The organism is Roseivirga echinicomitans, from assembly GCF_001592935.1.
Taxonomy (GTDB): domain Bacteria; phylum Bacteroidota; class Bacteroidia; order Cytophagales; family Cyclobacteriaceae; genus Roseivirga; species Roseivirga echinicomitans.
The window spans coordinates 1-114954 of sequence record NZ_LRDB01000023.1; the positions used below are offsets into that span (position 1 = coordinate 1).

A 114954-nucleotide genomic window follows, 5' to 3' on the forward strand; every position below is an offset into this window, starting at 1 on the left:
AACCTCAATTATTAACAACACGTACACGCTTCCATAATGGAACGGAACTACACGCCTCCCCGTACATAATTGACTTTACTACTGGCTGAAGTAAACTCGTTAATTCTACAAAAGCAGACTCAGAGAGGGGGAGGTCACCACATCCTTTGACTACTACGGGACGGTTTTCGAGTTCTTTCAGGTCAATTTGAGAGAGTGCTTCTTTGAAAAGAGCATACTCAAGCACATCAAGCCCTCCAAATACCACCTTGTTCGCATAAGGCTGAAGTCTTGTCGTTAATAGCATATAGGCCCAAGTGGGTACGATTGCATCTTCGGAACAAAACAAAGCAATGTTCTTCCCTTCATATAGAGACCAGTCGTGCTCTTTAACAAAATCTCTAAAATCCATCTCCTTTAAAATCAGGCCTTGATAAAGGTGTTGAGCAATATCATACCTCACTCTATCCCCTTTATGATAGTAATCTTCAAGGTCGATGGTGACTATTGAACTATTCGCAACGCGATTAACAATTTCTTTTTCTTCCATTATAAAACCTTTTTAGGTTTGGTCGCGACAAAATCTTTTAAGTAGAATGGCTCGAAGTAAGCCACGTCTTCAAAATCACCTTTGAGAAATGCTTGGTTTGCTAACAGCCCCACACTCCATGCAGAAGGAGTTATGTTATCAATAAAAACCGCATTCGCCTCTCCATTTTTTAAAGCCATGAATTTATCAGCGCCATTTCCGAAGAACAACACTTGTTTTTGATTCAACGTTTCATCAAAAGAGTTTTCTTCTAAGATTTTAGCAGAAGTCTTCTCCAGCTCATTGAGTTCTCCATCATACAAAGCTGTATATACCTCCATCCTCCTCGCGTCAATCATTGGGCAAAGCAAGGCTTGGCTGTGGTTTTGTTGATTCACTTCATTGGCCATGACCAGCAATGTATTGACAGCGATTAGTGGTTTATCTAAAGCATAACAAAGTCCTTTGGCTGTTGAAACTCCAATTCTTAATCCGGTATACGAGCCTGGGCCTTTGGACACCGCTACAGCATCCAACTCCGTCATTTCCATTCCGACTTGCTTCATTATTTGCTCAATGACCACTGTTAACAAAGTGGAATGGGACTTTTCCAGAAACAATTTCTGACTCGCCAATGAGTTCCCATCAACAGTTAACGCTACTGAACACACAGTTGTGGACGTTTCTATGCTTAATATTTTCGGCACGGATTCTTAAATAAAGTGACTATAAGGTGCTTTTCAAGAGAGTAGTTGAATCAACTTATCGATAATTACTACTCCTAAAAACGACACAAAGATATAACTGATGGTTCGATTGGAAAGCTTTCTAGCAATTCTTACTCCATAGGGAGAACCGATCACCACACCCAAAGACAGCACAAGCACCAAAGGCCAAACCACATAACCAATATTTTGTCCTGTAATATTAGTCGTTGGTTCGGCTAATAGATTAGAAATTGACATTACCATAGAGGTAATGAATATTACACCAAGGGAGATTGACTTGGCCTTTCTCATACTTTGCTTAAAGCGCAAATTAAGAATGGGGATAATTACCACTCCTCCACCAAGCCCCGAAAGTGCCGATATACTTCCAGCCAAAGTACCAACCACCCCAAGTTGCCCTTTTGTGACTTGCTTCTCTTTACTCTTTATATCAGAACTACGGTTGCTCTTAAGTGTACGGAAAACCACAAACGACATTAATAGAATAATAACCACATTGAATTTATCGCGCTGATACCAATCAGTTTGAACAACAAACTGCAAAACCAAAAGAGAGATGACTGTCCCGAAAAATCCGACTATTAAAACCTCTTTCCAGAAGAATTCCTTTTTCACAATTAAAGCCACGTTTCCAGATAGCGCTGCAAACATGGTTCCGACTAAAGAATTGGCGATAGTAAACTGAACAATCTCAGTGTCTGGGTACCCCATATTCACCAAAACATACGGTAATATGAGAATATACATCACCCCTCCGCCTACTCCTATAAGACCCGCCAAAAAGCCACCTAGCAATCCCATTAAAAACAGGAGTATAAATTCAATCATTCAATGGGAGAATTAAGAGGTGGTATTATCTAAGCCTAGTTTCCTGCTAAGGTTTTCTCATACAAACTTTGGTTCGAAAGTAACTCAAGAGCCTTACTAAGCTCTTGGTCATTTTCAAAAGAAGCGAGAAGGCGACCTTCTTCCAAGTAGGTTCTCATCACAAACTCTTCTTTTAGCAATTGCTTGATCTCTGCTTTCGCCTGCTCTATATCATTTGCTCTACTATGAGCAAGTTTAGCCTCCAAAGCTGAAAGCTCAGTGCTTATATTTTTTAGTCCTCCCGTTTCTTCAGCTACTTCTTTCAGCTTACTGAGCTGAATTTCCAAAGGACTAGAATAATCAAATGTTTGACTAACGGCCCAACTTTTAAAGTCATTGAAAATTTGATCTGTTATTTGAAAATCCTTGATGTTAGAAATCGAATCAATTTTGGCAGCATACTCATTCCCAAACTTAAGCAAGAGGCTTTCGGAAAGAATACCCAAAGTAACTGGAGCATAGTTCTTTTTCGGCACTAAAAAGTCGGGGTCGATTCCTCCACCATCGTACACTGGTCTCCCATTTTTTGTCTTGAAGAGTGTCTTCAGTGAGTCAGCTACTTTACCTACACTTCCATCTTCATTCCGATGTGTATAATCAAGTGCCTGAATACACCTACCACTTGGCGTGTAATATTTGGCAATAGTAACTTTCATTTGAGAGTTATATGAAAGTGGTAATGTCTGCTGAACAAGGCCTTTACCATAAGATTTTTGACCAATCACTACCCCCCTATCGTAATCTTGCATTACTCCAGCAACAATTTCGGAGGCCGAAGCACTCATACTTGAGGTTAAAACTACCAATGGAATTTCTTCATCTGTTGATGTATTGAGTGTTTTATAAGTAGCGTTGGTTTCTTCGAGTTTTCCTTTTGTGGTTACTATCAATTCCCCCTTAGGAACAAATATGTTGGAAATATTTACCGCCTCACTTAGCAGACCTCCTGGGTTTCCTCGCAAGTCTAAGATGATTTTGGTGGCGCCTTGTTTTTTCAATTCTCTTAAAGCAGATTTCACTTCTTTAGATGCATCTGGCGTAAAACCTGTCTGTTTTATCAGGCCAACGTCACTACTCACCATTCCAAAATAAGGAACGTTAGGTAGATCAATTTTCTCCAGCGCTACAGAGAAACTCAGTTTGCCTACATTTTCGCGAAGCACTTCAATCGCTACTTTCTTCGAAGCTTGTCCTTTGATGTATTCACTGGCTCGATCAAACTGGCCTTTTACATCTAAGCCATCAATCGTTATAATTTCATCGCCACGTTTCAGGCCTGCTTTATCTGCAGAAAAGCCCTTATCTGGCATAACGATCATCACTTTCCCATCCAGCAAAGCTACCTGAGCACCTATACCACCATATTCACCTGTGTTCTCGGTGCGCACATCTTCAATTTCGTCTTCAGAATAGTAATTCGTGTAGGGATCTAATTTGGACAACATGCCGTCAATTCCGTTTCTCATGAAAGTATTCGGATTGATGTCATCCACGTATTTGGCGTTCACCTCTTTGAACATGGTAGCAAAAATGTCGAGGTTTTTAAGAATCTCGAAATACTTATCATTCTGGGGTGCAGTAAACGACCACAGACCGAAAACCATGACTACTGAGAGTGCCAGATATCGTTTCTTAAACTTGACCTTTGCCATACATTGTTTGTTGATTTGCATTACAACGGAGGAATGCGACTCTTGTTTATTCTAATTATTCATTCGGCTGAATGCCTCAATATATGGCTTAGTGACTAGAAAGCATAAAAAAACCCAAGCGAATGGCTAAGGTTTTATGTGGGTATAAATCTTGATCGATTAAGCGTGAAGAGCTTTGCTTGCTTTATCTACGCCATTTTTCGTTTTTTCCGCAGCTGTTTCAAGTGATGAGTTATATTTCCCTTTTGCTGTTTCCATAGTTTCGCTGTACTTCTCTTTGGCTAGATCCATTTTTTCAGATATAGCTTCATTCGCTGTAGATACTAACTCCTTAGTTCCTTTTGCGATTTTCTTACGTGTTTTCTTACCACTATCTGGCGCCATCAAAACACCTGTGATAAGTCCTGCTGCTGCTCCTGCTACTACTCCCGTTATTATTTTTGCTGTATTGTTCATGTTCTAAAAATTTAAGTTAAGTGTAATTGATTTCACTTAACTATATAGAGAATAACGTACCAAGACTAGAAAAGCACATTAAAGCCGTCCAATCACCATATTTCATTAATCAAGAAGAATTAAGTGTGTATATACCTCTACACCACTGGGGAGATTATCAAACTAAATGTCGATTTTAGCAAGTTGAGCAATCAATTTCTTCATTCTGAAATCGATCATTTTGGAGTCGTGAATTTCCTTGCCTGTATAGACTAGGCCAATCAGTAATGTAGGAGTTGTCTGATCTTCGGTCTGTAAAAGGAGATGTTTGTTCAAACGATAGGCTTCTTTTACCCTGCGTTTAATCAAGTTCCTATCAACAGCATTCTTGAATCTCCGCTTTGCTACAGAGACCAAAAATTGATTAACAGGTTTTTCGGGGGAATAAGGTAAGTACATTACCTTAAAGGGGTACAAATAAAAAGAGGAGCCTTTTTCAAAAAGCTCCTGAATTAGTTTTTTGCTATGCAATCTTTCCTCTTTCGGGAAGTTGTATGTCAATTGGGTAGTTTCTATGACTTGGAGGTTCTAAATGAACAAAACCTCAACCTAGGAGAAGATTACTTCTTGCCCTTTTTCTCGTCAGAAACAGTCAGCTTATGTCTGCCTTTAGCTCTTCTACTTGCTAAAACGCGTCTACCATTAGCCGATTCCATTCTTGCTCTGAAGCCGTGCTTGTTCTTTCTTTTTCTCTGCGAAGGTTGGAATGTTCTTTTCATTATATTTTAAATTCTTTTGATCTGTTCCAAAAAGGAATGCAAAGATAGGTAGCTTTTTTTGATTTGCCAACGTCAGTTTTAAATTGTTTGACATTAACGCTAATTCGCTTCACAGGGGGCAAAAGTAGCGATTCCATTCTTATTCACACAGCTTTGATAAAGTAAATCTATGTTCAAATTGATATTATATCTAGGTGCTTTATCTTTCGGTCATGCAATATTCAATCTCCTACACCAACCCTAATCGGCATATCATTGACATCACACTCAGTCTGAGTGATGTTAATAGTGAAGAACTGAACCTATTCTTACCCTCATGGCGACCTGGGCGCTACACCATTCAAAACTTCGCGAAGCATATTCTTAACCTGCAAGCTTATGATGAAAATGGTGTTGAGTTAGGCTGCGAGAAAGCAACGAAAGACCAATGGTGTGTTGCAGCAGGCTCTTCTAAAACGATTGAAGTGAAATACAGCTATTATGCATTTCAGATGGATGCGGGTAATTCATGGCTTGACGATGAGCAACTTTACCTGAACTTTATCAATTGCTTGATTTACGCTGAAGGACGATTGAATGAAAAGTGTAAAGTAGAAATTCATGTCCCAACAGATTACCAATTTGCCACGGGTTTGACTCAAACAGGGGTTCATGAATTTGAGACAGACAGTTTCTATCATTTAGTGGACAGCCCTCTGGTGGCAGCCAAAAAAATTAGAAAAATTGAATACCAGATTTCTACGACTACATTCTATTTATGGATAATTGGAGATTTGCCAAGAACCGATAATGAAGTGATTCGAGACTTCCGCAAGTTCACCGAACTTCAAATTGAAGTAATGGGTGAATTCCCTTCACCAGACTACCATTTCATTTATCAGTGTTTGCCATATAAGCACTACCATGGAGTTGAGCACTGGAACTCTACCGTAATTACGATTGGCCCTGCGGAAGAATTAAAAGACCGCCCCCTCTATAAAGAATTTTTGGGCGTGAGCAGCCATGAGCTCTTTCATACATGGAATGTGATTAGGCTTCGACCTAAAGAAATGACGACTTACAATTTTCAACATGAGAATTACCATGAAACGGGCTTTGTCACTGAAGGCGTGACTACCTACTATGGTGACCTATTTTTAAAACGAAGTGGCGTTTTCAGTCTCGAAGAATACCTTGGAGAACTGAACAAACTACTGGAAAGACATTACCTCAACGAAGGCAGAAACAACATGTCTGTAGCAAGCTCATCTTTCGACTTATGGCTAGACGGTTATGAGAAAGGCGTGCCAGGAAGAAAAGTATCTATATATAATGAAGGTGCTTTATTGGCTTTGATTTTAGATTTAAAAATTCGATTGCGCTCAGGACACCAAAGGAGTTTGGATGATGTAATGCGCTTGATGTGGCAAAGGTTTGGGAAGAACCAAGTTGGATACACTTACCAAGATTACCAAAATGTATGTGAGGAAGTATACGAATCCTCTCTTCAGGATTACTTTGAGAATTACGTTTCTGGCACCTCTCCTCTTGAAAATGAATTGAAGGAATTGTTTCCTCAGTTTGGATTGAGATTCAATGTAAAACCTTCTGAAAAGCTTGGGGAGAAAACCTACGGACTGAAACTCATAGAACAAGACGGCCGATATTTCATCGATGCCATTGCGGCAAATTCTCCAGCAGAGCAGGTGCTGAGTTTGAAAGATGAAGTTTTGAATTGCAGTCCCGATCTATTCAAAAGTAAAAACGATATAGGGATTGAAGTCAACCGCTTTGGAAGAAAACTGAAGGCTGAACTTAGCCCCAATGGCGGGAATTATTTCTCCATTTATCAAGTAGAAGAAATCAAAGGTAATAGCGAACTAACGCGATGGCTGGGGGAATAAGCAAAGCACACCGTTGGTAAAGGATTGATTGCTATGCTTCTGGGTTGAATCTATCTTTCAGTTATAAAAAATCTCCATGAAAAAAACCTACTCCGCATTACTCTTTAGTTTATTCATTGTAGCGCTTGGGGCTTGCTCCCAAAAGGAAACAACTACATCTGAAACCACATACTCTGGTGGAAAACTCTTTATTATTGGTGGTGGTTCAAGGCCTGCTTCCCTTATAAATAGCATGATTGACGAATCTGGAATTCGTGAAGCTGGTTATGCTTTGGTTTTACCCATGGCTACTACATTACCCGACCGTGCTATAGAATCAGGGAAAAAGCAATTTACAGACAATGGAATTTTAGCCGTTGGCGCCATTAACTTTATTGAAGGCGAAACACCTACTAAAGCTCAATTAGATTCAGTTCGGAACGCAAAACTGATTTACATTCCCGGAGGAAGCCAAAACCGTTTTATGGATGTAGTAGCAGGTACCGAAATTGAAAAAGCCATTTGGGAAAGCTTTAACAAGGGAAACATGATTGCAGGCACCAGTGCTGGTGCGGCCGTGATGAGCGAAAAAATGATTACGGGTACGCAACTTCTTCGTCCTGACGATAGCGGATTCAAAGTAATAGAGCAGGGAAATACGGATTTGGCTGATGGGCTCGGCTTTATTAAAAATGCTATTATAGATCAGCACTTTGTAGTACGCAGTCGCTTTAATCGCTTACTCAGCCTGACTATGGAAAACCCGAATCTTAAATGTATTGGCATTGATGAATCCACAGCCATTGTGGTTTCGGGAGACAAAGTAAAAGTAGTTGGCTTATCTCAAGTATTGGTTTTTGATGCACAAGGCAAAGCCCCAAACTTACAAGGCGTAAAGCTGGGCGCAAAGGATATCAATTTGAGCATCTATTTAGACGGAGACGAGTTTAGCCTGAACTAGTTTTCTTAGGCCCAAACTCTCTTTTTAGCCACTTTGTAAAGCAGACCAAAAATCTATTGTTAGTTTTGGGCATGAGTGCCGACTATTACAAAACCATTTCGAAAACTTCAGAAGCGCTTTATAAAGAAAAAGGCAGCAAATTCTTGGCCTTTGCTTTTCCCGTTCGGAACGAAGAAGAAGTGAAGGAAAACTTAGAAGCCCTCCGTAAACAGTATTACGATGCGCGACACCATTGCTATGCCTATATATATGGTGTAAATGGAGAACATTACCGCGCCAATGACGATGGAGAACCAAACCATTCGGCTGGAGACCCCATTCTCGGACAAATAAAATCGAAGGAACTTACCAATACCTTGGTTGTAGTCGTTCGTTACTTTGGCGGTACAAAATTGGGGGTTGGTGGCTTGATCAGCGCTTATAAAATAGCTACTGCCGAAGCACTCGATCTAAATGAAATCATCGAAAAACCCATCACCCAAAGTTTCACCCTTGATTTTCCTTATGAAGAAATGAACGAGGTGCAACGCTTGGTTAAAGAGCTGGATTTAGAAATCACCAACCAGACCTTTGAAATCGCCTGTAGTATGGAAGTGGACGTACTTTTAAGCAAGGTTGAAATTTTCGAAAGCAAGGTCAAACTACTTCAAGATCTGAGTCATGACATTAAATTGACCTCAAACAATTAAAAACTCCTTCCCTCGATACCGCTTACAGCTTTTCGCTAAGCACATTAAAGTCAATCTCTTATATTAAGTTTTAAGTTCGTTTTAAGCCTATTTTTTCATTTGCTTAACTCCGAACGCAACAACCTTAGACTTTAAAATTTAGCGAATGGCATCCTTCTTCAATCGATTACGGTCAGTAAATCAATTACCAAAAGGCTCAAACCTATCTCAAACCCAACTCTTTATTAAAGGCGCTTTCTACGGATTACTCCTACTTTCACTGTCGTTCATGGTTATTGGAGGACTATTTTTCAGAAATGGAATATCGCCTTACCTGCAAATTCCAGTCTATATCATTGCTGGTGTTTTAGGATTCTATCTTTTTCGATGGGTGGGTTCAGCTTTACACTTAGTGGTAAAAGGTATTCCGACCATTGCCGTTTCTTTGATTTTAGCAACCCTACTTACTTTTCACTTGGCCGATTACATGCGTTTTAGCTGGCCCGGAGCCTTGGTGCAAAATTCATTGATCATTGCCATTTTCGCCATGGTGCTTTTGGCGGGTTCGTTAATGAACCTCACCCGAGGCACTAGAAATAAAGGACTTTATAGCCTATTCGCCATTATTGCACTAGCCATCATTGCCTACCCTGTCTATTTATTGATGGACGAAGGATCGACCCCCCACCCTATAGACTTTGAGCAAACTAATGCTCCGTTACTTTCAGAAATGGAAATTAACAACCCTGGAGAAAAGGGAAATTTCGATTTCGATTACTTCACTTACGGAAATGGAACCGATGAGCGCAGACCAGAATATGCCGAAGAAGTAAAATATAAAACAGAAACGGTTGATGCTTCGCTCGTTATTCCAGAGTGGACAGGCAAGAAAGCGAAATGGAGAGAGCGTTATTGGGGTTTTGGAATGAAGGAATTCCCCATCAATGGCCGCACATGGATGCCGAAAAAGGATGGAAAATTGCCACTGGTTTTAATCGTTCACGGAAACCATGGCATGGAACATTACTCAGACCCTGGTTATGCTTACTTGGGTGAACTATTGGCGAGCAAAGGTTTTATTACGGTTTCGGTAGATGAGAATTTCATCAATGGTACCTGGTCGGGTGATTTTGGAGGAAAAGAAATGCCTGCTAGGGCTTGGTTGCTTTTAAAGCACCTCAGTCAATGGAGAGACTGGAACGGTGACGAATCTTCTGACTTTTTCGAAAAAATCGACATGGACAACATCGTACTCATGGGCCATTCACGCGGTGGAGAGGCTGTTTCGATTGCTGCGGCCTACAACAAACTGAACCAGTTTCCTGATAACGCTTTGGTTGAATTTGATTTCAATTTTGGTATTCAAGGCATTGTTGCCATTGCGCCCACCGATGCCCGCTACTTTAGAAGGTTGGATTTAGAAAACATCAACTTCCTTTCCATTCAAGGGGCTTATGATGCAGATGAAGCTAGTTTCTTTGGGCTTCGCCAATACCAACGCATCAGTTATACGGACTCCGTTCATCGCATAAAGGCAGGTTTATATGCCAATCAGGCCAACCACGGACAGTTCAATTCCATTTGGGGAAGACATGATTTTGGAGGCACATCAAGCTGGTTTATGAATACGGCTCCACTCATTACGGGTGAAGAGCAACGCCAAATCGCTAAAACCTATATTGGTGCATTCACAGAATATGTTTTCAATCAAAAAACAGAATACGCCCCTATATTTAACAATAGTGCTACCGCGAAAGATTGGTTGCCCGAAGTCGTTTATGTCAACAATTTTCAGGCTTCCGAAAACCAAATCCTAGTAGAATATGAAGAAGACATTGTTGTTACTACTACCAAAAATGATGTAGCCACTATTTCTGCTCAAAACTTAGACGTTTGGTACGAGCAAGATTTGAAAATGCGAGACAATGGTTTGCAGGGCACCAATGCCGCCATCATTGGTTGGAATAACGACTCTTCTACGGTTGAAAAGAGCTATACGCTGAGTTTCAACGAACCAGTGTCACTTGACTCCACTTCCACTTTGCTCTTCTCATTCGCCAGGGCCGATGACAGCAAAATCAAAATGGAAGATAATGATGAGCTGAATTTCACCATCGAGCTTTTCAGCCAAAATGGAGATATAGTTTCTACTACCCTTTCGGAACATAAAAAAATAGCGCCAAAAATTAAGATCAAGTACATGAAGTTCAAGGCGATGAACGGCAGCTTTGGGAACAACTGGGAGTTGGCCATGGAAACTTTCGAAATTCCTTTCTCAGACTTCTCCGACCTTGGTAACTTTGAATGGACTGGCTTAAGGTTGGTTTTCGATCAATCATCCAAAGGCGTAATTGCGGTGGATAATATTGGATACCGAGATTAATGAGAGAATGAATTAGGGGAAGAATGAATTAATGGGTTAAGGAATCAACTATTAATATTAAGGAATTAATGAATCAAGGGATTCATGAGGTAATGAGCTAGGGGATAATGAAAGAATGAAAGAACAAATTCGAAATTACATTCCTATCCTATTTCTTCATTCCTTTTCTCATTCTAACATTAATTCATTGTTTCCTTCTTTCATTAATTCACTCCCTCATTACCTCCTTAATTTACTCGCTTCTCAACGACTTTACGGGATTTGCCAAAGCCGCTCTTCTGGCCTGGTTCATGACTACAGCCAAAGCAAAAATCAATGCTACAGCACCAGTTACTGCAAAGATCCACCAGTCAATTGAAGTTCGGACAGCGTAGCGCTGCAAATAACTATCGAGCAAGAAATAAGCAACAGGGGCCGATACTACGAATGCAATAAGCACGAGCTTGGCGAAATCTATGGACATCAGTCCAACGAGATTACTCACCGAAGCACCTAGCACTTTCCTGATTCCTATTTCTTTAATACGTTGTTCCGCAGTATAAGAAGCCAAGCCAAAGAGGCCAAGACCTGTTATGAAGATCGTTAGTCCAGCGAAAAGCATCGAAAGCTCTCTAGTGAGATTGATTTCAGTGTACTTCCTTTCAAAATCCACATCGACAAAACGTGATTCAAAAGGGTAAGCTGGATTGTGCTTTTCAAAAATCTCTTGCACCGTGTTCATGGTTCCGCTCAAATCATTCGTGGCACTCAACCGAACTGTGATGGCGCTAATCCATTCTGGATCCATTACCATAAACAAGGGCCTCACTTCATCATAAGGCGAGCCCATCAATACGTTATCAATTACACCGATCAAGGTTCTTTTACCTCCCCATAAATCGAATTGCGTACCAATAGGGTCTTCCAACTCCATGAGTTCTAGTGCTGCTTTATTAATTACGATGGCGCTTGAGTCTGAAACAAATTCCTTTGAGAAATCTCTTCCATAGAGCATTTCGGCACCGATAGTTTTGGCATAATCATATTCTGTGGCAATGGTTACAAAAATCACTTTTTGACTTTCCGGTTTTCCTGGCCAACTTAAAAAATTGTTCGAGTTAATACTTGTTACATCACTGTTCGACCTGGTGATCGATTCCACAACCCCAGAGGCCAACAAATCATTTTTCAGTACATCATAATTTTCTGCCAGTGCATCGGTGTAGGGCACTGTAATAAGTCCTTCTTGACTATAGCCCAAATCTCTATTCTTGGCCAAGTCAATCTGCTTGACAATTACAATGGTGCTAATGACCAAAATTACAGCAAAGCCAAACTGAAGCATCACCAGCACTTTACGTGGTGTATTGGCATTCTTCCCAATATTCACCTTACCCTTTAGGGTTTTAACTGGGTTGAAAGAAGACAAATACAAGGAAGGATAACTTCCTGAAATCACGCCAGTAAGGAATATTATGGCCAATGCAAAAAGCCAAAATTCTGATGAGCTATAATCAATAGAGAGTTTCAGGTCGACCAAATTATTATAGGCTGGCAATACCAACTGGACTAGGAAAAGGGCCAAAACGAAGGAGATCAATGAAATAACAAGTGACTCTCCGTAGAACTGTAAAATCAATTGTGAGCGGGTTGAACCTAAGCTTTTTCGAACCCCAACTTCTTTCGCCCTTCTTTCGGAACGGGCCGTGGCCAAATTCATAAAATTAATGCAAGCAATAATGATGATGAACATCGCAATCACCGTAAACAAAGTCACGTATTCATGCATTCCTCCAGATTCCTTACCGTTCTCGAAGTTAGTGTGTAACCTCCAGCGTAACATTGGATGAAGAAAGAACGCACGAGGCATATCGTCTTGCCCATTTTCGATAAGCATATCTTTTATGCTTGCCTCCGCTTTATCTTCAGAAGCTGGATCGGTTAATTCCACAAATACCTGAAAGGAATAATTACCCCAATTACTTTTATTGTCCCTGACCCATTCCTCTGTCGCCTCTCTGTGCTTCCATGGAATAACATAATCGAATTGAAAGGAAGAGTTTTGAGGTATATTCTTGAAGACACCCGTCACCTTAAGTGTACTGGCATCGTCTAATCGAACCAATTCACCAATCGGGTCTGCGCCCCTAAAAAGTAAGTCCGATAATTTCTCTGAGATTACTATAGAAGCAGGTTCATCTAAAACCTCGCTTCGATCGCCTATCACCATTGGGAATTCGAACATATCCAGAAACTCATTACTGGCGAAGTAGCCACGTTGCATTAAACGGGTTTCACCCACCGTTAAAAGTCTGTTTCCACCCCAGCCTGAGACTGCCGAATTAACAATATTCGCATCAGCATTTTTCATGGCCTCATAACTAGGCAGTGGCACCGAATTCCAACTGTTAATGGTTCCGTTATAATCGGCATTGACCCAAACCTGATACAGACGGTCTGCTTTTGGAATGAATTTATTGAATGAAGTTTGATTCTGCACCCATAATAAAATGAGAATACTGCAAGCAATACCGATTGACAGCCCTGAGATATTGATGACTGAATAAAGGCTATTCCTGCGCAAACTGCGCAGGGTAACCTTAATGAAGTTTTTGAGCATTTGACCCTTGTTTTGAGATGATGTTTGTATAAAGACTTAAAAAGTAAGTGAGCGTTACACTTGATCTTTACTTTTTTGAAAATCACCCAACCAAGGCGATTAAAACTAGTTTTGAACCAACAATCCGAAAAAACCAGATTGTCGGTTCAAAATAACTTGATGTTAGTCCCTTACTACGGCTCTTCCTGAACCTGAGCTGATTTTAACCAATATGCTTTTGTTTCCTACTTTTGCTTCTTTCACATAACGCCTTCCTTTTTCTGAAGTTCTATCAAAGCTGAAGGGCGCTTGAATGCTGTTTTTAGAAGAAGCCTCCATAATGAATTCACCTGAAATTTGGCTGCCATTGAAATCTAGTGTAGCATTTCCTGAGCCTGTCCCAAGGTTTAAATCATAATCCAAAGCCGATGAAAGCTCCACTTCTACATTGCCAGAACCCGTGCTAAAAAGAGAAGCTCCTTTGATGGCGGCACCTTCTACAATCACATTTCCACTACCCGAACTCATTTTAAATACTCCTGTAACATCTCTTAATCGAACATTTCCAGAACCTGTGGTCATGTCAGAATCACCTTCAGACCTGTCCACTCTAATGTTTCCTGAACCTGTATGTCCATTGTGGGTACCTTTGATATTCGAAAAATCAAGGTTTCCAGAACCCGTATTTGAACTTACCGTCCCCTCCAAATCTTTAATGTATATATTGCCCGAACCAGACTTGGCGATTACGTTAATGCTCACTCCCGACACCTCAATGTTTCCAGAGCCAGTTTTGAAATTCAGGTCAATTCCGTTGGGAACTTCCAAAGTCCATCTCGAATAACCTCTATTCCAACGGCTTCTTTCAAACTTCTCTTCAACTCTTAAAGTAGATCCGTTTCGTTGGAAAATGGGTTTATAAATATCTTCATCAAAAGTGTATTCCACAGTAACTGTAACTTCGCTATTGTTGCTTCTTTTGATCGTTCCGTTACCAGAAGCAGTCGAAAGATTGATATTTTCAATTCCAGAAAAAGTTTTGGTGATGCGTTCTTGGCTATAAACCGTAGTGGTGAGTACTAAGGCTATGAAAGCCAAAAGCGTAATTTTAAGTGTTTTCATTGTTTATGTGGTTTTGAGTTTTCCGAAAGACTACTTACTGGGGGACTGGGTTGCACAAGATTCGGAAATGAATCAAAAAATATTAAGAAGTACTTACTTCTAACTAATCATAAAGAAACTCAAAGGCACTTTTGTAACCACCAATGCTTTGCACATAATCAATCACAGCATTGTAAAAAGTGTCTTTACCTAAGGTGGCCGAGTCGCCTACCACCACCAACTTTGATTTGGCTCGGGTCATGGCAACGTTCATCCTGCGGTACTCCTTTAAAAACCCGATTTCGTTTTTATCATTAGAACGAACCAAACTGATGAAAATCACATCGCGCTCTTGACCTTGAAAAGCATCAACGGTATTGACCGAAATATCTTCTTTAAACGGATCGAGTAACTCTTCGGCATGAAGTAAATCGCGCAACAATTCAATTTGTGCCTTATAAGGAGCGATGATTCCGACACGCTGGCCTTCAGTGATTGATTTACTCAAAAGCTGAATAATGAGTTTCGCCTCCTCATCATTGTAAGTACTGAGCGTTTCCTTTTTTACTTTTTCCGAAAAACCACAGCCAGCGGTATCGATAAACTCGAACCTCGCTCCTTCCAACTCTTTATCTCGAAGTAAGATTTCCGGTGCCACTTCCAGTCTCCCTTCATAAAAATAGTCGCTGGAGAACTTCATGATGTGCGGATGCATTCTGTATTGGGTTTCCAGCATTACATCACTCTTAGTAAGTTCAATGGCTTTTTTAAAGAGCGTTTCTTCCAAACCATCTCTTCCAGCCTGAAGCGACTTTAAAGTAGGAGGCAATTGCAAATGATCGCCCGCCATAATTACGCGGTACGACTTCAGAATTGGAATCCAACAGGCTGGCTCCAGTGCTTGACTTGCTTCATCGATAAATACGGATTTAAAAACCCGATCGCGCACCAGTGGATGCGTAGCCCCCACTAGGGTACAAGCCACCACTTCTGCCCTACCCATCAAGTCCTCCGTAATTTGCGATTCAATTCTATCGGCATCTTGGCGAAGTAGCCTCGACTCTTTCAGCAGCAAATCACGCTGAAGCTTTTCTTCTCGTCTAAACTGACGCTTAAACTTTGTGCCTAATTTTCGATATTCACCCGATTTCTTCCTGACTTCTCTCAGTTCTTTGAAATAACTGTGTTTGGAAATTTTCACATCCAAACTATTCTCGATTACTTCTGGAGTTAAGCGGGCGGGGTGCCCTAATCGTAGCACATCCAAGCCAAGGCTATCGAGTTTTTCTACAATCAAATCTACCGCTGCGTTGCTCTGCGCGCAGACCAACACTTGCTTTTCGGTTTTCACCACTTCTTTAATGGCATTGACCAAAGTGGTCGTTTTCCCAGTGCCTGGAGGGCCGTGAATAATGGCCACATCGCGTGCATGAAAAATGTTGGTGAGGGCTTCGTTTTGCTTTGCATTCAGGTTTACAGACTGATATTCGAAGCCCGTTTTGAATTCTGCAGGTTTGGCACCATACATTACTTCACGCAAATCGGCTATTCTACCTTTATCTGCTTTCAGCACCAGTTCTAAAGCACGGTTCATTTCGCGGTACGAACCTTCATCGAACAATAAGTTGACCCCAATTTTGCCCTCTTTTAGCCAATCGGGAAGGTCACTTACGTTCAGGGCCACGCGCATTTTTTCCCTGCGTAAAAAACTGATTACCCCTGAAACAGCTTCGGCTTCATTTCCATGTCCTGAAAAAACACTTACTACAGCGCCCACCTGAAAAGAATGGTTTTGATCTAAATGTGTAGTGCGATCAAGTTCTAAAGTATAGCGTTCTCCTGTACCGATGTAGCGATTCATCAATTGAACAGGATACCAGGTCACACCTTGTCTTCTGCGTTCTTCTAAAGAAGTATTAAGCATTTTTCGCTCGTATTGAGCGTAATCTTCCTCTTTTTCAACCTTCAATAATTGAATTAAATGTTGAATGGATTTTTGGGCTTCAGTCAAAAGGCTGTTGTTTGTTTGGGCTGGTAAAGTTAGCTTATTTAACCGCAGAGGGCACAAAGCATCGCAAAGTTTAAATTAGAATCGTCACTGCGAACGCTTACGCCTTAGCTTCAGCGTTGGCGCAGAAGCAGGCCATGCGTTAGCAATGGGCTGTAACGAAGCAGTCTCTTATCTTTAAGTGAGATTGCTTCACTTAAACTTATTCGCTTCCATAAACATTGGCGGGTTCGCAACGCTTGCGCAGAAGCTTCAGCGAAGGAGCAATGACGGAAACGAGGGGATTTACTTCAAAAGACGAAACTACTAGCTTCTTGTTCTTTCCAAAGTAACTTTTGACTTGGCACAGATACCGCCAAAGGGTGGGTTGTGCTTGGCTACACTCACTTTAACTTCTGAAACAGAAGCAAAGCGTTCGAAGACACCATCAATAATTTCCTGTCCTAGCTTTTCTAAAAGCTTGGCGGGGGTGGCCATGCTGCTTTTTACAATCTCGTAAAGCTGAACGTAGTCTACTGTGCCCGATAAATCATCTTTTTTGGCGGCTTGATCAAAGTTAGTAGTCACTTCAAGATCAACGGTAAAACGGTTTCCGATTTTGCGCTCTTCCTCATAAAAACCATGATAGGCATAGAATTCCATGCCCTCTAAGGCGACTTTATCGGTATTCATATTAATCTACTCTATCGAAAAACGATCCTTTTTTATCTTCAGAAGGAGCCTCTTCTTTTTGAGATTCTTTTTCTTTTCTAAGATCAGCGCCAAGAAACCCTTCTGCTGACTCGTTAACTTCCTCCTGCTCTTCCTGTTCTTCTTCATCAGCCACATCGGCCAAATCTAGGTTAGACAAGTTTTCTTCAATTGGCTCCTCCTCTATTTCTTCCACCACGGGTGCAGCGGCTACTTTTTCTGGAGCTTTAGTCGCCATTTCTTCATTGGCTGGCTTTTCTTCGCCATTAGTTTCGTTTACCTCACGGCTAAATTTCTTCGCCTCTTTTAAAATTGGCTTAATATCCGCAGGAAATTCTTCGTGCCTTTTAATCTTATCCAAAATATCAGAAGTCAACATTTTCAACTCCGACATCATTGAGCTTTTATTGGCACTTAGGCTCTTGAACACTTGCTCCAACTGACGGATTTCATCCTCCATGTCTTCTACAATTTCACTTGCCCTGTTCTCTGCATCTTCAATAATATTTTTGGCCCTACTTTTGGCTTCGCTCATTATTGCATCGGCTTTCATTTCAGTTTCTTTCATATGAAGGTCTGCCGTTTTGGTAGCATGCTCAATCATATTGGCGCCTGTATCTTCTGCAGTTTTCAAGGTTTTGAAAAGAGAGTTTTCTACTTCACGAAGTTTTTGCACTTCTTTTTCAGCAGACTCTAGTTTATACTTCAGCTCCTTAGTTTGGTCTTGGAGTTTCTCCCACTCAACCGACAGTGATGTCATAAAAGCGGTTACTTCGTCCTTATCGTAACCTCGAAAATTCTTTTCGAAAACCTTTTGCCTAATTTCTAAGGGTGTAATGTTCATTGCTCGGAAAAATTAAAATTTGATGTCCCAGATGGAAATACTTCGGTCGTCACTGGCCGAAATTAATAGGTCGTTATGCGTTGTCCAAAGCAGCTTATTTACGCTAGTGCCATGACCAGCGTGGCGTGCCTTGTCGATAACTTTAAGGAGTTGATAAGTCGATGCATCCCAGACCTTTATAGACTTATCCATGCTACAAGTTACAAAATGTTTGCTATCGGGACTAAATTCGATATGGTTTATTGCATACATATGGGCTGCAACGGACTCCTTAAGCGTATAACCGTCAATAACATCCCAGATTTTCAACTTCGCATCCCTACTTCCACTAAGTAAGAAACGCTCATCGGGGCTGTATCGTACGGAGAAAACTGAATTATTATGGGCGTCAATTTCATGCACCCTTGCCCAATCCTTTAAGGAATAGATCCTGATTTTATTGTCGCTATAACCTACAGCCAAATGGCCATTTAATTGGGAAACAGACAAAGTTCGCGCACTCATTTCTGAATCGCGAATTACATGCAATGTTTCCAAAGTCTTAATGTCCAGAATATGCACTTCCCCCATTCCTTGGGCCACAATGATTCTATCCTTGATTACTTTAATATCGAAGATTTGCGAATTAGAAAGCTTGATAGAGCCTAATTCCTTTTTATTCTCCCAATCAATAATGTGCAAGCCATCCATGTTCTGACCGATAATCAGCGCATTTCTTTCTGGGTAATAACAGAGGGCGTATATCGAACTGGGTACTTTGGCAATCATTCTGCCCGTTTCCATGTCATTCAGGTCCCAAAGCGCTACCACACCATCGGCACCAGCAGAGAAAAACTGATGTGGTTCGGGGCCACGCTCCAGCACGTAGACACAGTCTTGGTGTCCGCCTACGGTATTCAGTTTTTTGACGCTTACTTGTGTCATAGGTTTTTAAAACAATTATCTTTCGATCTGATACAAAACTAAGTATTCAACCTGCTCAACCAATTAATAATTCATGCCTTTATTTCTAAAAGCCGATATCAACCCAAAAGTTTGCTTTGCGATATGGAAAACTGAGGAGTCGGAAGAGGAATTAATGCGATTGTATCAACCCAGCGCTACCGAAATCACGGTATTGTCGGGTTTTAAAATAGAAATCAAAAGAAGAGAGTGGCTTTCATCTCGCTTGGCTTTGAAGACGCTTTTCCCAGATCAAGACTACGAGGTGAACAAAGACACCTTTGGCAAACCGCACATTAGCTTGGAAGGCGTTGGGATTTCAATCTCCCACACCAAGAATTTTGGCGCTGCGGCCTACAGCCTAACGGGCCCCATTGGTATTGACATTGAACACGACCGTGATCAAATTAAGCGCATTGCCCATAAATTCCTCCACCTTACTGAAAAGCCCTGGGCTGAAAACCAAGTAGACAAGCTGACCCAAATTTGGTGCGCCAAAGAGGCTTTATATAAACTCCATGGCAGAACGCAACTCATTTTTGCAGACCAATTGGTGGTAGGTCAACCCAATCCCAAACAACAGGCCAATGGCCAAATTATAGAAAGTGGTATTAGTTCAGTGTTTAATGTTCAATGGTTAAAAGAAGCCGACTTGAATTGCTGCTTGGCCTATTGAGAGGCTTACCAAACATCTAATCGCTATAGATAATAGCATAATATTCCTTACATTAGTCATTCTGAACTCGTTTCAGAACCCGTCAATTCAAAAGCATAAAGCCACATGAAAAGCCAAAGCACCACAAACCTCAAAAGCACGCTCGCCATCCCTTTGGCAATGGTGATTATCTTAATTCCATTCTCATTTTTAATAGGTTGGAACATGGCCAGCATGGTTGTTTTTTGGTTTGTATTGATTCCTTTAGTGAGCCATTTAATCCCGAGAAAAATTTTCAAAAGCACTAACCCCATGAAGGAATCCATTATTGGGCTTACCATTTTTTATGCCCTTATGACCTTTATGATTTATGAGCACACCGACTTTTTGCAGCTGATGCTGATCAGTTTTGTGGTCAATCTATTGGTTCTCTTTTTTATTCAGCTTGATAAAAAGGTGAATCGGGAGGTTGTAGAACACATGTAATTAAGTTACAATAAGGGTAAGAGTCCTAATGCGTTTAGTCTACTATTCCCAAACCCAATGAAATCGTGTGTACAATGGAATCTGAAATCAAATATACGGAACACCTTGATGGATCTAAATGTAACAGAATCAAACAACTAGGACGTAAATCTGAAATCGCAAAACACTGGAGAGAAAGTATTTTCAAACTTGGTTTATTTATGGATTGGGGGGAGCCTAGTTGTTGGGCATGCGGTATCTTTGATAACAAACACGATATTCAAGACTCAACTTTGGCTATGGACGAAATTTTTAAAGTTTGGGATAAACAAAACTATCTTGAAAGGTGTCATGTAATTCCTAAATCATTAGGTGGCTGTAGTTGCAGTGGTAATATTGTTCTGCTTTGTAAACGTTGTCATAAAGACAATCCCGACACAAATGACTTATTAACATTCAAATTATGGATTCAAAACCGTAAAAGTCATGCCGTCAGAAGAGTGGCAGAATTAACAAGTCTTTTCGAAGAGTTTGGTCTTAAAATCAATGATCTTGATTTTTTCCTATTGTCCTCCTGCCAAGAATTCAAAAACCACCTCATTAATAACCTCATACCCGTTAGAGGTAAATTCACTGATGCGACAAAACTTGCGGCTTTGCTCGAATGGAAAAGAGGAAAAACTGAAGAGGAACTATTGAATAAACTACCTAAATACGTTCAAGAAGAGATTAACGCTATGAGATAAAAAGACAATCACCTGTCGCAGGCTCTCCGAACTCGTAACATCATATGAACACAAGGACGCTGTCCGCTTTACTAAAAGCCATTCCCTGTATCGTCCTGAAATAGGTTGACTCAATTTAGTGGTTTAAATGATTTATAGTTTTCCCATTTTCTCTGTAAGTGGCCGGAAAGTGTGACTTTATATGGTACGCATAGAGTTGACCGCCCTTAAACAAAAAACGCGCGATGATTTCCACACCGCGCGTCTTTAATTTATTGATGGCTTTTTAATTCTTTCTTCCCGGTGTCCAAGGCGCACCTGCTTTTTCAAGTGCTACCTCATAAGCCTCTAAGGTTTTATAGAAAGCCTCCACTTGACCTTTGAACTGATTGAATCCAGTTTCGGCTAAGCCAAAGTCTCTCTTTTGCGTAGTGGTTGGCAGTTGTGTGGTTCCAGCACTTCCGCCCATGGCAGTCCCTAAACGCGACCTTATGGATGGCGATGTTGCTTCATTATAGGCAGCAGGAGTTCGGTCTCCATTGAGGCCTTTCTGCAAATTGGCCAAGTCTTTACCCAAAGCTTCCCATTGCTCAAACAATGCTGGTGAAGCACCAGGGGTTTTGAGCAGCGCTGCTTTCATAAATCTTAATTTTTCACTGGCTTCGCTCAATCTTCTGCCCGCGTTGCCCATTTGTCTCGATAGTTCATTGCCCTTTCTTTGGAAAGCGGCTACTTCTTCATAATTCACTCCCTGAGCAACATTTGGAGCAGCCTTCACCATAAATTCTTGCGGAGCACCTTGCGATTGCAATTGGCCATTGTTCAACACATAAAGTTCAACGCTGTACTTACCCGGAGCCACCATTGGGCCTTGTGGTGTCCCTGCCCAAGGTGGTTGAAAAGTGGGACGGCTCAAACTAATAGGATCAGAAGCGGGGAGTCTTAAATCCCAATTGGTACGGTGCACTCCTTTTTGAGAAGCCCCTTCTAACCATCTAACAGTCTCTCCTTTGGCATCGCGCACGAGCAATAAAACGGTTGCACTAGTCTCTTGCGCTTCAAGCCCCAATTGATCCCACCCGGGGAAAGGGATATTTGCGCCTTTGGCTTTCAAGTCATTTTCCGTAGCGGTTCTTTTACTCTTGGCTGTTTGCGGTAAGTCGTTCAGGTAATAAGTGATTAAAGCACCGAAAGCAGGGTTCTCCGTTTTAAAACTTGTTGAGCCTTGTGATGGCATTCCGTTGGCCTGCATTGGCGTATTTGGCAAATACCACCATGCATCGCGCACAGGGAAGAGTGCATTAGATTTAGCGGCAAGTACCTTATTCATCGACCTTAGTGGTGTATAATCATCGAGCACATAAATACCCCTTCCGAAGGTCGCCCCTACAATGTCATTGTCTCTTTCATGTAATTCAATGTCACGGAAAGCGATGGTGGGCACGCCCGAACTCAATTTGATCCAATTGACGCCCATATTTGGCGAAAAGTAGATGCCGTTTTCAGCGCCTATAATTAACAGGTTTTCATCTACGTAATCTTGCTTGATGGACCATAGCACAGTATTGGCAGGTAAATCACCCGCAATTGATTGCCATGAACCTCCACGGTTTTTACTCATGAAAAGGTAAGTGCTAAAGTCACCTTGTTTGTGGGCATCTGCAATGGCAAAAACGGTATTTGAATTATGCCTAGAGGCTTCAATATCATTAATGAAAGACAAGGCAGGTACTTTTGGTAAACTTTCCGCTTTCTTCCATGTCTGACCATCATTTTCACTTACATGAATCAGCCCGTCATCAGAACCAGTGTACAACAGACCTTTGGTTATTGGTGATTCTGCAATGGAAGTCAGTGTAGAGAATAAAGACATGGCGCCATTATCATAAAATGCGTCTACACTCGACACCCTGTCCATCATTTCTAATTCATATCGAATGGTATTAGTGGTAAGGTCTGGGCTAATGGCTTTCCAAGAATCGCCTCTGTCCTCACTTTTCCAAACCCGTTGCGAACCAAAATAAAGGGTTTTACTATTGTAAGCACTCACCTGAATTGGGCTGTCCCAGTTAAATCTTTCTGGTGCCTCGCCCGGAGCAGGTGTTGGTTTTATGCTTATGACCTCTTCGGTTTTTCGGTTCAATCTGTTCAACTCTCCCCCTTGAATTTCCATGTACACCGTATTTGGATCTTCAGGATCAAACATTGCATCGTAACCATCGGCTCCTAAAGGAACGTACCAATCTTGGTTGCGAACGCCTTCGGTATTGGTGGTTCTAGAAGGGCCTAAAAGGGTACCCAAGTCCTGCGCTCCTGCTACGATGTTATAAAATGGCAAGGCATTATCGAGGCCTATTTTATAAAATTGAGCAATCGGTAAATTAGGGAAAAAGCGCCAAGTGGTGCCTTCATCAAAAGTCTCGTAGAGGCCACCATCATTACCTGAAATTAAATGATTGCCATCGGCAGGATCGATCCATAAAGCATGGTTATCACTGTGTTTTTCGCGTCCTGTACCCAAGTTATCGAAGCTTTTACCGCCATCACGTGACACTTGGTAGAATACATCCATCTGGTAAATGAGGTTCTCGTCTACGGGCGACACTTCAATTTCCTGATAATAATGTGGCCCAGTTCCTCCCGATATATAACTGTTTTGCTTGGCCCAACTTTCACCTTTGTCGCTTGATTTATAAAATCCCTTATTCGAATTATCTCCCTCGATTGTGGCATATACCAAATTGGGGTTGGCAGGAGTAACTCCCAAGCCTATTTTACCCAGATCTCCTTTCGGTAAACCTGTCGATAGCTTTCTCCAAGTATCACCATTATCGGTTGACTTATAAATTCCTGATTGTGGCCCGCCCGCCAAGAGCGACCATGTTTTTCTTCTACGTTGGTAAGCCGCGGCATAAAGTACATCGGGATTGGTGGGGTCGAATTCAACATCCGTCACCCCCGTATTTTCATCTATTTGAAGTGTGACCGTCCATGTTTTACCACCGTCTTTCGACTTGTATAAACCACGTTCACCGCCCGCTGACCATAATGGGCCTTCGGCAGCTACAAAAACCACATCGCTATTCCTTGGGTCGACTAAAATTTTACCAATGTGCTCGGATTTCTTGAGCCCCATAGACTCCCATGTTTCACCCGAATCTCTACTGCGATAAACGCCATCGCCCCAGCCTACATGGCGTCCGCTTACGTTTTCACCAGTGCCCACCCATATTGTATTGGTATTGGTGGGGTCAATGGTAACCGTACCTATTGAATAAGAAGCCTGACGATCAAAAACCGGCTTCCAGGTAATTCCTCTATTATTAGTTCTCCAAACTCCACCTGAGCCCACTGCCACAAACCAGTTATTACCATTGCTAGGGTTTACTGCGATGTCAGAAACGCGCCCACCCATTACGGCTGGGCCAACACTTCGAAGTTTTAGGCCGTTGGCAGCTTTTTGTAAGTCTGCTGAGGAAGATTGTGCCTCTAGATTTGATACTGAAAACAAACAGATAATGGACAGCAGGTAAACTGCCCTCGTTCTGAACTTATACATAGTAGGTTTTTTAAGGTTGAAAAAACTAGGTACAGCAATTTAACAATTGTATTGTAAAGCGGTCAACCACTTGTCAATCTAAAACTTAGGTCCATTAGCAGATTAGATGATCAGTTCCTGAAGTATGGCGTGAATATCAAATCACTCTGCTTGGTTAAATTTTAATCAGTATTTTGAAGGTTCAAATCACATCAACCATGAAAACACTACTCAGTTCACTTCTTCTTTTAGTTTGCAGTCTCACTTACAGCCAAGAAGCCATGCGCAGGTGGCGAAAACTGAATCAAGTCAGGAACGACAAGTTCGATTTGGTTTTACCAGAGGCCATGAGGGAAAACCAAATCGACATGTGGATTATTATGAACCGTGAAGGCAACCTCGATCCGCTTTATACAGATATGGGCGAAGGTTATGTCGGTTCATTCGGTGGCTATTACATTTTCACCGACCGCGGTGGAGACCGAATCGAACGGGCATCGCTGGGAATTGATGGCTACTTATTAAAGCAAGGAGGTGCTTATGATTATTTCGGATCAGTTAATGAATTAAAAGAGTTCGTTTCTACCCGTGACCCTAAAAGAATCGGACTTAATATTTCCAAAAATATCGGTGGTGCGGATGGGCTCACCCATTCTGGCTATTTAGAGTTGACAGAAATTCTAGGAAAAAAATACGCGGATCGTTTTGTGTCAGCAGAAAAGCTGGTGTCTGATTTCCGATCAAGACGCGTAGCGAGTGAAATCGCCATTTATGGCGAAGCGGGCGAACTCTCCTATACCATTGCAGAAAGAGCCTTATCCAATGAAGTAATCACTCCCGGAGTTACCACTTTGGAAGATGTTGCTTGGTGGATGAAGGAGCAGCAATTCAAGCATAATTTAGGTTCTTCTTTTGGAATGCCTTCCGTATATATCACAGGGCCAAATGGTGTAGAAGCCACCTCATCCGATCGAATAATTCAAAGAGGTGATGTACTTATGATTGACTGGGGAGTGGGGCTTATGAATATGTATACTGACATGAAGCGGATGGCCTATGTTTTGAAAGAAGGAGAAACCAAAGTTCCCGCTGGTATTTTGAATGCCTTCGACCAAAGTATCAAAGTCCGTGAGATTATCCAGAAAACGATTAAGCCTGGCGTAACGGCTAAACAAGCAGAGACCGCTGTTTATGCAGCTTTGACCAAGGCTGGTTTTAATCAAATGAAAGGCTTTAATGAATATACCGATTTGGACATGACCGATGTGATTATTGGTTCTCATTCAGTCGGTAACTGGGGGCATGGTATAGGCCCATCTATCGCTTATTGGAATCCAGTAAGAATAGAATATGAACTGAAGCCTTCAAACCTTATCTCTATCGAGTTTTTCGCTTATACCAAAATACCAGAATGGGGAGGAAAGAAATTGAGAGTGCCTATAGAAGATGATGCGCTCATCACTTCCCGTGGAATAGAATGGCTCTACCCTGTAAACCCGAGGGTTTTGGTAATTAAATAACACGAAGAATACAAGGAATACAGAACCGTCCCTTAGTCCAAATCAATTGCCTTACCCGCTAGAATATCAATAAGGGACTTTATTTCTTCCAACTTTTCGGTGTTTCCCAGTTTTTCGTGGGCGATGGAAAGGTTACGCAATACACGAACAACTATATCAATATTCGTGCAAGGCTCGTAATATTGATCTTTTGGTGTTAGTTTTAAGTTGGCCACATAATCGTCAACTTCCTTTCTAGAAAAAATCAGCCCACGGTTGAAGGCATTTACATAAAATTGGGTTTCTCCCTGCTTATATGTGAGTACGAAGAGATTTGGTAAATTCACTCCGTATATGGGCAGCTTCAGTTTTTGGGCAACCAAAGCGTAAACGATGCAAAGTGAAACTGGATTTCCTTTTTTGGTTTGAAGCACCACGCTGATCATTGAGTTTCCAGGAGAATGGAAGTTCTTGGTATTCGCCCCAAACTTGAGTTTATTGAAAATAACGGAGTTCAATACCTTCACCTGATCAACAGGATGAGCATCCGTTTTGAACTCTAACCATGCCTCGTAATAAATTTGCTCTAATTGCTTCTTGAGGTCCGCGTATTCTAAATCTGGATACTGATAGGTGTTCACCAGCCACATTCCTTCTAGTAAATCTTCACCCTCTTTTTCTTTCCAGGCCTCGAGTTTTTCTCTCAATAACTGAAACTGAAGAGAATGCACCAGTTCTTCTATTCTCTTTTGTACGGTAGGGTTAAAACTCCCCTCCCATTCAAATTCCAAATAGGGAATAATGTGCGTGCCAAGTGACTTGATCTTACCTTCTACATGATCAACCACTTCAGCGTCATCATCTTCCAGCAGAGAAATCAATGCTTTTAATTCTTTATTACTCAGGTTTTCTGTTTCGTTCATTATCAGGTTTGAATGATCCCTACATTGAATTGTTCACGAATTGGTGCTTGATTGGCTGCTTGAATGCCTTTAGCAATCACCTTTCTGGTGTCCAAAGGATCGATGATGCCATCTACCCAAATTCTAGAAGCAGCATAATATGGACTCAATTGCTCATTGTAGCTGTCCGTGATTTCTTCCAACAGTTTTTTCTCTGCTTCTGGTTCAATTATTTTGCCCTGCTTTTTTAAAGAAGCCACTTTAATCTGAAGCAATGTTTTGGCTGCTGCTGCCCCACTCATTACCGCCATTTGGGCCGTTGGCCAAGCATAAATCAATCGTGGATCATAGGCTTTTCCGCACATGGCATAGTTACCTGCTCCGTAAGAGTTACCAATTAGGATCGTGAATTTTGGCACTACGGAATTGGCCATTGCATTTACCATTTTGGCTCCATCCTTAATAATACCACCATGCTCTGCTCGGCTGCCCACCATAAACCCACTCACGTCTTGTAAAAAGACCAATGGAATTTTACGCTGGTTGCAGTTCATGATAAAGCGTGCTGATTTATCAGCTGAATCGGAATAGATCACTCCGCCCATCTGCATTTCGCCTTTTTTAGACTTTACGATTAATCGCTGATTCGCCACAATTCCCACAGCCCAACCATCGATTCGGGCATAACAGCAAACAATAGATTTTCCATAGCCTTCTTTGTATTCGTCAAACTCAGAGTCATCGACTATGCGTTTGATGATTTCTTTGATCTCATAAGGCTTCACCCTACTGTCTGGCATAATGCCATACATTTCTTCTGGATTTTCCTTTGGCACCTTAGGTTCCTTTCTATCAAAACCTGCTTTTTCGAAGTCTCCAATTTTATCGAAAACGCTTCGGATATAATCTAGGCAAGCTTGGTCGTTCGGGAATTTGTTATCGGTTACGCCTGATATTTCAGATTGCGTAGTTGCGCCCCCCAATGTTTCATTATCTATACTTTCGCCAATAGCGGCTTTCACTAAATAAGAGCCCGCTAAAAATATGGATCCTGTTTTGTCTACAATAGCAGCTTCATCACTCATAATTGGCAGATAAGCACCGCCTGCCACGCAGCTGCCCATAATGGCCGCTACTTGAATAATACCCATAGAGGACATTTTAGCATTATTCCTGAACTGTCTTCCGAAGTGCTCTTTGTCAGGGAAAATCTCGTCCTGCATAGGAAGATACACGCCAGCACTGTCGACCAAATAAATCACCGGCAATCGATTTTCCATGGCTATTTCTTGGGCACGAAGGTTTTTCTTGGCGGTAATTGGAAACCAGGCTCCTGCTTTCACCGTGGCATCGTTGGCTACAATCATACAATCGCGCCCACTCACTTGGCCAATACCAGTCACCACCCCTCCAGATGGGCAACCGCCTTCATCTGCATACATGCCATCGCCAGCAAAGGCTGCTACTTCTAAAAAGTCACTTCCTTCATCAATCAGGTATTCGATTCTTTCGCGCGCAGTGAGTTTGCCTTTCTTATGCTGAGATTCAATCTTTTTTTCGCCTCCACCCAATTTTACTTCTTTGAGTTTTTCATCGAGTCTATACACCAATTGGCGCATGGTGTCATCGTTTTTATTGAATTCAATATCCATATGCAAGTGTTAGCCCGATAAGACCGGGAGTATGTATTATTACCTTTGATCTAAAGTAAACCCAAGATTGATGATATCAAAAAGAAGTTAATCGCTCAGGACTTTATTTTTTCTTCTTGTCTGCAGGAGGTCTGTTCTTTCTTCCAAAGATTGAAAAATGAACATAGCGTTTAGGGTTCTCTCTTAGGTCTATGAACAAACTATCTAAATCAGTCATAGAGCTATTCAGTGCATTGTACAATGAGTCATTGGTCATCAGCTTCCCTAGCGTACCTTCATTAGAGTTTAGTTTACTCATGAACTCTTGAGTTCCTAATAAGACTGAGTCCATACGCATCAAGCGAGACTCAATATCAATGGCATTCATTTTTTCACCTAGTTTGGTATACTCAGCAAGCAGAGGTGTTATTCCCCCCATTGCTGCTACCATGGAATCGGTGACGTAATCTATTCTAAGCTTAATTTGCTCCATGGCGATATTTACCGAGTCGGTCATATATACCAGTTTATCACTAAAATACTTGAAATTGTCTATCGCCAAGGCGATGGTATCGGCCCTTGAGGCAAATGGCTCCAATACATCGTTTATCTTTTTCACTACTGAATTCAGACTATTGGCTGCGGAAAGACCTTCTTCAGTAATCATTTCAGCAATACCTCTGTCCATTTCGCCTCCTAAAAAGTCTCCATCCTGAAGCAGCCTCTCTCCATCTGGGTTTAAGATTAACTGAACCTCTAAGGCGCCCAAAATATCAGGCTTGGCCAATCTTGCCACGGTGCCTTCCTTCATTTTTATGGTATTGTCTATGGCGAGTGTCACCAATATTTCGTTGTAGGTATCAGAGCTAAATTTGCGCTCAAGTACAGTCCCAACATTCAATCCGTTAAGTATTACTCTGTCGCCTTTACTTAGGCCACTAATATTGCTATACGTAACGTAATAGGTGTTTAGCGGAGAAAAAACATCAAGTCCCCTTAAATAGTTGAAACCTATATAGAGTGAGCCCAACATGAGCACCGCAAATAAACCGACCTTAAATTCTCTTCCTTTTGCCACTATCTATTTTGTTGATTCCAAATAGTCAATATAATCTCTAATTCCTCTAAAAATTGCTGAGGCTAAATATTCTTGTACCTCGGCTGAACCGAGTTCCCTTTCCTCCTTTGGGTTTGTAAGATAGCCAAGTTCTATCAAAACACTAGGCATAGAAGTATTCCATAATACCCAAATACTTGACTGTTTCACCCCCCTGCTCTTCCTTCCTGCCCTTTTAGAAAACTGATTTTCAACATTTTGCGCTAAGAGAATACTGTTTTCTTGATATGCTTCCTGCATAATAGAAAAAGCAATATTTACTTCAGGTGAGGTAGGATCAAAGCCTTGGTACTTCTCTTTATAGTCTTCTTCCAACAAGATTACAGAGTTTTCTCTTTTGGCTACTTCAAAATTCCCACCTTCATTCTTTACTCCCATTACGTAAGTTTCAGTTCCATACACCCCTTCATTACCCGCAGGCATTGCATTGGCGTGGATAGAAACGAATAAATCAGCATCTGCGTCATTGGCCATGATGGCACGAACTTTGGGATGGCTGTAATCATCAGTTTTTCTAGTATAGATAACCTCAACGTTTTCTAAAAGTTCATTTAAATACGCACCCACTTTCATGGATACGGCCAGTACAACATCTTTTTCGAGTAAGTTTTTTCCTCGTGTACCGGAATCTTTTCCGCCATGCCCTGGATCAATCACTACTTTAAATTTAGGCTTAGCAGTTTGAGATAACCCTTGATATGGAGCAAAAACTATTAAAGCCAATGATAAAACAAGGAAAGCAACTCTATTATTTTTTACTTTGGTTCGCATAGAAATGGTTATTAGAATACCTTTACACAAAAATCTGAATTTTTTCCATAAAGCGAAAAATCCTTTGGTCTCTGTTAAAAACATATCTTTCATATTAGTTTTACTACTGACGGCATTTGGCCTGAGGGCCCAAGAAGGAAGTTTAAAGAATGATCCAGTACAGATCGACCCCGCTCCGCTCGGCACCAGTCCAACAACAACCAGACCAGTTGGCACAGACACCCTCAAAATCAACAATAATGGCATAGAAACTACAATTTTATACTATGCCGAAGATTCGATCATTACCAAAACTGCTACGAATGTAACGTACTTATATGGAAATGCTTACATCGAGTATGGTGATATTAAACTAGATGCTGCACAAATTATTATTGACCGAAATCAGAATGAGCTTATTGCCAAAGGAGTACAAGACTCCACAGGCAGCTGGGTTGGCCTACCTGTTTTTCAAGACAAGGCTGGAGTGTATGAAACTAGAGGTATTCGCTATAATTTCGCCACCAACCGTGCAAAAATAACAGGGGTAGTTACTCAACAAGACGAGGGCTACGTTTCTGGAGAAGAAATCAAGAAAAACCAAGACGGAAGTGCTTATATCAAAGGGGGTAAGTTTATTCCTTGTGCCGATCTTTTAGCCACTACTTTCATTAGGGCAGAAAAAATCAAGGTGATTCCAGGGGATAAGATCATTACTGGGCCAGCACAATTATACATTGGTGACATCCCTACTATTTTCGCCTTACCTTTTGCCTTTTTTCCAGATGTTAAAAGTGATGCACAATCTGGTATTCTGTTTCCAAAGTATGGTGAAGAAAGGGTGCGAGGAATTTTCTTGCGTGAAGGCGGTTATTTCTTTGGTAACAATGAGTACATAAGAACAGCCGTTACTGGTGATTATTACTCCAAGGGTAGCTTCGGATTAAATGTGCGTTCCACTTATAAAAAGCGTTATAAATATAGCGGTAGTATAGACCTTAAATACAATAAGAGTTATACTCCAGAAATAGATGAAAACCCTCTAAATTCAAATGATTTCTGGGTTTCCATTTCTCATAGACCTGAGACCAGGGGTAAAACACGTTTTTCAGCGAGCATCAATGCAGGAACGAGTTCATACAATAACAACAACATTTCCACTGAAAATTTTCAGAATTCCATCCGTTCAGAATTCCGTTCCAACGTATCACTATCGGGAAGTTTCGCTAATAACAAGTTCAATTATGGTTTAAGCGCACGCCACTCACAGAACATTCAAACGAACATTCTTGATGTATCCTTGCCCGAGTTTACATTGAGCATGACCAGGGTAATGCCATTTTCATTTGCCGAACAAGAAGCCCTAAAAAGACTTTCTTTTTCATGGGCATTCAGTACATCGAATAAGATCACAAACTTGGTGAGGCCCAATACTGCTGGATTCGATATTGCTAACAGCACCAATGAGGCCGACACCATTGCTGTTACATTTGCCAAGCTCCCTGAGTTGTTTGCAAACGCTCAAAACGGTGCAAGGCATTCAATTCCTATTTCCACTTCCTTCCCTTTATTGGAAAATTTTAATGTTTCTCCTTCTATCAATTTTCAGGAATTATGGTATTTAAAAGAGTTGGATTACACTTATTTAGAGGATGAAAATGCAGTCCGAATAGATACATTAAGCGGATTTTCTAGGGCTACTACATATGGTGCAAGCGTTAGCGTTTCTACTCAATTGTATGGCTCTAAAAACTTTAAGCCCAGCAGCAGGGTTGAATCAATACGCCACATCGTGTCTCCTTCACTAGACTTCAGTTATCGCCCTGATTTCGGTCAGGAAAAGTATGGCTATTATAAAAACATACAAGTAGACACAACCTCAACGGGGGAACCCGTTTATCGTTTTTTATCTAAATACAATGGCTTTGTCTATGGAAGTCCAAGCTTAGGAGAATCAGCAGCCATTGGCTTCATTGTAAATAACAAGGTGGAAATGAAGGTAAGGAGCGACACGGCTAAATCGGAAAAGGTATCAATCTTTGAAAACTTGTCTTTTTCTACCAGCTATAATTTCTTGGCCGACTCCTTCAACCTTTCAGACTTTAATGTAAGCGCTAGAACAAGCCTGTTCAAGAAAAAAATTGATGTAAGTGCAGCGATTACTCTAGACCCCTACACTTACCTGACTACCAACGATGGCGAAGGAGATGTGATTAGAAGAGTGGACGTAGTAGCGCTGACACAAGGAAATGGTATTGGAAGGGTAAAAAGTGGACGCTTTTCCCTCAGCACCAACCTTAACTCAAAAGCATCCACCAATAGGCCATCATCTTCAATGGGCGGTAGTGCTGGCGGTTTAGCTTCGATTGAAGGAGGAGGATTTGGTGATATTGGAAATGGAACCGACAATGGTTATGGCACCATGAACAACGGAGAATCAAACAATCAGCAGCGGGTACCTCAGTATTTTGACGACCCCAATGCATACATCGATATTTCGGTGCCTTGGAACGTAAGTTTCAGCTATAATTACTCCTTTAATCAGTACCTGAGTAATAATGAATTTAATACTACCACGAGGCAATCCGTTAAAATGAGCGGAAACTTGTCCCTCTCTGAAAAATGGCAGCTCACCTTTAATACGGGTTACGATTTACAGCTAAAAGAATTCACCCAAAGCTCATTGGGTGTTTACCGCGACCTAGGCTGCTGGGAATTAAGTGGCAACTGGATTCCATTTGGGCGATTTACCTCCTACTCTATCGACATTCAAATCAAAGCTTCGGCCCTTAAAGATTTGAAACTAAGCCGCAGAAGAAGCTTCTTCGATAATTGATTTTTTTAAGATGTTAGATCTTAGATAATAGACCTTAGACCAAAGTCAAACAGCCTTTCAGTCCTTGTTGGTGTTCTTCACCAACAAGCCACCTTAATTAATCACTGAAAGGATTTTTTTTGATAAATTACAGGAGATATGTACGCCTGAGATGTAGCGAATAGATAACGTTATGCTTCATTATGGCAAACTGTTAACCAATGATAAATTTTTTCAGAAAAGACAGACTACAAATGCTCTCTAAAAACAAATTCAGCAAATATCTGCTTTATGCAATTGGAGAGATTGTACTCGTTGTGATTGGGATTTTAATTGCAATTCAGATTAATAATTGGAAGCAATTAAATGTCGAAAACAAATTAGAGCGAAAATACCTCAACAATCTAATCACTGAATTAAAGCAAGATTCTATTGGTCTAAAGAACAATTATCTAAAACTCGAAAGACAAGCAAGAACCAAAAGTCTTTTCTTGGATATGGTTAAGGGAAAAATTCAAACCGATTCCATTATAGAATACTTTGAATACCAATGGCAACCGATACAACCCTATGTTCCAATAAAATCTACTTACATAGAAATGAGTGCTAATTCTCATTTAAGAATCATAAGAGACGATATGATTCGAGAGCGAATTATCAAATTCTATAACAGTTATGAGGCATTGGAAAAAGAAGAAGACTTTTTAACGCAAACCTCTACAGAAAATGTGTTAAACATGATCTCAGAAAGGCTTCCCGATATGTCAAATTACAGTATCGATGATATCATGTCCTTAAGACACGACACTCATTTACTGAATACGATTCAGCTCAATGGCGCTTATACCAGGAGAGATAATTACAAAAAAACGATAACCGACTGTTCAACCTTGATTGCGCATATTAAAGAATATCAATCCACATTGAATTAAAGAAGCTTCCGCCCTTATTGTTGTTCTTCACTAACTAGCCACCAATCGTTAGTCACTGAAAGGAAGTTTTTAATAAATTACATCAGATAAATGTGGTGAATTTGTAGCGTTGCGTAACACAGTGGAAAATAAAACCAATGCTGATTACCTTAAAAAGCGTTCATTAATTATTATACAGTATTGTGATGAGAAGTTTTTTTAATACAGCATCCTTTTCAAGCCTATCCCCTCCACTGCCCAATCAGGTTAAGGAAGAAAAAATACTTTATTGGCTCACCATTACTGTTTCGCTGTTAGCAGTGCTAGAGTTTGGTCAAGATTATATCAAGTCCGTGTTGAATAACAGTGATTTCTCTTTAATGCAGTCATTATCATACAAGCTATTTTGGTTTGTATTTATACCTTTTACCCTCTTGCTTCTGCACTTGCAGAATAAATTCAACTTAAATACAGGTAAAAGGAAGACTCTACTGAAAAAGTCCTTTCTAATTATCTGTATCACCTTATCACACTTATTAGTTTTCTCTTTACTTCTCTATATTATTTCATTTACAATAAATGGCGAACCTTGGCCTTTAACTTTATTGTTAACTCAAAAGCTATCAACCCGACTCTATTTAGGACTCTCGTTCTACATTATCTTCTCTTTCATTTACTATCACTTTAGTCAAAAGGCCATAAAAAGCAAAGACCAAAAGAGTAACCTAAATACTTTTCGAATTAAAAATGGCAGCAAATCAACGTTCGTAGAAACTCAAAAAATAAATTTCATTGTTTCTGATGGCCCATATTTAGAAGTCAATACCCTAGAAAATAAACATGTCATACTTGACAGTCTGAAGAATATCATCGAATCACTACCTGAAAACTTCAAGCGTATTCATAAGTCAACCATCGTGAATACTAACCAAATAGAAATGTCAAAATCACGAGGCAATGGTGACCACGATTTAGTATTAAAATGTGGAAAGACAGTTCGCCTTAGTCGTAATTATGCTCAATCTTTAAAAGGCATTCTACATTAACTATCAGGTTATGCGGTAAACTCCTCAGGTTATAAATTACCGCCCTCGTAGTCCCTTCCTAGTCCCTACATTTAGGCTCACACAAATCAAGCGCTAAGTGCACGCTCTTTTTCACAAGAAGTGTTCGGACAGTAAAATTCATTAGACATCATGGTTGAAAAGTATTTAACACCCCTTCTCCAATCTTCAAAAGATAAGGTATCTGGATTGGGTTTTCTTATGCTCAGAATAGGCACCTCCACATTAATGGTTTACCTGCATGGTTGGCCAAAACTCAAGAATTACTGGGAGGACCAAAACAGCCTCCCAGAGCTCATTGGGCTAGGCTCTGAGAGTGGTTTACTACTCGCTATTTTTGCTGAGGTAATTTGTTCATTTCTTCTGGCCCTTGGTCTTTTGACTCGAATCGCGGTGATTCCGCTGTCATTCACCATGGTTGTTGCCGCTTTTATCTTTAATGCAGATCAAGCATTCATCGTCAAAGAGAAAGCCATATTATACTTGATTGTATATCTCTTCTTTTTAGTTGCAGGGGCAGGAAAATACTCGATGGATCACCTACTCGCGCAAAAAATAAACTCAAAAAAACAGTAATTAAAGAACAACTATTATGAGACAATTTTTAATCATCCTTTCCTTGCTGACGCTCTTAAACAAAACCAGCTTAGCACAAGACAAACAAGTTGGAGGACGCTGTCAAGATTGTGAAGCACTAATGGACTATCACCTTTTTTCTATTCAGCCCAAAGCATCAGATACGTTGCCTGGCTTTCTGGAAAATACGCCTAAGATTAAAATATCAGGAAAAGTATTTGAAGCAGACGGAAAGACTCCAGCTAGTAACGTAATTCTATACATATATCATGTTGACAGAAATGGAATCTATCAACCTAGTGATAATCCAGTAGGATGGGAAAAGCTTCACGGACAGTATAGAGGCTGGCTAAAAACGAATAGCAACGGGGAGTACTCATTTTTTACCTTTAGACCTGCCCACTACCCTGAAGTTGAAGAACCTGAACATATTCATATCTATGTTAAAGAACCAAATACTACCCCATATTACATAGATAGTATTCTTTTTGAGAGCGACCCTATACTCACAGCAAAAATCAAGAAAGCTAAGAAAAATCGCGGTGGTTCAGGAATTGTCCGACTCGAAATAAAAAACGGCATTTGGACTGCCAATAGGAACATAATTTTAGGACTGAATATTCCCGATTATAAATAAAGCATTAGGCAACAGACGATAGCTAGACAGATTCATCAAACAACTAAAACCCCCATTGCTTTACAGTCCATTTTTTCTAGAAGTTTTTGATAAATTACATAAGATATATACGCGAGAGATGTGGTGGGTATATAACGTTGAGCATAATGTAAAATGGCCAAACCAATAAGTCAACTAACATATAAGATTGTCGCGTTTCTTGAAATCCAACAAGTCGACACCAATGAGAGTATTGATTGGGCAATTGAAATGATGGAACTTGGATACGAAAGTCCGACTTTATACATGCTTGCAAGTTTCAACAAGCCGACAAATTATTCCGAAGTTATTAACTACGTTACAGACACGGTAGAAGAACTCGGACTTGAAATGAAAAGTGGTGATATTGCAACTTTGAGCTACACAAGCTATTATGTTCATCAAATCGCCAAAGGGCAAAGAGTAAGAGAAAACTTGACTGAACTTTACAAGTTTTGTCAAATGAGAGACTATGAAGGCCTTGTTTATGACTTCTATCTACTTTATTGGGCTTGGGTCGCCCTTGACTATGAAGACCATACATACAATCACTATTGGGACGGAGCCAGAAGAGAAAACATTAAAACGATTGTAATGGACGTAGCGAAAAAGTGGCTTAAAAAAAACAAAGAACACTATGCACAACATTAGCTATGGCAAATATTCCCGCCCTTGATGTTCTTCACCAACAAGCCACCATTAGTGAGTCATTGTAAAGAAGTTTTGAAAAATTACATGAGGTAAAAAAAAGATATAAGTGTGGTAAGAATTTAGCCTTGTGCAAAGCACTGAATAAATATGGATGAGTTTCTAAAATCTAAATATGATAATCTAATATTATCAGATCAAAAGAAGGATGAGTCAAGAAATACGTTTTTTAAGACACTTTCAACTCTTTCAGCAGCATTACTTGGATTGCTAGTTGGGCTCAAGCCTTCATTAATAAGTGATCAAAATGCCAAAACAGCATTTATCATTTGTCTAATTTCAATAGCTACATGCATTATATTTTCGATTGGAACAATGTATTACGAAGTATTAAGTTCAATCAAAATATTCAATACTAGGAAACAGGAACTCTCTAACTACGTGAAGAAAAATGAAGAATATTCTATCACACTATTTCATAGAAAACATTGGATATTTTGGCTTTTTGAACTACTTGCTTTATTATCGATGATAGTGTATTTAGCCTTTTTAATAATTTATGTTTACCACATAGAATATTAAGCACTCTGTACAACATCGGCTATTCCGTCCTTGTTGGTGTTCTTCACCAACAAGCCACCAATAGTTAGTCACTGAAACTAATTTTTTTTGATAAATTACATTGGATATACGCCATAAATGTGGTGGATACATAACGTTGTGGAAAACTGCAGCAATACACCAATAAGACCGAATAGATATATGAGTGCAACAATAACATGGGCGATAAAAGATAGAAATTACGTCCATGTCTCAACATTCGAGCCAAATGTTGGCCTTAATTGTGGTTGCGTCTGTCCAGAGTGTAAGGAACATCTAGGGTCAAGAATTTATTCCAAGAACTCAAATAGAGAAAGCTGTTACTTTCATAAAAATGAAGAATCAACTTGTACAGGAGGGCAAGGAGAATCTGAATTGCATTTGTTGGCCAAAAAGATATTTGAAAAGAATAACTGGCTTATGACCCCTCCTTTTGAGACAACTGGAAAGTTAAAATTTGACTACAAGAAAGTAGAATTCGAAAACATAATTGGTAATATAAGGCCAGACATTATTTTAACGAGCGAAACTGGGAATCAACTTTTGGTCGAAATTGGTGTAACCTCCTTTATTAAAGGAAATCATAAGAAGATTAGTGAAATTGAACGGCTGAGAATACCAACAGTCGAGATTGACTTAAAAGAATTGCATATCGAAAACCCCATTATTGATAGCTCAATAGAGTCTGAATTACGGTCCCATTTAATAGAGTCAATAGATAAGAAGAAATGGATTTGGAACATCCCAAGCATCGTTAATGACGCTTCCGAAGGGCAATCAATGAATTCCGAACTGAAGGATCTCTTAATTTTAATTATGACATTTATTGGCTTGAGAGCACTAATTGTTCGGTGGAAAAGAAGAAACTCCTCGCAAAAAAAACATAGGCCTACTAATAGGAGAAAAAGAAGGAAAACGGTTTATGGAAAGTCCACCAAGTATTAATAAATTTAAAGCAAGGCATAGCTATGAGCGAGAGGAAAAGTTAGTGCTTTGTAATCCTGTCTCATGATAGATAGTCGTTATGCACTATTTTTTTTTGACTGTGTATGGATAAGAAAAAAGATGACATAATTGAATTGTACAATGTTGGTTGTGCTATGTTGGTGTTTTCTTTTGACACCACCGACCTTACAACAAAGGACATCATACTAAGAAATTTTCTTGCTAAATCGATAAGTCAACTCAGGACAATACAGTTGTTAAACAACTCAGGACAACTATTGGACTGTTACATAATTTATCGTTCTATGGTTGATCGACTAGGTCATCTTTATTACTTGCAGAGGACAAATTCATTTGGAGATTTTGAAGCCTGGAGTTTCCTGAGACAGATAGATGCTAATAACAACTCATTAAGTGACGTTAATTTTAAAGACACATTCCCTAAAGAATTTTTCTTACCCACACAGGACGATAAAGTGAGATACAAACAAATTCAAAAGAAAGAGACAAAATGGAAGCGTCCTGACATAGAGGAAGAATTTAAGACCAAAGGTTTCTATTTCTTATACAAATTTGGTTATGACTACGCAAGTACGCATGTTCATCCCATGGCGAATGATGGTTTAGTAGAATATTACAGGATGATTCATAATCCACCTATTGAGGTTGAAAAATATCTTAACCATCAGACACAGTTGATAACTCGAAAGTCAACTCTAATTTCGTCTTTGACAGTTAATGAATGTTTAAATTCCTCTTCACTAGAATGGAGAGCATTAGTCTTTTCGTTTTTAGAGTCATTCAGACAAGCAATCAATGACCAAGACAATGAATTTGAATTTAATTTCTTCAAAATGAAAAAGTTTATTGATGACAATGAGCCCTTGGCAAAGTAGATTACTGGAAATGAAAAATAAGTTCACAAACTATAGCCAGACGAACACATCAAAAAAGCCATCCTGCTTTCGCAAAATGGCTTTTTGTATTTTTAGATTGGGTTAACTGTTAGTTCAACCAGCCTTCGATTTCTTCTAAGCTAGCCGCTGCAACGTCTTGAAGCTTGAGCTTCTTTCTCATGCCCCCCATATCGTTGAGCAGTTTAGAAGCCGTTTGTTCTTTGAGCTGTGCAATGGTATTGATGTTCAGTTTTCTCAGAATTTGAACCAGTTCTAATCGAACGCCTTCTTTTACAAACTCATCATCCGTAGCCATTTTGGCTTTCTTCTCTGGTTTCATTTGAGGGAAGAACAACACATCCTGAATAGACTTTGAGTTAGTCATAATCATCGACAAACGATCGATACCAATGCCTAAACCAGCGGTTGGCGGCATGCCGTATTCCAAGGCACGAAGAAAATCTTCATCCAAGGTCATGGCTTCGTCATCTCCTCTTTTACCCAGCTCCAGCTGCTCTTCAAAACGCTCTCTTTGATCGATTGGATCGTTCAACTCAGAGAATGCATTACAGATTTCCTTTCCGTTACAAATCGCTTCGAAACGCTCCACCAAACCTTCTTTAGTGCGGTGCTTTTTCGCCAATGGAGACATTTCCACCGGATAATCCGTGATGTAGGTCGGCTGAATCAGTTTGCCTTCACAGTGCTCACCAAAAATTTCATCAATGAGTTTTCCTTTCCCCATCGATTCATCATTCGGCACTTTTAGTTTCTTGGCTGTTTCTCTCAATTCAGCCTCGTCCATTTCAGAAATATCAACGCCTGTAAAATGCTCAATGGCTTCAAACATGGTGTAACGTTTCCAAGGACGTTGGAAATCAATTACGTTTTCACCCACCTGAACTTTAGTCGTTCCGTGTAAGTCAATGGCCACTTTCTCTACCATTTCCTCCACCAAATTCATCATCCAATTGTAATCCTTGTAAGCCACATAAAGCTCTACTTGGGTAAATTCTGGATTATGGAAACGTGACATTCCTTCGTTTCTGAAATCTTTAGAGAATTCGAAAACGCCATCGAAGCCACCTACAATTAATCTTTTTAGGTACAATTCATTGGCAATTCGCATATAGAGCGTCATGTCCAAAGTATTGTGATGTGTTTTGAAAGGCCTTGCTGCTGCCCCACCATACAAAGGCTGAAGGATTGGCGTCTCCACCTCTAAGTAACCTCTGTCGGCCAAGAACTGACGCATTGAGTTCACCATGTGCGTTCTTTTAATGAAAGCCTCTCTTACATGAGGGTTCACCACCAAATCCACATAACGCTGTCTATAACGCTGCTCCGGATCGGTAAAGGCATCGTGTACTTTGCCTTCTGCATCGGTTTTTGGTAATGGAAGAGGCTTTAAAGATTTAGTAAGCACGGTCATTTCTGTTACGTGCACAGAAGTTTCGCCTACCTGTGTTTTGAACACATAGCCTTTGATTCCAACAATGTCGCCAATGCTTAATATCTTTTTGAAAACGGTATTGTAAAGGGTTTTGTCTTCGCCTTCGCAAATATCATCTCTTCTTACATAGACCTGAATACGGCCTTGAGTATCTTGAATTTCGGCAAAAGATGCGGAGCCCATAATTCTACGGCTCATCATTCTACCGGCAATGGTCACTTCCTTATAGCCTTCAGGATTCTTATCAAAACCTTCCTTAATTCCCTTAGAATAGTGAGTTACCTCATAGGTTTCTGAAGGATATGGATTGATACCGAGCTTTTGAAGTTCCTCTCGCTCTTGTCTTCTGACAATTTCCTGTTCGCTTAAAATCTGCATTGCTTTATTTTTTTCGAGGCGCAATTTAGTCATTCAATGACATTTATTAAACAATTAAAAGAGGTCTCTATATACTATTGAAAAAATTTACTCCTAAATAATTAGGAGTTGTCCGAGATCTTTAAGACTTTTCCGAAAGAATTAGGAGTTATGAAAGACTTAACAAAAGCTGAAGAGCAAATAATGCAGATCGTTTGGGAGCATGATAAGATGTTCATCAAAGATATTGTAGACCAAATGCCTGACCCAAAACCAGCCTATAATACGGTGGGTACTTTCTTGAAAATTTTGGAAACCAAAGGTTTTGTGAATAGAGAGAAAGTGGGAAATACGTTTTCTTATTCCGCTACGGTGAAAAAGAAAGCCTATACCAAAAAGTCGATGAACGGACTTTTGAGCAACTATTTTGAAGGTTCGGCCGAAAAGCTGTTTTCATTTATGATGCAGGAGAAAAAGCTAAGCCCTGAACAAGTGGAAGATTTGATGCAAAAACTGGAAGACCATGAATAGTTATTTAATAGAATCTTCAATTTGCCTAGCAAGCTTTTATGGCTTCTATTGGCTCTTCCTTCGTGGAGAAAAATTACTTTCTGTGAATAGGTTTTACCTGTTATTCACGGTTTTGGCTTCAATGCTTATTCCTTTACTCAATTTTCAAAGTCAGTTTGCTTTCGGTGCTGTCCTCGAAACGCTTAATACGGGCGCTGCCACTCCAATTCAGGGAAGCACCGCAGAAGCATTAACACAGTCGGCACCGCTGATTTCCTTAAGCACAATTTACCTCATTGGTGTGGCCGTCTCTATCGGCATCTTATTCTTCAAGCTAGTACTTGTAAAACGAAAAGTGGGCAAATGGCCTTCGTTACAAAACAATAAGATTGAAGTGATTGAAACCGAAGGCAATGATGCTTATAGCTTTTTCAATACCATTTTTATAGGCAAGGAATTGAACAAAAACGAAAGTTTAAAACAGCAAATCATCACACATGAGCTTGCTCATATTGAAGGAAGGCATTCGTTGGATTTACTGCTTTTTGAAGTACTCAAATGCGTTTATTGGTTCAATCCATTTAGTTACTTCTATGCTAAATCCATCCGTCTTCAACATGAATACATAGCCGATCATTCGGTATTGAAGCGTATTCCCCCAAAACATTACGAAAGGTCATTATTGCAATTCGCCCTGGCCAAAGTGAACAGCAGCTTGATCTCCAGCTTTAGCGAGCACCCTATTCAGAAAAGATTAAAAATGATTCAAAAATTAAACTCAAATGTCATGAACAAATTAAAACCATTACTCGCCCTGCCTATTTTAGGCCTCTTATTTATTGCTTACGCTTGCACCGATGTGGTCGAACCAGTATTGGTAGATGAAATCGAAGAAGTTGTACTCGATCTGGATGTTAAAACTGAACCTTACTTAATAGAGTACCTTGATTCAACACGTACTTCAGATAATGAAATCATTTTCGAAAATGAAATTGAAGTGCCTTTAGAGGTTGTAGAAATAAGGTCAAGATTAATACAACTTCATGAAATCGGTAAAAAGCAACAGACTGTCGATGGTTATGAAGTAGTTGAAAGACTCAATGTTCCCATTGAGATCACTGAAATTACTGAACAGCCAATGAAGGTTAAAGGAGTTAGAAGAAGTAATAATTAACATCAAAATACACGCATTAAAAAGCCTGACCTAGTTCAACTAAGTCAGGCTTTTTGCTTTCTTTTTGGATTCCCTTTTTAGAACTTATCCTGATGAGCAAATTCCTTTTTGGCTTCTTTTCTACGTTGCATTTCCTTTTTAATCAAGGTCAGTTCACGGCTGCTTTGACCTTTTACAGAAGTATTCTCATTTGCCCTGCGCATCAAGTAAGGAATAGTGGCTTTAATAGGCCCATAGGGCACATACTTAATTACGTTATAACCTGCATTAGCAAGATTAAAAGAAATATGATCGCTCATGCCATACAACTGACCAAAGTAAACCCTCCTATCGTCTCTCGGTAAACCATACTTTTCAAGATAAAGTGTTACCAAATAATTACTTTTCTCGTTATGCGAACCTGCGAAAAGCCCAATGTCTTCAATGTATTGAATACAATACTCAGTGGCTGCATCAAAGTCTCTGTCGGTAGCTTCTTTGCTCGGTTGAATTGGGTTTTCATAGCCCATCTCTTGAGCTCTTTCAGCCTCTTTTTCCATGTATGCGCCACGCACCAACTTCGCACCTAGTCTATAGTTGTTTTCTTTTGCATCGGCATGCAGCTCCTTCAAATGTCCTAACATGCTATGGGCATACATCTGAAAGGTATAGAACACTAAGGCTTTTTCCGTATTGTACTTGGCCATCATGTCCCTTGTGATATCCGTTACTGGTTTTTGAATCCAAGTTTCCTCCGCATCAATCAAAACAGAAACGTCTTTTCGTTTGGCTTCAGCACAAATCATATCTACTCTGGCCTTTACCCGCTCATAAGCTGCCACTTCCTTTTCAGAAAGTTTTTCTCCTGCATGAATTTTGGTCAGTAAATCGAAATGAGCCAAGCCTGTAATCTTAAAAGCAGAAAACCGAATGAACTCATATTAGCTCGCTCGGTCTATAGTTCTCATTATTTCTTGTGCACTTCCATCAAATCCTTCTTCGGTCTTTTCCCCTTCAACAGAATAATCGAAGATGGCGCCAATTCCAAAAGCCGCCAATTCGTTGGTTGCGCGCTGGCATCCATCCAAGGTTTCACCTCCACAAAACAAGTTGAAAATAGTCTTTCTAATGATTCCCTTTACAGGTAAACCCAAGTTTAAGGACCACTTGGTAAGGGCCATTCCTACTTTTACCAATCCTGGAGATTGCATAGTAGAGAAAATAAAATGCGCTTGCTTTAGTGCTTCGTCAGTTCGAGCCGCAAAGGCATTTGTAAGGTTGTCAAAATCAACAAACTTTTTTAGTTCCATAGCGATATTCAAAGTCCGCAAATATAGTAACAAACCAATAGTCTCCTACCTTTGTTGTACTTGAGTTGCAAACGAAATATACATGACTAATCCCCCATTACACAGACGGTTAGACAGCGACAAAAAGCCCATCATTATCGCAGGGCCTTGTAGCATTGAAAGCCAAAGTCAATTTTTAAAAACACTGAAGGGTTTAGACCTTTCTAAAGTTGATTACATAAGAGGTGGGATCTGGAAGCCTAGAACTCGGCCAGGTTCTTTCGAAGGCATGGGCGAAGTCGCTTTTGAATGGGTGAAGGAAGTGCAAAAGGAACTCGGTTTTAAATTTGCCACCGAAGTAGCCTCCACTGAACATGTAGACATTGCTTTAAAAAATGGCGCTGGATTATTGTGGATTGGTGCCAGAACTACTGTCAACCCTTTCAATGTGCAAGAAATTGCCGAGGCTCTTCGAGGCGTAGACCTTCCCGTTTTTGTAAAGAACCCTATTAATCCAGATTTATCACTTTGGAAAGGGGCTTTGGAAAGGCTGTTAAAATGTGATGTCAAAAACCTCGGTGCTATTCATCGTGGCTTTCAAACATTTCAGCAAAGCAAATACCGCAATACTCCGCTGTGGCAAATCCCGATGGAATTGAAAAGTGAATTCCCTGACTTGCCTCTGCTCTGCGACCCAAGCCATATTGGTGGAAAAAGAAGTCTAATTGCTGAATTGTCGCAACGGGCTATGGACTTAGACTTTGATGGTTTGATGGTTGAAACACACATCGACCCTGACAATGCGCTCAGTGATAATGCGCAACAATTAACGCCCGATGCTTTTGGTCTTCTTCTGGATAGTTTGATTTTTCGAAATCATACGTCCAAAAACGAAGACTTCAACAATCAGCTAGACATCATTCGTGAGCAAATAGATCAAGCGGACAGGGAAATACTGGAAGCCATTGCCACCCGTTTAAGCTTGGTTGAAAAGATTGGAACCTATAAAAAAGACAACAACGTGGCTATTTTTCAGATCAGTCGCTGGAAAGAGATTTTGCACTCCCGACCAGAATGGGCAAAATCTTTAAACTTAGACCCCGAATTTATTCGCGAACTTTACCGACATATTCATCAGCAATCCGTAAGGATACAGACATCCGTATTTAATAAAGAACAAGACAAACAACCTAATGACTGAACTAGGACTACTCGGCCCTGAAAACACTTATCATGATATGGCTAGGCAAAAATTTTTGCCCAATGTTAGCCATGTACTTTTCCATTCATTCGATGACGTTTTTAAAGCGCTCAAAGAAAAACGAATTAAAAAGGCATTGATCGCCATCAAAAACAACACCTCTGGTTTGGTTGGAGATAATTTAGAGCGCATCAAAACCTCAGGGCATCGTATTCTGGAGCAGTTTGAGCTTCCAATTCATCTTTGCCTAGGGAGCTTTAAAGCTGCTAACATTGAGAGTATAAAAAAGATCTATTCTCACCCAATGGCAATCAAAGAGACCAAAAAGTTCTTCGTCAAATACAGCCATATTACTTTCATTTCAAGCACCAGCACGGTAAGTGCTATTCATGAATTGAAGAATAACCGTGAGAAAAATTCGGGAGTAATTGCCAGCAAAGAGGCCATAGAAGCCAACGACCTCATGTTACTTTCGGAGAATATCGAAGACAACTCGACCAACAGCACAACTTTCGCTTTGGTGGAAAACGCTTAAAAAAAATAATTTCACTTTATATTTTTCTTTAAAAAAGAGATACCTAAGTTTATCGCATGTTAGCAGCAAGGACATCATTTTATTACTTTTTTTACTTTAGAACTCAACGAGATCGAGCCTGCGCTATCATATAAATGAAATTGTAAAAATATTTTATTAGCCCGGTTCGAAAGAGTCGGGCTTTTTTTTTGACCAAACGTAATTATGAACATCATCGACATTAAAGATTGGGGGCTCGGATTATCAGAGCATGTGCTCATTGCCGGCCCTTGCAGCGCAGAAAGCCCGCAGCAAATCGAAACCATTGCAAAAGGTTTAAAGGAAAGTCCTGTTGAATTATTTAGAGCGGGTGTATGGAAACCCAGAACTAGACCCGGCTCTTTTGAAGGCGTTGGCGTGGAAGCTCTGGAGTGGCTACAAATTGCCAAAGACATTTTGGATGTACCTGTGACAGTAGAAGTAGCAAAAACAGAACATGTAGAAGCCGCACTAAAAGCTGGCGTTGATGTGCTTTGGATTGGTGCTAGAACAACGGTAAACCCATTTTCGGTACAAGAAATTTGCGAAGCCTTAAGAGGCACCGACATTCCCGTAATGGTGAAGAACCCCATCAACCCAGACCTTCAACTTTGGTTGGGCGCTTTTGAAAGACTTAATAAAGTAGGTATAAAAAAAGTGGCCGGCATTCACCGTGGTTTTTCTGATCCTTACGAAAAAAGATACCGCAACAAGCCAGAGTGGTCATTACCCATTCACTTAAAACGAATGATCCCCGGTCTTTCTGTAATTTGTGATCCAAGTCATATTTGTGGCGCACGCGAAATTATTGGAGCCGTAAGTCAAAGGGCCATTAACTTTGGTTTGGATGGTTTGATGATTGAAACTCACCACGACCCAGACAATGCCTGGAGTGATGCCAAACAGCAGATCACACCTCAAGCGCTTAAAATCATTTATGAAAGCCTGATCTTTAGAGAAAACGTAGACGAGCATCCAGAAATGCTAAATGAGCTGGATCAATTCAGACAAAAAATTGATTTACTTGATACGCAACTACTAGAGCTTTTTGCCGAAAGATTCAAAGTAATAGAGCAAGTAGGTGACTATAAGCGCGAACATAATTTAGCCGTTTACCAGCCTAGCCGTTGGGAAGAAGTGATGGAAAGCAGAATTCAGGACGGCTTGCGTAAAAATTTGACAGAGAAGTTTATGAAAAGCCTTTTATTTGCCATTCACGAAGAGTCCGTGAAAAAGCAAGAAGCACAACTGAAAGAAACCCGTCCATTGACAAACGCATGAGCCACATTGTAATTGACCACATAGAAACCAGCCTCAAGGCGGTATTAAAGGAAACTGACTTTACGCAACTAGCGGTTTTAGTCGATGAGAATACGCATGCGCATTGTTATCCTTTGGTACAGGCCTTTTTGCCTGAGCATTTGCTCATACAAATCACTTCGGGCGAAGAGAACAAAAATCTTCGCACTTGCGAACACATTTGGGAGCAATTCACCACAAACAACTTTGACAGAAAAGCATTGCTGATCAATTTGGGTGGTGGCGTCATTGGCGATATGGGTGGTTTCTGTGCGGTGACTTACAAACGCGGTATTCGATTTATGAACATTCCTACTACCCTATTGGCGGCTGTAGATGCCAATGTAGGCGGGAAGTTAGGAATCGATTTTATGGGCTTTAAAAACCATTTAGGTTTCTTCCAAGAGCCAGAAAGTGTTTTGATCGACCCTGTGTTTCTAAAAACCTTAGCGCCAAGAGAATTAAGATCGGGTTTTGCAGAAGTAATTAAGCACGGACTGATAGCCGATACTGATTATTTTGAGCAAACCACTGCCCATGGTTTAAACATTGAAAACTGGGAAGCGGTGATTGCCCATTCGGTAGAAATCAAAAATGAAGTAGTAAAAGCCGACCCAAAAGAAGCCGGGCTCAGGAAGATTTTAAACTTTGGGCATACCATAGGGCACGCCATTGAAAGCTTCTATTTAAATACAGACAAAAAGCTTTTGCATGGAGAGGCAATTGCGGCTGGAATGATATGTGAAGCCTACTTGTCAAAAAAACTGCTGGGTTTTTCTGATGAAAATCTATTGCAGATTTCTGACACCATTCTCGAAATTTATCCTGAAATTAACATCGCAAAAGAGGACTTTTCTGGAATCATAAAACTGATGTACCAAGACAAAAAGAATCTCAATAACCTCCTCAACCACTCCCTTCTGATGGACATCGGAAAGGCCACCTACGATATCGCAGTAGACGAAAAAGATGTAATTGATTCTCTTTTTTACTTCACTAAACTGAAACACTGACCTTGGAAACCATTCACCTTAAACACTCACCCCAACTCAAAGCAGTAGAAATCCCGCTTCCTGCTTCTAAAAGTGAGAGCAATAGGGCTTTAATTATCAACGCGCTTTCTGGTAACCTATCAGCACTACAGAACCTATCGGAGGCCAGGGATACTCAAACGATGATTCGTTTATTGGCCAGTTCGGAAGAAACTTTAGATGTTTTGGACGCTGGAACCACGATGCGATTTCTTACAGCACTTTCAGCCGTGGGAGAAACACCGAGGATTCTTACTGGCACGGCAAGAATGCAACAACGTCCAATCAAGATTTTGGGTGATGCGCTTAAAAGCCTTGGTGCCAAAGTGAAATATTTAGGAGAAGAGGGTTTCCCTCCACTCAAGGTAAAGCCCATTGTTGATCAAAAGACCAACAGTATTAAAATGCAAGGCGATGTCAGCAGTCAGTTTATATCGGCTGTATTAATGATTGCCCCTTGTTTACCCCAAGGGCTTAATTTAGAGTTAAAAGGGAAAATCGGCTCTCGCCCTTATATCCAAATGACTTTGGACATGATGAGGCTTTTTGGAATTCACTCCAACTGGACCAACCAAACCATTGAAATTAAGCCTCAGCAATACAATGATTATCCCTATGTAGTGGAGTCCGATTGGTCGGGTGCGAGCTACTGGTATAGTTTTGTCGCTTTAGCGGATGATGCCAAAATCAAATTGAAAGGGCTCAGACAAAAGTCGCTTCAGGGCGACATTGCCATTGTGCACATGATGAATCAGCTTGGCGTGATGAGCACTTTTGAAGCCGATGGTGTGGTACTTCAGAAAATCCCTCATTCCAACGAGGTGAATTTTGACTTTAGCGATTGCCCAGATTTGGCCCAAACCATAGCCGTTGTTTGTGCGGCAAAGAAAATACAATGCACCATGACAGGTTTAGAAAGCCTTGTGATCAAAGAAACCAACAGGGTGAAAGCCCTAAAAAAGGAGCTGAAAAAATTCAAAGTCAAGTTAAAAGAAGTAGCACCAGAGGTGTTTGAACTTAGGTCTAAATTCGAATTGAGTGATACCCCCATAGAAATCGAGACCTATGACGACCACAGAATGGCCATGGCTTTTGCTCCACTTTGTACCTTGCAGGGCATCATCATCAAAGATCCCAGTGTGGTCAATAAATCATACCCAGGTTTTTGGAAAGACATTGAACTGGCAACAGGTCAGTAAGAATGTCATTTAAATTACTTTTGATCAATTGAACTAACTGGCTTTCAACACGGTTGGTCTTACTATATTTCAGCGGTTACCATGGCAAAGAAGAAAAAACTCGACAATATCACTGTAGGTGAAGTTTTTAAAAGAATCATTTGGCCCAAAAGAGGGCTTTTACTTTTTGGACTGGTCTTAATTTTACTTAGAAGTGCAGCCAGTTTGGTGCTTCCGAAAGCAACTCAATACTTGATTGATGATGTTGTGGTAAACAAAGACATGGAAATGCTGAAAATGGTTATTCTTGTCACCATAGCGGCCATCATTACCCAAGCCATTACTTCCTTCGCCCTTACCCGTATCCTCAGTGTTCAAGCGCAAAAGCTCATTGCGGAATTGCGTGTTCAAGTGCAAAAGAAAATTTTATCACTCCCCCTTAATTTCTTCGATAGCACCAAGTCTGGAGCATTAGTTTCAAGGATTATGACCGATGTGGAAGGCGTAAGAAACTTAGTAGGAACTGGTTTTGTACAGCTTATTGGCGGTAGTATTACTGCAGTTGCCGTACTCGTCATACTCTTGGGCATGAACGCTAAACTTACCGCATTTGTGGTCGTTCCTGTGATCATTTTCGGTTTAGTGGCCATGAAAGCATTTGCCTATTTAAGGCCAATCTTCAGAAAAAGAGGCCAACTCAATGCTGAAGTTACCGGGCGATTAACGGAAACTTTAAGTGGCGTGCGTGTAATCAAAGGCTTTGGTGCTGAGTTACAAGAAACGGAGAGTTTCGAAACTGGTGTAAAATCATTGTATGAAAATGTAAAACAGACGCTTACAGCAACTGCCGTAGTCACCAGCTCTGCCACTTTCCTTTTAGCGGGTGTTGCAAGTACAGGTATTCTAGGAATTGGAGGCTACTATATCATTCAAGGCACCATGACCACGGGTGAACTCTTTGCATTTATTGGCTTACTCGCTTTACTCATTGCCCCAATTGTTCAAATGTCAAATATTGGTAGCCAGATTACAGAAGCATTTGCCGGACTAGATCGTACGGAAGAGATTATGTTGATGAAAGCGGAAGACGATGACGAAAACCGAACCGTTAAGCTTAAAGAAACAGACGCCAATATCAAATTCGAAAATGTATCATTCGCTTATGAAGAAGATACAGACGTATTGAAAAACATAAGCTTCGATGCACCTTCTGGAAGCGTTACTGCTTTGGTTGGAACTTCTGGCTCAGGTAAATCTACAATTGCAGGTTTAGCCGCTTCTTTCCTTAACCCACGTGAAGGGAAAATCACGATTGACGGCATCGACCTTTCCTCCATTTTATTAAAAAGCTACCGAAGAAAGTTAGGTGTAGTACTTCAAGATGACTTCCTTTTTGAAGGGACAATCCGCGAAAACATCCTTTTCCCTAGGCCAGATTCTTCTGAGGAAGATTTACAGAACGCAGTGAAAGCAGCGTATGTAAATGAATTTACCGATCGATTTGAAAAAGGATTGGAAACCATAATTGGCGAAAGAGGTGTGAAACTTTCTGGTGGCCAACGACAGAGAATTGCCATTGCCAGAGCCGTTTTGGCCGATCCAAAAATCCTTATTCTTGACGAAGCCACTTCCAACCTCGATACAGAAAGTGAATCTTTCATCCAAGAAAGTTTATCGAGCTTAATGAAAGGTAGAACTACTTTTGTAATTGCTCACCGTTTAAGTACCATTCGCAAAGCAGATCAAATTCTCGTGATTGAGAATGGTGAAATTGTTGAAAGAGGTACACACGATGAGTTGATTGTTAAAGAAGGTAGATATTATCAGCTGTACACTTATCAAGCAAGAATCTAACTTGTGCCGAAGAAATTGATGGCGCTTCCTCTTTTTATTTCAGGTCTGCGAAATAAGCAGGGGCTTGCATTAACCTACTTCCGTACCAACTGAACATTTCACCATCTACGAGTTGAACGTCACAATTGGGTAGCACGGTCTTTAGTTCGGCAATGTGCTTTTCCTTAAAAGGGTAAGGTTCCGAAGAGAGAAGAATAGCTTCGGGATTTATGTCTTGGATAGCCTCTAGTGTAAGTTCTGGGTAACGTGTTTCTGAAAGCACATTTTCAAAGCCAGCGAAATCCATCATTTCATCAATAAATGTTGCTCTGCCTGCCCCCATGTACGGCTTCTTCCAAATAAGATACAGCGCTTTTTTTCTCGACTTATAGGGAAGCGAAGCAAAACCCTCCTTCACCTTTTCTACAATAGAAATTGATTTGGCTCTTTCCTCTACCAAATTACCGATGGCCAAAATCATATCGAAAGCCTGATCTAGCCCAAGAATATCGCTCATCCAAACCGGGTATTTCTTGGCCAGTTCCTCTATGCCTTCAATGTAATTTTCCTCTTTATTCCCGATAATTAGGTCAGGTTTGAGCTCATCAATTACATCGAACTTAAACTGCTTGGTACCGCCAACAAAGGTTTTGGATTCGTGCCATTGACTTGGGTGAATACAAAACTTGGTGACCCCAATTACGCGGTCACCAAGTCCTAAATCATATAATAATTCTGTTTGGGAAGGCACTAAAGAAACAATGCGCTGAGGCAAACTAGGTACCTCTACCTTCCGCCCCATTTGATCCAACACCACTCTTATACTCCCTTCCAAACCAATTATTTTAAATAGCTGAAATCATGATCGGCTGGTAAATGAAGTATAAACTGATACATCAGTTCAATTACCTTCTCTATATCGCTTTCATGTGCAGTTTCTACGGTAGTGTGCATGTACTTCAAAGCCAAAGAAATTAAAGCTGAAGGCACACCTTCGTTTGAATAGGCAAAAGCATCGGTATCGGTGCCCGTTGATCTTGAGCTCGCATGACGCTGGAATTCGATCTTATTCTTTTCTGCTACATCAATCAGCATTTTCAATACGTTGTTATGCACCGCAGGGCCGTAAGCCAATACAGGGCCTAAACCGCATTTCTGATCACCTTGTATTTGCTTTTCATACATTGGCGAAGCAGTATCGTGACATACATCTGTAATGATGGCTACATCGGGCTTGATTCTAGCGGCAATCATCTCCGCACCACGCAAACCAATTTCTTCTTGTACCGAATTGACCACATAAAGACCAAATGGAAGTTTCTTGCCTTCTTCGTGAAGCCTTCTGGCCACTTCGGCAATCATAAAACCACCAATACGGTTATCGAGCGCACGACCACACCAAAATTTCTTATTGAGTTTAAAAACCTCATCGTCAAAAGTAATTACGGTTCCCACATGAACGCCCATATCAAGCACTTCCTGCTTCGACTCCGCTCCCACATCGATGAAGATATTTCTCAGTGAAGGTGATTTTTCAGATGCTTTATCGCGCACGTGAATGGCTGGCCAGCCGAAGACACCTTTTACAATTCCCTTTTCGGTGTGAATGTTCACCCTTTTTGAAGGCGCTATTTGGTGATCAGAACCCCCATTTCGAACTACATAAATGTAGCCGTTGTCATCAATGTAGTTGACGAACCAGCTGATCTCATCAGCATGTGCTTCAATCACTACTTTAAACTTTGCATCAGGATTGATTACCCCTACTGCCGTTCCGTATTTGTCCGTGAAATAGCTATCCGTATACGGCTTGATATAGTCTAACCAGATTTGTTGACCTGAAGCTTCAAAACCTGTTGGTGAAGCATTATTCAAATATTTGGTAAGGAATTCCTGACTCTTCTTATTCATAATTTTCGGTATTCTAAATGCTAAAAAACTGGCCAAAAGCCAGTTCTATAATTCAATTCGGTACGGATAAAACCCTTGTTACAAAGGAATGTTCCCGTGTTTCTTTTTCGGTAGCGTAGCCACCTTGTTCTCCAACATGGTAAAGGCCCTAATAAGTTTCTTACGGGTATCTTGAGGCAAGATTACTTCATCCACATAACCTCTTCGTGCAGCCCGATAAGGGTTGGCAAATTTCTCAGTATATTCCTCTACTTTCTCCGCTAACTTCGCTTCAGGGTCATCAGCAGCCGCAATTTCTCTTTTGAAAATGATTTCCGCAGCACCTTTCGCTCCCATTACCGCAATTTCAGCCGAAGGCCAAGCGTAGTTCATGTCCGCCCCAATGTGTTTGGAGTTCATTACATCATACGCTCCACCGTAAGCCTTCCTAGTGATTACGGTAATTCTTGGCACCGTAGCTTCAGAAAAGGCGTAAAGCAATTTCGCTCCATTGGTGATAATGGCGTTCCACTCTTGGTCTGTGCCTGGCAAGAAGCCCGGCACATCTTCCAACACCAATAAAGGCACATTGAAACAATCGCAGAAACGCACAAAACGGGCTCCTTTAACACTCGCATCAATATCTAAAACTCCAGCCATAGAAGCGGGTTGGTTTCCTACAATACCGATACTTCTTCCACCAATTCGGGCAAAGCCCACAACAATATTTTCCGCAAAGTTTTTATGTACTTCGAAGAATGAATCATCATCCACCAAGCCATCAATCACCTCGCGCATGTCGTAAGGTTGGTTTGGGTTTTCTGGAATAATATTATTCAATACGGTTCTTACCGCATCTTCTTCCAAATCATATTCATAAACCGGGGCCGTGTCTTCACAGTTTTGCGGAATGTACGACAGCAATTGTTTGATTTCATTAATGCACTGCACCTCGTTGGCCGAGGCGAAGTGTGTTACTCCACTTTTAGTACTGTGCGTGCTAGCGCCTCCTAATTCTTCAGAAGTCACTTCTTCTTGCGTTACAGTTTTCACCACATTAGGCCCGGTAACAAACATGTATGAAGTGTTTTCCACCATGAAGATAAAATCGGTAATGGCTGGTGAATACACCGCACCACCCGCACATGGTCCCATAATAGCAGAAATCTGAGGCACTACACCCGAAGCCATCGTATTACGGTAGAAGATATCGGCATAACCGCCAAGCGACACTACGCCTTCTTGGATTCGAGCTCCACCAGAATCGTTCAGGCCAATCACTGGCGCACCGTTCTTCATGGCCAAATCCATAACCTTCACTATTTTTTCGGCATGTGTTTCAGAAAGAGAACCTCCGAACACCGTAAAATCTTGTGAGTAAACATATACCAAACGGCCATGAACCGTTCCGTAACCCGTCACTACGCCATCGCCTAAGTAGATCTCCTTCTCCAAGCCAAAATCTGTAGCCCTGTGTTCTACAAACTTGCCAATTTCTTCAAAACTGCCTTCGTCTAACAATAACTCAAGACGTTCCCTCGCGGTAAGTTTGCCTCTTTTGTGCTGGCTATCAATTCGTTTCTGACCTCCACCCAATAAGGCTTCTGCATTTTTTTGCTCGAGCAATTCAATTTTATCTGCTTTGGTTATGTGTTTTTTAAGCGGGGTATTCTTAGCCATAGGTGTGGTTTTATATACTCGTCAAAGATATACAGGTCAGTACAAAAAAAGAACATAATCGCCATCTATTACCTTTCGATGAACACCCATATTTTAATAGAATGCCTTATATTCGCCCATCTTTGCAGAAGGGCATGAAAGAGAGAATAGCGGTTATTGATTTGGGCACTAATACCTTCCACTTGTTTATAGTGGAGGTGAGTAAGCGCGAAATCAAAACGCTATACCGCGAGAAAATAGCCGTGAAAATTGGCAAGAACGGCATTAGCAAAGGGAGAATCTCAGCTGATGCCAAAAAAAGGGCCCTTCACACCCTACAAGTCTTCAAAACCATTATTGATCAATTCGAGGTCAAAACCATAACTGGAGTTGCAACAAGTGCCATCCGATCCGCGAAAAATGGCCAACAATTACTGGACGAGATCAAAGAAAAAACTTCCATTGACATCAAAATCATTTCAGGCGACCGTGAGGCGGAACTCATTTTCTATGGTGTGAAGTCCACTTCGCAACTGACAGAAGTTCCACAGTTGGTGATGGACATTGGCGGTGGAAGCGTAGAGTTCATCATTGGCAACAACCAAGAAATATTCTGGAAGCAAAGCTTCGAAATTGGTGCACAAAGGCTTTTGGATAAGTTCCACAAGGAAGACCCTATGCCGCAGGAAAGCATTGAAGAAATGAATACTTGGCTTGAAACTGAGCTTTCCAGTTTGGTAGCCGCCATTGAGGAATTCAAGCCCAAAGGATTAATAGGTTGCTCTGGTACTTTCGATACGCTTTCTGAAATTTATATGAAGAAAAATGGGATTGAAAGGGTTGCAGACGGCCTAACTTTTCAATTCCCAATAGAAGCAAACAACAGAATTTACGAAGAGCTAATTACAAAAAACAAGAAAGAGCGAATGCATATCCCTGGTATGGTTACCATGCGAGTAGATATGATTGTTGTAGCCAGTTGCTTGATTCAGTTTGTTTTAAAACATATGACTACCGAAAACATTACGGCCTGTGCTTATGCATTGAAAGAAGGGCTTTTGTATACATCGTTTTCGCATATTAAGATATCGGAGAAAAACACTTCGAATTAAAAATTACACACATGTCGAATTATTCTTACCAAGATCTATATCAGTTTTCTCATTCCGTTTTCATCAAAATGGGCTGCTCAGAAGCAGATGCAACTCAGGCTTGTGAAACACTGCTTTCTGCCGATCTAAGAGGCATCGATTCGCATGGTGTCGCTAGACTCAAGGGTTATGTAAGGCTTTGGGAAAAGGGAAGGATAAATGCTACTCCAAACATCAAAGTTACCTATGAGACTCCAAGTACCGCTGTCGTAGACGGTGATGCCGGTTTAGGACTAGTCGTTGCTCCATTTGCGATGAGAGTGGCCATCACAAAGGCAAAAAATGTGGGGACAGGTTGGGTTTCGGTAAAAAACTCTAACCATTACGGCATTGCTGGCTTCCATTCGTTATTGGCCGCACAGAATGACATGATTGGTATTTCAATGACCAATGCTAGCCCTTTGGTTTCCCCAACTTTTTCCAAAGAAAGGCTCTTAGGCACCAATCCAATAGCCATTGCTATCCCTGCTGGCAACGAACCTCCCTTTGTTGGCGACTTTGCAACCACCACTGCCGCGAATGGAAAGCTCGAAATTCTTCAAAGAAAAGGAGAGCCTGTACCCAAAGGCTGGGTGCAAGACAAAGATGGTATGGATACCACTAATGCTTTTGGTGTTAAAGAAGGTGGTGCTTTGCGTCCATTAGGTGGTAGTAGACTACATGGAAGTCACAAAGGCTATATTATGGGTTCTGTGGTGGATATTTTCTCGGCTGTGCTTTCTGGGGCCAATTATGGCCCTTGGGCACCTCCATTTGTGAGTTTTATGGATCCAGTAAGTGATCCGGTAGGCGAAGGCCTAGGCCATTTCTTTGGCGCCATGCGTGTAGATGCTTTCCGCCCAGCAACTGAATTTAAAGAACACATGGACAATTGGATTCAGCGTTTCAGAAATTCAACACCTGTTGATCCTGAACAACCTGTGCTCATTCCTGGTGACCCGGAACGTGAAATGGAGAAAATAAGAATGGAGCAAGGTATTCCTTTGCTTCAACCCGTTTTTGAGGACCTAAAAGAAATTGGAAAGAAATTCGGAATCGAATTTTAAAAAGTAATCCCCCCTCGTATTACTAATGCACTTCCATAAGGTGACCTGAGGTCATCGTGCAGAAGGTTATATAAGACAGTGATGTTTATTCCTCCCTTTTTAAAAATAGGCTGAAAGGCACCACCACCAATAAAGAGCCCCGGTACCCATTCACGGTTCGTAGTTTCACTGTAAGGATCAGCCGCAAATTCAACATTTAAGGCCTCAAATTCCAAGTGAGCAAAATAGGTCTCGAAAATATTATGTCGTAAAAAAGTACGTCCACCATATACGCTGCTGCTTAACTTAAATGTATTGCGTGAGGGTAATAAAATATACTTACGTGAAAGATAGAGATAAGTAGCGCCCAAACCAGCGGAGAAGTCAGGAGTGATCATATAACCAGCCAATGGAGATACATCGATGTAAGTAAAGTCGGTTCCGAGGTTAAATGAAAAGTTTCCTCCAAAATAAACCCTGTCCATAAAACTAACAGAGTCTTCTTTCTGGGGCTCTTCCTCGAAGTAAATTTGAGCTTGGAGTGATGAAAAGGTCATTAAAAAGAAGAGGGCAGCGATCAATAATTTTCTCATAATCCTAGTAACGAAAAAGTCCTCAAAAAGAGGACTTGATATTGAATATTTTTTTTTGAATTAGTCTTCCGTGACTATGACGAAAAGATCTTCAGATGGTTTCTTCATCAAGTACTTTTCTCTAGCAAACTTTTCAAGCAACTCTTGATTTGTAGTGAGCTCTTCTTTGTTCTTCAGTACTTCCACTTTTTTCTCAATGTAGTATTCCTTCTGATTTTTTAGGTTACTCAGTTTCGATTTAAGTCTTATCTGAGTCACAATATCATTGGAGTCTACAAACAGCATCCAGATAATGAAAAATGTTCCGAAGAGAAAATAGAAACTCTTTGCGAAACGAGGAACTTTGGTGAAAGCCTTCATAGTACAAAAGTAACTAACTTTTTAGCACAAAATCAAAAGTATGCCGATTTACTCTTGATTCTGTTTTTAAAATCAATTGTTTGGAGCGCCAGCGTCTACCCAAACTACGATAGTATTGATCTGATCAGTACTTAAAGCATTGGATCCTGATGGAGGCATTGTTCTGGCCGAAACTCTTGACTTTATGGATAAATCTTTTGCCTTTACATCGCTGTAATTCGCCATTACGAAAGGTGCACTACCTCCGCTTACGTGGCAACCTGAGGTTGCGCAGCTACTTTGCATAATTGGAAATACATCACTAGAGAAAGATGGAGTAGCTGAGCCACCAGTTGATTCCGTAATTGTAATCGAAACGCTAGCTGTACAGCCTTGGTTGTCTTTTACCGAAACAGTGTAGTTACCAGCAGCAAGACCAGTGAATGAGGATGAGCTTTGAAAGGTCCCACTGCCAATTTTATATTCTAATCCGCCGTTTGATCCAGCAGCAGATATCGACACACTTCCGTCTGACTGGCCCGATGTAGCACTTTGTTGGCTTGATATGGTCAGTACAATTGGTGTTGCACAAGGATCAGGGGTTTCATCTCCACCTCCGCCACTACAGGCTGAAATGATTAAAACAATAATTAGCGCGAAGTATATTGGTCTGATTTTCATAGTAGGGTTGTTTTTTACCCTATACTTAGATTTTTACAATATGGCTGCGTACCCTTAAAACAAAAAAGACTCCACCCCTAAAGGAGCGAAGTCTTTGATCGTATTTTGTTTTGTGCTTAGTAAGCCTTTCTGAAATTCTTCCCAGGGTATTTGGCTACTTCTCCCAATTCTTCTTCAATTCTAAGTAATTGGTTGTATTTAGACATTCTGTCTGAGCGTGAAGCTGATCCGGTTTTAATCTGACCAGTGTTCAATGCTACGGCTAAATCAGCAATCGTATTGTCCTCTGTTTCTCCAGATCTGTGTGACATCACGGCAGTATAGCCGTTTCTGTTGGCCAAGCTTACGGCCTCAATTGTCTCTGTCAAAGTTCCGATTTGGTTTACTTTAATCAAGATTGAGTTGGCAATACCCCCATCAATCCCTTTCTGTAAACGCTTCACGTTAGTCACGAACAAGTCATCACCCACCAACTGTACTTTGTCACCAATCTTATCGGTTAAGGCTTTCCAGCCTTCCCAATCGTCCTCAAACATACCGTCTTCAATCGACATGATTGGATATTTCTCGCAAAGCGAGGCAAGGTAGTCTGCCATTTCAACTGGCGTCATTTTCTTCCCTGTTGAATCTTTGAAGTGATATACTTTTTCATCCTTCAAGTAGAATTCAGAAGAAGCCACATCTAGTGCGTAAACGAAGTCTTCGCCTACAGTATAACCTGCGTTTTTCACTGCTTCAGAAATTACCTCCAACGCTTCATCATCAGAGGCCAAGTTTGGTGCAAAACCACCTTCATCGCCTACGTTAGTCGAAAGACCACGAGAAGAAAGTACCTTCTTTAAGTGATGGAATACTTCAGCGCCCATTTGAATTGCCTCGGTAAAGCTTTCCGCTCCAATCGGCATAATCATAAACTCTTGAAAGTCGATTGAATTATCTGCATGAGAACCTCCATTAATGATGTTCATCATAGGCACAGGAAGTGTGTTTGCGTTCACACCACCCACGTAACGGTAGAGCGGAAGTCCTAATTCAGATGCCGCGGCCCTAGCAATCGCCAAAGAAACGCCCAAAATAGCGTTTGCTCCTAGGTTGCTTTTGTTCTCAGTCCCGTCTACCTCGATCATAATCTTGTCAAGCAAGTTTTGCTCGAATACAGAAAACCCGATCAATTCAGCAGCAATGGTAACGTTGACATTCTCAATGGCTTTCAAGACGCCTTTCCCAAGGTATACGTCTTTATCACCATCTCTTAACTCAACGGCTTCATGCGCACCAGTTGAAGCGCCAGATGGCACCGCAGCACGGCCTAAAACTCCGTTCTCTGTAATTACATCTACTTCGATGGTAGGATTCCCTCTTGAGTCAAGGATTTGTCTTGCATAGATACTTTCAATTAAACTCATTGGTATTATGATTTGATAAGGTTAATAAATTGATCGAATAAATAGCGTGAATCATGTGGCCCAGGTGAAGACTCTGGATGGTATTGCACGCAGAATGTTTTCTTTCCTTTTACCTGCAAGCCGGCAACGGTGTTATCATTTAAGTTAATATGCGTCAGTTCCATACTTCCAGCCGCTTCAAGCGCAGTTAAGTCTACTGCAAAACCGTGGTTCTGAGAAGTGATTTCACTCTTACCCGAAATGAGGTTTTTTACTGGGTGATTTAATCCTCTGTGTCCGTTGTGCATTTTGAATGTACTCGCGCCACAGGCCAAGGCTATCACTTGATGCCCAAGACAAATTCCAAAAAGTGGTTTGTCTTCAGCCATTATTTTTTGAGCCGTTTCTACTGCATAAGGCATTGCAGCAGGGTCACCAGGTCCATTGGACAAGAAATATCCATCAGGATTCCATTTGCTCATTTCTTCAAAGGTAGTCTTCGCATTAAACACCTTTAAGTATGCACCTCTGCTGGCCAAATGCTTTAGAATACTGGTTTTCACTCCAATATCCAAAACAGCAATTTTAATTGCTGCATTTTCTTCTCCAACAAAGTAAGGTTCTTTTGTGCTTACGAATGAAGACAATTCTAAACCATCCATCGATGGAATGTCAGCCAGCTTAGCTTTCAATTCATCATCAGAAAGATCTTCTGAACATACAATAGCATTCATTGCTCCCTTATCTCTGATGTAGCGCACCAAAAGGCGTGTATCTACATCGGAAATTCCGACAATGTTATTCTTTTCTAAATAATCTTGGAGTGAGCCATCGGCTGTTTTACGACTGAAATCCTTAGAAAAAGTATTTACAACCAAACCTCTGATTTTCGGTGAATCCGACTCCTGTTCGTCATCCTCTACCCCATAGTTCCCGATGTGAGAAGCTGTATTTACTACAATTTGACCATAATAAGATGGGTCGGTGTAAATTTCTTGATAACCCGTCATTCCTGTATTAAAGCAAATTTCACCTCCGGCAATACCTATTTTACCAATGGCAGTACCCTCATAGCGGCTTCCATCTGCTAAAAGAAGAATGGCTTTCCTTTTACTGTTGATATTATTCGTTGTAGACATATTTATAGATTGGTGCGCAATTCAAATCTTTAATTCGGTACAAAAGTAAATAAAAAAGGGATTGAACAAATTTGCTCAATCCCTTATTCTATATTTTTAAGAAAGTAGAATTATTCCCCGTCTTTCTTATCATCTTCTTTTGCTTCTTCAGCCTTTGCTTCCGGAGTCTCTTCAGTTTTAGCAGCTGGTGCTTCAACAGTTTCTTCCTTCTTCGCCTTAGGTGCTTTTGCTACAGGAGTTGATTCAGTAGTCTCATCAGATTTCTTACCTCTGCTTCTTCTGCTGCTTTTCTTAGCAGGAGCTGCTTCTTTAAGTAGTAATTCGTTGTAGTCTACTAATTCAATGATACACATATCAGCATTATCTCCTAATCTGTTTCCAGTTTTGATAATTCTAGTATATCCACCAGGTCTGTTTGCTACCTTTTCAGCGATTTCGCTAAAAAGCGCTGTTACCGTCTCTTTATTTTGAAGATAAGAGAATACTACTCTTCTTGAGTGAGTTGTATCTGTCTTAGCTTTTGTAATAAGAGGCTCAACATATTTCCTAAGTTCCTTTGCCTTCGCTACAGTAGTTGAAATTCTCTTGTGCGCGATCAAAGAAGAAGCCATGTTAGAAAGCATTGCTTTTCTATGCGGTGCCTTTCTACTCAGGTGATTAAATTTCTTCCCGTGTCTCATCTTACTTTATTCCTCGTCAAGTTTATATTTTGATAAGTCCATACCGAAAGTAAGGTTCTTATCAGCTATCAATTGCTCCAATTCAGCCAAAGACTTCTTACCAAAGTTTCTGAATTTCATCATGTCAGAAATTTCAAGTCTTGCTAAGTCGCCTAATGTTCTTACATCAGCTGCTTTAAGACAGTTGTAAGCTCTTACTGAAAGATCTAAATCGTTCAGTTGAGTTTTCAACAGCTTACGCATGTGAAGCATTTCTTCATCTACTTGCTCTGGCTCATCTAAAGACCCAGTTTCTAAGATCATGTTCTGATCAGAGAATAGCATGAAGTGTTGAATTAAGATATGGGCAGCACCCTTCAATGCGTTTTCAGGGTGGATAGAACCATCAGTTTGAATATCCAAAACCAACATTTCGTAGTCAGTTTTTTGTTCAACCCTTGTGTTTTCTACACTGAATTTAACATTTTTGATTGGCGTGTAAATAGCGTCAATTGGAATGTATCCGAATAATTGCTCAGAAGGTCTGTTCTCTTCAGCAGGAACGTAACCTCTACCTTTATCGATAGAAAGCTCAATTTCGAACTTTACCGAACTATCAAGGTGACACACTACTTCATCAGGGTTAAGGATTTCGAAAGCACCAGTGAATTTTCCAATATCACCAGCAGCAAACTTATCTTGACCTTCAATGATTACAGTTACTTTGTTATCAACAGTATCGGAGATTTTCTTAAAACGAACCTTCTTTAGGTTTAGAATGATTTCCGCTACGTCTTCCACAACACCCTCAATCGTTGAGAATTCATGCAAAACGCCAGGGATTTTAATACCTGTGATAGCGTAACCTTCTAATGAAGAAAGAAGAATTCTTCTTAATGCATTACCGATTGTAACCCCGTATCCTTTTTCGAGCGGCTTAAAAGTGAACAGACCGTGAAAGTCGTCCGCCTTCTCCATCACCACCTTTTCAGGGATTTGAAATGCGAGTATTGACATATGATTAGATCGTTTAAGTTCTTAAATAGATTATTTAGAGTAAAGCTCAACAATAAGCTGCTCATTGATTTTTTCAGGAATTTCGTCCCTCATAGGCAAAGCAATCATCTTACCGTTCATTTCAGTTTTATTCCACTCAATCCATGGATATTTCTGTGCTGAATTGTTAGCTAAACTATCAGTGATGGCCTCTACGGATTTAGATTTTTCTCTAACGCCTACTACATCACCTGGTTGTACCACATAAGATGGGATGTTCACTAATTCTCCATTCACAGTGATGTGCTTGTGAGATACTAGTTGTCTTGCTCCTCTTCTTGTTGGAGCAATACCCATTCTATATACAGTATTATCAAGTCTTGCCTCCAACATTTGAAGAAGGATTTCACCTGTAATACCTGATTTTCTTGATGCACGATCGAACGTGTTAGCAAACTGACGCTCTAATACACCATAAGTGTATTTCGCTTTTTGCTTCTCCATTAACTGGATTGCATATTCAGACTGCTTTTTTCTTCTACCTCTTCCGTGTTGCCCAGGAGGGTATGCTTTCTTTTGCAATGCTTTGCTATGACCAAAGATAGGATCGTTAAATCTTCTCGCAATTTTGGCCTTAGGACCTGTATATCTTGCCATTACTTTCTAATTTCTGGATTAAACTCTTCTACGTTTCGGAGGACGACATCCGTTGTGTGGTAGTGGAGTAACATCTTTAATCATTGTTACTTCGATACCAGTATTCTGGAGTGTTCTGATAGCAGACTCTCTTCCAGAGCCTGGTCCCTTAACAAATACCTCAACTTTTCTCAACCCCAAATCGTAGGCGGTTTGAGCGCAATTTTGGGCTGCCATTTGGGCTGCGTAAGGAGTGTTCTTTTTAGAACCCTTAAAACCCATTTTTCCAGCAGATGCCCAAGAAATCACTTGACCTTGTTGGTTAGTGATTGATATGATGATGTTATTGAAAGAAGCCTTAATGTGGGCTTGTCCAATAGCTTCAACCTGAACTACTCGCTTTTTAGCTTTATCTTTTCTCTTCTGAGCCATTCTTCAAATATTTTCAGACCTGACGGCCGTTAATTCAAATTACTTGGTTGCCTTTTTCTTGTTTGCAACAGTCTTTCTCTTACCTTTTCGGGTACGTGAGTTGTTTTTAGTGTGCTGACCACGAACAGGAAGACCCTTTCTATGTCTCATACCACGGTAACAACCAATATCCATCAGACGCTTAATGCTCAATTGAACCTCTGATTTTAACACTCCTTCTACTTTGAACTCTTCACTGACGATGGTACGAATTGCTTTTTGCTCTTCGTCATCCAAATCACCAATTTTCTTGCTCACATCGATTCCGGCTTTACCTAAAATGTAAACAGCCGAGCTACGACCAATTCCGTAAATGTAGGTTAAACCTATCTCTGACCTTTTGTGGTCCGGAATATCTACTCCTGAAATTCTAGCCATAATTACCCTTGTCTTTGTTTGAATCTAGGATTCTTTTTGTTTATCACGTATAACTTTCCATTCCTACGGATCAGCTTACAATCAGCACTTCGCTTCTTGATAGATGCTTTCACTTTCATGATTTCTTATTTATATCTGTAAGTAATTCTTGCTTTGCTTAAGTCGTATGGCGACATCTCCATTTTCACCTTGTCACCTGGTAATATTCTGATATAGTGCATTCGCATTTTACCAGAAATATGAGCAGTAACGGTGTGTCCATTATCAAGTTCTACCCTAAACATTGCATTAGGCAATGCTTCTAGAATAGTACCATCCTGTTCAATAGATCCTTGTTTTGCCATACTAAAATTTAAAAACTTCTTCTATATACTTATGTGTTGTTAACACTTCTGTTCTATCCTTGAAAACTGCCACAGTATGTTCAAAATGAGCCGAAGGTTTTCTGTCTCTGGTCCTGATGGTCCAACCATCATTTTCCTGAACAATATTCCTTGTCCCTAAATTGACCATCGGCTCAATGGCTATTACCAAACCCTCCTGTAATTTAACTCCTCTACCACGTTTTCCGTAATTAGGAACCTCAGGTGATTCGTGTAAGTTCCTTCCTAAACCATGTCCGACAAGTTCTCTCACTACCGTGTAGCCCTTGTCTTCAACGTATTTTTGGATAGATGCGCTTACATCGCCTAACCGATTGCCATACTTGGCCTCTTCAATACCTATATACAACGACTCTTTCGTTGCTTTAAGCAGTGCTAATGTCTCTGGGGAAACTTCTCCTACGGGGTAAGTATAAGCGGAATCGCTATGAAAACCTTTGTAGAAGACTCCACAATCTATAGAGATTATATCACCGTCTTTCAATTCGTATTCTCCTGGAAAACCGTGAACTACATTTTCGTTCACTGAAATACACAGGGTAGAAGGAAATCCATTGTAGCCTTTGAACGATGCCTTTGCATCATGATCGCGAATGTATTCTTCTGCAATCTTATCAAGGTCAGCGGTTCTAACACCTACCTTAACCCTTTTAGCTACTTCTCCGTGAGCCCTGCCAAGAATATCGGCACTCTCTCGAATTATTTGAATCTCCTCTTCAGTTTTGTAATTAATCATATTACGCTACAGCTACGTTCTGAGATCGGCCACGCATCTTGCCTGACTTCATCATTCCTTCGTAGTGTCGCATCAACAAATAGCTTTCTATTTGTTGTAAAGTATCCAAAATCACACCCACCATAATCAATAGTGAAGTACCTCCGTAGAAATAAGCGAATTGCTGTCCTACACCTGCATTGTATGCGAAGGTTGGAAGAATTGCGATTATCGCCAAGAATATTGATCCTGGAAGGGTAATTCTATCTAATACATCTCCAATAAAATCAGATGTTGGTCTACCCGGCTTAATCCCTGGAATAAAACCACCACTTCTTTTAAGGTCATCCGCCATATTCGATGGATTAACCGTAATGGCAGTGTAAAAGAATGTAAATGCTATAATTAACAAGGCGAACGTCAAGTTGTATTGCCATGAGTATGGGTTGCTAAAGGCTGTCCCAATTGAGTTGGCAATATCACTACTATCTGCCCAGATACCTGACAATAAGCTTGGCAGAATCATTAAGGCTTGAGCAAAAATGATTGGCATAACACCAGATGCATTCACCTTTAAAGGTATGAACTGACGTTGACCTCCGTAGACTTTACCACCAACTACTTGCTTCGCATACTGCACCGGAATTCTTCTGGTTGCTTGAACCAAAGCCACAGTAACAATTACAACAAAGAACAAGACGATCAACTCAATCACAGAGAACAATGCCTTTCCGATGCCATTTGTAGTCACAAACTCCATCCAAGCTGCTCCAGGCAAACTTGAAATGATACCGATCATGATCAGCATGGAAATACCATTACCAATTCCTTTATCAGTAATTTTCTCTCCTAACCACATACAGAACATTGTACCGGCAGTTAACAAGATCATTGAACTGATCATGAAAAGTGATGGGTCAATGCTAGGTAAAACAGCATCTTGAGAGATAATAGTTGCCTTGATGTATCCAAAGCTTTGTGCTAGAGTTACTAGAATAGTTAATACCCTAGTGATCTGAGTAAGTTTCTTTCTACCAGATTCTCCCTCCTTCTGCATTTTCTGGAAGCTTGGCACAGCCACAGTCATCAATTGAATTACAATTGAAGCTGATATATAAGGCATGATACCTAAACCGAAGATAGATGCTCTACTAAATGAACCACCCAACAATGAATTCAGGATACCAAATATCCCTCCAGCGTCATCGGTTAATTTAGCTACGTCTACACCAGGTAAAACGACAAAAGATCCAAGTCTGAAAACGATCAAGAACCCCAGCGTAGCTAGGATCCTATTTCTCAATTCCTCAATGGAATAAATATTTCGTATGGTAGTAAAAAACTTCTTCATGTTATTAAAGCTTTGTAACGGTTCCGCCTAATTTTTCGATTGCTGCTTGAGCAGAACTAGAAAATTTATGGGCCGATACATTCACTTTAGAGGTTAATTCGCCTCTACCTAAAATCTTAACTAGATCATTTTTTTGAGCAAAACCATTTTCCATCAAAGTATTGAAGTCAATGGTGTCGGTATTCAATTTGGTTGCTAATTCCTGAAGCGAATCAAGGTTTAATGCCTTGTACTCAACTCTGTTAGGACTAGTAAAGCCAAACTTAGGCACACGTCTTTGTAGTGGCATTTGACCACCTTCAAAACCGCCTTTGCTTTTATAACCAGATCTAGATTTTGCTCCGTTGTGACCACGTGTAGCAGTACCACCACGACCAGAACCTGTACCTCTAGCTATTCTCTTTCTATTTTTCGTAGAACCTTCTGCAGGTTTTAAACTATTCAAATCCATCTTACAGTTCCTTTACAGATACTAAATGATTTACCTTATTAATCATACCAGCAATAGATGCAGTCAATTCTACTTCTACTGTTCTGTTGATTTTACCCAAGCCTAAAGCCTGAATTGTTCTTTTTTGTCTTTCAGGTCTGTCGATCGTGCTCTTAACCTGTGTAATTTGAACTTTTGCCATTCCTATTATCCGTTAAAAACTTTAGACATTGTAACACCTCTTTGCTCAGCAACTGTATAAGCATCTCTCATGCTCAAAAGAGCATCGAATGTAGCTTTTACTACGTTGTGAGGGTTAGAAGAACCTTTAGACTTAGCCAAAACATTATGGTAACCAGCACTTTCAAATACTGCTCGCATCGCACCACCTGCAATCACACCTGTACCTTCAGCAGCTGGCTTCACTAATACAAAGCCTCCACCAAATTTACCGATTGATTCATGAGGCACAGTACCTTTCAACAAAGGAACTTTCACCAAGTTCTTTTTTGCATCATCAATACCTTTAGTTATTGCGTCAGTAACTTCGTTGGCCTTTCCTAAACCGTATCCAACAACACCATTTCCGTCACCCACTACTACGATTGCAGAGAAACTAAATCTTCTACCACCTTTAACTACCTTAGCCACACGCTTGATCGCAACTACCTTTTCTTTAAGGTCGATCTCACTTGCTTTTACTGATTTTATATTTTTCTGTGACATCCTGATTAAAATTTAAGACCGCCTTCTCTAGCTCCTTCAGCCAATGCTTGTACTTTACCGTGGTATACATAACCATTACGGTCAAAAACCACACTGGTAATACCTTCTGCTATTGCCTTTTCAGCCAATTTTTTACCAACTTCTTTAGATAGCTCTACGTTGGTGTTTTTCTTCTTACTATCAAACTCAATAGAAGAAGCTGATACTAGCGTATGCCCGTTTGAATCATCAATAATTTGGGCAGATATACGTGAATTACTTTTGAAAACTGAAATTCTCGGTCTTTCGGAAGTTCCAGAAATCTTATTTCTAATTCCTCTTTTTATTCTTAGTCTACTTTTACTAACAGCCATGATTACTCTTATTTAGAAGCAGTTTTACCAGCTTTTCTTCTGATTACCTCACCAACGAACTTGATACCTTTACCTTTATAAGGTTCTGATTTTCTCAACGACTTAATCTTAGCAGCCACTTGTCCAATCAATTCTTTATCAATTCCTTCTAGAGAAACTGTAGGATTCTTTCCTTTCAACATTTCAGCGCTAGCTTTAATCTCTTCTGGAACAGCAACAAAGATATTATGTGAGTAACCAAGGCTCAATTCCAACACGTTATTGCTAACAGTTGCTTTGTAACCTACACCTACTAATTCTAAATCTTTCTTGTAACCTTCATTTACACCAACAACCATGTTGCTGATCAATGAGCGGTACAAACCGTGTAATGATTTGTGCCTTTTTTGTTCAGTAGGCCTTTCAACCGTAAGAACAGCACCTTCAACGGTTACTTTTATATCAGGATTTACTGCCTGTTTCAGCTCTCCTTTAGGTCCTTTAACAGTAACCACGTTATCCGCAGTTACGTCTACAGATACTCCTTGAGGTAGATCAATCGGTTTCTTACCAATTCTTGACATCTCTTCTTATCTTAGTATACGTGACATAAAACTTCACCACCGATATGAAGATTTCTCGCTTCTTTATCGGTCATAATTCCCTTTGATGTAGAGATGATAGCTATACCTAAGCCGTTTAAAACTCTAGGTAATTCCTCCGCACCAACATATTTTCTTAAGCCTGGCTTACTCACTCTGAGTAATTTTTCTATGGCTGGCTTCTTAGAAACTTTATTGTATTTAAGAGCGATTTTGATATTGCCCTGTGGACCTTCTGCCTCGAACTTATAGTTCAAGATATATCCTTTCTCGTGCAATACACTCGTGAGCTGCTTCTTTAAGTTAGAAGCAGGAATGTCTACAACTCTATGCTTAGCCTTAATGGCATTTCGCAATCGTGTTAAATAATCTGCTATTGGATCAGTCATTGTTATTTGTTTATGACGGCTCGATTTTTCAAAACTCCGTCTCCAACCTGGCGATATCACCCAGAATTGGCATTCTATTTAAAATTAATACCCCCCGACCTGAATCGGCCTGCAAAGGTATTGAAAATATTGTATTAGCGAAATAAAAAAAGCTTACCAGCTTGATTTTGTTACTCCAGGGATTTTACCCGCTGAAGCCATTTCTCTAAAAGTTACACGAGAAATACCAAATTTCCTCATATATCCTTTAGGACGACCAGTTAGTTTACATCTGTTGTGCAATCTTACAGGTGATGAATTTCTAGGTAGTTTATCTAAACCTTCCCAGTCACCAGCAGCTTTTAAATCAGCTCTTTTTTGAGCGAACTTAGCAACAAGACGTTCTCTTTTTCTTTCTCTAGCTTTTATCGATTCTCTAGCCATAGTATTATTTTTTACCAGTTGAGAAAGGCATTCCGAATGCTTTCAACAACTCGAATGCTTCCTCATCAGAATTTGCGGTGGTAACAATAGTGATATCCATACCAGTGATTTTATTCACTTTGTCAATGGAAATTTCAGGGAAAATGATTTGTTCTTTAACTCCGAGGGTATAATTACCTCTTCCATCAAATCCTTTGTCTTTTACACCTTTAAAATCTCTTACACGTGGTAAAGCGATACTCAAAAGTCTATCAAGGAATTCGTACATTTTCTCACCCCTTAAAGTTACGCGAGCACCAATAGGCATTCCCTCTCTTAACTTAAAGTTTGAAATCGAATTCTTAGCAATTGTAGCAACAGCTTTCTGACCAGTAATGGTAGTAAGTTCTTCTACTCCTACGTCAACTAATTTTTTGTCTGCTACTGCAGCACCTATACCTTTGTTGATCACTATTTTAGTGATCTTAGGCACCTGCATTACTGAAGTGTATTCAAACCTCTTCACCATTGCAGGAGTTATATCATTGATATAAGTATCTTTTAATCTAGGATTAGCCATTCTAATTAATTTGACTTAGTCTTAAAATACCTTTCTAATTTCCCTTCGCTATTCACTTTCTTACCTGTTCTAGCAAACTCTCCTGATGCAGGATCCTTAACCATAAGGTTTGATACGTGAATTGGAGCTTCTGTCTTCTCTATACCACCGTTAGGGTTAGTAGCGGAAGGTTTTGTGTGTTTCGACACAATATTAACACCTTCAACAATTGCTCTTTGTTTTGCGATGAAAACCTCGAGGACTTGTCCTTCTTTACCTTTTGAGTTTCCAGAAAGTACTTTAACAGTATCTCCTTTTCTCAAATGCAGTTTTTGCTGCTTGTTTTTCTTTCTTTCCATTGCTTATAATACTTCTGGTGCCAATGAAACAATTTTCATGAATTGCTTTTCACGCAATTCTCTAGCCACCGGGCCAAACATACGAGTACCTCTTGGTTCATCGTTCTGGTTCAGTAATACAGCAGCGTTATCTTCAAATCTGATATAAGAACCATCTTTCCTTCTTACGGCTTTCTTGGTTCTAACGATTACTGCTTTTGTAACAGTACCTTTTTTCAAATTGCTTGAAGAGTGGGCAGCTTTCACAGAGACCACAATTTTATCGCCAACAGTAGCGAATTTCTTTTTAGTACCGCCTAATACGCGAATACATAGAACTTCTTTTGCTCCACTGTTATCTGCAACGTTCAATCTTGATTCTTGCCTGATCATGGTTACTTAGCTCTTTCAATAATTTCTACTAATCTCCAACGCTTATTCTTACTCAGCGGACGAGTTTCCATGATTTTAACAGTATCACCGATACCACAATCATTAGTTTCGTCATGAGCAGAAAATTTGGTAGTTTTCTTAACAAACTTACCGTAGATCGGGTGCTTTTCCTTACGTAACACAGCCACAGTAATGGTTTTTTCCATTTTGTTGCTTGTCACAATCCCGATTCTTTCTTTTCTAAGATTTCTGGTCTCCATGCGTATCTTAATTTGCGAGTTCTTTAGCTCTCAACTCAGTTTTTAGTCTAGCTATCAACTTTCTAGAATCCTTGATTTTCATCGGGTTTTCTATTGGAGAGATGGCTTGGGCAAATTTCAATTTGCCAATGTTATCTGTCTCGGCCTTAATTCTTTCTGTCAATTCCTCAACAGTAAGTGCTTTGATCTCTTGATTTTTCATAACTATCCAACGTAATCTCTACGTACAACAAACTTTGTCGACATGGGTAGCTTTTGGGCTGCCAATCTCAACGATTCTTTTGCCAGTTCTTGGCTTACTCCACCAGATTCGAAAAGAATAGTGCCAGGTCTAACGCAAGCTACCCAATATGAAGGTGCTCCCTTACCTTTACCCATCCTTACCTCAGCAGGCTTACTCGTGATTGGTTTGTCTGGAAAAATTCTAATCCAAACTTGACCTTCCCTTTTCATAGCTCTGGTCATGGCAATACGTGCAGCTTCTATCTGACGTGCTGTGATCCATCCAGCTTCTAATGATTTTATACCAAATGTTCCAAAAGCCAGACTGTGACCGCGACCCGCAAGTCCCTTCACACGGCCTTTTTGCATTTTTCTAAATTTGGTTCTCTTTGGTTGTAACATCGTTGTAATCTTTTAACAGGTGATGTGATTAACGTCTTCTACCGGCTGGGGCTCCTCCTCTATTGTTTCCAGAAGGTCTTCTTCTGTTACCAGGCGCACCTCCAGCTCCTCTTTCTGATTGATTTCCTCCTCCTATATTTGGAGATAGATCTCTTTTACCGAAAACCTCACCTTTGAATACCCATACTTTGATTCCGATTTTTCCGTAAACTGTATCAGCTTCAGAAATTGCGTAATCTATGTCGGCTCTAAGTGTATGCAAAGGAATTCTTCCCTCTTTATACATCTCAGTTCTCGCCATCTCAGCTCCGCCTAAACGTCCTGAACATTTAATCTTAATTCCTTGTGCACCTACTCTAACCGCTGAAGCAATTGCTTGTTTCATCGCTCTTCTGTAAGAAATTCTTGCCGCTAATTGCTGAGCAATTGATTCCCCTACTAGTTTGGCATCCAATTCTGGTCTTTTGATCTCGAAGATATTGATCTGAACATCCTTATTTGTAAGTTTCTTCAGTTCTTCCTTGATACGGTCCACCTCTTGTCCACCTTTTCCAATTACAACTCCTGGTCTAGCAGTGTGCACGGTAATGGTGATACGCTTAAGTGTTCTTTCGATAATAATCTTAGAAATACCACCTTTTGGGATACGAGCGTTTACGTACTTTCTGATTTCTTGGTCTTCAACCAATTTACTCGAAAAGTCTTTACCTCCGTACCAGTTGGAATCCCAACCTTTGATGATACCCAATCTTAGACCTATAGGATTTACTTTTTGTCCCATCTGTTCTTAATTAGCAGTTTCGTTAGTGACTTCTTCCTCCTTACCAGCGGTAACCTTAGTAGATGCTTTTTTAGAATCTACAATTAGTGTTACGTGGTTAGATCTTTTTCTTATTCTATGTGCTCTTCCTTGTGGAGCTGGTCTTAATCTTTTTAAGATTCTTCCACCATCCACACGGATTTCTTTGATCATAAGATCTGCATCTTCTAATCTTTCGTCTTCGTTTTTAGCGATCCAGTTAGATACAGCTGATCTCAAGAGTTTCTCAAGACGTGCTGCTCCTTCTTTAGGCTCAAACTTCAAAAGGTTCAAAGCTCTGTCTACACGCTGGCCTCTGATTAAATCAGCCACCATTCTCATTTTACGAGCAGATGTAGGTACATTATTTAACTTAGCTACAGCTTCCATTATCTTCTACCTTTATCTTTTTTAGCAATGTGACCACGGAAATTTCTAGTTGGTGAAAATTCACCCATTTTATGTCCGACCATGTTTTCTGTTACAAAAACTGGGATAAACTTATTTCCATTATGTACAGCGAATGTATGCCCAATAAAATCTGGGGCTATCATTGATCTTCTGGACCAAGTCTTAATTACAGACTTCTTACCAGACTCTTCCATAGCCTCTACTTTATTGGCTAAACGAAAATCGATATATGGTCCTTTTTTTAACGAACGTGCCATGTTTTACTTCTTCTTTTTACCAATGATCAAACGATTCGAGTATTTCTTAGGTGTTCTGGTTTTCAAACCTTTAGCAGGCAATCCTTTTCTCGATCTAGGATGTCCACCTGAAGATTTACCTTCACCACCACCCATTGGGTGATCGACTGGGTTCATTACCACACCTCTTACTCTTGGTCTTCTTCCTAACCATCTATTTCTACCTGCTTTACCAAGTACAACGTTCATGTGCTCTGCGTTTCCTACGGCACCAATGGTGGCCATACAAGTAGTAAGAACGTTTCTCATTTCGCCAGAAGGCAATTTAAGAGTTGCATACTTACCTTCACGCGCTACAATCTGAGCGTACGCTCCAGCACTTCTCGACATTGAGGCTCCTTTACCAGGTTTCAATTCGATATTGTGAATGATTGTACCCATTGGGACTTTAGAAAGAGGCATTGCGTTACCTACCTCAGGTGCAACACCCTCGCCAGATACTACAACTTGCCCTACTTCTAATCCTTTAGGAGCAATGATATATCTTTTCTCTCCATCTGCATAAAACAACAAGGCAATTCTTGCTGAACGCGTTGGATCATATTCAATTGATTTGACTGTAGCTGGTACATCAAATTTCTCTCTCTTGAAATCAACAATTCTGAGTTTTTGCTTGTGACCACCACCCATGTAGCGCATAGTCATTTTCCCAGTATTGTTACGTCCACCAGACCTCTTAGAAGGAACGGTTAACGATTTCTCAGGAGCACTTTTCTTAACAGTTACTTCTGCAAAGTCAGGAGCCATTCTATGTCTGGTTCCCGGAGTCATTGGTCTTAGTTTTCTAACGCCCATTATTCTCTATTTAAATGCCGCTATAAAAATCAATAACATCACCCTCAGCAACTGTTACAATTGCTTTCTTGAATGCATTGGTTTGACCTTGTACTACTCTAGACTTTGTCATTCTAGATTTGGTCTTACCACTATATCTCATGGTGTTAACATCTTCCACGGTCACACCGTACATCTGTTCAACAGCCACTTTGATTTCTATTTTGTTGGCTTTGTAGTCTACAACAAATCCGTACTTACCCTTTTCGTTCAAGGCTGATACTTTTTCGGTAACTAAAGGTTTTTTAAGAACACTCATTTTCTGTTACTTCAATAAGTTTTCAATAATTTCAACTGAGCTTTCACTCAAAAGCAAGCTTTCAGCATTCAGCACATCATAAGTATTCAATGCGTTTGCTGTAATCACTTTAGTATTCTGGATATTTCTTCCAGATAAAAGAACATTAGTATCATGTTCACCTACAACGATAAGAGTCTTCTTACCAGACAATGACAAACCGTCAATCATCTTTTTATACTCTTTAGTTCTAGGAGCATTGAAAGTAAAGTCTTCCAAAATCAAAAGATTGTTATCTTTTGCCTTGTATGCTAAAGCTGATTTACGAGCTAAAACTTTAAGTTTTTTATTCAACTTGAAGTGATAATCTCTTGGTTCAGGACCGAATACTCTACCACCGCCTCTAAAGACTGGTGATTTAATACTGCCAGCTCTCGCTGTACCTGTACCTTTTTGCTTTTTAATTTTTCTGGTAGAACCAGCAATCTCAGCTCTCTGCTTCGACTTGTGCGTTCCTTGTCTTTGGTTAGCCAAGTACTGCTTTACGTCTAAGTAAATCGCGTGATCATTCGGTTCAATACCGAAGATGTCGCCTGAAAGCGTTACTTTTCTTCCAGTGTCTTCGCCACTATTTTTTAGTACTGCAATCTCCATCTTCTTATTTCTCTAGGATTACGGTTGAATTTTTCGCACCAGGAATAGATCCACTGATTACAATCAGGTTCTTTTCTGGCACCACTTTCATTACGCGCAGGTTGATTACTGTCACTCTATCTCCACCAGTTCTTCCAGCCATACGAGTACCTTTAAATACTCTTGCAGGGTAAGAAGCTCCACCAACGGAACCAGGTGCTCTCAATCTGTTGTGCTGACCGTGTGTTGCTTGTCCAACTCCACCAAATCCGTGTCTTTTTACAACACCTTGAAAACCTTTACCTTTTGAAGTACCCACAGCATCAACAAAATCGCCTTCTTTGAAGACATCGCCTACAACGATTTCGTTACCTAATGCTACTTGACCTTCAAATTCTTCGCGAAAATTTCGGAACTCAACAACAGCTTTCTTTGGAGTAGTATTCGCCTTAGCGAAGTGACCCTTCAAAGCTTTAGGAGTGTTTTTCTCCTTGCGCTCTCCAAAAGCAAGCTGTACAGCTGTATACCCGTCTGTTCCCTCATTTTTTACTTGCGTTATTACGCAAGGACCAGCCTCTATCACTGTGCATGCGACACTACGTCCATCGGCACTGTAAATGCTAGTCATTCCGATTTTTTTTCCGATTATTCCAGACATCTTTTTAATTCATTATGACCCTCATAAATCCGAGGCTCCCGTGAAACGGATTGCAAAGATAGAGAATTAATTTTCTGCTACAAACTCTAGATTTGAAATTTCGATAATATATTCACTCAATTTCAAGTCGTTAATACCGACTAGCTTTCTTTGCATAAAAAAGAGGCTCACCAAAAGGCCAGCCTCTTATATTCTGTATCTTAATTAAGTACTTATACTTTGATCTCAACGTCAACACCACTCGGAAGCTCAAGCTTCATAAGAGCATCAACAGTTTTAGCACTGCTAGAATAAATATCTACCAATCGCTTGTAAGTACAAAGTTGAAATTGCTCACGCGCTTTTTTGTTTACGTGTGGAGATTTCAATACTGTAAATTTCTCTTTTACTGTTGGTAACGGAATTGGCCCGCTAACAATAGCGCCAGTTGTCTTTACAGCTCTTACGATTTTCTCTGATGACTTATCCACCAAGTTGTGATCGTATGACTTTAATTTGATTCTTATCTTCTGTGTCATTATTCTAAAATTTACAGATTATTCTCCTTTGGATTTTTTGATCACTTCTTCTGCAATGCCATTAGGCACGATGTCATAATGTGAGAATGTCAAAGCAGCCGTAGCACGACCAGAAGACATTGTTCTCAAATCAGTAACATAACCGAAAAGTTCAGAAAGTGGAACGTTGGCTTTTACTACAGTAGAAGTACCTTTCGTATCCATACCTTTCATCATACCTCTTCTTCTGTTCAAGTCACCAGTAATAGAACCCGTATACTCATCAGGTGTAACTACATCTACTGACATGATTGGCTCCAATATTTTTGGACCTGCTTGTTTACCAGCAGCTTTAAAGCCCATTCTGGCAGCAAGTTCAAAAGAAAGTGCATCTGAATCCACATCGTGGAATGATCCGTGGAATAATCTCACTTTCATGTCCTCAACAGGATACCCAGCCAAAGGTCCATTCTTCATTGCTGAAACAAAACCTTTTTCGATAGCGGGAATAAATTCCTTAGGAATAATACCACCTACAATTTTGTTTTCAAACTGCAATCCTTTACCAACGAAATCCTCGTCCTTTGGACCAATTTCGAAAGAGATATCGGCAAATTTACCTCTACCACCAGACTGCTTTTTGTAAACTTCTTTGTGTTCAACCGACTTAGTAAGTGCTTCTTTGTAAGCCACCTGAGGAGCTCCTTGATTCACTTCCACTTTGAATTCTCTTCTCATACGGTCCATGATGATGTCTAGGTGAAGCTCACCCATACCTCTTAGAATCGTTTGACCAGTTTCTTCGTCAGTGTTTACTGTCAATGTTGGATCTTCTTCCACTAGTTTGGCAATTGCCATACCTAGTTTATCTACGTCTGCCTGAGTTTTTGGCTCAATAGCATAACCAATTACTGGCTCAGGGAAATCCATTGATTCAAGAACAATCTTGTGTTTCTCGTCACAAAGCGTATCTCCTGTTTTAATATCCTTAAAACCTACAACAGCAGCGATATCACCAGCTTGTAGCTGATCAATAGCGTTTTGCTTGTTTGCATGCATTTGGAAGATTCTAGAGATACGCTCTTTCTTTCCTGTTCTTGTATTGAATACATAAGAACCTGAATCAAGTGTACCTGCATATGATCTAACGAAACACAAACGACCTACAAATGGATCAGTAGCAATCTTAAATGCCAAAGCAGTAAACGGCTCTGTTGAAGATGGCTTTCTGAAAGTAGGCTCTTCTGTATCTGGGTCTATCCCTTCTACACTCTCTCTATCAAGAGGAGAAGGAAGTAACTCCATCACATAGTTCAACATTGACTGAACACCTTTATTCTTAAAGGCAGAACCACACAACATTGGAACAAAAGCTAAATCGATAGTCGCAGCTCTCAAAGCTTTGATAATTTCATCTTTAGAGATCGACTGTGGATCTTCGAAATACTTTTCTAAAAGTGTTTCGTCATATTCAGCAACCGCCTCTAATAAATACTCTCTGTATTCTGCTACTTCCTCAAGCATATCTGCAGGAATTTCGATTTCGTTATAGGTCATCCCCATATCTTCCTCATTCCATACGATAGCCTTATTCTCTACCAAATCAACAACACCTCTAAAGGTATCTTCTGCTCCGATAGGCAATTGAAGAGGAACAGCTTTAGTACCCAACATTTCTTTCACCTGCTTACACACGTTCAAGAAGTCAGCACCAGACCTGTCCATTTTATTAACGAATCCTAGACGTGAAACTTTATAGTTATCAGCTAATCTCCAGTTAGTTTCTGATTGAGGCTCAACACCATCAACAGCAGAAAACAAAAACACCAAACCATCAAGAACTCTTAGGGAACGGTTTACCTCTACGGTAAAATCTACGTGACCTGGAGTATCAATAATGTTGATGTGATATTGTTCGTCTTTGTATGGCCAGAATACAGTAGTAGCAGCAGAGGTAATTGTAATCCCTCTTTCTTGCTCCTGCTCCATCCAGTCCATTGTAGCTGCACCATCGTGAACCTCACCAAGTTTGTGAGAAACACCTGTGTAGTACAAAACTCTTTCGGTAGTCGTTGTTTTACCCGCATCAATGTGCGCAGCGATACCGATATTTCTTGTTAATCTTAAATCTCTTGCCATTTTATTCTAGGAATTAAAATCTAAAGTGAGAGAATGCCTTGTTTGCATCGGCCATTCTGTGAGTGTCGTCTTTCTTCTTTACGGCAGCCCCTTCTCCTTTTGATGCAGCAAGAATTTCGGCAGCCAAACGGTCCCTCATTGTCTTCTCACCTCTTTTTCTAGAAAAAGAAATCATCCACTTGATCCCCAGTGAAGTTTTTCTAGCCGGCCTCACTTCAGTTGGTACCTGAAATGTTGCTCCACCTACTCTACGGCTTTTTACTTCGACTGAAGGCATGATGTTAGTCAATGCTTTCTTCCAAGTCTCAAGACCATTCTCACCACCTTTCTTTTCAACGATCTCGATCGCATCATAGAAAATGTTGTAGGCAATACTCTTCTTCCCGTCTACCATTAAGTAGTTCACAAACTTTGTTACCAAAGTATCATGGAACTTAGGGTCAGGAAGAATATATCTCTTCTTTGGTTTAGCTTTTCTCATTTTATAAAAATTCTATTTTTTAGCTGCTTTAGGGCGTTTTGCGCCATATTTTGATCTACGTTGAGTACGACCACTCACACCTGCGGTATCTAATGCACCTCTAATGATGTGGTATCTTACACCTGGAAGATCTTTTACTCTTCCTCCTCTAATCAAGACGATTGAGTGTTCTTGAAGATTGTGACCTTCACCTGGGATGTATGCGTTTACCTCCTTACCGTTAGTCAACCTTACTCTTGCTACTTTTCTCATAGCTGAGTTTGGCTTCTTAGGCGTGGTAGTGTAAACCCTTGTACAAACCCCTCTTCTTTGCGGGCAGCTATCCAGTGCAGGAGATTTTGACTTAGAAGTCAATTTCTTTCTGCCCTTTCTTACTAGTTGTTGTATAGTAGGCATTTACAATTATTTTTTAGATTTTATTTCCCTATGTACAAATTTAGGATTGCAAAGGTAACAAAAGAAGTTCTCAGAACAAACACATCAGATTAAATATAATCAAACATGTAACTTCCTAAGTTCCAACTTAAAGTACTCCTTACTATTCCTACCATAGAATGACTAAAAAGCTCATTCCAGTCGACTCTTTTCAAAGTCAAGTTTTACCTAAAAAGCCCCAATCTCTCGAAAGGGGCTTTTATTAAATATTTAAAAGTATATACACATTAAGCCTCTCCTATTGTGCCACCAAAATTCATTGGGAATTTTGGTGCTTCTTCGGATTGGGTAATGGTACCAAAATGATTCTCGAATTTATCGATGTTATCTTTTAGTGCCATCAACAGCCTCTTGGCATGTTCTGGTGTAATGATAATTCTAGATTTCACCTTCGCCTTTGGTACACCCGGCATCATTTTGATAAAATCAATCACAAATTCGCTGTTCGAATGTGCGATCATCGCCAAGTTCACATACTGACCTTCCGCCACTTCTTCGGAAAGCTCAATATTGATTTGGTTCAGATTCTTTTGATCTTTATCCTCAGCCATGGCCTAGTACTCTACTTCTTGTTCTTCTGATTCTGATCTATTGTAAGCTGCCTTTGCTGCCTGCAATCTTTCGTAAGCTTCTTTATTTCCAACGATAAGGTCTTCGTATTCTCTCAAACCTGTACCTGCCGGAATCAAGTGACCCACAATTACATTTTCCTTCAAGCCTTTTAAATGATCTGCTTTACCTCTAATTGAGGCTTCACTTAGCACTTTAGTAGTCTCTTGGAATGATGCGGCAGAAATAAAACTTTCAGTTCCTAATGAAGCTTGAGTGATACCTTGAAGTTTCGGTTGTGAAACTGCAGGTTGTGCATCTCTTACTTCTACCACTTTCATGTCCTTTCTTCTCAAAGAAGAGTTTTCATCTCTTAACTGACGAGGAGTAACAATCTGACCTGGTTTTAGGTTTGAAGAATCACCTGCTTCAGCTACTACCTTCATGTCTAGCATTGCATCATTCTCTTCTCTGAAGAGGAATTTATCAACCACTTGACCTGGAAGGAAACTAGTGTCACCGGCATCCATGATCTCAACCTTCTGCATCATTTGCTTCACGATTACTTCGATGTGCTTATCATTTATCTTCACACCTTGTAATCGATATACTTCCTGAATTTCATTCACTAAATATTCTTGAACCGCTGTTGGCCCTTGAATATTCAAAATGTCATTTGGAGTAATAGCACCATCAGATAGAGAGTAACCAGCTCTTACAAAGTCATTGTCTTGTACAAGAATGTGCTTAGACAATGGCACCATGTATTTCTTCTTCACGCCATCTTTAGATTCGATGAAGATTTCTCGGTTACCTCTCTTAATTCCACCGTAAGTAACAACACCGTCAATTTCTGACACTACTGCTGGGTTAGATGGGTTTCTAGCTTCAAACAATTCCGTTACTCTTGGTAGACCCCCAGTAATATCTCGAGATTTACCCATTGTTCTAGGGATTTTTGCAAGTGGCTGACCCACTTTAACTTTATCACCAGCATCTACTGCCAAGTGAGCTCCCACTGGAATGTTATAGGCTTTAGTATCGTTTTTAGAGTTTACAACAACCGCTGGGTTTTTAGTCTTATCTCTGGTGTCAGTGATAACTTTTTCCCTGTGCCCTGTTTGCTCATCAAACTCCTCTTTAAATGTAATACCTTCTTCAATGGCATCGAATTCTACTTTACCATCGAATTCTGAAAGGATTACAGCATTGTATGGATCCCACTTACAAAGTTGCTGACCTTTTTCCACCTTATCTCCTTCTTTAACATCAAGAGTTGCTCCGTAAGGAACATGGTTTGAGATCACTACTTTGTTAGTTTTTGGGTCAACGATCTGGATTTCACCAGTACGCCCCATTACCATTTCTATTTTGTTACCATCGTTGTCAGTAGTTGGAAGTGATCTAAGTTCTTCGAACTTAATTACACCATCAAACTTAGCTTTAACTGTTGCATCAACTGCAATGTTAGAAGCTGTACCCCCAACGTGGAATGTTCTCAATGTAAGCTGAGTTCCTGGCTCACCAATTGACTGCGCAGCAATTACACCTACAGCCTCGCCTTTTTGTACCATGTTAGAAGTAGATAAGTTTCTACCATAACATTTCGCACAAATACCACGCTTGGTTTCGCAAGTCAAAACAGATCTGATTTCTACATCATCAATAGCAGTCTGATCAATACGATCTGTAATTTCTTCTGTAAACTCTTCTCCAGCTGAGATTATTAATTCCTCAGAGATTGGATCAAAAATATCATGAACAGAAACTCTACCTAAAATTCTTTCAGATAAAGATTCAACCACATCTTCGTTGTCTTTCAAAGCAGATACTGTTAAACCTCTTAAGGTTCCGCAATCTTCTTCGTTAACAACAGCATCTTGCGCTACATCTACCAAACGTCTAGTCAAGTAACCAGCATCGGCAGTTTTAAGTGCTGTATCGGCCAAACCTTTACGAGCACCGTGAGTAGAGATAAAGTACTCAAGTACATCTAGTCCTTCCTTAAAGTTAGATAGAATTGGGTTTTCAATAATGGCTCCTACAGAACCGGCAAGGTTCTTTTGTGGTTTTGCCATCAAACCTCTCATACCACCTAGCTGACGAATTTGCTCTCTTGAACCTCTGGCTCCAGAGTGCATCATCATATAGATAGAGTTGAAGCCTTGGTTATCTTCTTCCATCTCGTTCATCAAGTCATTGGTCAACTTAGTGTTAACCCTTGTCCAGATGTCGATAACTTGGTTGTAACGTTCGTTATCAGTAATTAGCCCCATAAGGTAGTTTTGCCATACAGCTTCCACTTCGTCCTTAGCACCTAATACTAATTCTTCTTTATGTTCTGGAATGTGAATATCATTCAATCCCATTGAAAGACCCCCTTTGTATGCCATTTGGAAACCAAGTTCTTTGATATCATCAAGGAATTGGGCTGTTCTGGCCACACCAGAAATAGCGAATACACTAGCAATAATCTTTTGAAGCTTCTTCTTCGTCAATAACTCATTCACATAACCTACCTCAGTAGGTACAGCTTGGTTAAATAGAATACGACCAGCAACAGTTTCGATCACCTTATCAACTAAGACTTCTCCTTCTCTTACTTGGGTCTTCACATGAATGTAAGCGTGCTTAGACACTTTACCTTCATTCATTGCTATAATCACCTCTTCGGAACTATAGAAACGCATTCCTTCGCCATCTACTTTGAAATCTTCAGTAGACCTTCTGCCTTTGGTTACATAATACAGCCCCAAAACCATGTCTTGAGAAGGTACAGTTACCGGAGCTCCGTTGGCTGGGTTAAGAATGTTGTGAGAAGAAAGCATTAGCGTTGAGGCTTCCAATACTGCTTCGTGCCCTAGTGGTACGTGAACAGCCATTTGGTCACCATCAAAATCAGCGTTAAATGCTGTACATACTAATGGGTGCAATTGAATTGCTTTTCCTTCAATCAATTTTGGTTGGAAAGCCTGGATACCCAACCTGTGCAATGTAGGAGCACGGTTAAGCAATACAGGGTGTCCTTTCAATACGTTCTCAAGGATATCCCAAACCACAGGATCTTTACGATCTACTATTTTCTTGGCAGACTTCACCGTCTTAACAATACCTCTCTCAATCAGTTTTCTGATAATGAATGGTTTGAAAAGCTCGGCAGCCATATTCTTTGGCAAACCACATTCGTGAAGTTTCAACTCTGGTCCTACTACAATTACAGAACGACCTGAGTAATCTACCCTTTTTCCTAGCAAGTTCTGACGGAAACGTCCTTGCTTACCTTTAAGCATATCACTCAAAGATTTCAAAGCTCTGTTACCATCTGAACGCACAGCATTTACTTTTCTCGAGTTATCGAAAAGAGAATCTACTGCTTCCTGAAGCATCCTTTTTTCGTTACGAAGGATCACTTCTGGTGCTTTAATATCAATTAATCTCTTAAGACGGTTATTTCTAATAATAACCCTTCTGTAAAGATCATTCAAATCTGATGTTGCAAAACGGCCACCATCTAGAGGGACTAACGGTCTCAATTCTGGCGGAATTACAGGTACCATTTTGATAATCATCCACTGAGGACGGTTCTCAATTCTAGTCCTTGCATCACGGAAGGCTTCAACAACTTTCAACCTTTTTAAAGCTTCTGCTTTTCTTTGTTGAGAAGTATCTGTTGCAGCTTGGTGACGAAGTGCATAAGAAAGTTCGTCAAGATCAATTCTTGCCAAAAGCATCTCCAAAGCATCAGCACCCATCTTAGCGATGAATTTCTGTGGATCTTCATCATCCAACATTTGATTTTCTCTTGGAAGTTTATCTAGAATATCTAGATACTCATCTTCAGTCAAGAAATCCATGTAGGCGATTCCATCCTCTTCTTTCATTCCCGCTTGAATTACTACATAACGCTCGTAGTAAATAATTTGATCAAGCTTTTTAGTAGGAAGACCAAGAAGGTAACCAATCTTGTTAGGTAACGATTTGAAGTACCAAATATGTGCTACAGGTACTACCAATTCGATATGGCCCATGCGCTCTCTTCTTACCTTTTTCTCGGTAACTTCAACCCCACATCTATCGCAGATAATACCTTTATATCTGATTCTTTTATATTTCCCACAATGACATTCCCAATCCTTTACAGGCCCGAATATTCTTTCACAGAATAAACCGCCCATTTCTGGCTTGTATGTTCTATAGTTTATCGTTTCCGGTTGTGTAACCTCACCATGAGAACTCTCAAGGATTGATTCCGGAGAAGCCAAGCTTATAGTGACTTTATTAAAGTCATTGTTAAGTTTTCTATTCTTTTTAAATGCCATAGCTTTTGTATTCTAATTTATAGGCCTAAGCCCGTTTAAGAATTAGTCAAGTGTAATTTCAAGTGCCAAACCTCTAAGTTCATGAACCAATACGTTGAATGATTCAGGAATATTTGGTTTAGGAATATTCTCGCCTTTCACGATGGCTTCGTAGGCTTTCGCTCTACCAATCACGTCATCAGATTTAACGGTTAGAATTTCCTGTAACACATGAGATGCGCCAAAGGCCTCAAGAGCCCAAACCTCCATCTCACCAAAACGCTGACCACCAAACTGGGCTTTACCACCCAATGGTTGTTGAGTAATGAGAGAGTAAGGTCCGATAGAACGCGCGTGCATTTTATCGTCAACCAAGTGACCAAGTTTCAGCATGTAAGCAATACCTACTGTAACTGGTTGGTCAAATTTTACACCAGACAAACCATCGTATAGATAAGCACGACCAGCATCTGGCAATCCAGCCTCAGCTAATTCTGCTTGAACTTCTTCCATGGTAGCGCCATCAAAAATTGGAGTAGCATATTTTCTACCCAATTCCAATCCAGCCCATGCCAATACAGTTTCGTATATCTGACCAATGTTCATCCTTGAAGGTACACCCAGTGGATTCAATACAATATCCATTGGAGTTCCATCCTCTAGGAATGGCATATCTTCTTCTCTAACAATTCTGGCTACAACACCTTTATTACCGTGACGACCCGCCATTTTATCACCTACTTTAAGCTTACGCTTTTTAGCGATGTAGACTTTGGCCAATTGTACGATACCTGTTGGTAATTCATCACCTACTTCGATTGTGAAACGCTTACGTTTGAATTCGCCCGCAATTTCATTTCTCTTCAGTTGGTAATTTTTAACCATACGAACGATAATCTTGTTGGTCTTATCGTCAGTAGTCCAGTTATCAAGGTTCAAGTCGGAAATTAAGTTAACCTCTTCTTGAACGTTGTAGTTACTTTCGTCTCTGTATATATTCTTCTCAGGGAATATGTTTTCAGTAATATTGGTTTTGTTGAATTTCACTCCTTTCGAAATGACTTCATCACCAAATTTATGTTTTACTCCTTGAGAAGTTTTCCCTTGTAGTAAAGAGAAGATTTTGTCAATCATTTCATTTCTCACAACAGTCAAATCTTTACTGTACTGAGCTTTCAATGTCAAGACTTCTTTCTTCGACTTTTCTCTAAGGTCTTTGTCTTTCTTAGGTCTTGTAAACAACTTAGTGTCAATTACTACACCTTGAAGTGAAGGAGATGCTTTCAATGATGCATCTTTTACGTCACCCGCTTTGTCTCCGAAAATGGCTCTTAAAAGCTTCTCTTCTGGAGTTGGATCTGTTTCACCTTTAGGGGTAATCTTACCAATTAGAATATCTCCTTCTTTGATTTCAGCTCCTACTCTGATGATACCATTCTCATCAAGGTTTTTCACTGCTTCCTCACTTACGTTAGGAATCTCAGAAGTCAATTCTTCTTCACCTCTTTTTGTATCTCTTACTTCAAGTTCGTATTCATCGATGTGAATTGAGGTGAACACGTCATCTCTTACCACTCTCTCAGAAATTACAATTGCATCCTCAAAGTTATATCCTTGCCAAGGCATGTAAGCTACTCTTAGGTTTTTACCTAAGGCCAACTCTCCATTTTGTGTAGAATATCCTTCGCAAAGCATTTGACCTTTTACAACTTTATCACCTTTCAATACGATTGGTGTAAGGTTAATAGAAGTGTCTTGGTTAGTTCTTCTAAACTTGATCAATTTGTACGTTTTGTACTCATTGTAAAAGTTCACCAACTCGTCTTCAGGACTTTGTTCGTACTTGATGATAATTTTATCAGCATCAACATAATGTACAACGCCTGTTCCTTCTGCAATAACTAGCATTCTAGAATCTCTAGCAGCTCTACCTTCCAAACCAGTTCCAACAATAGGAGCTTCTGGCTTCAATAAAGGCACCGCCTGACGTTGCATGTTTGATCCCATCAAGGCTCTGTTCGCATCATCATGTTCCAAGAAAGGAATTAATGAAGCCGCAACAGAAACAATCTGGTTAGGGGCAACATCCATGTAAGTAAGCTCTTTCGGCTCCACCACAGGGAAGTCTCCTTCAAACCTAGCTTTTACTTTATCATTCACGAAAATCCCTTTGTCATCCAAAGGCGCATTCGCCTGTGCAATATTGTGGGTATCTTCTTCTTCGGCAGTGAGGTAAACTACGTCCTCAGACATGTTCACTTTACTTTCTTTCACTTTTCTATAAGGAGTCTCAATGAATCCCATGCTGTTAATCTTAGCATGTACACATAGAGATGAAATCAAACCAATGTTTGGTCCCTCTGGCGTTTCAATGGTACAAAGACGTCCATAATGTGTATAGTGAACATCTCGTACCTCAAAACCGGCTCTTTCTCTTGAAAGACCACCTGGCCCTAAGGCTGATAATCTCCTTTTGTGAGTAATCTCGGCCAATGGATTCGTTTGATCCATAAACTGAGAAAGTTGGTTCGTTCCAAAGAACGAGTTGATCACAGAAGAAAGTGTTCTTGCATTAATAAGGTCTACAGGTTTGAAGTCCTCATTATCACGAACGTTCATTCTTTCTTTGATCGTTCTAGCCATTCTAGCTAAACCAACACCGAACTGAGCATATAATTGCTCCCCTACTGTTCTAACCCTTCTGTTCGATAAGTGGTCAATATCATCCACTACAGCTTTAGAGTTAATCAACCCGATCAAATACTTCACAATTGAAATAATATCCTGAGTAGTTAACACTCTCTTATCAAAAGAGATGTCCAAACCGAGTTTCTTGTTAATTCTATATCTACCTACTTCTCCTAGATCGTATCTCTTATCGGAGAAGAAAAGACTTTGAATAATATCTCTTGCAGTTTGCTCATCTGGCGCCTCAGTATTTCTCAACTGACGGTAGATTTGCTCTACTGCCTCTTTTTCAGAGTTAGAGTTATCCTTTGAAAGCGTATTATATATAATAGTGTAATCTGCAATGTTGATATCCTCACGGTGAAGGATAATTGAGTCAACACCCGATTCAAGGATCATTTCTACATCATCCTCACTCAAAACAGAGTCACGCTCCAACAACACTTCGTTTCTATCAATAGATACTACTTCTCCAGTATCTTCATCCACGAAATCTTCAATCCAAGTTTTAAGAACTCGAGCTGCAAGTTTTCTACCTACACCTTTCTTAAGCTGAGCTTTGTTGGCTTTAACTTCTTCAGATAAACCGAACAAGTCAAGAATATCTTTATCTGTACCATAACCGATAGCTCTTAAAAGCGTGGTTACAGGGAATTTCTTTTTACGGTCAATGTAAGCGTACATCACGCTGTTGACGTCAGTCGCAAATTCAATCCAAGATCCTTTGAAAGGAATAATTCGGGCAGAATATAAAGCTGTACCATTGGTATGCTTGCTTTGCGCAAAGAACACACCAGGAGATCTGTGTAATTGAGAAACAATTACTCTTTCGGCACCATTTACCACGAATGACCCTTTGATGGTCATGTAAGGAATATTTCCTAAGAATACTTCTTGTTCGATGGTTTCAAAATCCTCGTGATCTGCATCATTACATGTTAGACGAAGTTTTGCTTTTAATGGAACGGAATAGGTAAGTCCTCTATCAATACACTCTTCAACAGAGTATTTTGGAGGATCAACCAAGTAATCAATGAACTCTAATACAAAGTTATCTCGTGAATCAGAAATAGGGAAATTTTCTGAAAATACTTTGAAAAGGCCATCTTGAGTCCTTTTTTCAGCAGGAGTTTCAAGCTGAAAAAAATCTTCGAAAGACTTCACTTGTATGTCAAGAAAATCAGGATAATCAAGAACTGATTTAATTGAAGAAAAACTTATTCTTTCTGTTTGAATTGCGTTAGCCAAGGCCGTAATATTTTAGTTTAAACCAAGAATAATTTTTGCACTCGAAGCGTACAAAGGCTTGTAGAGATCAAAACTCTTTACTGTATACAAACAGGAAAAGACCCATGATACCGATCCCGAAAATTCGGGAAGGGACCAGGGCCTGTTCCTTTGCCATAGTTAGCTATGGCCAGTCAAATTACTTAAGCTCTACTTCAGCACCAGCTTCTTCAAGCTGCTTTTTAAGTGCTTCTGCTTCATCTTTAGCTACGCCTTCCTTAATTGCTTTAGGAGCGCTGTCTACGATTTCTTTAGCTTCTTTCAATCCTAAACCAGTCAATTCTTTCACTAGTTTAACAACGGCTAGCTTCGAAGAACCAGCAGCAGTCAACACTACGTCAAAAGCTGATTTTTCTTCAGCAGCACCTTCGCCATCACCACCAGCAGGACCAGCAGCAACTGCTACCGCTGCAGCAGCAGGCTCAATACCGTATTCGTTTTTAAGGATATCAGCTAATTCGTTAACTTCCTTTACAGTTAAGTTTACCAACTGCTCTGCGAAATCTTTTAAATCTGCCATTTTTGATTTTGTTTATTTAATTCTAAATCTTGATTAATTACTAATTTTCACGCTCAGATAAAGTCTGAAGAATTCCTGCCAATTTGCCACCAGCACCCTTAAGGCCTGAAATAACATTTTTAGCTGGTGATTGTAACAATCCTATCACCTCTCCGATAAGTTCAGCCTTAGACTTAAGACTGCTTAACATATCTAAATTCTCCTCTCCAATGAAAAGATCGGTATCGATGGAAGCACCTTTCAACATTGGAGATTTAAAACCTGATTTTTTTCTAAATTCTTTGATCAACTTAGCAGGAGAATTAGCGTCCTCACCTGAGAACATTATTCCTGAAAAACCTTTCAAAACCTTCTCGTCAAACGGAGCATAATCTGCATCCATTTTTAACAAAGCTTTTTGGATCAAAGTATTTTTAAACACTTTGTACTCTATACCTTTTTCAAAGCATAGTCTTCTAAGTGCCGTGGTTTGTGCAACCGACATTCCGGAAGCATCAGTTATGTAGAAATTATTGTTTTCAGAAAATTTCTGAAACAATTCTTCAATTACTACGCCTTTTTCTTCTTTCGTCATGATTATAATCCGGAAATGGAGTTTTTATCAATTTTAATTCCTGGACTTTGAGTCGAAGACAAATTGATACTTCTAAAATAAGTACCTTTTGCCGATGCAGGTTTCAATCTTGAGATGGTTTGAATTACCTCATTAGCATTTTCCAAAATCTTCTCTGCTGAGAAAGATACTTTTCCTACGCTTGTATGAATAATACCAAACTTATCGACTTTAAAATCGATTTTACCTCCCTTAACTTCTTCAACTGCTTTTCCAACATCCAAAGTAACTGTACCAGATTTCGGGTTTGGCATCAAACCTCTTGGCCCAAGAACTCGTCCTAAACGACCTACTTTCGCCATAACTGTTGGCATAGTGATAATGACATCAATGTCAGTCCACCCACCTTCAATCTTAGCTATATAGTCATCTAGACCCACGTGATCTGCACCAGCGTCTCTTGCTTCCTGCTCTTTGTCAGGAGAACACAACACTAATACTTTCACTTCTTTTCCTGTGCCATGAGGAAGTGCTACCACTCCTCTAACCATCTGGTCTGCCTTGCGCGGATCCACTCCCAAACGAATATCGATATCAACTGAAGCATCAAATTTTGCATTGGAAATTTCCTTTACAATTGATGATGCGTCCGTCAAAGAATAATCTTTTTGTGGATCGTATTTACTTAAAGCTTCTTTCTGCTTTTTTGTCAACTTTGCCATTTCAACAAATCTTTAGTTTTCCCAAGGTGCTTTACCGGTCACTCTAATGCCCATGCTTCTTGCAGTACCCGCTACCATCTTCATGGCAGATTCCTCTGTAAAAGCATTCAAATCCGTCATCTTAACTTCCGCAATCTCTTTCACTTGAGCCCAAGTTACCGAACCGACTTTAATACGGTTTGATTCATTAGAACCCTTTTTGATTTTCGATGCTTCCATTAACATTACCGGTGCTGGTGGTGTTTTGATCACAAAGTCAAAAGACTTATCAGAATAAATGGTAATTAATACAGGTAAAACCTGTCCCATTTTGTCCTGAGAACGTCCGTTGAATTGCTTGCAAAACTCCATGATGTTAAGTCCTTTCGAACCTAAAGCAGGACCAACCGGAGGGGAAGGGTTTGCTTGACCTCCCTTAACTTGCAACTTCAGATAACCAGATATTTCCTTAGCCATCTTTAATCTTGTTTTTCGACTTGCATGTAACTTAATTCAACAGGGGTATTTCGGCCGAAAATCTTAACCATAACATTAAGTTTTCTTCTCTCCTCAAAAACCTCCTCAATTGTACCTGTAAACCCACTGAAAGGTCCATCCATTACTTTAATGGACTCTCCAACTATATATGGTGTATCAATGTGTTCGTCAAATTCATCGATTTCCTCAACCTTACCTAAAATACGGTCGACTTCAATCTGTCGTAACGGAACAGGAGGAGTGTTGGAAGCATCCCCCCCCTTTTGACCTAAGAACCCAATGATACCAGGAATATTTTTAATCATGTGAATGACCTCACCGTTAGTAAGATCTGCTTGAACCATGATATAGCCAGGAAACATGTTTTTATCACGTGAACGTTTCTTACCGTTACGCATTTCATACACCTTTTCCGAAGGAATCAACACTTGGGGTATGTGGTCTTGGAATTGCTCCCTGTCCACTTCATTCTCCAAATACTCTTTCGACTTCCTTTCTTGACCAGACACGGCCCGAACCATATACCATTTCAGCTCTGCCATTCTATCAATTATCTTCCTATTGTGTAAAACCAATCCATGATGTTAGTAAAACCCAAATCGATGACCCCAATAAAGAGAGCAAAAATTAGAGAAGCGACCAACACCAACACAGAACTACTCTGTAGCTCAGAATATTTAGGCCAGCTCACCTTATGTCTCATTTCAACATAAGATTCAGCGATAAATGTTTTCAGTTTACTCATCGGCTTTACATTACTTATTTGCACGGGTGGTAAGAATCGAACTCACGACCTTTGGTTTTGGAGACCACTGCTCTACCAGCTGAGCTACACCCGTGTATACTCATTCAGTCCAAATCAACCCCTTTATCCCAACTGTAATCTTAGTTTTTTAAAGGAATTAAGATTCCCATCCTCACAATCCAGCCCCAAAACGGGCTGCAAATGTAGACAAAAATACTATATGAAACAAACGCGTTTCCGATAATTCGAAAACGCGTTTGAAATATTTAATAAGCTTGGAAAGTTTAGTCTAGAATTTCAGTTACCTGACCGGCACCTACAGTTCTACCACCTTCTCTGATCGCAAATCTCAAACCTTTCTCAAGCGCTACTGCGTTGATCAAGTTAACTTCGATAGTTACGTTATCACCTGGCATTACCATTTCGATATCTGCAGGAAGCATAATTTCTCCAGTTACGTCAGTAGTTCTTAAGTAGAACTGAGGACGATATTTGTTAAAGAATGGAGTGTGACGTCCACCTTCTTCTTTTGAAAGCACATACACTTCAGCTTTGAAGTGAGAATGAGGCTTAACAGAACCTGGCTTACAGATAATCATACCTCTTTTGATTTGAGATTTTTCAATACCTCTCAAAAGAAGACCAACGTTATCACCAGCTTCTCCTCTGTCCAAAATCTTACGGAACATCTCTACTCCAGTAATTGTAGACTTCAGACCTTCAGCACCCATACCGATGATATCAACAGCATCACCAGTGTTAGTAACACCTCTTTCAATTCTACCAGTTGCAACAGTACCACGACCAGTGATCGAGAATACGTCCTCAACAGGCATCAAGAAGTCTTTATCAACAGCACGCTCAGGAAGTGGAATGTAATCATCCACAGCAGCCATAAGCTCATTGATTTTTTCTACCCAAGCAGGCTCGCCATTCAATCCACCCAAAGCAGAACCTTGGATTACTGGAATGTCATCACCTGGATAATCGTAGAAAGAAAGAAGTTCTCTAATTTCCATTTCTACTAGTTCAAGAAGTTCCTCATCGTCAACAAGATCAACCTTGTTCATGAAAACTACTAGAGAAGGCACACCTACCTGACGAGCCAAAAGGATATGCTCTCTTGTTTGTGGCATTGGACCATCAGTCGCAGCTACAACAAGAATTGCACCGTCCATTTGAGCAGCACCAGTTACCATATTCTTCACATAATCCGCGTGACCAGGACAGTCAACGTGTGCATAGTGACGATTAACAGTTTGATACTCAACATGAGAAGTGTTAATAGTAATACCTCTTTCTTTCTCTTCTGGAGCATTATCAATAGAAGAGAAGTCTCTGTTTTCAGCAAGACCCGAGTCTGCCAAAACTTTAGTGATAGCGGCAGTTAATGTGGTCTTACCGTGGTCAACGTGACCGATAGTACCAATATTAACGTGCGGCTTAGAACGGTCAAAGTTTGCTTTAGCCATAACTTGAAAATTAGTTAATATTTAAATTCAATAAATTTAATTCCTTACCTAAGTAATTGAAATTCTCAATTACAATTGAGCCAATGACGAGATTTGAACTCGTGACCCCTTCCTTACCAAGGAAGTACTCTACCCCTGAGCTACATCGGCTTTACTAAGTTTAAGGTTTGAAGTTTCTAGTTCGACAAACATTAAACTTCGCACTTTATAACTCAAAGTTTTGAGCGGGTGACTGGGTTCGAACCTGCGACCTACAGCTTGGAAGGCTGTCGCTCTACCAACTGAGCTACACCCGCTTTTCCAAAAACATCAAAATTAAAACCCAAAACCACTGACGTGTATTCTGGGATGTTGAAATCGACATTTCAATTATTGTGGGGGGAGAAGGATTCGAACCTTCGAAGACATAAGTCAACGGATTTACAGTCCGTCCCAGTTGGCCGCTTTGGTATCCCCCCAACTAGTATTCCTATCACCTAAAAGACCGTCTTAAATAATCCTTTTGGCGAAAGGGAATGCAAAATTAGACCCTTTTTTATATTATTCAAACATATCCCAAAAAAAGATCAAGAGTTTTTACTCAAGTTTTAAAACAGGCCCTCAAAGGCTTTAAATAACAGTTAGCACAATTGATTATTTTCTCCCAAATCATTTTTCAAGTACGACCACATTGCCTATCCCTAATCAAAATACTTCTCTATATTTGCAAGGTTTAAAACAATATATTTAGGTGCCCTTATGTTTTACCATAATCAAAAGTGAGCCCTACTCTTAATTTAGCCTGATGTACAAAGTAAGTCTTAAGGAAAACCACGAGTCAGAAGTCGAATTCAAGGACGATAACATACTTCTAAACGGTTCCGATTTTCATTGGAACATCTCAAAAACATCAAAGGATAAATTTCAGATCACAAAAGACGAAAAAACTTTCAATGCCGAGGTTATTGGCTTCGATAAAGAAAGTAAGCTTGTTGAAATAAAAATCAACAATCAGATCTATAATGTTTCTGTTAAAGATAAAATGGATCAGCTTCTCAAAAAGATGGGGATTACTAGCTTAAGCAATTCCGTTTTAAAAGAAGTAAAAGCTCCAATGCCAGGGTTAATTCATGATATTTTAGTTGAAGTTGGGCAAGAAGTAAAAAAAGGCGATCAACTCATGATCTTGGAAGCCATGAAAATGGAAAATGTTTTGAAATCTCCAGGCGCAGGAACTATCCAATCTATTGAAGTTGAAAAGGGTAACAGCGTAGAAAAAAATCAAATTCTGATAAAATTTTAACACAATCACACGGATGAAGTATAAAAGAATTCTTCTAAAACTTAGCGGAGAAGCCTTAATGGGCAACCAACAATATGGTATTGACCCTATACGAATAAACGAATACGCTAAACAAATAAAGGAAATCCACGAAAGCGGAGTTGAAGTAGCGATTGTTATTGGAGGCGGAAATATATATAGAGGAGTTCAAGCCGAAGCGTCAGGCATCGACAGAGTTCAAGGTGACTATATGGGAATGTTAGCCACAGTGATTAACGCAATGGCCATTCAAAGCACTTTAGAGAACCACGGCCTATATACTCGACTAATGTCTGGGATTAAAATGGAAGCAGTCTGCGAGCCTTTTATTAGAAGAAGAGCTGTTCGTCATTTAGAAAAAGGAAGAATTGTTATTTTTGGAGCTGGAATAGGCAACCCTTATTTCACAACAGACTCCACCGCTAGCTTAAGGGCTATTGAAATTGAAGCTGATGTTGTCTTAAAGGGAACTCGTGTGGATGGTGTTTATACTGCCGACCCAGAAAAAGATTCTACGGCAACCAAAATACCTAACTTGTCTTTTGAAGAGGCCATTCGAGGTGGATATAGCGTGATGGACACAACAGCCTTTACACTTTGTCAGGAGAATAATGTACCAATTATTGTTTTTGATATGAATACTTCCGGCAACCTATTAGATATTGTGAAAGGTAAAGAGAACGTAGGAACATTGATAAGCTAATTTATAATCATGGAAGAACTGGAATTATACTTGGAGACAGCCAAGGAGATGATGGAGAAGGCCATCGTCCACACAAAACAAGAACTGGCCAAAATTAGAGCAGGCAAGGCCATGCCAAGTATGCTAGATGTGGTTAAAGTTGATTATTACGGAACACTAACTCCTCTTAATCAAGTGGCTGCGGTAAATAGTCCTGATGCAAGAACACTTTTTGTTAAACCTTGGGAGAAGTCAATGACCACGCCCATTGAAAGAGCCATCATGAACAGTGATTTAGGTTTGAACCCACAGAATGACGGTGAGCAAATTATCATCAATATTCCACAACTAACTGAAGAAAGAAGACGCGAGTTAGTTAGGCAATCTAAAGCGGTTACTGAAGACGGTAAAATCAGCATTCGAAGTGCCCGAAAAGAGACCAATGACGAATTAAAGAAACTTCAAAAAGACGGTTTAGCTGAAGACTTGGTAAAGAGTGCCGAAGACAAAGTACAAGACCTTACGAATTCGCACAACAAGAAAATTGACGACTTGTTCACACAGAAAGAGCAAGAGATTATGACGATTTAATCATCATCACGGATTAAAAACACACTGAAAGGCACCCGAAAGGCTGCCTTTTTTTATGTCTACGATTTAAAAACATGCACCTTCAAAAACTCTTCTGAGGAAAAGACTGGCATTTCAGAAAAATAATAATCCGACAAGTTTTCTGTAATCAAACAGTTACACCCCGTCTCCACGGCTGAGTAATATTGAAAACCATTTTCTATATCATTAACCTGGGGGTTATTCAAAGCGCTTTTTATAGCATTTTCGTCAATTTGCGCGATTGACAGATGGTTACACAACAATTGAATTTTCCGCTTAGCTTCAACTTCCCCACATTTCTTAGAGGCAAAATAAAACCCAATGGCCAAACAAAGGGAAGAAGTAAACAACTTAAAACCATTTTGCTCAGCCAATGAGAGCACACGAGAAGAATAGATGAAAAGAGGGTACTCCTTATTAAGGACCGAAACCAATACGCTAGCGTCAATAAATGCAGCTACCATTATTTGCGCTCGTAATAGTCCAACTTGGATATTTTTCTAGGCTTAGTATGGTATTCAGCCTCGCCTTCAGCAACCGCGCTCACCCAATCTGCTATTGGTAGATTTTCAATCGATTTGTACTCATTCGAGGTGATCTGGCGATATAGAAACTCAGTTAGCCGTGAAAGACTAATATTGTTCTTTTCTGCAAAAGCCTTTGCCGACTTAATCACCTCTTGATCAAAACTTAAAGTCACCTTGGCATCCATAACAATTTATTTATACGACAAATTTATTTTTTCTATACGTATAAAACAAATTTTAGTTTGCAGCATGATTACTCCATCAGCGAAAAGCTCAACTCGTTTATTCATCAGTTCGATACACCAAATTAACAAGTGGTTACCCAAAGCTTTAAAGTTTAGAGCCAAACACCTACCTATGTAGCCTAATGAAGTGTCGAGCTATATATTCTGTATTTGTATAAATAATAATTTTAGATTTATCTATTTTTCATACATTTAAGGAATAAATAACCAATACCTATGAAAGGAACGAATTTAGGTGAGTTTGAAGAAGTGGTTTTATTAACCATTGCAGCCTTACTGACCGAGGCCTATAGCGTAGCCATATGCGATGAAATCGAACGAATTACCGATAGAAAGGTAAAACTGGGCGTAGTACATTCAGTGCTCAATCGTCTGGAAGAAAAAGGCTTTGTCAATTCACAGTTGGGAGAAGCCACCAAAGTTCGAGGTGGAAGAAGAAAACGATATTTCGAAGTAACCCATGCGGGTAAAGCCACGCTGCAAAAGGTCAAATCGCAGCGTGATGAGCTTTGGAAGCTAATTCCTGAATTCAATTTAAAAATGATATGAGTAACAAAAGTGCACATCAACCTCCTCGTTGGGCCGATAGGTTTCTAGAATGGTATTGCCGTTCCGAAATCCTCGAAGACCTTCAGGGAGACTTATATGAGCACTTTGAGCGCAACACGATTAGCAAAGGAAAAAGAAAGGCGAAGCAGATTTACTGCTTAGACGTACTCAAGTTTTTCCGCCCTTACACGATCAGAAAATTCAAAATAGTCAACAACATAACGTCATTTATCATGTTCAAAAATTACTTCAAAACCTCCGTACGGAGCATCGCTAGGAACAAGCTCTTCTCCGCAATAAACGTCATTGGTCTGGCGGTTAGCATGTCCATCGGTCTGCTTATGATCACTTTCATTTCCGAAGTCACCAGTTTCGACAGGTTTCATACGGATGGAGATAGGGTCTACAGAGTCAACAATAAGTACCAATATCAACAAGAAGACCCCACCAATTTTGCCACTACTTCCGTGGCCATGGACGAAAGGATAAAGGAAAACATTCCAGGCATTGAATCACAAGTTCTAATGACCCGTGGTTTTGGAGGCGATGCTAAACTTGGCGATAAGATTATCCCTATAAGTGGTTTATGGGCTTCCGAAGGTTTTACCGATGTTTTCTCTTTCGAGGTGCTAAGAGGAAATCCAGAAACAATGCTCTCCGAGCCACACTCTGTAGTGTTAACAGATGAGACTGCCGAAAAGATATTTGGAATTGCTGACCCAATGGGACAAACTTTCCAACTGGGTGAAGATATTTTTACGGTTACAGGGGTCATCAGAAACCCGCCCTTTAATTCTCACTTTACCTTTGGTGCTCTAGGCTCTTACATTACTTTCATGAACAAAAATGGAGTTGGTGAAAAAGGTGAAAGATGGAAGAACGCATGGAATAACATGTGGATGAATTACGTGTATGTGAAACTAGAACCGAATACCAGAGTAGAAGATGTAAATCAAAAACTCCTCGCATTAGGCGAGACAGAAAGTGAAAAATATGAACACATAACAATCACCGCTTCACTGCAGCCATTATATGGAATAATGGCTGGGCCTGATTTGTCGAATAACATTGGCAACTCAATTGGCGGAGAAATCATCTGGATTCTGGGCGCACTCACCTTAGTGGTGTTACTATCTGCAGGCTTCAATTACACCAACTTATCCATAGCCCGCTCATTAAGAAGGTCGAAAGAGGTAGGTGTTAGAAAAGTAGTGGGTGCTACTAAAGGGCAGATTTTCAATCAATTCATTACAGAGGCCACCATTATCTCATTAATCTCGGTTGTGTTTGCCTATTTACTGTTCATGCTAATCAAACCTCAGTTTCTAGGTTTAGACCCGAGTATCCAAAGAAGCTTACAGTTGAATATCACGCCAATATTATTCCTTTATTTCTTTGGCTTTGCCATTCTGGTTGGGATTCTTGCAGGCTTCTTCCCTGCCCTATTCCTCTCAAAACTACAGGCGGTTCAAGCATTGAAAAATGCAGGGTCTACCAAGCTATTTTCTAAAGTGAATATGAGGAAAGTATTGATTGTGATTCAGTTCACGCTTTCCATGGCTTTTATTATTTCAGCGAGCATTGCTTACACTCAATTCAAATATGCCCTTGGTTTTGATTTAGGGTTTAAAACTGAAAACGTACTCAATGTACGTCTTGAAGGCAATGACTGGCAAAAAGTACAAACTGCTTTTTCATCCATTCCGGAAATCACTCAAATATCCAAGTCTTCGATGATTACGAGCACGGGAAGCACTTATGCAGCCGACATGAAGTATGGTGGAGACTCTACCGAGCTCTTCTATAACGACATTGATGAAAATTACCTAGAGCTCATGGGGCATGAACTTATAGCTGGGGTGAATTTCGATAAAAAAACACCCGACACAGATGAGACAGAAATCATTTTGAATGAAGCTGCCTTAAAGCGTTTCAATTTAGGTACTCCTTACGAAGCGATTGGCAAGCAGGTAGAGGTTGATAATAAGGACGTCACTATCATTGGGGTAGTAAAGGACTTTCACTACAATAAAATTGAAGAAGGAATTGAAAGCTTCGGCTTTAGAAGTAACAATCAAGGTTTTTATAATGTGAATCTTAAGATCAGTTCTACAGACCTACCAGCCACCATGAATAAGCTGGAAAACGCTTGGAATGAATTGGACCCCGTTCACGAATTCGACTCCAAGTTTTATAATGAGCAAATTCAAAGTGCTTATTCTCAATATCAGATTATGGGCACCATAGTAGGCTTTCTAGCCGTACTCACCGTTTCCATTGCTGCATTAGGCTTATTGGGAATGGCCGTTTATACTGCCGAAACCCGTATGAAAGAAATCAGTATTCGTAAAGTATTGGGAGCAACTGAAGGAAGCTTGATCAGCCTATTGACAAGAGGATTTATGTGGTTGTTACTCATTTCTGCCGCATTGGCCATCCCTCTCACCTACTTATTCTTTGAGCAAAAAATACTGAACGATATTGAAAATCGCGCATCCATAGGAGTACTTGAACTCTTCACTGGTGTGATCATAATTTTCGGTATAGGGATATTAACCATTGGTTCGCAAGTAAGAAAAGCGGCTAGGGCCAACCCAGCACAGACATTGCGCAGCGAGTAGCTCTAATTTGGAAATGAGTTGATTTGGTGATTTGAAGATTGATTTTCAAATCACCAAATCATTTTTTTATCCATTTCCTCTCCATTTAAGAATTTAATACTTAGATTTAGTCTTCATTTAAGTATCAAATAGAAAATCATGAAAGGAACTTACCTCGGAGAATTTCAAGAAATTGTGCTCTTAACCATCCTTGTATTGCATGAAAATGCCTATGGTGTAAGTGTGCAGGAAGAAATTGAGAAAAGAACTGGTAGAGGAGTAAGTCGCGGAGCCCTGCACACCGCCTTCACTAGGCTCGAAGAAAAAGGATTTATTCAATCGGAATATGGTGGTGCTACTGCCGAGCGTGGTGGCAGAAGAAAGCGCTTCTACCAAGTCACTAATTTGGGCAAAAGCTCCTTAAACGAGGCCAAGGAAGTTCGAGATGAACTTTGGAATAGTGTACCAAAAATCGCTTTACAGAAAATTCAAGGGTAAGCCATGAACCAAAAAACACCTCAATTTTGGACCCGACTTTTAAAATTCTTCTGTAAGGAGAGTTTTCATGAAGAACTGCAAGGCGACTTGGAAGAAAAATTCTATGCCAATATAGAATCCAAAGGTTTAAAAAAAGCAAAGTCTATTTACCGCAAGGAGATTCTAAAACTGATGAGGCCTTCGGTGATTAAAAAGCCAAAAGGCCTCAACTCAAAAATCAACACTTCTTTATTCAAGCTTCACTTTGTTCTTACGCTTAGGAATATTCAACGTAACAAGGTTTTCAGCTTGGTTAATATTCTGGGTTTAGGAGCCGCGCTCACTATTTGCCTCTTCTGTGTAAATATGATTTACACAGGTTTTCAATATGACAAATACCCTGATGCAGATAGGCTTTACCGCATAACCACTAAGGTAGAAGGCCCAAAAACCTCCATGCATTGGGCAACTTCTTCATTTGCCTTAAAATGGAAGTTGGATGGGATTCCCCAAATAGAAAAGTCTTCCACATTTATGGAGAACATGTTTGGATCATTTGAGGTCAAAGGGGAAACTATTTCGGCAAACGGATACCCTATAGACAGAGAGTTTTTAGACCTTTTCCAATTCAAGGTTATTGAAGGAAATCCATACGACCTTTTCAATGATTTGCATTCGGTGGTTATTACAGACGAACTAGCGAAAAGACTGTATGGCGAGGAAAGCGCCATCGGTAAACAAAGTAAAAGTGGAGGAATTGTTAGGGCTGTAATCCAATCGCCAGAGGGTAATTCCCATTTCGCCTTTCAATTTTTGAGTAATATTGGTTTTATGGGACGGAGCATGTCCGAATCTGAAATTCATAATAGGCTTGACAAATGGAGCAACTACGATCAAAGCTACTATACCTACTTCAAGCTAAGCCCAAATGCGCAAATAGAAGATGTTGAAAATTTAATCTCAGGATTGAATAAGGAAATGACCTCCAGTATTTCTGACGGTAATACGTACACTATGGAACTCCAGCCTGTAAGTGACATAATGTTTGGCAAAACACTTTGGGCTGACTTTCGAAATGTGTTTCCTCGTACCACACTGTATGTATTGCTCATCCCAATCATCATTCTAATTTCATTAGCCTCTTTTAACTATACCAACTTATCGATAGCAAGATCGCTCCAACGCTCAAAAGAAATAGGCATTAGAAAGATAGCAGGGAGCTCAAAAAGGCAGGTCGTTTTCCAGTTTCTGATAGAGACAGTAATCTTTTCTCTATTCGCTCTCGCCATTGCCTTTGTTAGCTACAGCTATATTTCAACCCAATTTGAAGGTTACATTCAAGAGTTGGCAGAACTCTACTCGCCCGATCTTAATTTGGAGATTATACTATGGTTCATCGCCTTCAGTATTATTGTTGGCCTAGTTGCCGGAATGCTTCCTGCCTTACATTTTGCTAGGGTCTCTCCTCTTGTGGCTATCCACAAAAAAGCTGGTAAACAAATTTCATTGTCGAGTATCAGAAAGGGACTAGTCGGTGTGCAGCTATGTATTTCTACCTTATGTATTCTGTTTATTGTTTTGATCTCAGACCAAAAGCAACAGCTATTAGCGGCAGATTTAGGCTTTGAAACTTCTGGTCTTATCACCATTCCAACAAAAAAAGTGGACCTCGATTTACTCACTGCTGAACTCGATAAAATCCCAGAAATAAACAGCTACACAACTACCTCCATGATTCCTGGCACTGGAGGAATGACTAGAAGAATCTTAGTAAGTGGTAATTATCAAGATACCATTTCCGCTCGATACGGATTAGCTGATGTTGGTTTTAACAGTGTATATAATCCCAAACTTATTACTGGCACTGGATTTACTCATGGTCGTGAGGACGAAATCATAGTTGATGAGGGTTTTCTTAAGGCCATGAATATCCCCTTAGATAGTGCTCTAGGGAATATAGTTCACATTATGCATTTCGATATTCAGGAAGATCTACAAATTATTGGAGTGCTAGACAACTATGTTTATCAAGCCATGTCCTCGTCTTATGCATTTCCTTTCATAATCCGTAACCAACAAGACAGTTTACTTACCAACAAAATCACGTTGAAACTCACTTCCAGTAACGTAGCGCTAACCCTCAAAAAAATAGAAGCGGGCTGGAACACTATTGCAGGGGACAATAGCTTTGACCCCATTTTTGTGGATGACCGACTTGAAAAAAGCTATGATGTGTTTTTCAATTTTATGAACATGCTAAAACTGGCGGGCATAACGGTCATCATTATTGCTATTTTAGGACAATTCGGAATGGCACTTTACAGTGCAGAAAGCAGGGTAAAAGAAATTGGGATCAGAAGAGTACTAGGAGCACAGTTTCACTCTATAGCAAAACTAATTTCGAAGGGGTCTGTGAAGGCTTTGGCTATTTCAGCCATTATCTCTGTTCCTTTAATCTATTTGATCTATCAAGAGCTTATCTTCCCAAGTTTCACTATACATCTTGATATTTCAGAAATGCATATTATTCTAACGTTGACTACATTTTGGTCCATCGTTTTAGCCATTGTTATCTTTCAAACTTGGCAAACCGCCAAAGCCAACCCTTCAGAATCATTGAGAAGTGAGTAAGCTTAACCCCCATATTGCTCCACCTGCATTTGCTTCACGACTACTTCGTTGGTTTTGTCACAGCGATTTTCATGAAGAGCTAGCAGGTGATTTAGAAGAGAATTTTCTCAAGAACACAGAAATCTATGGCCTAAAAAAAGCCAAAAGAAAATATACTATAGAAGTATTGGGACTTCTTCGTCCCTCGGTCATAAAAAAGGTCAGACTGTTCAATTATCAAAACAACACCGCTATGTTTAAAAATTACACGCTGGTTGCCTTCAGAAACCTTTCTCGCAACCGTCTTTTCTCTGCCATTAATATTTTAGGCTTAGCCATGAGTATGGCCGTAGCCTTGTTAGCCATTGTTTTCGTAACCGAAATCTACTCATTTGATGAGTTCCATAAGAACAAGGATAGAATATACCGAGTAAACAATATCGTTATCAAACCCGATGGTGAATTGTCTGTTCCTTACGCCAGCACTTCTCTATTGGCCGCGCAAAAAATACGAGAGCAGGTTCCTGGAATTGAAAAAGTAGCCTCCTTCTTCAAGGGTTTTTACGGTGACTTAAAAACCGAGAATGAGACTTACAGTATTGAGGGTTACTTTGCCAGCAAGGAATTCTTTGAAGTATTTACTTTCCCCATGGTGCAAGGAAATCCAGAAACTGCCTTGACTGAACCTTATAGCCTTGTTCTGACAGAATCTACAGCCATAAAGATGTTCAACAGCACTGATGTATTAGGTAAAACTCTCCTGAGAAGAAAAACGCCTTATACGATTACAGCAGTAGTAAAAGACCCACCAAGAAACTCCCATTTACGATTTGATGTATTAGGTGCTCAAAGCACGCTTGCCTCGGAAACCAGAAATTCTGTACTGACCGACTGGAATAGTATGTGGAGCAGTTATGCCTACTTACTTGTTTCCGAGAATCGCAATCTTGAGCAAATTCAGGCCTCAATTGACCAAATAGCTAAGGAAGAAAATGCCAAATCGCAATCCCTTAATGCCAAGTTACGCATAGAACGGATGTCAGATATTTTCCCTGGGGAAGACCGTTGGAATGAGGTTGGCACCGTAATGCCTAATCAAAGGCTAAGCGCAATGATTATTTTAGCACTTATCGTGATTTTCTCGGCTTGCTTTAACTATGCCAACCTATCAATTGCCCGTTCATTGAAACGTGCTAAAGAAATTGGTGTTAGAAAAGTGGTCGGTGCTAAGCAAGGTCAAATCTTTACTCAATTCATTACTGAAAGCATTTTAGTTTCCTTGATATCTCTCATTTTAGCCTTTTTCCTTTTCAGGTTAATTAGGCCTGAGTTCTTATCACTTGATTTCTACATATCAAGAACAACTACTTTAGAATTAACTACCAGCACTTACTTCTACTTCTTTCTTTTCACGGTACTTATTGGCTTTCTTGCCGGATGTATCCCTGCACTGGTTATGACCAACTTCAAACCCATAAGTATTATGAAGGGCATAGCCAATATGAAGGTCTCGGAAGGAATCAATATCCGAAAGATACTCATTGGTATCCAGTTTGTTCTTTCTATGGGCTTTGCCATTTTGGTAACGCTCACTTACAAACAATATCAGTTTGCACTCAACTTCGATTTGGGCTATGAAACTGAAGCTATTCTCAATGTTGAGCTTCAAGGAAATGACTTCGATATCGTAAAGTCAGCATTCATTCAAATACCAGAAATAGAAGGCATCTCTGGCTCAGCATTTATGCCTAGCACCGGAAGCACAAATTCAGATCATGCAAAAATAGAAAGCAAAGCCGACTCGGTGGTAGTATATAGCATCAGAATAAACGAAGACTATATTCAAAACCTGAAGCATGAAATATTAGCCGGAGGCCCAATAAATGATGACTTGCAGAAAAAACAGATGATTGTGAATGAGGCATTTCTTAAACAGTTTGAATTAGGAAGCCCAATAGATGCTATCGGACAAATAGTGGATTACTATAATGAAAATAGAGAGATAGTGGGGGTCATCGAAGATTTTCACTATGGCACAATCTACAATGACATTCAACCCTTTGCATTTATTCAAAGCGAAGGTTATTTGAATTATACAAATCTAAAAATTCGGTCGAAAGACATGAATTCAACAATGGCTAAGATTGCCAATGCTTGGAACTCAATAGACAGCAATCATGATCTTCAAGCCTCCTTCTTTGATGAAGATATTGAACGAACTTACAAAGACCTTTCCTCTTCAATGAAAACCTATGGCCTACTATCTATTGTCGCTATTTCAATTTCCATACTCGGCCTTTTAGGTATGGCAGTGTACACCGCAGAAGCTAGATTAAAAGAGTTGACCATCCGAAAGGTACTTGGCGCCTCAGTTCAAAGTTTAGTAAGTCTTCTTTCAAAGAATTTCGTCATTATTTTCATCGTATCAGCGGCTGTTGCCATACCTACTAGCTATTATTTGTTTAAAAACACCATTGCCCAAAACATGGAATACACCATTAATATTGGTTTTTGGGAATTAGGTAGTGGTGCCATTTTGGTCATCACAACAGCGCTCTTGACCATTAGTTCTCAAGCCATTAAGGCAGCCAAAGCCAACCCTTCAGAATCATTAAGAAGCGAATAGCCAATTTGAAATAAGGGAATTTGATGATTTGATGATAGTTTTCTCAATCACCAAATTCTCAAATCAACCCATCTTCAAATTAAATTCCATGTCTTCATTTTAGAACTCTAATTTATTTCATACATTGGTCTACATTTTAGAACATGCTATGAAAGGAACAAATTTAGGTGAATTTGAAGAAATAGCTTTACTCACCATTTTGGTTTTAAAAGATGACGCCTACGGAGTAAGCATCAAGCGCGAAATCAACGAACAGGGAAAGAGAAATATTAGTAGAGGTGCTTTACACACTGCCCTCTCTCGCTTGGAAGAAAAAGGGCTTTTGACTTCGAAACAAGGCCAAGGCAACGAAGACAGAGGCGGCAGGCCAAAACGCTATTATGAGGTAAGCAATAAGGGCTTAGCTGCTTTGCAGGAGGCCAAAGAAGTCCGCGACCAATTATGGAGTCAGGTGCCAGCTTTTCGTCTACAATAAACCTTTATAGACATGTGTATCATTCCTCCAAAATTATATACCCGGCTTTTTAAAGCCTTCTGCAAGCCTGCTCTTTATCAAGAGCTTCAGGGCGATCTAGAAGAAGAATTCAACTTCAACCTAAAAACCTTAGGGGAGAAAAAGGCCAAAGCCATTTACCGTAACGAAGTGCTGAAGATGCTCCGCCCTTCTGTGATTAGAAAACCTAAAATCATTGTCAACATGTTCAGAGCTTCATTATTTCAAATTCATTTAAAGCTGGCCTTCCGCAACTTGTGGCGCAATAAGGTATTCAGTGCCATCAACATTTTTGGCCTAGCTGCCGCCATCACGGTGAGTATGTTTGCGCTGAATATTATTTACACTGGCTTGTCTGTTGATAAACAACATCCGCATACTGAAAGGCTGTATAGGGCCATCACGAAAATAGGAAGAACAGACGATGGTGCTATTTCATTGGCCTCTACCTCCGCACCTTTAGGAGAGAAACTTCGGGCAGATCTGCCAGAGATAGAAGTATTGACGCAGTTCAGTGTTTTGCATCAGTTCAAAGAAACCATAAATGGAAATTCCGTAAGTCTAAAAAACCTAGTAGCAGACGAGTACTTTTTTGAGGTCTTTCAATTTAAAACTGTCGCAGGTAACCCAGAAACCTCATTACAAGATCAATCGGGTTGCATTATTACCGATGACTTAGCAGAGCGTTTCTTTCCAGATGAAAACCCTATTGGTAAAATTCTTGGCTCAGGGCTAATCGTTAATGCCGTAATCGAAAGTCCCAGAGGCATTTCTCATTTAAATTTCGATCTCATCTCTAGTAAGCCTAAAAGCTCCTTTTCAGCAGAAACAGAAGGCTTTGACTACATAGAAAGCTGGAACAACTACTATCAAGGCTATACATATTTTAGAACGATTGAAGGGGTAAGCCAAGAGCAGTTTGATAACAAATTAAAGATGGTTTCAAAAGAAGTCAATCTCCTTAGAAACGGCAAAGCGTCTATTTTTGATTATCGCAGTCAAAATATTAGTAAGATCATGTTTGGTGACAATCTGATTAGTCCTGTGGGGGTTAATGTCCCTCGAGAAATTTTGTACTTACTAGTAAGTCTCATTGCAATCCTGCTCTTATTGGCAAGCTTTAATTACACCAACCTATCAATTGCTAGGGCAATTCAACGCACCAAAGAAATAGGCATTAGAAAGGTAGCTGGGAGCACAAAAGCTCAAATTGTGGGTCAAATTTTAGTCGAAACGATTGTATTCTCCGTGGCGGCAACATTAGTAGGATTCTTACTTTATCAGTTTTTCGTACCCGAATTTGTTGCCCTAATGGATACTAGTAATTTATTATTCAACTCCAACACTACCCTACCTCTTCTTTTGGTCTTTTTAGTTTTTTCTATAATAGTTGGCTTGGTAGCTGGCCTTTTTCCTGCACTTTATTTTGCCCGAATTTCTCCTCTGAATGCTTTTCGATCAAATATCAAAAGTAAAACCATGTCGCTCATGAACATTCGAAAAGGCTTGGTGGTGTTACAACTCACCATTTCTATGTTCTGCATTATGGTTGTTACTGCCGGTTCGGATATCTACCATTCCATTGTGCAAAACAACTGGAATTTCAGCAAGGATGGAGTAGTCAGCGTAGAAGTCGAACCTAAAAACAGGCAACTATTGAAATCCAGATTTGAGCAAGTCTCTGGAGTCGTGGGTGTTTCTGCAGTTTCGTCCCTACCTGGTGTAGGCACAATGGGAATGACCATGTTAAAACGACCGAACAGTACTGACAGTGTGTTTGTTAATTTTTCTGTGGTAGACACCGATTTCAACAAGGTTTTTAAACCCAGATTATTTGCAGGCCATGATTTTAAAAGATTATCGTCCGACTCAACACTCACAGAGGTTTGGGTAAACAAGAAGCTATTGTCTGACCTCAATATTCCATTAGACAGCGCACTTGGTCACACGCTATCATTCCAAACAAATGTTGTCCGGTATCAAATTATTGGCATTATGGAAGATTTTGTCTTCGATCGTCTCGATGCCCCTAAAATGAAACCAATCATCGTTGCACATGAGAAAATAGACTTATACAGAAGATCGCTCGCCATTAAAATAGAAAGTCAAAATATGGCAGTTACATTAAATCAACTTGAAAAAGCCACGAAGGAAGTGGACAGTGAACAGGCTTTTACTCCTATTTTTGTCAATGACTCAATTGAAGACAGCTATAACGATGTAAACCAAATCGTTAAGGTATTCCAGTTTCTGTCTATTATCATTATTTCCATCTCGCTCTTGGGTCAATTGGGAATTGCACTCTACAATGCCGAAACCCGAACCAAAGAAATTGGTATAAGAAAAGTGCTTGGCGCCAGAGCTAAAAGCATCATTTTACTATTGTTAAAAGGCACTTTGACCACTTTAGTCATTGCCGCATTAATTGGCACCCCATTAGCCTATCTCTTTTTGCAAAATACATTCTGGACCTCTTTTGTCTTAAAGCCCGATTATGAAGGACTTGTATTGGTTCAGGGCATTCTACTACTGGGGAGCTTAGTCGTGTTTGTTATGATTGTCCAAACTTGGCGTGTGGCTCAAGCCAACCCTTCAGAATCACTCAGAAGTGAGTAGGTAATTTGAAAATGAGTTGATTTGGTGATTTGAAAATCTCAGTGCGAACTGCCTTTATCTTAATATTCAGTTTCGGTTCAGTGCTCCATTCTTTATCTTCCGGAAAAAAACAAAGGATGAACACTGAAGACCGCGAACTACATAAAAGAAAGAGCCACCTGTTTATGCTTTTAATGCTAGCAGAAGCGGATAATGAAGACAGTCCGCTTGAAGCTTTGTTCATTAATATGGTAGCTGAACGGCTAGGAATGACTCCTGAAGAGGTTCAAGAAATAGACAAAAAACCTCAAGACCTTACGCTGGTTATTCCTAAAACGGAACATGCAAGAATAGAGATTCTTTACGACTTACTATTCTTAATGAAATTCGATCAAGATGTAGACCAAAGCGAAATTGACTTAATCCATAGACTTGCCTTTCGAATGGGGTTTCGCCCTACAATGACCCAAGAAATGATTGAAGTAATGAAGCAGAACATTGGCCGAAACGTACCTAAAGACAGTCTGCTTAATATTATCAGAAAGTATATGAATTGAAATTGGTCTTAGTCACAGACCATTTCTGGCATGTCGCTATTCAGCTTTGGGCTTGCGTAAGGAATGCCCAAATTCAGTCCGCGAAGGATAAGGATTAAACCCACCAATACAAGCAACTTCGGCACAAACTTGAGCCACGTTGCAGTAAAATTACTTTTGAAAGAAAAGCCCAGATAAGCCGCTCCGAGCATCATGGGAAAAGTACCCAAGCCGAACAGGGCCATATAGGCGGCTCCTCCATAAAAAGTACCCATTGAAATGGCTGCCACTAAAGCCATATACACCAAACCACAAGGCAAAAGACCATTCAATAAACCCAAGCTAAGGTTCGACTTGAAATTACTAGTTTTAAGCAAGCCTCCTATTCGCACCTTAATGCTTAAAAAAAGCCTTTGAAGGGGTTTGATTCTAATATTGCCAGATAATTTCCCGTTCAGGAGTAAGGCTCCAATGATGATTGTTGCGCCAGCCAAAACAGATAAGCCTTGTTGCACTCCAGCCATCGAAAGCATTTCGCCAAAAAGGCCGGCAATGGCACCTAAAAAACTATAAGTAATCATGCGTCCGCTGTTATAGGCCAAGCGGTTGGCTACCCAAACCTTTTTCTTTTTTTCGTTCTGAGGAACTGCCCAAGCGATGGGTGCGCACATGCCTAAACAGTGCAGGCTACCAAAAAACCCAAATGCCAGCGCTGTTCCTAAAAGCAACATTAGATTACGATATTAAGCTCTTGGTAATATTCTGTGCCTTTTGACTTCCACTCAATTTTCACCTTCCATGCGCCAGAAGCAAGTTTTTTCGTATCGAAAACCTGAACCCCACTTTCGTCAAAGACCAAATCAAATTCTTTATCTAAACGAGCGTCAGCTGAACGGAAAAAAGAGATACTCCCCTCTTCCATGGCTTGCATTACCGAAACAGGAAACCTCAACTCTGCTTTCCCTTCGTTTCTAAGTAATTTAAAGTCAGGCTTTTCAGCCAAGCTATTCACATTTTTCATGCGTTGAATCTGATCCTCATAAGCAAGCTCTTGCTCATAGTAGTTATCAGACACCAAATAGAAATCGGTACTTACACTTACGTAAACCAAGGTCACCAGTAGCCCTACGAAACACACAAAACTGATTACTATTTTTGTTCCCCAATTCATTATTTAAATCTTATTGGCCCCAAGAAATTGGTCTTCATTTTATCAATCAAAACATCACCCTGAAAAATCCCCACAGTAATGCTATTCTTATTCCCTTCCATTTCTGATTCAGGCAATCGCACAGTAAACACAGCATCTGCTTTTCCAGAACTTAAAAGCTTAATTTCGTTGCCTCCTACTACTTCTATTACCCCACTTTCGTGATCAATCAAGCGAAGGTGTACATTCATATCCTCTACCGTTTTATTGATCAGCTGGATGCTATAAACGTTCTGAATTTGATCATTCTCTACCTTCTGGTAAAGCATTCCAGGTGTCCTTAAAATGGTGGCTTGAATATCTGATCTGCTAGAAACAAAAATGGTTAATAAAGAGATAAGTACTATCAAAACGCCTGTATAACCCGCCACTCTTGGCGTGAAAATCTTTTTCTTTCCATCAGCAATGGAACTGTGCGATGCAATACGAATCAAGCCCGTTGGCTTATCGATTTTAGTCATCACATCGTCACAAGCATCAATACAAGCAGTGCAGTTTACACATTCCAGTTGCGTACCATTTCTGATATCGATTCCTGTTGGACAAACGTGAACGCAAAGTTTACAGTCAATACAGTCGCCTTTATCGGCTTGAACTTCCGATTTCTTCATTTTACCACGTGGCTCGCCTCTGATCCAATCGTACATAACAGCCATGGAATCGCGTACCAAAAGTACACCTTGAAGTCTTCCGTAAGGACAAATGGCAATACAAGCTTGTTCTCTCAGGTAAGCAAACACACCATAAAAAACTGCGCTAAAGGCGATCAAACCAAAAAAGCCAGCTAAGTTTTCGGTGGGTGGCTGACTCACAATTTCCTGCACCTTTTCAATACCAATTAAATAGGCCATGGCAGTATGCCCTATTAGTACAGCGATGACCACAAAAATGCTATGCTTCAATAGTCGTTTTTTGATCTTCTCGCCATTCCAAGGCATTTTAGCCAGTTTACGTTGCTGGTTGGCATCGCCTTCGATCCAATACTCAATTCTACGGAAAACCATTTCCATAAAGAGCGTTTGCGGACAAGCCCAACCACACCATACCCGACCAAAAACAACGGTAAAAAGAATGATGAAAACGAAGAAAGTAATCAGCCCTAGGGCGAAAATAAAAAAGTCTTGGGGCCAAAAGACTGTCCCCAAGATCACGAACTTCCGTTCGAAAATATTCATCATTAAAAAGGGCTGACCGTTGATTTTAATGAACGGGCCAGCAAAAAGAATGGTAAGTAAGGTTACCGAAACAATCTTACGGGCATTGAAAAACTTACCTTTTGGCTTTTTTGGATATATCCAAATTCGTTTTCCTTGTGCATCTACCGTGGCTATACTGTCGCGGTATTCTTCGTCATATTCGTACAGCTCCTTCATTTCAACCCTCTTTAATTAATCAGTGCACTTTCCAGTTATTCTTGGTTATTTTCTTCCTCTACATACAATTCACCATCTGGAGGTAATGCTCCTGCAGGATTGGTTCCTCTTAGGCTCTTCACATAAGAAGCCACATTTTGTAAACGGATTGGATTGAGTCTGCTTTCCCATGCGATCATGGCTGTACTCGGCACACCATTTTTAATTACATTGTAAATATTGGTCATGCTTCCGCCATGTCTCCAGTAGTCATCGGTAAGGTTAGGGCCAGCCAAACCACCACCATCTGCTTTGTGACACATACCGCACTGTGCTTCGAAAAACTTCTTCCCATCAGCTAATGCCTCAGCGTCATCATTGAATGGCACATTGCTTTCATCAAAATCCACTACAATGGTTTGTTCAATATCATTCTTGGCCGCCAAAGCCAAAGCCATCTCAATCTCATACTCCTCTTCCTGTAAAGGTGAAGTTTTGAATACATGGAAGACCATTAGGTAAATCACAGCATAGACAACTGACAAGTAGAATAGGGCCTTCCACCAAGGTGGCAGGTGATTATCAAGCTCCTTAATCCCATCGTAATCATGGTCGAGCATAATATCTTGCTCTTCTTCCATAGGCTTAAGTGCATTCCACTTGTCCCAAGTTTTAGATAACCAGCTTGGTTCCTTTTCTAAGCTGGCTTTCTTTTCTGTCGACATTTCCGTTCTAACAACAGCTTTAAGCAGCGACAGTAAACTCACGGCTAAAAGCATTACCAAAATCGCAACGATAATCAGTAAAACAACCACCACATAAAAGGCCGTAGTTGGAGAAACCCCAGAAGGACTCTCAGTTTGAGCCGCCATTGGTGTTGTAAGTAACAGTAATGGCAACAATAAGTATTTCGAACTCAGGTTTTTTAGTATTGATTTTATCCTTTCCATGAGCTTAGTGGTTTTCATTTTTAAAATCAGATGAGATAATTGTTGCGTCATCAGTAAGAGGAATGTCACTCATTTCCTCCACATAGTCTTTCTTCATTCGCCATACATAAACCATTAGGCCAACAAAGAATACAAAGAAGATGGTAAGCGAAATGATCGGCCAAACCTCTACATTATGAATCTTTTCAAAATAGTGCTTGAACATGATTTAAGGTTTTTGATCGTTTGACTTCACTTTAATATCTGTACCCAACCTTTGCAGGTAAGCAATCAGAGCAACAATTTCAGCTTGTTCAGAAATTTCGATATCGCTGGCCGCTAAATCAGCGGTTATTTCCTTGGCCTGTTTCATCAAATCATCGTTGGCCGTTGCCTCATAACCTTCAGCATATGGAACTCCCACGGTTCTGAGCGCTTTAATTTTACCTGCGGTTTCGTCCAAATCTATGGATTGAGTAAACATCCAAGCATAAGGCGGCATAATAGAACCCGGTGAGGTTGAAGTAGGATCAAGCATGTGGTTGAAGTGCCATACATTATTGTATTTGCCGCCTACCCTATGTAAATCTGGCCCTGTACGTTTCGATCCCCAAAGGAATGGGTGATCATATACAAATTCACCTGCTTTGGAGTATTCTCCATAGCGCTCAGTTTCCGACCTAAACGGCCTTACCATTTGCGTATGGCAGTTGTTACAGCCCTCTTTTATGTATAAATCTCTTCCATGAAGCTCCAAAGGTGTGTAAGGTTGTACACTTGCAATGGTTGGAATATTAGACTTGATCAAGAAAGTAGGTACCATTTCTACCACCCCACCAATGACAATGGCCACTAAAGTAAGGACAGTGAAAATTAGTGGTTTTCTTTCCAATACAGCATGCCAGTGACCTCCTACAATTTTCTTTTTCTCCAATGCTGGAGCCTCTGCGGCTTCCTCCGCCTTAAAGCTTCCTTGCTTGGCGGTTTTCACCAAGTTGTAAGCCATCATAATGGCACCCGCTAAGTAGAGCACCCCACCAACAGCTCTCATCATGTACATTGGCACAATTTGAGTTACTGTTTCTAAGAAGTTAGGGTATTCTAAAAAGCCCTCAGCATTAAAGCTTTTCCACATTAAACTCTGCACCACACCGGCAGTGTAAAGCGGTAATGCATATACTAGAATCCCTAGCGTACCAATCCAGAAGTGGACATTGGCCAATTTCGTAGAGTATAGTTTTGTTCCCCACATTCTTGGGATCATCCAGTAGAGCATACCGAAGATCAAGAATCCATTCCAACCTAAACCACCCACATGAACGTGAGCAATAATCCAGTCAGTAAAGTGGGCAATGGCATTTACATTTTTAATCGAAAGTAATGGCCCTTCAAGTGTGGCCATACCGTACGCAGTAACGGCTACCACCATAAATTTCAAAACTGGATCTTCACGAACCCTGTCCCAAGCACCTCTTAATGTTAAAAGTCCGTTGAGCATACCACCCCAAGAAGGGGCGATCAACATGATTGAAAATACAGTTCCTAAAGATTGTGCCCAGTTAGGCAAAGAAGTGTACAAAAGGTGGTGAGGCCCAGCCCAGATGTAGATGAAAATCAGCGACCAGAAGTGAATAATTGAAAGCTTATAGGAATAAACTGGCCTGTTGGCTGCCTTAGGTAAGAAGTAGTACATAATACCCAAGAAAGGCGTGGTCAGGAAGAATGCTACTGCATTGTGTCCATACCACCATTGCACTAACGCATCTTGTACACCAGCATACCAGGAGTAACTTTTGAACATGGTTACCGGAATCTCAAATGAGTTCACTACGTGCAAAACTGCTACTGTAACAAATGTGGCAATGTAGAACCAAATGGCTACATACATGTGGCGTTCTCGTCTTTTCAGAATCGTACCAATCATGTTAATACCAAACACCACCCAAATAATTGTAATCGCAATATCAATTGGCCATTCCAGCTCAGCATATTCCTTCGAGGTGTTCATCCCCAAAGGCAGGGTAATCACGGCTGCTAAAATAATGAGCTGCCAGCCCCAGAAGTGAATCCAACTTAGCATATCGCTGAACATGCGCGCTTTTAGCAAACGCTGCATAGAATAATACACCCCCGCAAACATGGCGTTACCCACAAATGCAAAAATTACTGCATTGGTGTGTAGCGGACGGATACGACCGAAAGTAGTGAATTGAAGACCTAAATTAGCTTCGGGTAAAAAAAGCTGGGTGGCCATTAAAATACCCACCAACATTCCTATCAGTCCAAAAGTGACCGTGGCGATGACGAAGTATTTGACAATTTTGTTGTCGTACTTGAATTGCTGTAGTTCCATAATTTAAAAGGCGTAGTTATTCCTAAACCTTTGCAAGGTAGATTCAACAGCTTCGTTTCAACCTGACAGGCATTAGCCAAAAAGATGATATAAATCAGGTTTTTGAATTTGGAGATTAACCTTTGCTCGAATTGATACTAGCACCTCTGAATTTAACATCATGGCTTACAATCATTTACTTAGGCCTAGCAACCGTTTTGAGTGTCTAAAACTCTTTGTACCTTATCCGTCATTATGAAAACCACGAATATGAGAACCGCACTTAAGCTCGAAGAAATCGGGCTTTTATTGATCGTTTGCCTGGTCTATTTTGAGTTTTACGAAGGTGGATGGGTGCTCTTTGCTAGCTTATTTTTTGCCCCGGATTTAGCATTTCTGGCCATTATAGTAAATAAAAAAGTGGCTACTATTGCTTACAATGCTGCCCATCATAAAGGTTTAATTTCGCTATTAATGATTATTGGCTACCTGCTCTCCAATGAATTGCTCATTCTTATCGGATTGATCTTTATGGCGCATTCTTGCTTCGATAGAATGCTAGGCTACGGATTAAAATACTTCGACAGCTTTGACCATACCCATTTGGGTTGGATGGGGAAGAGTAAGCATAAGAATCTAGAAGTTTAGGAATTGGTTATTAGGGAAGAGTTATTAGGGCTAGATCTGATATTGCGATTTAATTTTCTTTATTTCTTTACCCATTTCGCTAGAATCAATCACGAAAGAGAAGAATGGCGAGTCGATTTTTACGTACTTCCCCTGCGA

Annotated in this window: 119 protein-coding genes and 4 tRNA genes (1 of these 123 only partly in view); 38 read left to right on the forward strand and 85 right to left on the reverse strand. The window is 40.2% G+C overall.

Going from position 1 to position 114954, the window contains the following annotated elements; all coding sequences use genetic code 11:
* Nucleotides 1–4: 4 nt before the first annotated feature.
* The 7 genes from AWN68_RS11215 to rpmH all read right to left on the reverse strand — a co-directional run bounded on the left by AWN68_RS11215 (nt 5) and on the right by rpmH (nt 4969).
* The gene (locus AWN68_RS11215; RefSeq protein ID WP_068415472.1) at nt 5–529 is read right to left on the reverse strand and encodes a DUF2480 family protein; all 525 of its coding nucleotides are present in this window, start codon (nt 527–529) and stop codon (nt 5–7) included.
* Nucleotides 529–1215, reverse strand: coding sequence for a tRNA (adenosine(37)-N6)-threonylcarbamoyltransferase complex dimerization subunit type 1 TsaB (gene tsaB / locus AWN68_RS11220; RefSeq protein WP_068415475.1), 687 nt, complete (start codon nt 1213–1215; stop codon nt 529–531). Before tsaB ends, AWN68_RS11215 begins: the two co-directional genes overlap by 1 nt.
* A 33-nt stretch (nt 1216–1248) precedes the next feature.
* Nucleotides 1249–2064, reverse strand: a complete 816-nt coding sequence (locus tag AWN68_RS11225; RefSeq protein ID WP_084362842.1) for a sulfite exporter TauE/SafE family protein — start codon at nt 2062–2064, stop codon at nt 1249–1251.
* A gap of 35 nt (nt 2065–2099) precedes the next feature.
* Nucleotides 2100–3755, reverse strand: coding sequence for a S41 family peptidase (locus AWN68_RS11230; RefSeq protein WP_068416446.1), 1656 nt, complete (start codon nt 3753–3755; stop codon nt 2100–2102).
* Between the two features lie 159 nt (nt 3756–3914).
* Entirely contained in the window at nt 3915–4211 is a 297-nt protein-coding gene (locus AWN68_RS11235; protein ID WP_068415481.1) for a YtxH domain-containing protein, read from the reverse strand.
* Nucleotides 4212–4373: 162 nt separating this feature from the next.
* Nucleotides 4374–4751: a ribonuclease P protein component gene (gene rnpA, locus AWN68_RS11240; RefSeq protein ID WP_068415484.1), complete on the reverse strand. Its 378-nt coding sequence runs from the start codon at nt 4749–4751 to the stop codon at nt 4374–4376.
* A 59-nt stretch (nt 4752–4810) separates the two neighbouring features.
* Complete coding sequence (gene rpmH / locus AWN68_RS18850) at nt 4811–4969, reverse strand: 50S ribosomal protein L34 (protein ID WP_084362843.1); 159 nt, start codon at nt 4967–4969, stop codon at nt 4811–4813.
* A 212-nt stretch (nt 4970–5181) separates the two neighbouring features.
* Here rpmH and AWN68_RS11245 point away from each other — a divergent pair, with 212 nt between their 5' ends.
* The 4 genes from AWN68_RS11245 (at nt 5182) to AWN68_RS11260 (ending at nt 10843) form a co-directional block, all read left to right on the forward strand.
* Nucleotides 5182–6852, forward strand: a complete 1671-nt coding sequence (locus tag AWN68_RS11245) for a M61 family metallopeptidase (protein ID WP_068415485.1) — start codon at nt 5182–5184, stop codon at nt 6850–6852.
* Between the two features lie 76 nt (nt 6853–6928).
* Nucleotides 6929–7792: a cyanophycinase gene (locus tag AWN68_RS11250; protein ID WP_068415486.1), complete on the forward strand. Its 864-nt coding sequence runs from the start codon at nt 6929–6931 to the stop codon at nt 7790–7792.
* Between the two features lie 71 nt (nt 7793–7863).
* On the forward strand, nt 7864–8481 hold the full coding sequence (locus AWN68_RS11255) for an IMPACT family protein (RefSeq protein WP_068415487.1): 618 nt from the start codon (nt 7864–7866) through the stop codon (nt 8479–8481).
* Nucleotides 8482–8626: 145 nt separating this feature from the next.
* Nucleotides 8627–10843 carry an alpha/beta hydrolase gene (locus AWN68_RS11260; protein ID WP_157716185.1) on the forward strand — a complete coding sequence of 739 codons (2217 nt, stop codon included), beginning with the start codon at nt 8627–8629 and terminating at the stop codon, nt 10841–10843.
* A 232-nt stretch (nt 10844–11075) separates the two neighbouring features.
* Here the strand turns inward: AWN68_RS11260 and AWN68_RS11265 are convergent, their stop codons facing one another.
* The 6 genes from AWN68_RS11265 to AWN68_RS11290 form a co-directional block, all read right to left on the reverse strand.
* The gene (locus tag AWN68_RS11265) at nt 11076–13442 is read right to left on the reverse strand and encodes an ABC transporter permease (RefSeq protein WP_068415489.1); all 2367 of its coding nucleotides are present in this window, start codon (nt 13440–13442) and stop codon (nt 11076–11078) included.
* A 162-nt stretch (nt 13443–13604) separates the two neighbouring features.
* Nucleotides 13605–14543 (reverse strand): DUF4097 family beta strand repeat-containing protein, encoded by a 939-nt coding sequence (locus AWN68_RS11270; RefSeq protein ID WP_068415490.1) that lies wholly within the window; start codon nt 14541–14543, stop codon nt 13605–13607.
* A 103-nt stretch (nt 14544–14646) separates the two neighbouring features.
* Entirely contained in the window at nt 14647–16533 is a 1887-nt protein-coding gene (locus tag AWN68_RS11275; protein WP_068415495.1) for an AAA domain-containing protein, read from the reverse strand.
* A gap of 303 nt (nt 16534–16836) precedes the next feature.
* On the reverse strand, nt 16837–17202 hold the full coding sequence (gene folB / locus AWN68_RS11280) for a dihydroneopterin aldolase (RefSeq protein ID WP_068415498.1): 366 nt from the start codon (nt 17200–17202) through the stop codon (nt 16837–16839).
* 1 nt (nt 17203) lies between these two features.
* Complete coding sequence (locus tag AWN68_RS11285; protein WP_068415501.1) at nt 17204–18064, reverse strand: DivIVA domain-containing protein; 861 nt, start codon at nt 18062–18064, stop codon at nt 17204–17206.
* Nucleotides 18065–18076: 12 nt separating this feature from the next.
* Nucleotides 18077–18988, reverse strand: a complete 912-nt coding sequence (locus AWN68_RS11290) for a WD40 repeat domain-containing protein (protein ID WP_068415504.1) — start codon at nt 18986–18988, stop codon at nt 18077–18079.
* 73 nt (nt 18989–19061) lie between these two features.
* Between AWN68_RS11290 and AWN68_RS11295 the strand changes: the two genes are divergently transcribed.
* From AWN68_RS11295 to AWN68_RS11305, 3 genes are all read left to right on the forward strand, one after another.
* A complete protein-coding gene (locus tag AWN68_RS11295) occupies nt 19062–19682 on the forward strand; it encodes a 4'-phosphopantetheinyl transferase family protein (protein ID WP_068415508.1) in 621 nt (206 codons plus the stop codon).
* Nucleotides 19683–19787: 105 nt separating this feature from the next.
* Nucleotides 19788–20147 carry a hypothetical protein gene (locus AWN68_RS19005; protein WP_157716186.1) on the forward strand — a complete coding sequence of 120 codons (360 nt, stop codon included), beginning with the start codon at nt 19788–19790 and terminating at the stop codon, nt 20145–20147.
* A 74-nt stretch (nt 20148–20221) separates the two neighbouring features.
* On the forward strand, nt 20222–20872 hold the full coding sequence (locus AWN68_RS11305; protein ID WP_068415517.1) for an HNH endonuclease: 651 nt from the start codon (nt 20222–20224) through the stop codon (nt 20870–20872).
* A 265-nt stretch (nt 20873–21137) separates the two neighbouring features.
* Here the strand turns inward: AWN68_RS11305 and AWN68_RS11310 are convergent, their stop codons facing one another.
* On the reverse strand, nt 21138–24410 hold the full coding sequence (locus tag AWN68_RS11310) for a WD40/YVTN/BNR-like repeat-containing protein (protein ID WP_068415518.1): 3273 nt from the start codon (nt 24408–24410) through the stop codon (nt 21138–21140).
* A gap of 197 nt (nt 24411–24607) precedes the next feature.
* Between AWN68_RS11310 and AWN68_RS11315 the strand changes: the two genes are divergently transcribed.
* On the forward strand, nt 24608–25909 hold the full coding sequence (locus AWN68_RS11315; RefSeq protein ID WP_221405722.1) for a M24 family peptidase: 1302 nt from the start codon (nt 24608–24610) through the stop codon (nt 25907–25909).
* Nucleotides 25910–25941: 32 nt separating this feature from the next.
* Here AWN68_RS11315 and AWN68_RS11320 read toward each other — a convergent pair whose 3' ends face one another.
* The 4 genes from AWN68_RS11320 to AWN68_RS11335 all read right to left on the reverse strand — a co-directional run bounded on the left by AWN68_RS11320 (nt 25942) and on the right by AWN68_RS11335 (nt 30309).
* Entirely contained in the window at nt 25942–26811 is an 870-nt protein-coding gene (locus AWN68_RS11320) for a transglutaminase-like domain-containing protein (protein ID WP_068415519.1), read from the reverse strand.
* A gap of 2 nt (nt 26812–26813) precedes the next feature.
* Complete coding sequence (locus AWN68_RS11325) at nt 26814–28442, reverse strand: acyl-CoA carboxylase subunit beta (RefSeq protein ID WP_068415521.1); 1629 nt, start codon at nt 28440–28442, stop codon at nt 26814–26816.
* 103 nt (nt 28443–28545) lie between these two features.
* Complete coding sequence (locus AWN68_RS11330; RefSeq protein ID WP_068415525.1) at nt 28546–29499, reverse strand: MlaD family protein; 954 nt, start codon at nt 29497–29499, stop codon at nt 28546–28548.
* A gap of 3 nt (nt 29500–29502) precedes the next feature.
* Entirely contained in the window at nt 29503–30309 is an 807-nt protein-coding gene (locus tag AWN68_RS11335) for an N-acetylmuramoyl-L-alanine amidase family protein (protein WP_068415528.1), read from the reverse strand.
* Nucleotides 30310–30373: 64 nt separating this feature from the next.
* Here AWN68_RS11335 and AWN68_RS11340 point away from each other — a divergent pair, with 64 nt between their 5' ends.
* The 8 genes from AWN68_RS11340 to AWN68_RS11380 all read left to right on the forward strand — a co-directional run bounded on the left by AWN68_RS11340 (nt 30374) and on the right by AWN68_RS11380 (nt 39398).
* On the forward strand, nt 30374–33124 hold the full coding sequence (locus AWN68_RS11340; RefSeq protein ID WP_157716187.1) for a putative LPS assembly protein LptD: 2751 nt from the start codon (nt 30374–30376) through the stop codon (nt 33122–33124).
* Nucleotides 33125–33324: 200 nt separating this feature from the next.
* Nucleotides 33325–34035 carry a DUF6090 family protein gene (locus AWN68_RS11345; protein ID WP_089082116.1) on the forward strand — a complete coding sequence of 237 codons (711 nt, stop codon included), beginning with the start codon at nt 33325–33327 and terminating at the stop codon, nt 34033–34035.
* A gap of 185 nt (nt 34036–34220) precedes the next feature.
* Nucleotides 34221–35060 (forward strand): LytR/AlgR family response regulator transcription factor, encoded by an 840-nt coding sequence (locus AWN68_RS11350; protein WP_068415539.1) that lies wholly within the window; start codon nt 34221–34223, stop codon nt 35058–35060.
* 150 nt (nt 35061–35210) lie between these two features.
* Nucleotides 35211–35654: a DoxX family protein gene (locus AWN68_RS11355; protein WP_068415541.1), complete on the forward strand. Its 444-nt coding sequence runs from the start codon at nt 35211–35213 to the stop codon at nt 35652–35654.
* 16 nt (nt 35655–35670) lie between these two features.
* Nucleotides 35671–36291, forward strand: coding sequence for a dioxygenase family protein (locus AWN68_RS11360; RefSeq protein ID WP_068415542.1), 621 nt, complete (start codon nt 35671–35673; stop codon nt 36289–36291).
* 153 nt (nt 36292–36444) lie between these two features.
* Nucleotides 36445–36960 (forward strand): hypothetical protein, encoded by a 516-nt coding sequence (locus tag AWN68_RS11365; RefSeq protein ID WP_068415545.1) that lies wholly within the window; start codon nt 36445–36447, stop codon nt 36958–36960.
* 759 nt (nt 36961–37719) lie between these two features.
* Entirely contained in the window at nt 37720–38502 is a 783-nt protein-coding gene (locus tag AWN68_RS11375; RefSeq protein WP_157716189.1) for a hypothetical protein, read from the forward strand.
* 104 nt (nt 38503–38606) lie between these two features.
* The gene (locus tag AWN68_RS11380) at nt 38607–39398 is read left to right on the forward strand and encodes a DUF5677 domain-containing protein (RefSeq protein WP_068415552.1); all 792 of its coding nucleotides are present in this window, start codon (nt 38607–38609) and stop codon (nt 39396–39398) included.
* 109 nt (nt 39399–39507) lie between these two features.
* On the opposite strand, the gene lysS is transcribed toward AWN68_RS11380, so the two are convergent.
* Nucleotides 39508–41229: a lysine--tRNA ligase gene (gene lysS, locus AWN68_RS11385; RefSeq protein ID WP_068416453.1), complete on the reverse strand. Its 1722-nt coding sequence runs from the start codon at nt 41227–41229 to the stop codon at nt 39508–39510.
* A gap of 150 nt (nt 41230–41379) precedes the next feature.
* Between lysS and AWN68_RS11390 the strand changes: the two genes are divergently transcribed.
* Both AWN68_RS11390 and AWN68_RS11395 read left to right on the forward strand, forming a co-directional pair.
* Nucleotides 41380–41739 (forward strand): BlaI/MecI/CopY family transcriptional regulator, encoded by a 360-nt coding sequence (locus tag AWN68_RS11390; RefSeq protein ID WP_068415553.1) that lies wholly within the window; start codon nt 41380–41382, stop codon nt 41737–41739.
* Nucleotides 41732–42892, forward strand: a complete 1161-nt coding sequence (locus AWN68_RS11395; protein ID WP_068415556.1) for a M56 family metallopeptidase — start codon at nt 41732–41734, stop codon at nt 42890–42892. Before AWN68_RS11390 ends, AWN68_RS11395 begins: the two co-directional genes overlap by 8 nt.
* A 77-nt stretch (nt 42893–42969) precedes the next feature.
* Here AWN68_RS11395 and AWN68_RS11400 read toward each other — a convergent pair whose 3' ends face one another.
* Both AWN68_RS11400 and AWN68_RS19245 read right to left on the reverse strand, forming a co-directional pair.
* Nucleotides 42970–43773, reverse strand: coding sequence for a proline dehydrogenase family protein (locus tag AWN68_RS11400; RefSeq protein WP_317038921.1), 804 nt, complete (start codon nt 43771–43773; stop codon nt 42970–42972).
* A 39-nt stretch (nt 43774–43812) separates the two neighbouring features.
* The gene (locus AWN68_RS19245) at nt 43813–44181 is read right to left on the reverse strand and encodes a proline dehydrogenase family protein (RefSeq protein ID WP_317038922.1); all 369 of its coding nucleotides are present in this window, start codon (nt 44179–44181) and stop codon (nt 43813–43815) included.
* Nucleotides 44182–44263: 82 nt separating this feature from the next.
* On the opposite strand from AWN68_RS19245, the gene AWN68_RS11405 reads away from it, so the two are divergent.
* The 6 genes from AWN68_RS11405 to AWN68_RS11430 all read left to right on the forward strand — a co-directional run bounded on the left by AWN68_RS11405 (nt 44264) and on the right by AWN68_RS11430 (nt 51276).
* Nucleotides 44264–45361: a bifunctional 3-deoxy-7-phosphoheptulonate synthase/chorismate mutase type II gene (locus AWN68_RS11405; protein WP_068415559.1), complete on the forward strand. Its 1098-nt coding sequence runs from the start codon at nt 44264–44266 to the stop codon at nt 45359–45361.
* Nucleotides 45354–45896 (forward strand): prephenate dehydratase, encoded by a 543-nt coding sequence (locus tag AWN68_RS11410; RefSeq protein WP_068415562.1) that lies wholly within the window; start codon nt 45354–45356, stop codon nt 45894–45896. The genes AWN68_RS11405 and AWN68_RS11410 overlap by 8 nt, the downstream gene beginning before the upstream one ends.
* Nucleotides 45897–46097: 201 nt before the next feature.
* On the forward strand, nt 46098–47195 hold the full coding sequence (locus AWN68_RS11415; protein WP_068415565.1) for a bifunctional 3-deoxy-7-phosphoheptulonate synthase/chorismate mutase type II: 1098 nt from the start codon (nt 46098–46100) through the stop codon (nt 47193–47195).
* Nucleotides 47192–48226: a 3-dehydroquinate synthase gene (gene aroB / locus AWN68_RS11420; protein ID WP_068415567.1), complete on the forward strand. Its 1035-nt coding sequence runs from the start codon at nt 47192–47194 to the stop codon at nt 48224–48226. Before AWN68_RS11415 ends, aroB begins: the two co-directional genes overlap by 4 nt.
* Before the next feature lie 2 nt (nt 48227–48228).
* Nucleotides 48229–49443: a 3-phosphoshikimate 1-carboxyvinyltransferase gene (locus AWN68_RS11425; protein ID WP_068415568.1), complete on the forward strand. Its 1215-nt coding sequence runs from the start codon at nt 48229–48231 to the stop codon at nt 49441–49443.
* A gap of 81 nt (nt 49444–49524) precedes the next feature.
* Nucleotides 49525–51276 (forward strand): ABC transporter ATP-binding protein, encoded by a 1752-nt coding sequence (locus AWN68_RS11430; protein WP_068415569.1) that lies wholly within the window; start codon nt 49525–49527, stop codon nt 51274–51276.
* A gap of 34 nt (nt 51277–51310) precedes the next feature.
* Here the strand turns inward: AWN68_RS11430 and AWN68_RS11435 are convergent, their stop codons facing one another.
* From AWN68_RS11435 to AWN68_RS11445, 3 genes are all read right to left on the reverse strand, one after another.
* A complete protein-coding gene (locus tag AWN68_RS11435; protein WP_245657998.1) occupies nt 51311–52090 on the reverse strand; it encodes an ABC transporter substrate-binding protein in 780 nt (259 codons plus the stop codon).
* A gap of 5 nt (nt 52091–52095) precedes the next feature.
* Nucleotides 52096–53166 carry a M42 family metallopeptidase gene (locus AWN68_RS11440; protein WP_068415572.1) on the reverse strand — a complete coding sequence of 357 codons (1071 nt, stop codon included), beginning with the start codon at nt 53164–53166 and terminating at the stop codon, nt 52096–52098.
* A gap of 78 nt (nt 53167–53244) precedes the next feature.
* Nucleotides 53245–54825, reverse strand: coding sequence for an acyl-CoA carboxylase subunit beta (locus AWN68_RS11445; RefSeq protein WP_068415573.1), 1581 nt, complete (start codon nt 54823–54825; stop codon nt 53245–53247).
* Between the two features lie 134 nt (nt 54826–54959).
* On the opposite strand from AWN68_RS11445, the gene AWN68_RS11450 reads away from it, so the two are divergent.
* The gene (locus AWN68_RS11450; RefSeq protein WP_172796064.1) at nt 54960–55916 is read left to right on the forward strand and encodes a Ppx/GppA phosphatase family protein; all 957 of its coding nucleotides are present in this window, start codon (nt 54960–54962) and stop codon (nt 55914–55916) included.
* Nucleotides 55917–55927: 11 nt separating this feature from the next.
* Nucleotides 55928–57001 (forward strand): Ldh family oxidoreductase, encoded by a 1074-nt coding sequence (locus tag AWN68_RS11455; protein WP_068415578.1) that lies wholly within the window; start codon nt 55928–55930, stop codon nt 56999–57001.
* Here AWN68_RS11455 and AWN68_RS11460 read toward each other — a convergent pair.
* From AWN68_RS11460 to AWN68_RS11705, 52 genes are all read right to left on the reverse strand, one after another.
* Nucleotides 56998–57573, reverse strand: coding sequence for a hypothetical protein (locus tag AWN68_RS11460; protein ID WP_084362845.1), 576 nt, complete (start codon nt 57571–57573; stop codon nt 56998–57000). The two genes, AWN68_RS11455 and AWN68_RS11460, sit on opposite strands and share 4 nt — an antisense overlap.
* Nucleotides 57574–57633: 60 nt before the next feature.
* Nucleotides 57634–57933, reverse strand: a complete 300-nt coding sequence (locus AWN68_RS11465) for an FtsB family cell division protein (protein WP_068415581.1) — start codon at nt 57931–57933, stop codon at nt 57634–57636.
* Nucleotides 57934–58005: 72 nt separating this feature from the next.
* Nucleotides 58006–58593, reverse strand: a complete 588-nt coding sequence (locus AWN68_RS11470; protein ID WP_068415582.1) for a hypothetical protein — start codon at nt 58591–58593, stop codon at nt 58006–58008.
* A gap of 116 nt (nt 58594–58709) precedes the next feature.
* The gene (eno, locus tag AWN68_RS11475) at nt 58710–59999 is read right to left on the reverse strand and encodes a phosphopyruvate hydratase (RefSeq protein ID WP_068415584.1); all 1290 of its coding nucleotides are present in this window, start codon (nt 59997–59999) and stop codon (nt 58710–58712) included.
* 5 nt (nt 60000–60004) lie between these two features.
* Nucleotides 60005–61117, reverse strand: coding sequence for a glutamine-hydrolyzing carbamoyl-phosphate synthase small subunit (gene carA / locus AWN68_RS11480; protein ID WP_068415587.1), 1113 nt, complete (start codon nt 61115–61117; stop codon nt 60005–60007).
* 110 nt (nt 61118–61227) lie between these two features.
* On the reverse strand, nt 61228–61797 hold the full coding sequence (gene rplQ, locus AWN68_RS11485) for a 50S ribosomal protein L17 (protein ID WP_068415588.1): 570 nt from the start codon (nt 61795–61797) through the stop codon (nt 61228–61230).
* 6 nt (nt 61798–61803) lie between these two features.
* On the reverse strand, nt 61804–62793 hold the full coding sequence (locus AWN68_RS11490; protein WP_068415589.1) for a DNA-directed RNA polymerase subunit alpha: 990 nt from the start codon (nt 62791–62793) through the stop codon (nt 61804–61806).
* A gap of 30 nt (nt 62794–62823) precedes the next feature.
* Complete coding sequence (gene rpsD / locus AWN68_RS11495) at nt 62824–63429, reverse strand: 30S ribosomal protein S4 (RefSeq protein WP_068415591.1); 606 nt, start codon at nt 63427–63429, stop codon at nt 62824–62826.
* Nucleotides 63430–63447: 18 nt separating this feature from the next.
* The gene (rpsK, locus tag AWN68_RS11500) at nt 63448–63840 is read right to left on the reverse strand and encodes a 30S ribosomal protein S11 (RefSeq protein WP_068415594.1); all 393 of its coding nucleotides are present in this window, start codon (nt 63838–63840) and stop codon (nt 63448–63450) included.
* 39 nt (nt 63841–63879) lie between these two features.
* On the reverse strand, nt 63880–64257 hold the full coding sequence (gene rpsM / locus AWN68_RS11505) for a 30S ribosomal protein S13 (protein ID WP_068415597.1): 378 nt from the start codon (nt 64255–64257) through the stop codon (nt 63880–63882).
* 2 nt (nt 64258–64259) lie between these two features.
* Entirely contained in the window at nt 64260–64376 is a 117-nt protein-coding gene (gene ykgO / locus AWN68_RS18855) for a type B 50S ribosomal protein L36 (protein WP_082338105.1), read from the reverse strand.
* 6 nt (nt 64377–64382) lie between these two features.
* Nucleotides 64383–64601, reverse strand: coding sequence for a translation initiation factor IF-1 (gene infA, locus AWN68_RS11510; RefSeq protein ID WP_053222911.1), 219 nt, complete (start codon nt 64599–64601; stop codon nt 64383–64385).
* Between the two features lies 1 nt (nt 64602).
* Nucleotides 64603–65376 (reverse strand): type I methionyl aminopeptidase, encoded by a 774-nt coding sequence (map, locus tag AWN68_RS11515; protein ID WP_068415606.1) that lies wholly within the window; start codon nt 65374–65376, stop codon nt 64603–64605.
* Nucleotide 65377: 1 nt separating this feature from the next.
* Nucleotides 65378–66706 (reverse strand): preprotein translocase subunit SecY, encoded by a 1329-nt coding sequence (gene secY / locus AWN68_RS11520; RefSeq protein ID WP_068415609.1) that lies wholly within the window; start codon nt 66704–66706, stop codon nt 65378–65380.
* A gap of 4 nt (nt 66707–66710) precedes the next feature.
* The gene (rplO, locus tag AWN68_RS11525; protein ID WP_068415612.1) at nt 66711–67157 is read right to left on the reverse strand and encodes a 50S ribosomal protein L15; all 447 of its coding nucleotides are present in this window, start codon (nt 67155–67157) and stop codon (nt 66711–66713) included.
* A 1-nt stretch (nt 67158) separates the two neighbouring features.
* On the reverse strand, nt 67159–67338 hold the full coding sequence (rpmD, locus tag AWN68_RS11530; RefSeq protein WP_053222915.1) for a 50S ribosomal protein L30: 180 nt from the start codon (nt 67336–67338) through the stop codon (nt 67159–67161).
* Between the two features lie 5 nt (nt 67339–67343).
* Nucleotides 67344–67862, reverse strand: a complete 519-nt coding sequence (rpsE, locus tag AWN68_RS11535) for a 30S ribosomal protein S5 (RefSeq protein WP_068415613.1) — start codon at nt 67860–67862, stop codon at nt 67344–67346.
* Nucleotides 67863–67867: 5 nt separating this feature from the next.
* On the reverse strand, nt 67868–68215 hold the full coding sequence (rplR, locus tag AWN68_RS11540) for a 50S ribosomal protein L18 (protein ID WP_068415614.1): 348 nt from the start codon (nt 68213–68215) through the stop codon (nt 67868–67870).
* A gap of 8 nt (nt 68216–68223) precedes the next feature.
* A complete protein-coding gene (rplF, locus tag AWN68_RS11545; RefSeq protein ID WP_068415615.1) occupies nt 68224–68778 on the reverse strand; it encodes a 50S ribosomal protein L6 in 555 nt (184 codons plus the stop codon).
* An 11-nt stretch (nt 68779–68789) separates the two neighbouring features.
* Nucleotides 68790–69185 carry a 30S ribosomal protein S8 gene (gene rpsH, locus AWN68_RS11550; protein ID WP_068415617.1) on the reverse strand — a complete coding sequence of 132 codons (396 nt, stop codon included), beginning with the start codon at nt 69183–69185 and terminating at the stop codon, nt 68790–68792.
* A 153-nt stretch (nt 69186–69338) separates the two neighbouring features.
* Nucleotides 69339–69608 (reverse strand): 30S ribosomal protein S14, encoded by a 270-nt coding sequence (gene rpsN / locus AWN68_RS11555; protein WP_068415622.1) that lies wholly within the window; start codon nt 69606–69608, stop codon nt 69339–69341.
* A gap of 4 nt (nt 69609–69612) precedes the next feature.
* Complete coding sequence (gene rplE / locus AWN68_RS11560) at nt 69613–70167, reverse strand: 50S ribosomal protein L5 (RefSeq protein ID WP_068415625.1); 555 nt, start codon at nt 70165–70167, stop codon at nt 69613–69615.
* A 5-nt stretch (nt 70168–70172) separates the two neighbouring features.
* Nucleotides 70173–70505 carry a 50S ribosomal protein L24 gene (gene rplX / locus AWN68_RS11565; protein WP_068415627.1) on the reverse strand — a complete coding sequence of 111 codons (333 nt, stop codon included), beginning with the start codon at nt 70503–70505 and terminating at the stop codon, nt 70173–70175.
* A 3-nt stretch (nt 70506–70508) separates the two neighbouring features.
* Nucleotides 70509–70877, reverse strand: a complete 369-nt coding sequence (gene rplN / locus AWN68_RS11570) for a 50S ribosomal protein L14 (protein ID WP_053222923.1) — start codon at nt 70875–70877, stop codon at nt 70509–70511.
* Between the two features lie 2 nt (nt 70878–70879).
* Nucleotides 70880–71137 carry a 30S ribosomal protein S17 gene (rpsQ, locus tag AWN68_RS11575; protein WP_053222924.1) on the reverse strand — a complete coding sequence of 86 codons (258 nt, stop codon included), beginning with the start codon at nt 71135–71137 and terminating at the stop codon, nt 70880–70882.
* Between the two features lie 7 nt (nt 71138–71144).
* Nucleotides 71145–71339 carry a 50S ribosomal protein L29 gene (rpmC, locus tag AWN68_RS11580; RefSeq protein ID WP_068415630.1) on the reverse strand — a complete coding sequence of 65 codons (195 nt, stop codon included), beginning with the start codon at nt 71337–71339 and terminating at the stop codon, nt 71145–71147.
* A 2-nt stretch (nt 71340–71341) separates the two neighbouring features.
* Complete coding sequence (gene rplP, locus AWN68_RS11585; protein WP_068415633.1) at nt 71342–71761, reverse strand: 50S ribosomal protein L16; 420 nt, start codon at nt 71759–71761, stop codon at nt 71342–71344.
* 28 nt (nt 71762–71789) lie between these two features.
* Nucleotides 71790–72542 carry a 30S ribosomal protein S3 gene (gene rpsC, locus AWN68_RS11590; protein WP_068415636.1) on the reverse strand — a complete coding sequence of 251 codons (753 nt, stop codon included), beginning with the start codon at nt 72540–72542 and terminating at the stop codon, nt 71790–71792.
* A 6-nt stretch (nt 72543–72548) separates the two neighbouring features.
* Nucleotides 72549–72950 carry a 50S ribosomal protein L22 gene (gene rplV, locus AWN68_RS11595; protein ID WP_068415639.1) on the reverse strand — a complete coding sequence of 134 codons (402 nt, stop codon included), beginning with the start codon at nt 72948–72950 and terminating at the stop codon, nt 72549–72551.
* Nucleotides 72950–73228, reverse strand: a complete 279-nt coding sequence (gene rpsS, locus AWN68_RS11600) for a 30S ribosomal protein S19 (protein WP_068415642.1) — start codon at nt 73226–73228, stop codon at nt 72950–72952. Before rpsS ends, rplV begins: the two co-directional genes overlap by 1 nt.
* A 3-nt stretch (nt 73229–73231) precedes the next feature.
* Nucleotides 73232–74062: a 50S ribosomal protein L2 gene (gene rplB / locus AWN68_RS11605; protein WP_068415645.1), complete on the reverse strand. Its 831-nt coding sequence runs from the start codon at nt 74060–74062 to the stop codon at nt 73232–73234.
* Between the two features lie 10 nt (nt 74063–74072).
* Nucleotides 74073–74360 (reverse strand): 50S ribosomal protein L23, encoded by a 288-nt coding sequence (gene rplW / locus AWN68_RS11610; protein WP_068415647.1) that lies wholly within the window; start codon nt 74358–74360, stop codon nt 74073–74075.
* 6 nt (nt 74361–74366) lie between these two features.
* Nucleotides 74367–74993 carry a 50S ribosomal protein L4 gene (gene rplD, locus AWN68_RS11615; protein ID WP_068415649.1) on the reverse strand — a complete coding sequence of 209 codons (627 nt, stop codon included), beginning with the start codon at nt 74991–74993 and terminating at the stop codon, nt 74367–74369.
* 4 nt (nt 74994–74997) lie between these two features.
* Entirely contained in the window at nt 74998–75630 is a 633-nt protein-coding gene (rplC, locus tag AWN68_RS11620; protein WP_068415653.1) for a 50S ribosomal protein L3, read from the reverse strand.
* A gap of 212 nt (nt 75631–75842) precedes the next feature.
* Nucleotides 75843–76148, reverse strand: a complete 306-nt coding sequence (gene rpsJ / locus AWN68_RS11625; protein ID WP_053222934.1) for a 30S ribosomal protein S10 — start codon at nt 76146–76148, stop codon at nt 75843–75845.
* An 18-nt stretch (nt 76149–76166) separates the two neighbouring features.
* Nucleotides 76167–78266, reverse strand: coding sequence for an elongation factor G (gene fusA, locus AWN68_RS11630; protein ID WP_068415656.1), 2100 nt, complete (start codon nt 78264–78266; stop codon nt 76167–76169).
* Between the two features lie 13 nt (nt 78267–78279).
* Entirely contained in the window at nt 78280–78747 is a 468-nt protein-coding gene (gene rpsG / locus AWN68_RS11635) for a 30S ribosomal protein S7 (protein WP_068415659.1), read from the reverse strand.
* Nucleotides 78748–78759: 12 nt separating this feature from the next.
* Nucleotides 78760–79143 (reverse strand): 30S ribosomal protein S12, encoded by a 384-nt coding sequence (gene rpsL / locus AWN68_RS11640; protein ID WP_068415662.1) that lies wholly within the window; start codon nt 79141–79143, stop codon nt 78760–78762.
* Between the two features lie 266 nt (nt 79144–79409).
* Complete coding sequence (locus tag AWN68_RS11645) at nt 79410–79733, reverse strand: DUF3467 domain-containing protein (RefSeq protein WP_068415664.1); 324 nt, start codon at nt 79731–79733, stop codon at nt 79410–79412.
* A 3-nt stretch (nt 79734–79736) separates the two neighbouring features.
* Nucleotides 79737–84050 (reverse strand): DNA-directed RNA polymerase subunit beta', encoded by a 4314-nt coding sequence (rpoC, locus tag AWN68_RS11650; RefSeq protein WP_068415666.1) that lies wholly within the window; start codon nt 84048–84050, stop codon nt 79737–79739.
* A gap of 42 nt (nt 84051–84092) precedes the next feature.
* Nucleotides 84093–87965, reverse strand: a complete 3873-nt coding sequence (gene rpoB / locus AWN68_RS11655) for a DNA-directed RNA polymerase subunit beta (protein WP_068415668.1) — start codon at nt 87963–87965, stop codon at nt 84093–84095.
* A 178-nt stretch (nt 87966–88143) separates the two neighbouring features.
* Nucleotides 88144–88524, reverse strand: a complete 381-nt coding sequence (gene rplL / locus AWN68_RS11660; RefSeq protein ID WP_068415671.1) for a 50S ribosomal protein L7/L12 — start codon at nt 88522–88524, stop codon at nt 88144–88146.
* 40 nt (nt 88525–88564) lie between these two features.
* A complete protein-coding gene (gene rplJ / locus AWN68_RS11665) occupies nt 88565–89098 on the reverse strand; it encodes a 50S ribosomal protein L10 (RefSeq protein WP_068415674.1) in 534 nt (177 codons plus the stop codon).
* A gap of 2 nt (nt 89099–89100) precedes the next feature.
* Nucleotides 89101–89799 carry a 50S ribosomal protein L1 gene (rplA, locus tag AWN68_RS11670; RefSeq protein WP_068415679.1) on the reverse strand — a complete coding sequence of 233 codons (699 nt, stop codon included), beginning with the start codon at nt 89797–89799 and terminating at the stop codon, nt 89101–89103.
* A 12-nt stretch (nt 89800–89811) separates the two neighbouring features.
* A complete protein-coding gene (rplK, locus tag AWN68_RS11675; RefSeq protein ID WP_068415682.1) occupies nt 89812–90255 on the reverse strand; it encodes a 50S ribosomal protein L11 in 444 nt (147 codons plus the stop codon).
* A gap of 2 nt (nt 90256–90257) precedes the next feature.
* On the reverse strand, nt 90258–90818 hold the full coding sequence (gene nusG / locus AWN68_RS11680) for a transcription termination/antitermination protein NusG (RefSeq protein ID WP_068415685.1): 561 nt from the start codon (nt 90816–90818) through the stop codon (nt 90258–90260).
* Nucleotides 90819–90826: 8 nt separating this feature from the next.
* The gene (secE, locus tag AWN68_RS18860; RefSeq protein ID WP_084362846.1) at nt 90827–91021 is read right to left on the reverse strand and encodes a preprotein translocase subunit SecE; all 195 of its coding nucleotides are present in this window, start codon (nt 91019–91021) and stop codon (nt 90827–90829) included.
* A gap of 21 nt (nt 91022–91042) precedes the next feature.
* Nucleotides 91043–91115, reverse strand: a tRNA-Trp gene (locus tag AWN68_RS11685).
* Nucleotides 91116–91305: 190 nt separating this feature from the next.
* Nucleotides 91306–92493 (reverse strand): elongation factor Tu, encoded by a 1188-nt coding sequence (gene tuf, locus AWN68_RS11690; RefSeq protein WP_068415689.1) that lies wholly within the window; start codon nt 92491–92493, stop codon nt 91306–91308.
* Nucleotides 92494–92571: 78 nt separating this feature from the next.
* Nucleotides 92572–92643 (reverse strand) — tRNA-Thr (locus AWN68_RS11695).
* A 73-nt stretch (nt 92644–92716) separates the two neighbouring features.
* A tRNA-Gly gene (locus AWN68_RS11700) sits at nt 92717–92789 on the reverse strand.
* Nucleotides 92790–92868: 79 nt separating this feature from the next.
* Nucleotides 92869–92951 (reverse strand) — tRNA-Tyr (locus AWN68_RS11705).
* 326 nt (nt 92952–93277) lie between these two features.
* On the opposite strand from AWN68_RS11705, the gene AWN68_RS11710 reads away from it, so the two are divergent.
* From AWN68_RS11710 to frr, 3 genes are read left to right on the forward strand one after another with little or no spacing between them, the layout of a single operon-like run.
* The gene (locus AWN68_RS11710) at nt 93278–93775 is read left to right on the forward strand and encodes a biotin/lipoyl-containing protein (protein WP_068415693.1); all 498 of its coding nucleotides are present in this window, start codon (nt 93278–93280) and stop codon (nt 93773–93775) included.
* 13 nt (nt 93776–93788) lie between these two features.
* The gene (pyrH, locus tag AWN68_RS11715; protein ID WP_068415697.1) at nt 93789–94496 is read left to right on the forward strand and encodes a UMP kinase; all 708 of its coding nucleotides are present in this window, start codon (nt 93789–93791) and stop codon (nt 94494–94496) included.
* A gap of 9 nt (nt 94497–94505) precedes the next feature.
* Entirely contained in the window at nt 94506–95066 is a 561-nt protein-coding gene (frr, locus tag AWN68_RS11720) for a ribosome recycling factor (protein ID WP_068415700.1), read from the forward strand.
* 59 nt (nt 95067–95125) lie between these two features.
* Here the strand turns inward: frr and AWN68_RS11725 are convergent, their stop codons facing one another.
* Together AWN68_RS11725 and AWN68_RS11730 are read right to left on the reverse strand one after the other, a co-directional pair.
* Nucleotides 95126–95551, reverse strand: coding sequence for a type II toxin-antitoxin system VapC family toxin (locus AWN68_RS11725; protein ID WP_068415703.1), 426 nt, complete (start codon nt 95549–95551; stop codon nt 95126–95128).
* Nucleotides 95551–95799 carry a DUF6364 family protein gene (locus AWN68_RS11730; RefSeq protein WP_068415706.1) on the reverse strand — a complete coding sequence of 83 codons (249 nt, stop codon included), beginning with the start codon at nt 95797–95799 and terminating at the stop codon, nt 95551–95553. Before AWN68_RS11730 ends, AWN68_RS11725 begins: the two co-directional genes overlap by 1 nt.
* Before the next feature lie 276 nt (nt 95800–96075).
* Between AWN68_RS11730 and AWN68_RS11735 the strand changes: the two genes are divergently transcribed.
* The 8 genes from AWN68_RS11735 to AWN68_RS11770 all read left to right on the forward strand — a co-directional run bounded on the left by AWN68_RS11735 (nt 96076) and on the right by AWN68_RS11770 (nt 108366).
* Nucleotides 96076–96408 (forward strand): PadR family transcriptional regulator, encoded by a 333-nt coding sequence (locus AWN68_RS11735; RefSeq protein ID WP_068415709.1) that lies wholly within the window; start codon nt 96076–96078, stop codon nt 96406–96408.
* Nucleotides 96405–99029: an ABC transporter permease gene (locus AWN68_RS11740; protein ID WP_068415712.1), complete on the forward strand. Its 2625-nt coding sequence runs from the start codon at nt 96405–96407 to the stop codon at nt 99027–99029. The genes AWN68_RS11735 and AWN68_RS11740 overlap by 4 nt, the downstream gene beginning before the upstream one ends.
* 138 nt (nt 99030–99167) lie before the next feature.
* A complete protein-coding gene (locus tag AWN68_RS11745; RefSeq protein ID WP_068415715.1) occupies nt 99168–99506 on the forward strand; it encodes a PadR family transcriptional regulator in 339 nt (112 codons plus the stop codon).
* 3 nt (nt 99507–99509) lie between these two features.
* Nucleotides 99510–102116, forward strand: a complete 2607-nt coding sequence (locus AWN68_RS11750; RefSeq protein WP_068415718.1) for an FtsX-like permease family protein — start codon at nt 99510–99512, stop codon at nt 102114–102116.
* Complete coding sequence (locus tag AWN68_RS11755; protein ID WP_068415721.1) at nt 102109–104721, forward strand: ABC transporter permease; 2613 nt, start codon at nt 102109–102111, stop codon at nt 104719–104721. Before AWN68_RS11750 ends, AWN68_RS11755 begins: the two co-directional genes overlap by 8 nt.
* Nucleotides 104722–104869: 148 nt before the next feature.
* On the forward strand, nt 104870–105196 hold the full coding sequence (locus AWN68_RS11760; protein WP_068415724.1) for a PadR family transcriptional regulator: 327 nt from the start codon (nt 104870–104872) through the stop codon (nt 105194–105196).
* Nucleotides 105197–105208: 12 nt separating this feature from the next.
* Entirely contained in the window at nt 105209–107830 is a 2622-nt protein-coding gene (locus AWN68_RS11765) for an FtsX-like permease family protein (protein WP_068415728.1), read from the forward strand.
* 116 nt (nt 107831–107946) lie between these two features.
* Nucleotides 107947–108366 (forward strand): hypothetical protein, encoded by a 420-nt coding sequence (locus AWN68_RS11770; protein WP_157716190.1) that lies wholly within the window; start codon nt 107947–107949, stop codon nt 108364–108366.
* An 8-nt stretch (nt 108367–108374) separates the two neighbouring features.
* On the opposite strand, the gene AWN68_RS11775 is transcribed toward AWN68_RS11770, so the two are convergent.
* The 6 genes from AWN68_RS11775 to ccoN are packed head-to-tail and all read right to left on the reverse strand — an operon-like array spanning nt 108375 to nt 114189.
* Nucleotides 108375–109076: a sulfite exporter TauE/SafE family protein gene (locus AWN68_RS11775; RefSeq protein WP_068415733.1), complete on the reverse strand. Its 702-nt coding sequence runs from the start codon at nt 109074–109076 to the stop codon at nt 108375–108377.
* A complete protein-coding gene (locus AWN68_RS11780; RefSeq protein WP_068415736.1) occupies nt 109076–109516 on the reverse strand; it encodes a FixH family protein in 441 nt (146 codons plus the stop codon). The genes AWN68_RS11775 and AWN68_RS11780 overlap by 1 nt, the downstream gene beginning before the upstream one ends.
* Nucleotides 109516–110928 carry a cytochrome c oxidase accessory protein CcoG gene (ccoG, locus tag AWN68_RS11785; RefSeq protein WP_068415739.1) on the reverse strand — a complete coding sequence of 471 codons (1413 nt, stop codon included), beginning with the start codon at nt 110926–110928 and terminating at the stop codon, nt 109516–109518. Before ccoG ends, AWN68_RS11780 begins: the two co-directional genes overlap by 1 nt.
* A 35-nt stretch (nt 110929–110963) precedes the next feature.
* Nucleotides 110964–111857 (reverse strand): cbb3-type cytochrome c oxidase N-terminal domain-containing protein, encoded by an 894-nt coding sequence (locus tag AWN68_RS11790; RefSeq protein WP_068416458.1) that lies wholly within the window; start codon nt 111855–111857, stop codon nt 110964–110966.
* 4 nt (nt 111858–111861) lie between these two features.
* Nucleotides 111862–112062 carry a cytochrome C oxidase Cbb3 gene (locus tag AWN68_RS11795; protein ID WP_068415742.1) on the reverse strand — a complete coding sequence of 67 codons (201 nt, stop codon included), beginning with the start codon at nt 112060–112062 and terminating at the stop codon, nt 111862–111864.
* Nucleotides 112063–112065: 3 nt separating this feature from the next.
* Nucleotides 112066–114189, reverse strand: coding sequence for a cytochrome-c oxidase, cbb3-type subunit I (gene ccoN / locus AWN68_RS11800; RefSeq protein ID WP_068415745.1), 2124 nt, complete (start codon nt 114187–114189; stop codon nt 112066–112068).
* Between the two features lie 249 nt (nt 114190–114438).
* Here ccoN and AWN68_RS11805 point away from each other — a divergent pair, with 249 nt between their 5' ends.
* Nucleotides 114439–114816: a DUF4260 domain-containing protein gene (locus tag AWN68_RS11805; RefSeq protein ID WP_157716191.1), complete on the forward strand. Its 378-nt coding sequence runs from the start codon at nt 114439–114441 to the stop codon at nt 114814–114816.
* 30 nt (nt 114817–114846) lie between these two features.
* On the opposite strand, the gene AWN68_RS11810 is transcribed toward AWN68_RS11805, so the two are convergent.
* On the reverse strand, nt 114847–114954 hold the end of the coding sequence (locus AWN68_RS11810; protein WP_068415751.1) for a hypothetical protein. It continues 390 nt past the right edge of the window; only the last 108 of its 498 coding nucleotides appear in the window; its start codon lies beyond the right edge, outside the window; its stop codon occupies nt 114847–114849.

Excerpts from the sequence above, each read along its gene's own strand:
- AWN68_RS11215 (WP_068415472.1), bottom strand. The coding sequence starts at position 529 with ATGGAAGAAAAAGAAATTGTTAATCGCGTTGCGAATAGTTCAATAGTC.
- AWN68_RS11225 (WP_084362842.1), bottom strand. The coding sequence starts at position 2,064 with ATGATTGAATTTATACTCCTGTTTTTAATGGGATTGCTAGGTGGCTTT.
- AWN68_RS11230 (WP_068416446.1), bottom strand. The coding sequence starts at position 3,755 with ATGGCAAAGGTCAAGTTTAAGAAACGATATCTGGCACTCTCAGTAGTC.
- AWN68_RS11235 (WP_068415481.1), bottom strand. The coding sequence starts at position 4,211 with ATGAACAATACAGCAAAAATAATAACGGGAGTAGTAGCAGGAGCAGCA.
- rpmH (WP_084362843.1), bottom strand. The coding sequence starts at position 4,969 with ATGAAAAGAACATTCCAACCTTCGCAGAGAAAAAGAAAGAACAAGCAC.
- AWN68_RS11245 (WP_068415485.1), top strand. The coding sequence starts at position 5,182 with ATGCAATATTCAATCTCCTACACCAACCCTAATCGGCATATCATTGAC.
- AWN68_RS11250 (WP_068415486.1), top strand. The coding sequence starts at position 6,929 with ATGAAAAAAACCTACTCCGCATTACTCTTTAGTTTATTCATTGTAGCG.
- AWN68_RS11255 (WP_068415487.1), top strand. The coding sequence starts at position 7,864 with ATGAGTGCCGACTATTACAAAACCATTTCGAAAACTTCAGAAGCGCTT.
- AWN68_RS11260 (WP_157716185.1), top strand. The coding sequence starts at position 8,627 with ATGGCATCCTTCTTCAATCGATTACGGTCAGTAAATCAATTACCAAAA.
- AWN68_RS11265 (WP_068415489.1), bottom strand. The coding sequence starts at position 13,442 with ATGCTCAAAAACTTCATTAAGGTTACCCTGCGCAGTTTGCGCAGGAAT.
- AWN68_RS11270 (WP_068415490.1), bottom strand. The coding sequence starts at position 14,543 with ATGAAAACACTTAAAATTACGCTTTTGGCTTTCATAGCCTTAGTACTC.
- folB (WP_068415498.1), bottom strand. The coding sequence starts at position 17,202 with ATGAATACCGATAAAGTCGCCTTAGAGGGCATGGAATTCTATGCCTAT.
- AWN68_RS11285 (WP_068415501.1), bottom strand. The coding sequence starts at position 18,064 with ATGAACATTACACCCTTAGAAATTAGGCAAAAGGTTTTCGAAAAGAAT.
- AWN68_RS11290 (WP_068415504.1), bottom strand. The coding sequence starts at position 18,988 with ATGACACAAGTAAGCGTCAAAAAACTGAATACCGTAGGCGGACACCAA.
- AWN68_RS11295 (WP_068415508.1), top strand. The coding sequence starts at position 19,062 with ATGCCTTTATTTCTAAAAGCCGATATCAACCCAAAAGTTTGCTTTGCG.
- AWN68_RS19005 (WP_157716186.1), top strand. The coding sequence starts at position 19,788 with ATGAAAAGCCAAAGCACCACAAACCTCAAAAGCACGCTCGCCATCCCT.
- AWN68_RS11305 (WP_068415517.1), top strand. The coding sequence starts at position 20,222 with ATGGAATCTGAAATCAAATATACGGAACACCTTGATGGATCTAAATGT.
- AWN68_RS11310 (WP_068415518.1), bottom strand. The coding sequence starts at position 24,410 with ATGTATAAGTTCAGAACGAGGGCAGTTTACCTGCTGTCCATTATCTGT.
- AWN68_RS11315 (WP_221405722.1), top strand. The coding sequence starts at position 24,608 with ATGAAAACACTACTCAGTTCACTTCTTCTTTTAGTTTGCAGTCTCACT.
- AWN68_RS11320 (WP_068415519.1), bottom strand. The coding sequence starts at position 26,811 with ATGAACGAAACAGAAAACCTGAGTAATAAAGAATTAAAAGCATTGATT.
- AWN68_RS11325 (WP_068415521.1), bottom strand. The coding sequence starts at position 28,442 with ATGGATATTGAATTCAATAAAAACGATGACACCATGCGCCAATTGGTG.
- AWN68_RS11335 (WP_068415528.1), bottom strand. The coding sequence starts at position 30,309 with ATGCGAACCAAAGTAAAAAATAATAGAGTTGCTTTCCTTGTTTTATCA.
- AWN68_RS11345 (WP_089082116.1), top strand. The coding sequence starts at position 33,325 with ATGATAAATTTTTTCAGAAAAGACAGACTACAAATGCTCTCTAAAAAC.
- AWN68_RS11350 (WP_068415539.1), top strand. The coding sequence starts at position 34,221 with ATGAGAAGTTTTTTTAATACAGCATCCTTTTCAAGCCTATCCCCTCCA.
- AWN68_RS11355 (WP_068415541.1), top strand. The coding sequence starts at position 35,211 with ATGGTTGAAAAGTATTTAACACCCCTTCTCCAATCTTCAAAAGATAAG.
- AWN68_RS11360 (WP_068415542.1), top strand. The coding sequence starts at position 35,671 with ATGAGACAATTTTTAATCATCCTTTCCTTGCTGACGCTCTTAAACAAA.
- AWN68_RS11365 (WP_068415545.1), top strand. The coding sequence starts at position 36,445 with ATGGCCAAACCAATAAGTCAACTAACATATAAGATTGTCGCGTTTCTT.
- AWN68_RS11375 (WP_157716189.1), top strand. The coding sequence starts at position 37,720 with ATGAGTGCAACAATAACATGGGCGATAAAAGATAGAAATTACGTCCAT.
- AWN68_RS11380 (WP_068415552.1), top strand. The coding sequence starts at position 38,607 with ATGGATAAGAAAAAAGATGACATAATTGAATTGTACAATGTTGGTTGT.
- lysS (WP_068416453.1), bottom strand. The coding sequence starts at position 41,229 with ATGCAGATTTTAAGCGAACAGGAAATTGTCAGAAGACAAGAGCGAGAG.
- AWN68_RS11390 (WP_068415553.1), top strand. The coding sequence starts at position 41,380 with ATGAAAGACTTAACAAAAGCTGAAGAGCAAATAATGCAGATCGTTTGG.
- AWN68_RS11395 (WP_068415556.1), top strand. The coding sequence starts at position 41,732 with ATGAATAGTTATTTAATAGAATCTTCAATTTGCCTAGCAAGCTTTTAT.
- AWN68_RS19245 (WP_317038922.1), bottom strand. The coding sequence starts at position 44,181 with ATGGAACTAAAAAAGTTTGTTGATTTTGACAACCTTACAAATGCCTTT.
- AWN68_RS11405 (WP_068415559.1), top strand. The coding sequence starts at position 44,264 with ATGACTAATCCCCCATTACACAGACGGTTAGACAGCGACAAAAAGCCC.
- AWN68_RS11410 (WP_068415562.1), top strand. The coding sequence starts at position 45,354 with ATGACTGAACTAGGACTACTCGGCCCTGAAAACACTTATCATGATATG.
- aroB (WP_068415567.1), top strand. The coding sequence starts at position 47,192 with ATGAGCCACATTGTAATTGACCACATAGAAACCAGCCTCAAGGCGGTA.
- AWN68_RS11430 (WP_068415569.1), top strand. The coding sequence starts at position 49,525 with ATGGCAAAGAAGAAAAAACTCGACAATATCACTGTAGGTGAAGTTTTT.
- AWN68_RS11440 (WP_068415572.1), bottom strand. The coding sequence starts at position 53,166 with ATGAATAAGAAGAGTCAGGAATTCCTTACCAAATATTTGAATAATGCT.
- AWN68_RS11445 (WP_068415573.1), bottom strand. The coding sequence starts at position 54,825 with ATGGCTAAGAATACCCCGCTTAAAAAACACATAACCAAAGCAGATAAA.
- AWN68_RS11450 (WP_172796064.1), top strand. The coding sequence starts at position 54,960 with ATGAAAGAGAGAATAGCGGTTATTGATTTGGGCACTAATACCTTCCAC.
- AWN68_RS11455 (WP_068415578.1), top strand. The coding sequence starts at position 55,928 with ATGTCGAATTATTCTTACCAAGATCTATATCAGTTTTCTCATTCCGTT.
- AWN68_RS11460 (WP_084362845.1), bottom strand. The coding sequence starts at position 57,573 with ATGAGAAAATTATTGATCGCTGCCCTCTTCTTTTTAATGACCTTTTCA.
- AWN68_RS11465 (WP_068415581.1), bottom strand. The coding sequence starts at position 57,933 with ATGAAGGCTTTCACCAAAGTTCCTCGTTTCGCAAAGAGTTTCTATTTT.
- AWN68_RS11470 (WP_068415582.1), bottom strand. The coding sequence starts at position 58,593 with ATGAAAATCAGACCAATATACTTCGCGCTAATTATTGTTTTAATCATT.
- eno (WP_068415584.1), bottom strand. The coding sequence starts at position 59,999 with ATGAGTTTAATTGAAAGTATCTATGCAAGACAAATCCTTGACTCAAGA.
- carA (WP_068415587.1), bottom strand. The coding sequence starts at position 61,117 with ATGTCTACAACGAATAATATCAACAGTAAAAGGAAAGCCATTCTTCTT.
- rplQ (WP_068415588.1), bottom strand. The coding sequence starts at position 61,797 with ATGAGACACGGGAAGAAATTTAATCACCTGAGTAGAAAGGCACCGCAT.
- AWN68_RS11490 (WP_068415589.1), bottom strand. The coding sequence starts at position 62,793 with ATGTCAATACTCGCATTTCAAATCCCTGAAAAGGTGGTGATGGAGAAG.
- rpsD (WP_068415591.1), bottom strand. The coding sequence starts at position 63,429 with ATGGCAAGATATACAGGTCCTAAGGCCAAAATTGCGAGAAGATTTAAC.
- rpsK (WP_068415594.1), bottom strand. The coding sequence starts at position 63,840 with ATGGCTCAGAAGAGAAAAGATAAAGCTAAAAAGCGAGTAGTTCAGGTT.
- rpsM (WP_068415597.1), bottom strand. The coding sequence starts at position 64,257 with ATGGCTAGAATTTCAGGAGTAGATATTCCGGACCACAAAAGGTCAGAG.
- ykgO (WP_082338105.1), bottom strand. The coding sequence starts at position 64,376 with ATGAAAGTGAAAGCATCTATCAAGAAGCGAAGTGCTGATTGTAAGCTG.
- infA (WP_053222911.1), bottom strand. The coding sequence starts at position 64,601 with ATGGCAAAACAAGGATCTATTGAACAGGATGGTACTATTCTAGAAGCA.
- map (WP_068415606.1), bottom strand. The coding sequence starts at position 65,376 with ATGATTAATTACAAAACTGAAGAGGAGATTCAAATAATTCGAGAGAGT.
- secY (WP_068415609.1), bottom strand. The coding sequence starts at position 66,706 with ATGAAGAAGTTTTTTACTACCATACGAAATATTTATTCCATTGAGGAA.
- rplO (WP_068415612.1), bottom strand. The coding sequence starts at position 67,157 with ATGGATTTGAATAGTTTAAAACCTGCAGAAGGTTCTACGAAAAATAGA.
- rpmD (WP_053222915.1), bottom strand. The coding sequence starts at position 67,338 with ATGGCAAAAGTTCAAATTACACAGGTTAAGAGCACGATCGACAGACCT.
- rpsE (WP_068415613.1), bottom strand. The coding sequence starts at position 67,862 with ATGTCACAGAAAAATATAAAATCAGTAAAAGCAAGTGAGATCGACCTT.
- rplR (WP_068415614.1), bottom strand. The coding sequence starts at position 68,215 with ATGGCTGTTAGTAAAAGTAGACTAAGAATAAAAAGAGGAATTAGAAAT.
- rplF (WP_068415615.1), bottom strand. The coding sequence starts at position 68,778 with ATGTCAAGAATTGGTAAGAAACCGATTGATCTACCTCAAGGAGTATCT.
- rpsH (WP_068415617.1), bottom strand. The coding sequence starts at position 69,185 with ATGACTGATCCAATAGCAGATTATTTAACACGATTGCGAAATGCCATT.
- rpsN (WP_068415622.1), bottom strand. The coding sequence starts at position 69,608 with ATGGCTAGAGAATCGATAAAAGCTAGAGAAAGAAAAAGAGAACGTCTT.
- rplE (WP_068415625.1), bottom strand. The coding sequence starts at position 70,167 with ATGGCTAATCCTAGATTAAAAGATACTTATATCAATGATATAACTCCT.
- rplX (WP_068415627.1), bottom strand. The coding sequence starts at position 70,505 with ATGGAAAGAAAGAAAAACAAGCAGCAAAAACTGCATTTGAGAAAAGGA.
- rplN (WP_053222923.1), bottom strand. The coding sequence starts at position 70,877 with ATGATCAGGCAAGAATCAAGATTGAACGTTGCAGATAACAGTGGAGCA.
- rpsQ (WP_053222924.1), bottom strand. The coding sequence starts at position 71,137 with ATGGAGACCAGAAATCTTAGAAAAGAAAGAATCGGGATTGTGACAAGC.
- rpmC (WP_068415630.1), bottom strand. The coding sequence starts at position 71,339 with ATGAAAAATCAAGAGATCAAAGCACTTACTGTTGAGGAATTGACAGAA.
- rplP (WP_068415633.1), bottom strand. The coding sequence starts at position 71,761 with ATGTTACAACCAAAGAGAACCAAATTTAGAAAAATGCAAAAAGGCCGT.
- rpsC (WP_068415636.1), bottom strand. The coding sequence starts at position 72,542 with ATGGGACAAAAAGTAAATCCTATAGGTCTAAGATTGGGTATCATCAAA.
- rplV (WP_068415639.1), bottom strand. The coding sequence starts at position 72,950 with ATGGAAGCTGTAGCTAAGTTAAATAATGTACCTACATCTGCTCGTAAA.
- rpsS (WP_068415642.1), bottom strand. The coding sequence starts at position 73,228 with ATGGCACGTTCGTTAAAAAAAGGACCATATATCGATTTTCGTTTAGCC.
- rplB (WP_068415645.1), bottom strand. The coding sequence starts at position 74,062 with ATGGGCGTTAGAAAACTAAGACCAATGACTCCGGGAACCAGACATAGA.
- rplW (WP_068415647.1), bottom strand. The coding sequence starts at position 74,360 with ATGAGTGTTCTTAAAAAACCTTTAGTTACCGAAAAAGTATCAGCCTTG.
- rplD (WP_068415649.1), bottom strand. The coding sequence starts at position 74,993 with ATGGAGATTGCAGTACTAAAAAATAGTGGCGAAGACACTGGAAGAAAA.
- rplC (WP_068415653.1), bottom strand. The coding sequence starts at position 75,630 with ATGTCTGGAATAATCGGAAAAAAAATCGGAATGACTAGCATTTACAGT.
- rpsJ (WP_053222934.1), bottom strand. The coding sequence starts at position 76,148 with ATGACACAGAAGATAAGAATCAAATTAAAGTCATACGATCACAACTTG.
- fusA (WP_068415656.1), bottom strand. The coding sequence starts at position 78,266 with ATGGCAAGAGATTTAAGATTAACAAGAAATATCGGTATCGCTGCGCAC.
- rpsG (WP_068415659.1), bottom strand. The coding sequence starts at position 78,747 with ATGAGAAAAGCTAAACCAAAGAAGAGATATATTCTTCCTGACCCTAAG.
- rpsL (WP_068415662.1), bottom strand. The coding sequence starts at position 79,143 with ATGCCTACTATACAACAACTAGTAAGAAAGGGCAGAAAGAAATTGACT.
- AWN68_RS11645 (WP_068415664.1), bottom strand. The coding sequence starts at position 79,733 with ATGGCTGAGGATAAAGATCAAAAGAATCTGAACCAAATCAATATTGAG.
- rpoC (WP_068415666.1), bottom strand. The coding sequence starts at position 84,050 with ATGGCATTTAAAAAGAATAGAAAACTTAACAATGACTTTAATAAAGTC.
- rplL (WP_068415671.1), bottom strand. The coding sequence starts at position 88,524 with ATGGCAGATTTAAAAGATTTCGCAGAGCAGTTGGTAAACTTAACTGTA.
- rplJ (WP_068415674.1), bottom strand. The coding sequence starts at position 89,098 with ATGACGAAAGAAGAAAAAGGCGTAGTAATTGAAGAATTGTTTCAGAAA.
- rplA (WP_068415679.1), bottom strand. The coding sequence starts at position 89,799 with ATGGCAAAGTTGACAAAAAAGCAGAAAGAAGCTTTAAGTAAATACGAT.
- rplK (WP_068415682.1), bottom strand. The coding sequence starts at position 90,255 with ATGGCTAAGGAAATATCTGGTTATCTGAAGTTGCAAGTTAAGGGAGGT.
- nusG (WP_068415685.1), bottom strand. The coding sequence starts at position 90,818 with ATGGCAGAGCTGAAATGGTATATGGTTCGGGCCGTGTCTGGTCAAGAA.
- secE (WP_084362846.1), bottom strand. The coding sequence starts at position 91,021 with ATGAGTAAACTGAAAACATTTATCGCTGAATCTTATGTTGAAATGAGA.
- tuf (WP_068415689.1), bottom strand. The coding sequence starts at position 92,493 with ATGGCTAAAGCAAACTTTGACCGTTCTAAGCCGCACGTTAATATTGGT.
- AWN68_RS11710 (WP_068415693.1), top strand. The coding sequence starts at position 93,278 with ATGTACAAAGTAAGTCTTAAGGAAAACCACGAGTCAGAAGTCGAATTC.
- pyrH (WP_068415697.1), top strand. The coding sequence starts at position 93,789 with ATGAAGTATAAAAGAATTCTTCTAAAACTTAGCGGAGAAGCCTTAATG.
- frr (WP_068415700.1), top strand. The coding sequence starts at position 94,506 with ATGGAAGAACTGGAATTATACTTGGAGACAGCCAAGGAGATGATGGAG.
- AWN68_RS11725 (WP_068415703.1), bottom strand. The coding sequence starts at position 95,551 with ATGGTAGCTGCATTTATTGACGCTAGCGTATTGGTTTCGGTCCTTAAT.
- AWN68_RS11730 (WP_068415706.1), bottom strand. The coding sequence starts at position 95,799 with ATGGATGCCAAGGTGACTTTAAGTTTTGATCAAGAGGTGATTAAGTCG.
- AWN68_RS11735 (WP_068415709.1), top strand. The coding sequence starts at position 96,076 with ATGAAAGGAACGAATTTAGGTGAGTTTGAAGAAGTGGTTTTATTAACC.
- AWN68_RS11740 (WP_068415712.1), top strand. The coding sequence starts at position 96,405 with ATGAGTAACAAAAGTGCACATCAACCTCCTCGTTGGGCCGATAGGTTT.
- AWN68_RS11745 (WP_068415715.1), top strand. The coding sequence starts at position 99,168 with ATGAAAGGAACTTACCTCGGAGAATTTCAAGAAATTGTGCTCTTAACC.
- AWN68_RS11750 (WP_068415718.1), top strand. The coding sequence starts at position 99,510 with ATGAACCAAAAAACACCTCAATTTTGGACCCGACTTTTAAAATTCTTC.
- AWN68_RS11760 (WP_068415724.1), top strand. The coding sequence starts at position 104,870 with ATGAAAGGAACAAATTTAGGTGAATTTGAAGAAATAGCTTTACTCACC.
- AWN68_RS11765 (WP_068415728.1), top strand. The coding sequence starts at position 105,209 with ATGTGTATCATTCCTCCAAAATTATATACCCGGCTTTTTAAAGCCTTC.
- AWN68_RS11770 (WP_157716190.1), top strand. The coding sequence starts at position 107,947 with ATGAACACTGAAGACCGCGAACTACATAAAAGAAAGAGCCACCTGTTT.
- AWN68_RS11775 (WP_068415733.1), bottom strand. The coding sequence starts at position 109,076 with ATGTTGCTTTTAGGAACAGCGCTGGCATTTGGGTTTTTTGGTAGCCTG.
- AWN68_RS11780 (WP_068415736.1), bottom strand. The coding sequence starts at position 109,516 with ATGAATTGGGGAACAAAAATAGTAATCAGTTTTGTGTGTTTCGTAGGG.
- ccoG (WP_068415739.1), bottom strand. The coding sequence starts at position 110,928 with ATGAAGGAGCTGTACGAATATGACGAAGAATACCGCGACAGTATAGCC.
- AWN68_RS11790 (WP_068416458.1), bottom strand. The coding sequence starts at position 111,857 with ATGGAAAGGATAAAATCAATACTAAAAAACCTGAGTTCGAAATACTTA.
- AWN68_RS11795 (WP_068415742.1), bottom strand. The coding sequence starts at position 112,062 with ATGTTCAAGCACTATTTTGAAAAGATTCATAATGTAGAGGTTTGGCCG.
- ccoN (WP_068415745.1), bottom strand. The coding sequence starts at position 114,189 with ATGGAACTACAGCAATTCAAGTACGACAACAAAATTGTCAAATACTTC.
- AWN68_RS11805 (WP_157716191.1), top strand. The coding sequence starts at position 114,439 with ATGAGAACCGCACTTAAGCTCGAAGAAATCGGGCTTTTATTGATCGTT.